The sequence below is a fragment of the Thiothrix winogradskyi genome (assembly GCF_021650935.1).
Classification (GTDB): Bacteria; Pseudomonadota; Gammaproteobacteria; order Thiotrichales; family Thiotrichaceae; genus Thiothrix; species Thiothrix winogradskyi.
Genome location: NZ_CP091244.1, coordinates 1,314,007 through 1,429,349 on the forward strand (window position 1 = coordinate 1,314,007; position 115,343 = coordinate 1,429,349).

Here is a 115,343-nt window from a genome sequence, read left to right on the forward strand (position 1 = left end):
GTATCAGCGCGTCATGGTGAAAGCGGTGTTTCAGAGTGATCCGGCGTTATTGCGTGAGGTGTTGCATCAGGCTTATCAGGCACGTCCGCTAATGTTTGTGGAAAGCATTGATGTCAAACCCTTGGGTTCTGAAGACGAAAAATCGCAAGTGGTTAAGGCTGAAGTTCAAATTTCAACCTATTGGCGTGGCGGGGAGGTGCAAAATGAAGCACTTGATTAAGCCACCGGTACAGTCATTGTTATGGTTGGGTGGAGCCGTATTGCTGGGTGCGACAGGCTGGAGTTTGCTTAACCTGAAGTTGTTAGACGAAGAGCAGGCGCAGCAAGCGAGCACGGTCAGTGTGAAAATTCCTGACGCCAGTGCCTTGGATGCACCTGATTTAAACCGTTATGCACAAATGGTGAGTGCCCCCTTGTTTTGGGAGAGCCGCAAAGCGGTGGAGCCGGAAAAGCCAGCAGAAGCCCCGGTAGCCCTAGCAGCTCCCGTGGATACCACGTTGCCAGAGGGACGCTTGATTGGGATTGTGGATATGGGCAGTAGCCTGTTTGCCATTATGGAAAATGCCGCAGGTGGCAGTGTGCATCTGCGTAATGGGGATACGTGGGGCGCTTGGCAGGTGAAAGGCATTGATCCTGACCGCGTGTTCTTGGCGATTGGCGATCAGCAGCAGGAGATTCCTCTGGTGGCTGATTTTGCTTCGCCAAAGGAGAACCCGCAAGTGGCTCAGGCGCGAGTGGTGCAGCAGCAAGTGGCAGCACAACCGCAAGTGGTTATGCAACAGCCACCACCGCTGCCATCGGCTGTACCGGGTGCTCATGCGGCGAATGTTCCGGCAGGTGCGGGTTTGCCATTCCCGGCTGATGTGGAAAAGCAGCCGCCAGCCTTATCCGTAAACGATGCCTTGGAGGCACGTCAACGTTTGATGGCTTCACGTTGGGGCGGGTTAACCGGGGAGAACCCCGCGTCAGCACCGCCACCTGGACAATAAGCATGAATTATCCGATAAACAGTACTTTTTATTAAATTTATAAACCATTAGTATAATTAAAACCAAGCCCGACAGCGTTAGCCAGATCGGGTCTTAAGAATAAAAATAAAAAATGGGGTTAGCTTTGTGAAATACAGGGGCAGCATTGTAGGGCTGGTCAGTGTGGCGGTACTCATGTCCGCTTGCACATCCATAAAAGGCAGTCCGGGTTATCGCAACAATATCAAAAGTGAAGGTTTCCAGCGCAGTAACGCGGTTAAGGAACTGGAACCCGCCGCCGTCGGTTTGTCACGCCCGGTGTTGCGCCCAGTCGATACGGGTGGTCTGAAGACGGTTGGTTATCAAGAAGGCAATCAGGCAACACCCGCGTGGGAGTCGATGCCGACGGACAGCGGTTTGTCGCGCTCTGGGAAAAAAGATGATGTGGAGCTGATTCTCGGTAGCCAAGATTATTACCGTACTGATGTGAAACGCCCTGTGTCTGCGGCAAGTAAACGGGGGGATGATGCGGGTATTGCCCTCAATTTCGAGCGTGCCAGCATCCGTGAAGTGGTGAAAGTGGTTTTGGGGGATATTCTCAAGGAAACCTATACCGTGGAGCCGGGGGTGGAAGGTGAAGTGACGATCAATTCCACCGATCCGCTGGATCGCAGTGCGTTAATCCCTACCTTGGAATCCTTGCTGCAAAGCCAGGGGGCGGTGCTCTACAAAGACGATACCGGCAATTACCGGGTTGCGGCGCGAGCCAATCTGAAAGGGCGTGGTTTTATGCCATCTACCGGTCAGATTAAGCCGGGTTACAGTATGCAAGTGGTAACGTTGCGCTATATTCCGGTGGCGGAAATGCAAAAAATACTGGAACCACTGGCAAGCCCGGATGCTTTTGTACGGGTTGACCCGAACCGCAATATGTTGGTGTTGGCGGGAACCAGTTCCGAACTGGCTAACCTGATGGCGACCATTAAGACCTTTGACGTGGATGTGTTGAAAGGCATGTCCGTCGGTTTGTACCGTGTCAAAAACGTTGAGGCTGGCATCGTGGCGAAAAACCTTGATGCGCTATTCGGTGAAAGCGGTAATAGCCCGATGGCGGGCATGATCAAAATCATGCCCATTGAACACATGAACAGCATTATGATTATTTCCGCTAACGCTGATTACCTGAAGGATATGAAAGACTGGGTAGACCGTTTTGATCAGGTCAGCCAAACGGCGGGGCAGCAATTGTTCGTTTACCAGGTGCAAAATGGCAATGCCGAGCACTTGGCGGATATGTTGAATCAGATTTTTGGCGGCAAGAAGAGCAGTAGTGGTACTAAAGGTGCATTGCCGGGGAGCAATGCTTCCAGCCTTGCGCCGGGCTTAGCACCAGCAACAGTGGGGGCAGATGGTCAAGCTGTTGCCGCCGCTGAGCCAGTGAAGACCATGTTGGGCGATTCCAGCGGTGACGGGGTAAGCATTAACCCAGATGCAGAAGTACGCATCGTGGCAGACAAGACCAACAACTCGTTGATGATCATGTCGACCGAAGATGCCTACAAACAAATTCTGGAGTCCCTCAAGCGTTTGGATGTCATGCCAATGCAGGTGCAGGTGGAAGCTTCGATCATGGAAGTGACCCTGACCGATGGCTTGGAGTACGGCTTGCAATGGTATTTCAAAAACAATGGCAATGCCTTTGGTTCCAATGGTCTTGGTGGGCTAGCTTCTAATAACAGTGGTTACATGACACCGGGAGGCTTCTCGTTCTCCGCAACCTTGGGCGCGGAACGGGTGATGGGGGCGTTGAATGCCTTGGCGCGGGAATCGAAAGTGCGGGTCTTGTCGTCGCCGTCGATTCTGGTGCTGGATAATCAGACTGCCTCCATCAAAGTCGGGGATCAGCAGCCCGTGTTTACTGGCAGCCTTTCCACGCCGAATGGCAGTGGTACGAGCCTGACCACCGCGACCACGGTGCAATACAAAGACACTGGGGTTTCCTTGCAGGTAACACCGCAAGTGAACAGCAACGGTTTGGTGAAAATGGATATTCAGCAAGACATTACGGATGTGGGTGAAATTGATTCAGCCACCGGCAACCGCAGTTTCTTGCAGCGTAATATCAAAAGTACGGTCGCGGTTAAAAGCGGTGAAACCATTGTGCTGGGCGGTTTGATTCGCGATAACAATACTCAGGGGCGTAATGGGGTTCCGGGATTGAGCAATGTGCCGGTCGTGGGGAATTTGTTCAGCGCGAACAGCAGCGGTGGCAAACGTACCGAGTTGCTGGTGCTGATCACGCCCACGGCGATCAAAAGCCAGCGTGATTTGGTTAAAACCGGCGAGGAAATGCGCGAACGTATGCAACGTTTGATGGATGGCGATAAATTCCTGCCACAATTGAAGGGGCAATATGTCGATTAGAAATACAGTCACAGTGCTGCTGGCAAGTTCATTGCTGGCAGCGTGCAGCCCGGCGGAGTCGGTGCTGACTGGGTATGCGCAACAGCGTTGGGATGCGCTGATCAAGGGCGATCTTGAGCACGCATACGAGTACTACACCGAGGCGTTTCAAGCCACCACGCCGTTTGATGTGTTCAAGCGTAAAACGCAGGGCGCTGGGTTGTGGAGTAAGGCGCAGGTGCAAAAAGTCCAGTGTGAAACATCCGGTAAGCGCTGCCGGGTGGATGTGGAGGTCACGGTGTCGCTAAAAATGCGCGGTCTCAACCAACCGGTAGAGAGTAGCGATGTTGTGCAGGAAACATGGGTCAAGGATGGCTGGTTTTCAGACTGGCGGTACGTAAAAGGGTAATGGCGGTAATCAACATTACTTATGAATTGCGTATAATGGTCTGGTCACACCCGGAAACGCATGGGTCTGGGAACAAGCAGATTTAAATAATAAATCTTTCAATACTCCGTCAACAATATAAAAGATAGAACCAGGAGGCACGCAAGTGTTCAAGAAAAATAAAGTCGCCGTCGGTGTCGCAACCGGCATTTTAGGCGTAGTGGGGGTCATTACGAGTGCCCAGGCGGTACATGTAAACCCGGATGGCACCGGTCAGGTGTTGCTGTTCCCGTATTTCAACGGTAAAGGTGGCTATGTTACTAACATTAACTTAGTCAACTCTACCGACCAGACCAAGGCAGTTAAAATTCGTTTCCGCGAAGGTCGGAACAGTAATGACATCCTTGACTTCAATATCTACATGTCCCCTGAAGACGTGTGGACCGGTACAGTGAAAAATGGTGTTAACAATGAAGGTAAGGCAGTGGGCGTGTTGTCTACGACTGACCGTACTTGTACCTTGCCTGCACTGGCTTCTTGTGATGATGGCAAGTGTGAAGCAACCGTGCCGTTCAGTGGTTTTGGCATCTATGAAGGTGTAACCCAAGAAGATACCAAAGAAGGCTATGTTGAAGTCATCGAAATGGGCGTGGTGAGTGACACTACTGTCCAGAATGGCGTGCTGCATACGAATGGTAAACCCAATAACTGCAAAACAGTTGAAGATGCATGGAATAAAGGCACGTTTACCCAAGGTGACGGCGCTGCGGCTAAAGGTTTGAGTGCACCGACTGGCGGTCTGTTCGGTTCTTCTGCTGTCATCAATATTGCAAAAGGCTCAGCGTTTGCGCTTGACCCTATTGCCATTGATAACTACAGCACCCAGGCACAGCATTATTTGTCCCATGACCCTGATAACTTCCTGTTGCCATCTTTGGCATCCGGTGATGTTACTAACAGTAGTATGATGGTGCGCAGTGCCAGCGGTGATGGTGAAATGGTTGTCACTGACTGGAGTTTACAAAAAGATGCGTGCCTAGAAGATAAAAACGAGTTGACGCCACGTTGCGGCATTAACCCGTACCCCATTGCGCACGTATTGCTTGCACCGCATATTATGAACGAATACTTCGTTGATCCGACGGATGGTTACGACGGTCATACCGACTGGGTTGTTACCTTCCCAATGAAGAAACACGGTATCCACGGCAACGTAGCCGCTAACTTTGAGAATGGCATTTTCGACCGCGAAGAGATGCGCGCAGGTTGGTCAAAACCTAACAGTGGTTTCGGTTTCTCACCAGTATTGCCGGGCAAAAAACCAGAATCCAGCACCTTGGATCGTGAAGTTAACGTCATCAGCTTCAAGTCAACAGACCCATCTTACGATGATAGCCGTACCGTATTGTCTAGCTACGCTAACCAAAGCGTGACCACTGGTTCGTTTGTCAGTGGCTGGGCGCGTATGGGCTTCACGGGCTATGACCTGAAAGCAGGCTTTAAATCGGCTCAAGGTTATGGTGCGAAAGCCAGCAGCTATAACGCGGACAGCAATATCTATAAAGGTGTGCCAGCCGTTGGTTCAGCATTTCTAGAAGGTAACATTAGCGAGAATCCGAATGCTCGCTTCGGTGATGCGTTACCGCACAAAATCCAGCGTTAAATTTAACGCTGGATAATCTCGACGTTTTCTCCTTTAGGCTATGTGACTTGGTTGGGAAACATTGAGGGAGAAAGTGGGCGGCAAGGTTTTCCCTTGCTGCCCTTTATATTGTAAGGCTTGCTATTAGGTAAATATTGATGCTGCGTAACTTAACTTTCGCACTGCTGTGCGCGTGTGCGTTTCCGGCAATGGCTGCTGATGATGCGGCACTTTCCGAAACCGCCTATATCCGTAATACCTTGATGCAACAGGGCTTGGCACGCGGACTGGATAAAACCCCGGAGCTGGAAAAGCTCGTCACCGAATTCCGCCAAGATCAATTGGCACGTTTGGCATTAGAAGCTGCCAGCGAAGAAGATATGCCCGATTTCACAGCACGTGCTGAGGAAATTTATGCGGCACGTCAGGATAAACAATACCAACTGCCGCTACGCTTGCGAGTACGTCTCTTAGAAATGGCGTTTAACGATAGCAATGAAACGGCGGTACGTGAAAAACTCAACGCTATCCATGCGGAAGTTCTTGCCGGTAAGACAGATTTTAAAGCAGCCGTTCTGGCAAACAGTGAGGCGGCTGATTTGAAACTGACCGAAGGCGATTCGCAATGGTTTCAGGAGGGGCAACGCCCGGATGCCGTGTTTCAGGCGGCAGCACAATTATCGGTGGATAAGCCTTTAAGTGAAGTGGTTGTACATCGCAATAAAGCCTATTTGTTGGCATTTCTGGATCGGAAAGCCCCGGAAACGCGCTCATTTGCGGAGGTAAAGCCCGAAATTATGGCTGAACTTCAACAAGAATACCGTGAAGACCGTAAAAAAACGTTGCTGGATTCATTGAGCAACGCCTTTAAGTCACAACAAGCGGCACGCTAATGGCTGCGAATTGGACACTGTTGTGGCAATTACTGCGGCATGAGGTGCAGGAACGTTATGCCGGGACTGCCTTGGGGGTGTTCTGGTTATTGGCACAACCGTTATTCATGCTATTGGTGTATGCGCTGGTGTTTGGTGAAATCCTGCAAATGCGTTTGGGGACAGAAACGGCAACAGACACGGATTCCGGGCAGTTTGCCGGGTGGTTGTTTGCCGGTTTAATCGCGTTTAATGCCTTGGCAGAAGTGTTGACCCGTGCACCTGCCATTCTGACCGAACGCCGGGATTTATTGTTGAATTCGCCGTTGCCGCCTGCGGTGTTGCCCCTATTGCCTGTGGGCGTTTCCTTGGTATTAGAAGGGGTATCGGTGGGGTTGTTGTTGCTGTGGTTGTGTGTGCAGGGGCGTTGTGAGCCGCTGGGTGTGGTGTTTTACCTGCCATTTTTGGGGGTGCGATTGCTATTTTCGCTGGCTTTTGCGTATGGTTTGGCGGTGTTGGGGGTATTTTTGCACGATTTGCGCCAGATGATGCCGCCGTTGTTGACGGTATTGTTGCTGGTATCACCGATTGTGTACCCGTTGAGTGTGGTGCCGGAAGCTTTTCAGGGGTGGTTTGTTTGGAATCCCTTGGCGCATTTGGTGGAAGGCTACCGTGCGGCATTGCTGGATGGGCGGTTTTTGTGGGAAGCTTTTCTGGGGCTGTTGCTGCTGGCAAGCGCTAGTCTGGCGTTGGGTTGGTGGCTGTTCCAGCACTTGTTATTGCGGGCGAGGTATGTGCTGTGAGTGCGGATTGTGCGATTCGCTTGGCGGATGCCGGGGTGGCGTATCGGCGTTATGCACATCCGCGTGATGCCTTGCTGGAATGGGTGTTGCGGCGTGCGCGTCATGTGCCGTTTTATGCCTTGCAAGGCGTGAGTTTGCAGGTGCAAGCGGGCGATTCGTTAGGCGTGGTGGGTGACAATGGCGCGGGCAAAAGCACGTTTCTGAAAATGTTGGCGGGCAATTTGCCGCCGACAGAGGGTCAGTGTGAAATTCGCGGCAGGCGTTCGGCGTTGCTGGAATTGGGTACGGGTTTGCAGCCAGAGTTTAGTGGGATCGATAATGCACGATTGGGTTTGGCGCTGCGTGGGCTGACTCAGGCGGAGATTGCGGCGAAATTGCCAGAAGTCTTGGCATTTGCGGAATTGGGTGAATTTGCGCAACAGCCAGTGAAAACGTATTCGAGCGGCATGGTGGTGCGCTTGGTGTTCGCGGTAGCTGCGGTGATTGAGCCAGCAGTGCTGATCGTGGATGAAGCGTTGTCAGTGGGTGATCAATATTTTCAGAAAAAATCCTTGGATCGGATGCGGGAGATTTTGGGGAAGGGCGCAACCTTGGTGTTTTGTTCGCACAATCTGTATCAAGTGCGGGAAATGTGCCGTCAGGCGGTGTGGTTGGAGCAGGGCAGGGTGCGGATGGTGGGGGATGCGCAAACAGTCGTTGATGCGTATCAGGATAGTGTAAGAGGAAGAAACCCCTCCCAGCCTCCCCTTATCAGGGGAGGAGCAAGAGAAGGAAGGGTTTCTCTTCTCTCCGTCACGCTGAACCGCGACACTTTCCGAACCCACGACCCGTTTTGCATCAGTATTCAAGCCAGCCAAGGTGATCGTCCGCTTGCTGATGTGCATGTGGGGATTGTGATTCGGCGCAACGATGATGTGCAATGTTATGGCATCAGTACCTTACACGATGGGGTGCAAATGCAGCCGGTGGCTGAAGGCGTCGTGGCGGCAGAATTTGTGATTGAGCGTTTGCCGTTGTTGTCGGGTGATTATTGCTTGGAGGTGTGGCTGATTGATGGCAGTGGGGTGCATGTTTACGATTCGCGGGAACGTTGCTGCCATTTTCGGGTGCAACAAGCGGGTCAACAGCAAGGCGTTGGCATGGTGATGTTGCCGCATCGTTGGGAAAAGGTGGGTTATGCGTTGGCGAGCGGATGATTTTTCCTTGCGGTATCAGGTGTTATTTCCGCTGTATGCGCACTTGCCGCCTGCGTTAGCTTATGGATTGGCGGCGCAACAGGCGACGATTTTTCGGCGTAACAAGGGGGATGAAGCGGCGTTGATTCGCGCCCAAATGCGCAGCGCATTGCCTGAAGCCAGTGACGCACAACTCGCGGGTTGGCTTGATGATTATTACCGCATGGTGGAGCAAGAAGCCTTGGATACGTGGTATTTGCAGCACCAACCCATTCAGCAAATTGTTGAGATGGAAGGGTTTGCAGCCATTGAAGCGGCGCGGCGACAGGGGAAGCGGGTGATGTTGACGGGTGGGCATTTCGGACGGTTCTGGATGGCAGGGCCTGCGATGCGAGCGCAAGGTTTTACCACGGGCACGATTACCCGCGATGGTGGTGCTACCAATAGCCACGGTTTGCACCCAGCGGAATACCGTTACCGTTTATTTAAGTTGCAGCGCTTGCAGCAAGCCTTGGGCGGCACCTTTCTGGTGGAGGGGGATGAGTTGCGTCCGCTCTATCGGGCGTTAAATGATCACTTAATTGCATTGATTTTTGATGTTCCATACATAGAAGCGCATAAAGGAAGGGTGACAGTTAATTTTATAAGCGGTACTATTGACTTGCCTGCCGGTATTTATCGAATTGCAAAAAAAACCAAGGCAGTGATCGCGCCGTTCTTTATGCGTGATTTGGGCGGGGGTCGGGTGAGAGCAGAATTTTCTGCGTTACTTGATCCGTATGATTATAACGAAACAGTATTGATGGGAATGCTTGCCAGCCAACTGGAACAGCGGATTCGGGAAAATCCGGGTCACTGGTGGTTATGGCCCGCACTGCCACTGCTACGGAGCAATAACAATGACTCAAGTAATAGCTCACTCGCTAGATGACAACCATTCCCATAGCCAGATTGTGCGGCGCGTGCCGCGTTATGCCCAAGTGCTGGAGCTAGGGTGTGGCGATGGCAGTATGTCGCGCTTGCTGCGTGAACGTTGTGAAGCGCACATTATCGGCGTTGATCATAACCCCGATATTGTCTGGCAAGCCCAGCGCTATTGCGATTATGTGTTCACCGAAGACTTGGATGATCCGCACAGCCTTGATGCGCTCGAAGGCGAGAAATTTGACGTGATTACCTTGGTGGATGTGTTGGAGCATCTGCAACACCCTGAAGCCTTGTTACAGCGGCTCAAGCCCTTGTTGCTGGACGAGGGGCAAATACTGATTTCTATCCCGAATATTGCGCATTCTTCAGTGCGTTTGGAATTATTGAACGGGCGCTTTGATTATGAATCCGCCGGTATTTTGGATGCGACGCACCTGAAGTTCTTTACTGCTGAGAGCGTGCAAGCGTTGTTAGCAGAAGCCGGTTTTACGGTGAATGACATTGACTATACTTGGCATGATTTGCCGGATGAAGTGATCACGCGCTACCTGAAAGCCGCTGGTTTAGAGCCGACCCCCGTGGCGTTGGCAAAGTTTCATGAGCCGGAGGCTGTTGCGTACCAGTTCATTATTTCCAGCAGTCCGGTGATGCCGGAAACTGCCCGTCTTGCCGATAAAAATGCTCAAGCTCAGCACTTAAAACCGATTGATGCATCTTGGCAAACGTGGGGGCGGATGCATTCGGAATTGGCATTGGCACACGCCGAATTAGAGCGTGTGTATTCGACCCGCAGTTGGCAGATGCTCAGGCGTGGGGCAACGGCTTGGCGCAGTATTCAGTCACGATTCACGCTGGAATGATACAGTGACGGTTGATTAAACCGTAATAATTATAACAAGTTGGGGTATGTTGTGGTTAAGGTCAGTGTGATCCTGCCAGTTTACAACCATGCTCGGTGGGTACAGCAGGCGCTGGATTCGGTCTTGGCGCAAACGTTTAGTGCGTTCGAGCTGATTGTGATTGATGATGCTTCAACCGACGATTCGTGGGCAGTGATTCAAACCGCGTGTGCGACCAAGCCGGACGCGCGTGTACGTTGCTGGCGGCATGAGCATAATCAGGGCGCACCGGCAACACTCAATGAAGGGTTGCGGCTGGCACAGGGTGAATACCTCGCTATTCTGAATTCCGATGACGTGTGGGATGTCACGCGGCTGCAACGGTTGGTGACGCTGGCGCAAAGCCAGTCGCTCGATTTTATTAGCACCGATGTCGCAGTACTGGATGCCGATTCACAACCGAAAGAAGCCGCTGAGCCGCATTGGGTGGCGTGGTTTGAGGGCTTGAAACAATACTACGCTACGCATACCGATACGCAGGCGACTTTATTGCGCGGTAATTTTCTGATTACGACTTCCAATTTCTTTTTCCATCGGCGGGTGTATGCGCAATTGGGTGGCTTTTCCGAGTTGCGTTATGTGCACGATTACGAGTACGCCTTGCGGGTGGTGGCAGCCGGTTTCAAGGTGCGCTTTCTGAGCGGTGAGAAGTTGCTGGGTTATCGTTTACACGAGAGTAATACCATTCGGGAAAAGCCCTTGGCAGCGATTGAAGAAAACATGCACTTATTGCTGGGTTGGCTTGGCGGAAGAAGAACCTCACCCCCCGCCCCCCTCTCCTTGACAGGAGAGGGGGAGGAGGAAGTTGTCCACTCTTGTTCCCCCTCTCCTGTCAAGGAGAGGGGGCTAGGGGGTGAGGTTCTTCTAGGGCTTTCTTCACAACTTCAGGATTTGTACCGCTATACCCGTGAGGAATGGCTAACGATTGTGCATCAGCGTTTGGTGGCGCGTGAGCAGGAATTGTTGCCGTTGATTCAGGATCGTGATGCTTGGATTGCCGAGCGTGATCAGCTTATTGGCGAGTTACAGCAACATTTGGCGCAACACCGCCAGTGGTTGGTGGAGCGGGATGGCTGGATTTCGGCGCGTGACGCTTGGATCGTAGAGCGCGATACCTTGCTTCAGCAACAGGCGGCAGCATTGGTAGATCGTGACCGTTGGATTGCGGAGCGTGATGCTTGGATACGTGAGCGTGATGTTTTCATTCAGCATTTACAACATCAGCAGCAGGCGTTGTTGAACGGTAGGGCATTCCGTTTGGGTGAGGCGTTGTTAAGCCCCTTGCGGCGTTGCAAACAATGGTGGCGCGGAGGTGAGTTATGCCTGAAAAGCTGATTGTACGTGACTGGTTGCAAGTGCGAACTTGGTTGGCACCACGCCTCGGTACGGTTCGGATGATTTCCCTCGATATTTTTGACACCGTACTGGGGCGTTATGTGGGCGACCCCGCTGAGGTGCAACACGCGGTGTGTCGGGCAGTGAGTGCGCGTACCGGTATTGCAGCAGAAACGGTGTGGCAAGCGCGTCAGCAAGCTGAACAGGCATTGCGGGCAGAAGCGGTGCAAGCCGGTTTTGACCATGAATGTTGTTACAGCGACATGCTCTCGCGCTGGGTGGAACGGTTGGGATTGGAGACAGATGTCACACTAGCGCCTTTTATCCGCCAAACAGAACTGGATTTGGAAGCCGCAACCTTGCACGTCAAACGCGATGCGCAGGTATTTTTGGATTGGGTGCGTGAACAAGGTATCGAGATTATTGCCATGTCGGATATGTATCTGGATGGCGATATGTTGTGTGAATTGTTGCGGCGACTCGGCATCGTCGATTATTTCACCTTTGTGTATGTCTCGGCAGATTTTAAGCTGGGTAAATACAGCGGGCGTTTGTTCGAGAAAATGCTGCAAGTCAAAGGTTTGGGTGCGCAGCAGGTGGTACACATCGGTGACAATCCGATTTCCGATCGGCGCATGGCGTGTCGCACCGGCATTCAAGGCATTTGGTTGTATGAAAAAGCCGAATTGCGCCGCCGCGAACGCCAAACGTTGTCGGCACAAATGGCGCAACGTGGCGGGATCTGGCAGGGGCGGCATTTCTTTGAATGCGTGGAAACCCGCAGTCACCAACAGGATAGCTTGAAACCGCGTGATTTCTTCTTCCGCTACGGGCGCGATGTCTTGGGCCCTGCGTTTAGTGTGTTTATGCACGGTTTGCAGGAGCGTTTGCAACGACAAATGGCGGCGGGTAAGCCCGTCGAAAAGCTACTGTTTGTGGCGCGTGATGGTTTTTTATTCGAGCGTTTGTACCGCACCACGGGGATGACGATTCCTTCCGAATATGTGTATTTGTCGCGCCGCGTGATTACCGCTGCCGCAACAGCAGAGGGTTTGAGCCGGGAACAGGCACTGGTGGCATTTTACAACCCGAAACAACAAGGCTTGGCATCGGTTTGTAAGGTGTACGGTTTGCCGGAAGCGGCGTTGCAACCCTTGGCAACACGGCACGGTTTCGTGGATTTCAGTGCGCCGATCCACGATTGGGAGGATGTGCGCTTGCATAACTTTCTGCAAGATCAGGCGGTGCAAGCCATTATCCGTGCCACCGGTCAGCAACACCGGGCGTTATTGCAGCGGTATTTGGAGCAAGTCGGTTTCTTTGCCCACCAGCGTGTCGCCTTGGTCGATATTGGTTGGAATGGCACGGTGCAGAAATTCCTCAAACAAGCGTTTGGGACACGCCCGGATTTCCCGCAATTACACGGTTATTACTTTGCGTTTGTGCCGAAGCTGTACGCGGATTTTGGCGAGAACAATACCTGCGAAGGCATTGTGCACGATTCGCGCCGTGGTAATGCGTGTGAGCGGATTCCGGCAGAGTTTGAGGAAATTTTTGAGCAAGGGGCGCGTTCACACGAGGCGACCACGATTGCCTATTGTGAACAGGCCGGACGGGTTGTACCGGTCTTGAAAGCGGATACGGCACCGGATCGGCAGGCAGAAATCTTGTGTAACCCCTTGGTGGCGCAAATGCAGCAAGGCATCTTGCATCATTGGGAGCATTTTCGCGCTGTTCAGCAACTGACCGGGTATAGCAGTCAACAATTGTTGCCTTATGTGCATGGTTTGCTGGAGCGTGCGGTGGTATACCCCACGACCGAGGAAATCTGTGAGCTGACCCAGTTGGTGCATACCGAGGATTTCGGGCATGACCATGTGTTGGCACTGGCAAATCAGGCAGTGGGCTGGGGCGATTTGTTACGCCCGCGTCGCTTGTGGCGGCGTTTGGAAGTCAGTGCTTGGCGTTATGCGCTGTTTGAGAAAATTCCCACAGGTATGGCGAATTTCGCGTTTCGTGTCGCGTATTTGCACGCTGTAAAAAAATAATAAAGGGGCCGTTATGGTCGTGAGTCCATTGAAATTATTCGCGTATGCGCTGGCGTTTCGGTTTTCATCGGGGCGGGGGCGCTGTTTTAGTCCGGGCATTAAAGCCATGCTGATTTGGTATGGCACACGCTTGCGTTTGGCAGTGCTGGATCGTGCGGCTGCTAAATGGTGGCGCGGGTGGTTTGAGTCAGTCTAATGATGGATAACGCACGGGTGCAGATTTTGCTGTCAACCTGGAACGGCGAGCGTTGGCTGCCTGAATTATTGGCTTCACTGGAAAAGCAGACGTTTCAAGACTGGCAATTGCTGATTCGGGATGACGGCTCTACCGACCAAACCTTGCGCATTTTACTGAAGTGGCAAGCGGCACACCCGGATAAGTTGGCAGGTTTGTTGCTGGATGGCTGTCATCTGGGGAGCAAACTGAGTTTTAGTCGCTTGGTGGAAGCCAGTACAGCGCCTTGCCTGATGTTTTGTGATCAGGATGATGTGTGGTTTCCCGAAAAAATCGAGCTGCAATACACCGCGCTGCGGCGTTTGGAAGCGCAATACGGTGAGGCAACGCCGTTATTGGTGCATTCGGATTTGGTGGTGGTGGATGAGGAACGCGCCATACAAGCCGTGTCGTTTTGGGATTACCGCGATTTTGCGGTCGGGCAGCGTAAGCAGGCGTATTTGCTGAATAATGTGGTGACAGGGTGTGCCACCGCGTTTAATCGGGTGGCTGCGGACTTGGCATTTCCATTACCACTTTACGCGATGGAACATGACCGTTGGTTGGCGTTGGTTTGTGCCTGGTTTGGGCAAATACAGGCATTGCCGCATCCGTTATTGCTATACCGCCAGCATGAAGCAAATGCCATTGGTGCCGCGCCAGCCAATGCAAACGGCTTGAGTACAAGGGTTGAGGCGTGGAGCCAGCAAGCAGAGGTTTTCTTGCACCGTTTCGGTGAGCGGCTGGATGCTCAGGATTCCAAATTAGTGACCGCAGTGGCAGGGCTACGCCATCTGCATGGTTGGAAACGGCGGCAGCAGATTTTGCACCATCGGCTGTTTAAACCGGGGGTATTGAATAATGTGGCGCTACTGCTATTTGCATAACAACAGGGAGATACCATGACAACAATAATTCAGCGTCCTGATGTGGCAGTGATCGTGTTAACCCGCAATGCGGGGCGCTTGTGGCCGGAATGGATTAAGGCGATTCAGCACCAGACCGTACAGGCGGGACGTTATTTGGTGATTGATTCGCTGTCGGAAGATCACACGGCTAAATTGGCAGTGGCAGCAGGTTTGGAAGTGCAACGGATTCATCCGCGTGCTTTTAGTCACGGCGGAACCCGCCAGTTGGCGGCAGAATTGTGTCCTGATGCCGAGTTTCTGGTGTATTTGACGCAAGATGCCATCCTCAAACAGGCGGATTCGCTGGAGCAGTTGCTCAAACACGCGGATGACGATAGCCATGTGGCGATGGTGTACGGGCGGCATTTGGCGCGTGCGGATGCGGATCATTTGGAATGTCATGCGCGTGGTTTCACTTACCCAGCGACATCTTCGGTGCGTGACCGCGAAAGCTTTAAAACCCTGGGGTATCGTGCGGCGTTTGCCTCCGATGTGTATGCGGTGTATCGCGCCAGTGCCTTGCGCAGTATTGGTGGGTTTCCACAACACATTATCGTGAGCGAAGACAGTTATGTGGCAGCGCGGCTGTTGCTGGCGGGGTGGAAAACGGTGTATTCAGCGGAAAGCACGGTGGAACATTCGCACCGTTATTCCTTATTGCAGGTTTTCCGGCGTTATTTTGATGTGGGGGTGTTCCACGCCTCGGAACAGCCCTTGATGCAAGCCGTTGGTGCGCCGGATCGTGAAGCGGGTACGTATGTGCGTTCGTTGATCCGCTATTTATACGAGCGCCAGAAATGGTTATTGCCTTTGGCAGCGTTGCAAACCTTGGTGAAATTGCTTGGCTTCCGTTTGGGAAAGCGTTACCAGCAATTACCCGCCAGTATTTGTCGACTGATTAGTGTGCAGCGTGCCTATTGGGTGGATGGTGTAGAGGGAGAGGATGGCGCACACAGGGGTGCGCCCCTACCCATCACTCGTAGGGGTGTATTGCATACGCCCTCTTTAGGGGCGATTAAGCACAAAAAGTGTGAAAAAACAGCGAAAAGTTTGTTACAGAATCTTGATAGAGAAAGATTTGAATATTAGTATATTCTCATATTGTTAATGATCGATTTAACACTCCTCCATCCTCCTTTGGTGGTAATTGCGCGGCTCACCTGAGCCGCGTTTTTTTATGTTGAATGCGCTCGCGTTGGTTGTTAGGTTTTTCATGTGTTTGTCTCTTTATTGTGCCTCCCCGTTGGTGTGAGGCATTTTTTTGTCGAGAGTTGGGCGCTAAACACTTGAGAATTTCCAGCATTTCCCCTAGAATGCCGCGTTTCTTTGTTCCCCCACCTTTATCAGGTTTGGGGTGGATCGGCAAAACAGATTTAAGAAGTGGATTGAGCAAGATGAAAACATTCAGTGCAAAGCCAGCTGAGGTCAAACGCGACTGGTACGTCGTTGACGCCCAAGGTAAGGCGTTAGGCCGTTTGGCCTCCGAAGTTGCCCGGCGTTTGCGTGGCAAGCACAAGCCAGAGTACACCCCGCACGTTGATACCGGCGATTACATCGTCATCATTAACGCTGACAAAGTAGGTATTACTGGTAACAAAGCCAAAGACAAAACCTATCACCATCATACCGGCTACATCGGTAACATGCGTTCCTTCACCTTTGAAAAAATGCAACAACGCGCACCGGGTCGGGTCATTGAACTCGCGGTTAAAGGCATGTTGCCAAAGAATCCACTGGGTCGCGCCATGTACCGTAAAATGAAAATTTACGCTGGCACAGAACATAACCACCAAGCACAGCAGCCACAGGCGCTGGACTTTTGATCGGGCAGGAATGAGAAATGGCTGAAACACAATATTACGGCACTGGTCGTCGCAAATCTTCATCTGCCCGCGTGTTTATGCGTGCAGGTAGCGGTGCGATCACGGTTAACGGCAAAGCACTCGGCGACTTTTTCGGGCGTGAAACCGCCAGCATGGTCGTGCGTCAACCGCTATACACCGTTAACATGGCTGAGAAATTTGACATTAACGTCACGGTTGCTGGTGGTGGTATCACCGGTCAATCTGGCGCTATCCGCCTTGGCATTGCCCGTGCATTGCTGCAATACGATGAAACCCTGCGCGGTGAGCTGAAGTCGGAAGGCTTCCTGACTCGTGACGCACGTAAGGTTGAACGTAAGAAGGTCGGCTTGCACAAAGCACGTCGGGCGACACAGTTCTCCAAGCGTTAATACGGTTGGTTTTTCAGTTTTTCTGAAAGCATCAAGCCGTGTATCAATAAAGCCACAGTGCGTCATTGCCTGTGGCTTTATTGCGTTTAACTGACTGAAATGTTAATAACTACCGTTTGTCGGCAGGGTGTGGATTTGACCAGCAAATCATGTGGCATTTCTGCAACATCTACAGTAAACTTTGTAGCGTATTTGCAAAAAAGCAGTTGCAAGACGCTGGCAAGGGATGTATAAATACTTCCGTCAGATTGAACAAATCGAAGATTAAATTTTAAAGACAGGACAAACCTTCTTAATAGGAGTCGACTCATGAAAAACATTCTCGCAATCGCAGTTGCTACTGCACTGATCGCCCCAGCCGCTGCAATGGCTGAAACTACTCTGTACGGCAAACTGCACGCTTCCGCAGGCGAAGTTAAAGATGCTGCTGGCACTAAAACTACTGCAGTTGAAAGCCACTCTTCACGCTTTGGCATCAAAGGTTCCACCGAACTGAACGATGGCATGAGCGCTACTTACGGCCTGGAATACGGCTTGGATATAGATGGTGATAACGGCGGCGGCGCTGCTGCTGGCGGTAACGTAGGTACTACTGGTACTACTGGTGCTCCTTTGAGTGCTCGTAATACTTTCGTTGGTTTGAAAGGTGGTTTCGGTGAAGTTCGCTTAGGTCGCCATGATACTCCAGCTAAATTGGCTACGGCTGGTTTGGATGTGTTTGCGGATACTTATGCTGATATGGCGAATATCATTAATGCTGATGCACACCGTGTTAATAACGTTGTAGCATACATTAATAAGTTCGGTCCGGTCGGTTTTGCTGCTGCGCATTCAACAGGTATCGGTTCTGCTACTACTGGCGACGGTAGTGCTGAAGCTAACAGCGTAATGGCTAACTACAGCACTGGTCCTTTCTATGCTGGTTTGGGCTATACCGATGTTGATGGTGGTTCAATTGCTACTGGTACTGCTGGCGCAGGTGTTTCTGCTGCTGAGCATATTAACTTAGGTTTGGGTTACAAAGCTGAAGCTGGTCATGCTGTCAACTTCGTTATGGAAAATAGCTCAGGTGCTACTGCTGTAGAAGACGAAGCTATGATGTTGTCTGGCGTTGCTAAGATGGGTGCAGTTTCCTTTAAAGCGGCGGTTGCTCAGAGCGAGCGTTCTGGCGCTGCGGCAGGCTCCAACGGCAAGGAAGAAATGACTGCTATCGGTTTTGATTACGGTTTGGGTAAGAAAACCAGCGTATACATTCTCGGTACTGAGAACAAAAACACAGCTAAAGTTGAAGCAGGCGCTACTAAGACCACTGCAACTGTACTGGGTGTTGTTACTGAATTCTAATCCTTCGGGTTTAGTTGACAGTTAAAGAAAAGGCTCCTTCGGGAGCCTTTTCGCGTTATAATTAAGCGCTATGAAACACGCTATAAACCGTCAATGCCAGCCCTGTACCGCCTGTTGCGACGGCTGGGTACAAATGAATATCAAGGGGGCGGATGTCTACCCCGGTTGCCCTTGCCCGCACAGTACCGGCAAAGGTTGCAACGATTACGCCAATCGCCCGATTGACCCTTGTGACAATTTCAACTGCGGTTGGATTATCCCCAACAGCCCGCTGCCGGATTGGATGAAACCCAATGAAGCTAAAGTCATGGTGCTGTTCAACAAATTCCAATGGCGTGGTGTGCCGGTCGATGTGGCGATTCCCGTCGGTAAACGCATTCCCCCGCGAGCCTTGAATTGGCTGAAACAGTTTGCCGAGCAACACGGTCGCCCCTTGGTCTATTTGGAACAAGAAATCCTCGACGGCAAGTTTCAAAAAGATCAACAAGCGGTTGCTTATGGTCCGCCAGACTTCCAGCGCGAGGTCATGACACAGATTGCCCAAGGCAAGCGCTTGTGGATTTAGATAATCCCTTCCGTTATAACAGGTTTTTTTCAATGGTGCAGCGCGGTACACTACGCATCTTTGCATAAGAGCATTCGTGAACGCCATGACAGCTACTCACCCGATTCGGGAAATTCCGTACAACTACACTTCATTCTCTGATAAGGAAATCGTGCAGCGCTTGTTGGGCGCACGTGCATGGGAAATCCTGCAAGCATTGCGTGAAAAGCGCGAAACCGGCATTTCGTCGCACATGTTGCTGGAAATTCTCGGTGATATGTGGGTGGTGCAGCGCAATCCTTACATCCACGATGATTTGCTGGAAAATCGCGAGCGGCGGCAATCGCTGTTCGACACCCTCAATGGACGGGTGGAAAAGATTGAAGAACGTGCCAACGGCAATGCCCTCACCCTAGAATTGATGCAGATTGCCCGCAGCGCGTTGACACAGTTTGCGGAGATGTTTCGGGCGGAATACGACTTGCGCGAGAAAACCCGCAAGCATCTGCAAAAAATTACCCGCAAAGACAATATTCAGTTTGACGGCTTGGCGCGGGTATCGCACGTCACCGATGCGACCGACTGGCGGGTGGAATTGCCCTTCGTGGTACTGACCCCGGACACCGAAGAGGAAATGGCGGCGTTGGTTGGCGAATGCATTGAGCTGGGGTTGACCGTGATTCCGCGCGGGGGTGGCACGGGTTATACCGGCGGCGCAGTGCCGTTGGATGCGCGTAGCGCGGTGATCAACACCGAAAAGCTCGAATCCCTCAGTGAAGTGCAATACCGCAACGATTTGCCGGGCGTGGATAAAACCGTCGCGATAGTACGCACAGGGGCAGGGGTCATTACCCGCCGCGTGTCGGATTTGGCAGGCAAGCACGGTTTGGTGTTTGCGGTTGACCCGACGTCACAAGATGCCTCCACCATTGGCGGTAATATCGCCATGAATGCCGGTGGCAAAAAAGCGGTCTTGTGGGGAACCAGTCTCGACAATCTGCTCTCTTGGCGCATGGTCACGCCGGATGCGGACTGGTTGGAAGTCACGCGCCTGAATCACAATCTCGGCAAAATCCACGATCAGCAAACCGTGCAATTTTCGGTGCAACGTTTCCTCGCCGATGGCAAAACGCGCAAGGGTGAACAGGAAATCCTCACCTTTGAAGGGCGCTATTTCCGCAAAGAAGGGCTGGGAAAGGATGTCACCAATAAATTCCTTGGCGGTTTGCCCGGTATCCAGAAAGAAGGTTGTGACGGTTTAATCACCTCCGGCGAATTCATTTTGCACCGGATGCCCGACCAAATTCGTACCGTCTGCCTGGAATTCTACGGCACGGATTTGCACGAAGCGGTTCCCGCGATTGTGGAGGTAAAAAACTACCTCGACGGGCGCAATGATGTGCTGCTGTCTGGTTTGGAGCATCTCGACGAACGTTACGTCAAAGCGGTGAAATACACCCCGAAAGGCGCTCGCGGCATGTTGCCGAAAATGGTGCTGATTGCCGACATTGTGAGCGATGACGAAAAGGCTGTTGCCGAGTCGGCTGCCGAAGTGGTGCGTTTGGCGAATGCGCGGAATGCGGAAGGCTTCATCGCGATTAGCCCGGAAGCGCGTCGCCAGTTTTGGGCAGATCGTTCGCGCACGGCGGCGATTGCGGCGCACACCAATGCCTTTAAAATCAACGAAGACGTGGTGATTCCGCTGCACAATTTGGCGCGTTACACCGAAGGCATCGAAACCCTCAATATCCGCCAGTCGATGCAAAACAAGCTGCGTATGATCGACGGTTTGCTGGAACATTTGGCGGGCGATTTGCCAGAATTACGGGCGGTGGCGGACTATGAAGCCAGTGCCGAACGCAGTTCCATTTGGGCAAACAAGCTGGCTCATGCGGTGGATTACCTTCAGCAACGCAAAGTGCGTTGGGAACAAATTCTCGCGCATTTCGATGCACCTGCCGCTGCCCATCAGGATTTGCTGGATGACACCGCGAAAGCCGCACAACGCCCGCAAGATCGCATGATTGATTTACTATTGCGGCGCGAATTGCGCATTTCCTACCGCAAGGAAATCATCAAGCCGTTGCAGGAAATGTTTGCTGGGCGTGAATTAGAGCCGTTGATGCAGGCGATGGAAAAAATTCACAGCAAGATTCGCACCAGCCGTTTGTTCGTGGCACTGCATATGCACGCGGGTGATGGCAATGTGCACACCAATATTCCGGTGAACTCCAACGATTATGGCATGTTGCACGAAGCCGAGCGCATGGTGGATGCGATTATGGTACTGGCGCGGGAATTGGATGGGGTCATTTCCGGCGAACACGGCATCGGCATTACCAAATTCCAGTATCTGGATGCGCGTGAAATCAACGAGTTTGCCGCGTATAAGCAAGATGTTGATCCACAAGGGCATTTCAACAAAGGTAAACTGCTGCCGGGGTCAGGTTTGCAGAATGCTTACACGCCGTCATTACGCTTGGTCGAGCGCGAGGCTTTATTGTTGGAACACAATGAGTTGGGTGCGCTGAACAACGACATTAAGGATTGTTTGCGTTGCGGTAAGTGTAAGCCGGTGTGCAATACGCACATTCCGCGTGCCAATTTGCTGTATTCGCCGCGCAATAAAATTCTGGCAACGGGCTTGATGATTGAGGCATTTTTGTACGAAGAGCAAACGCGGCGTGGCGTTTCCATCCGCCATTTTGATGAAATGAACGATGTTGCCGATCATTGCACGGTGTGCCACAAGTGTTTCAACCCTTGCCCGGTGAATATCGACTTTGGCGAAGTCAGCGTGCGGATGCGCAGTATTTTGCGCGAACGTGGCAAGAAAAAAACCAGCCCAGTGACGTGGGCGTCGATGCAATTCCTGAATCTGAAAGACCCGACGCAAATCAATATTATGCGTACCGGGATGATCAAATTCGGTTACAAGGCGCAACGTTTCGCGTATTCCTTGGCAAAAGCAGCGAATTTGTTAGGCGCTGATAAACGTCCGGCGGCGACTTTGGGCAAACCGGCGATTAAAGAACAGGTGATTCAGTTCATTAAAAAGCCGTTACCGAAAGGGCTGCCCGCGAAAACCACTCGTGCGATGTTGGGCTTGGAAGACGATAGCGTGATTCCGATTTTGCGTGATCCGGTGAAAACAGCGGATAAACGTGGCGATGCGGTGTTCTATTTCCCCGGTTGCGGCTCGGAACGTTTGTTCAGTCAGGTAGGTTTGGCAACGTTGGCGATGCTATACGAAACGGGTGCGACCACGGTATTGCCACCGGGGTATTTGTGTTGTGGCTACCCGCAAAACGCGGGCGGTGATTTGAAGAAGGGGACGCAAATTTCCACCGAAAACCGCGTCTTGTTCCACCGCGTGGCGAATGCCTTGAGCTACCTCGACATTAAAACCGTGTTGGTATCGTGCGGAACGTGTATGGATCAGTTACTCAAATACGAGTTCAGCAAGATTTTCCCCGGTTGCCGCTTGCTCGATATTCACGAATATTTGCTGGAAAAAGGCGTGAAAATGAACGGGGTGAGCGGGGTGCAATACGTGTACCACGACCCTTGCCACACGCCGATGAAGCAGGTTAACCCTTTGAAAGTTACGCAAGAATTGACGGGTTCCAACGTGGTTTTGAGCGAACGTTGCTGCGGGGAAGCGGGGACGTTTGCGATTAGCCGCCCGGATATTGCCAGCCAGTTACGTTTCCGCAAAGCCGAAAGCCTCAAAGCAGGCATCAAGGAGCTGACCGGCAGTGACATGGCGCAAGAGGGTAAGGTGAAAATCCTCACCTCTTGCCCTGCCTGCCAGCAAGGGCTGTCACGTTACGCCGATGATACTGGCATGGAAACCGATTACATCGTGGTGGAAATGGCGAATTATTTGCTGGGCAGTGATTGGCAGCAAGGGTTTGTTGGTAAAGCCACGCACGGTGGGATAGAGAAAGTATTGCTGTAAAAATAAGTCTGACAAGTCGTTGCTTTTATCCGTTATTATTGCGCTGTGAAAATTCACAATATTCAAAATTTAGGAGGAGGAACGTTTATGTGGCATTTATCTAAGTTTGCATTGGCTATTGCCGCCACGTGTGTTTGCAGCAGTGCAGCACACGCAGCGGGGTTCGCTTTGGCTAATCAATCGGCTTCCGGCACGGGCAATGCGTTTGCGGGTGGAGCAGCGGCGGCGGAAGATGCGTCGACCGCATGGTCTAATCCGGCGGCAATGTTGGAGTTGGGTTCTGGTAAGCATGTTAGCGTTTCGGCACATCTGGTGGTGCCGGAAGCTAAGTTTACCAATGGGGCATCCGGACCAATGACGGGTATTGACGATGACGGTGGTAACAATGGTGTGGTGCCGGGTCTTTATGGCGCACGCAGTATCAATGACAAGCTCAGTGTCGGGGTCAGTGTCAATGCACCGTTTGGTTTGGGTACTGAATATGCCGATAACTGGATCGGTCGTTACCATGCCACTGAGTCAACTATCAAGACGCTTAATGTTAATCCTTCAGTCGCGTACAAAATCAACGATCAGTGGAGTGTGGGCGCGGGGGTAAGTGCGCAAAAGTTTGATGTTGAACTCAAACGGATGACACCGATACCCGGTTTGCCGGGCGACCACAAAGTGACCATTGCCGGTGATGCTACTTCCTTTGGTGTGAATGCTGGGGTGTTATTTAAGCCGAGCACTAATACCCGTGTGGGGTTGAGCCACCGTTCCGGCATCGACCATGATTTGGAAGGCACGGTGAGTGCGCCTATCCCAGCAGCACATCCGGCAGCGGCGGCGTTAAATACGGCAGTTACGGCGGAAGCCAGTCTGCCTGCCAGTACTTCCTTATCCGTGGTGCAAAAAGTTAACGACAAGCTGGAGGTCATGGGTGACGTGACCCGTACCGGATGGAGTAGCTTTGAGCGCCTGAAAGTTGTGCGTAGCGCTAATGGCTCAGTAGTGACCGATGATTATCAAGGGTGGGAAGATTCCGATCGTTATGCCCTAGGTGCTAATTACCAATACAATGATCGCCTGAAGCTACGGGTCGGTGTTGCTCGCGATAATACGCCCATTCCTAACGCGCAGTTGCGTACCCCACGGACACCGGATAATGACCGTACTTGGGTGGCAGTCGGGGGTAATTACGAACTCGCTAAAGGTTTGGACGTGGATGTTGGCTATGTACACATCAGCACCAAGGACACGCCAATTGATAACCGCAACGCGGCAGGTTTATTGCTGAATGGCAATTACGATAACAAAATGGATGTTGTCGGCGCTCAACTAAACTGGTCGTTCTAAGCTGCTTTCACCGCATCCCTAACCCTTCACCCGCAAGGGGTGGAGGGTATCAGAGAAGGTAGGCGGCGCTTTTATTGGGTGCGTTGGCTTTGGAAGAAGCCATACGCCGCCAGCCCGCAATACACGCCGGTTTGCCCGTGAATTGCGCCACCGCTAATGCCACCATTGCCAAGCGCGGTTTGCCATTCTTGTGCAATGGGTGCAAACGCATTCAGGGGTGCAGTAGTCGGGGTGCTATCCAGATTCAGGGTAAAGGTGTTGGGTCTGCCGCTCCAATAGCTTGCCATTCCCTCCGTATTCGTGAAATACACCACCGGGTCGTTTTCTGAGCCGCACAGCATGACGGGGGTGGTCGGTGTCCAGTCTCGTAAATCCGCCTCTTTCACCAGTGAGCGGATTTTATTGCTGGGGGTTTGACGGTTGGTTTGCAGATCGGTGAGGTACGCCGTGCGGAAGCTGTCTGCCAGCAAATGCGGTATACCAAAACCCGTTTGCTGGAAAGGCTGTAATGGCGGGGTCAGTTCTGGCGGAACACCACTGAAAATTGCGGTAGCAGGCAGTATACCCGCGATAACGGCGGCTTCATGCCCGCCAGTGCGCGGCAAGGCATCTTCCGCTTGTGCTGCAAAGGTGGCGGAATACACCTCAGTGGGTTGGGTGTAAATATCATGGGCTTTCTCTAAGGCGGTCAGGTACATCGGCGCAAACACAGTTGCCCCGCCATTAACGTAGCCCGCCATAATGGTATCGACGAAATCTAGCACGGTGTACGGTCCGGAAATGGGCGCGGATGCCCGTACTGTCGTGCCTTTGGCTTGCAAGGCTTTGTGGGTTGCCATCGCGACATAGCCGCCTTGCGACAGACCGGATACAAACAAATCTGCGGAGAGCTGCGCCCCGATGGTGGTGCTGTGTTCGCGCACATGCTCCAAGGCGTGGATCATTTCGGTGGTTTGCTGCTTTTCATCCAGATACGGGTGGTAATCCAGTTTAGAATCGGCATAACCGGCGTAATTGGGTGCAATGACGGTATAGCCGCGTGAGGCATAGAGTGCCAGCAGGATCATGGCTTCCGCTGAGGCTGGGTTGGTGGCTTCGGTGAGGAATTTTGATAGGTCATAGCGGATGTCGCTGGTCGTGCCGTGGGCATACAACAGGGCAGGGCGTGCGCCGCTGCAATTCGCTGTTGTGCCTTGCGGTAGCATAATCACGCCGCTGGAGTTGGTGGCTTCACCCGCACCGCCAACGGTATTGTATGCCATACGCATGATTTTGACATCACATTTGGCACTACCGGCAAGCGCATCGGCAACGCTAAACAAGGTATCCGCTGTCGGATCAGCGCTGCGTATGCTGGTGTACGTACTTGCACTGAGTGTGGCAACCTCAGTGGGTGGTGTTGATGCCGGTGTGATCGGGACAATGTTAACGGTTTTATTGTCATTGCAAGCGGTAAGGCTAGGCAGCATCGCGACTGCCAATGTTAGTGCGATGATTTTTCTTAACATAATGAAGTCTCCTCTCTCGTGTGTGTCAATAGTATGACACGGAATGCACCACAATTCAGGAGCTGTCAAATGCCATTGTTGCGATTGGCACTATTTAGTGTTTTGGGGTGTCTAGCGGTGGGTGGTGTGATTTTCGGCGTATCCAGTTCACGGCTTGCAGCACGCCTTTGCGGGTAACAACCCATTTTTCCAGCTCAAACTTGCCGGGAAAAATCATAATACCCAAACCGATCATAATGGTGATTAATCCTTGCCCCGGTAATACCAGCATGGTAATACCTGCTAATAATACGGGAAAACCCAACATATTGCGCACCATTGCACGGGGTTGCAACAGGACATGCCAAGCATGTGGGTGACGCGGACGGGTGAAATAATCGACGGGAATACGACCGACAAGCCAGGGCAATAGCAGTAACGATAGTACAAAGGTGATGGCAGACAAGATGCCGATCCAGATGAATAATGCTTCCAACAAAAAACCCCAAGGTGGTGAACGATGGGGTTGATTGTATGCCAGTTTGCTAAAAGCTGCGTTTAACCTTTAGTTGTCTGGGTTGGCTTTGATTTTGTGGATACTCAAATCGGCACCGTTGTATTCTTCTTCTTGTGATAAGCGAATGCCCATTGTTGCCTTGAGGATGCCGTACACCAAGAAGCCGCCCGCTGTCGCAATCGCCACGCCTAGCAGTGTGCCGGTCACTTGCGCTCCGAAGCTGACACCGCCCATGCCGCCTAATGCTTCCAGACCGAAGATGCCCGCAGCAATCCCGCCCCACACGCCGCACAAGCCGTGCAGTGGCCACACGCCCAGTACGTCGTCGATTTTCCATTTGTTTTGCGCAAGGGTAAATGTCCATACGAACAATGCGCCTGCGACACTGCCGACCACCAGTGCACCCAGTGGATGCATCACATCAGAACCCGCACACACGGCAACCAAACCGGCTAAAGGACCATTGTGGACGAAACCAGGGTCATTTTTACCGGCAATCAAGGCAGCGATAATACCGCCGACCATTGCCATTAAGGAGTTTATCGCCACCAAACCGCTGAGACCTTCCACTTTTTGCGCAGACATCACGTTAAAACCAAACCAGCCGACGGTCAGAATCCATGCACCAATCGCCAGAAACGGAATGCTAGAAGGCGGGTGTGCCGACATCGGCTTACCGTCTTTGGTGTAACGTCCGTGCCGATGCCCCAATAAAATCACCGCACCCAAGGCTAACCAGCCACCCATTGCGTGAACCACTACCGAGCCTGCAAAATCGTGGAAGGTGTAACCAAACATGCCTTTAATCCAGTCTTGTACCCCGTAAAGGTTGTTCCAGATCATGCCTTCAAAGAATGGGTAGATCAGTGCCACGATAAGGAAGGTGGCAATGAGTTGCGGGAAAAATTTCGCACGTTCCGCAATCCCGCCGGAAATAATCGCCGGAATAGCCGCCGCAAAGGTGAGGAGGAAGAAGAACTTAACCAGTTCATAGCCGTTCTTTTCCGCTAAAATACTGGCACTTTCAAAGAAGCCGACCTGATAGGCGACGTAATAGCCGATGAAAAAATACGCTATCGTGGAAACAGCAAAATCCACAATGATTTTTACCAGTGCATTCACCTGATTTTTGTGGCGTACTGTGCCCACTTCTAAAAATGCAAAGCCTGCGTGCATTGCCAGCACCATGACAGCCCCCATTAGCACGAACAGGGTATTTAATGCGGAAACCAGTTCTTCCATACCGAACCTCTCACCTAACAGCCAAAAGATGCGTCATCATAACCGCTGAATAATCAATGACTAGGGTGTGATGCACAAAATAGGTGAGGGTGGTGCAGTTTTTTTGCTGAAGGCAGCGTGAGGGTGCTAAATAATCACGTTTATTGTGCGTTGATATTTTTGTGCATTATTTTGGTGCAAAACTTGCACCAAAATGAAATAAGTGCATGAGGAAAAGTTGTGTGTAGCCTTTGCTCAATAGGCTTGTCAGTGACGGGTTTGAGTATATGATTATTGAGTATGGATACGTTTAGGAACTCAGGATGAATACAGTGTCGCGCATAATCAGATTCGATTTATTGTCATTACCCGGATTAAGCTTATTTTTAGGTGGCTTGCTGTGGGTTATGTCATTTACGCAGGTGACGTTCTATACCGACAGTGGGGTGGTCATGGGCTATTGGGTCGCCGCTACGGGTTGGCTGGGGTTCGGTATCTTCCAGTTTGCTTGGTATGCCAATTTGCTGGAACTGTTGGGCGTGTTGCTGATGTCGCGCTACCCGAATCGGGCGATGGTCTTGGTGGTGTTAGGCGTGTTATTGGCGGGGCAGGCTTTCTGGTTTACCGAGATTCCGGGGCAGGAAGCCAATATGCGGATTGTTGATTTGGGAATGGGATTTTGGATGTGGTATGCGAGTATCGTCTTGATTACGCTCGGCGTGATCTTTGGACCGACTGAGGAGGAGTGTTGTTCTCCCCCTCAGTCTGATAATGGAACAGCCGAAAGCAATTAGAAATCGCCTTCTGCACCGCCCCGCATAATGTCTGTCATGATTTCCTGTACTTTGACCGCTTCGGCATGAAGTTCAGGTGGCAGGGTTTTGCCGCCGTAAATCATCATGTCCATATTCAGGGAGTACAGGTGATATTTACCTTCCTTGTCCTGGATCATCGCAATGCGGCAAGGCAGATAAGCTGAGAATGCATCGCTGAAATCGACCATTTTCATGGCAGTTTGCGGGTTGCAGAACTGGTAGATTTTCAGGAAGCGTTGATCTTGCCCGGTTTCCAGCTTGACCTGTTCAGACAGTGGTAGCTCGCCAACGGCTTTAATATTGTGCTTATTGGCAATGGATTTCATGGACTCTTCAGCATCTTCCGGGGAAATGCCTTCAGCCAATGAATATTTAACCACGGTAGCATCCGCTGAGTTACCGGTTTCTTTCAACTTAGTCCACATATTCATGTAAACATCTTTTGCTTTGGGGTCAAAGCTGTCTAATGCGGCTTTTTCAGCGCCAATGTCCATATCACCCATTTGCGCCATCATCGGAGCAAATTTGGTGTAAGCGAATGCGCCGCCAACAATGGCAACCAAGCCAATAATGGCGAGAATATTGCGAATAAAGTTCATGAAATCTCCTACCGTAAGTGTCAAGGGAAGCCATTGAGTGATGACTTCCCCGAAGTTTTTATTCCCTATAATGACGAATATTTTATTGGGTACTAATCTTTGCCATCAGCGCGAAAGATTTTACGAATGGTCCAGCCATTGCAGGGTTCTTGAGCATTGCGCCGTAGTCACCTGACAAGAATTTCAGTTTGCCAAACGTGTAAGCAGTTCCCAGACCGACCATACCCATGGGTTCTTTGGTCCATTTCATCCAATCTTTACGGTCTGCACGCATATCCCAATCCGGGGTTTCGCCATTGTAATCGCCTGCGCGAACGCATTCGCCGTTTTCGACCACGAAAACGCCCATCGGCTTAGCTTCACCTTTCAGGCCACAGGTGATAATGGAATTGAACCCGATCGCGGCAAGCTTGTCTTTTACTTCAGGGTCAGCATTCCAGAGATCCTTGAGTTCGTTCATCCAGTCGGCAGAAAAAAGTTGTGGCATGGTTCCTCTCCTAGTTTGTGTTGATAATAACGGTTGTTTGCTATGCGACGTTACAAAACTGAAATTTACAAAACTCTATATATCTTGCATTCTAACGTTTCGCAACCTGTTAAGAAGTGATAATACCGATGCTGCGTCAATCTTTACTCCTCCCACTCCTCACGACGATAGTCACCCTCTCTCTGTCTGGTTTCAGCATGGCTGACACGCCAGCGGACTCCTTAGCGGTGACAGTGCGACCTTTGGGGGAGGTTTTGCAAGCATCTGAACGTAGTGTAACAGCAACACTGATCAGTTTGAACGATAGCACGCTCAGTGCTGAAATTTCTGCGAAAGTTACCCAGTTGCGGGCGGATACCGGCGATACCGTGCAAGCCGGTCAGGTGTTGGCGGAATTGGATTGCCGCGATCATCTGTTCGCCTTGAGTCAAGCCAAAGCAGGCGTGGATGCGGCGAATGCGCGTTATCAACTGGCGACGACGCAACTCCAGCGCAATCAGCGTTTGCGTAATACGGGTGTCGTTCCCGCTGAAGTGTTGGATAAAGCCGCCGCCGATGCCGAAGCTGCCAAAGCCGAGGTAGCCGTCGCCAAATCGCAAACCGACACCGCACAGCTTGCAGTTTCACGTTGCACCATCAAAGCGCCGTTTACCGGACAAATTACTAGCCGTAATGTGCAAGTCGGTCAGCAAGCGACACCCGGCACACCCGCGTTCCAATTGCTGCAAGACAAAGCCTTGGAAGTGAGCGCCAGTTTGTCGGTGGATGAAGTGCAGGATCAGACGCAAGGGGCGGAGTTACGCTTTGTTGCCGATGGCGTGAGCATTCCGCTGGAACGCCGTGCGGTGGTCGGGCAAATCGCCGGAAATACCCGCACGCAAGAAGTGCGCTTTACCCTCAAGGGTGAACATTCTTTGCCGGTTGGGCGCAGTGGGCGCGTGGTGTGGCAAGGTAAATTACAGGCATTACCCGCCAGTTGGGTGGTGCGCCGTGAAGGTGGTTTGGGAGTCATGCTAGAAGTGGATGGCATGGCAAAGTTCCATCCGCTCCCCGATGCGAAAGAAGGGCAGCCGGTGTTGACCGACTTGCCCACTTCGGTGCGCTTGATTGATCAAAACCGCTTGCGAGCAAGGGATGGGCAAGCCGTGACGGTGGAGAAACCCTGATGTATCGCCGCCTCATACAAAACCATGTTCTCGCGAACCTCACTTTCGTGTTGGTGCTGATTATTGGCTTCACCGCTTATAACGCAATGCCGCGCCAGCAAGATCCCACGATTAATTTCAACTGGATTTCGATTATCACCGCCTTGCCGGGGGCGAGTGCGGAAGACGTGGAAAAGCGCATTACCGACCCGCTGGAAGACGCGATTCGTGGCATACCCGACATGAAGTTTGTGTCGAGCAATAGCCGGGCGAATATTTCCAGCCTGTTGGTGCGCTTTGAAGACATTGACGAGCGAGCTTTCGATAAACGCCTTGCCGATTTGCGCCGTGAAGTCCAAAACGTCGAGAGCTTATTGCCAGCGGAAGCGATGGATTCGATTGTGCTGGAAATTACCACCGCGAATGCGTTCCCGTCGGCGATGATTGCGGTGCAAAGCGTTGCTGACGATGAAAATTTGCGCGTGCAAGCCAAAAATATCGAAAAAGCCCTTGAGCAGATTAAGGGCGTGGATCGGGTTGATCCGGTGGCGTTGGATGATCCCGAACTGCAAGTGCGTTTTGATACCGTCGCACTCGAATCCTTAGGGTTAACGCCGGGGCAATTGAGCGATACGGTACGCGCTTGGTTTCGGGATTTATCCGCTGGCAGTTTGGATGTGGATAAGCAAAGTTGGTTAGTGCGCTTAAGCGGCAAAACCAGTGACCCGCAAGCTTTGGGCGAATTGCCCGTTCCCGGTGTGCAGGGCGAAGTGCCATTGTCACGGGTGGCTAATGTGGAACGCGCCCGCGCCGAAGCCACCCAAAAGGTGCGTTTGGATGGCGAACCGGCGGTATTGTTCGCGGTGATGAAGGAAGACAAAGCCAATGTGTTGGATTTGGTGGAGCGCCTGAAAACCTACATCGACGCCCGTAACCAGCAAATCGGTGCCAGCGGGGTGAAGCTGGTGCTGGTCGATGACCAGACCATTCCCACCCGTGAAGCCATTGGCATTATGGAAAGCAATGCTCTGTTGGGCTTTGTGTTGGTGTTGTTCGTGACTTGGTTATTTCTGGGTTTCAGAATTGCCGCGCTCACTACCATTGGTATTCCGTTTACGCTGGCAGCGACGTTTTGGGTGTTGTCTGGCATGGGTGAAACCCTGAATGTGACGGTGTTGCTGGGCATTGTGATTGTGTTGGGGATGTTGGTGGACGATGCGGTGGTGGTGGTCGAATCCATTTATTACCGCTTACAACATGGCGTGGATGCGGTCACGGCGGCGGTGGAATCCATGCGCGAGGTGGCGTTGCCGGTGACGACCGCCGTGTTGACCACGATTGCGGCGTTTTTGCCGCTGATGTTGTTGCCGGGAATACTCGGCAAATTCATGCAAGTGATTCCGATGGTGGTGACGCTGGCATTGGCGATTAGCTTGATCGAAGCGTTTTGGATGCTGCCTGCGCACGTCGCCAGCACGAAAATGCGCTTTGATAAGCCGTCGCGGGTTCAAAAAATGCGGATGCGTGCTACCCATTGGATTCAAGTGAAATACGCCCGTTTGCTGGTGAAAGTTTTGCGCTTCCCGCGTGCGGCGTTGAGTGCGGTGGTGTTGATGTTTGTGCTGGCGGTGGGGATTGTCGGGGCAGGCTTGATTCCGATGAATTTCTTTGCGGCGGACAGTTTGCGGCTGTTTTATGTGAATGTGGAAATGCCGAGTTCCACCGCGCTGGACGAAACCATGCAAAAGGTGCAGCAAGTCGAGCAACAGGTGAAAAAGCATTTGCAGCCGGAGGATGCGCGTTCTGTCGTGGCTTACGCGGGGATGATGTTTACTGAAACCGAGCCGTTGTACGGGGCGCGTTACGGGCAAATGGTGGTGAGCCTTAAGCCCATGTCGGAAGGTTCGCGAGAGGTGAAAACCATTATTGAGGGGATGCGTGCCGATGTGGTGAACGTGCCGGGGGCGGTGAATATTGCGTTTCTGGAATTGGCGGGTGGGCCACCTGCGGCTAAGCCGATCAGTGTGAAAGTGCGTGGCGATAATTACGCCGAAATTCAGGGCGCGACGGCTGCGCTCAAGCAAATTTTGAATGCGAATCCGGGTTTCAAAGACATTACCGACGATGCCAGCCCCGGTCAGATGGAAATGACTTTGCGCTTGCGCCACGACAATATCCGCCGCGCTGGGGTGTCGCCGGATGAAGTCAGCCGCAGCTTGCGCTTGCTGGTGGATGGCGAAGTAGTCGCGGATATGCAGGATCAGGGCGAAAAGCTGGAAGTGCGGGTCAAACGCCAAGAGGGGGATTTGCGCACGGTGGATCAGTTGCTGGATTTCCGCTTGCCGACTGCGGATGGCGGCAGTGTGCCGTTGCGCGAATTGGTGGAGGAGCAGAAAGGCGTGTCGTTGGGCAATATTCGCCATTACAATTTCCGCCGCGCCATTACCTTGGAGGCGGATTTGGTGAAACGCCCGGATGAGCCATTTTACGAATGCCGCTTGCAACCGATGTTCAGCGGGGCAGCGCCGGATTATGCGCAATGTGCGCTGGATGCGGTGCAGGCGAATCAGCTCTTGCTGGAGGGTTGGAAACCTTATCAGGCGCAATTCCCGAATATTGATTTGGATTTTGCGGGGCAACTCGATGATATTCAGGAGAGCATGGATGCTATCGGGATGTTGTTCCTGTTTGGCGTGGGTTTGATGTATTTGATTCTGGGGACGCAATTTGGCAGTTATTGGCAGCCATTGCTGATTTTGTCGACTGTGCCGATGGCGTTTACCGGCGTGGTGTATGGCTTACTGGTGACGCAAAATCCGTTGAGTTTGTATACGCTGTACGGGGTGGTGGCGTTGGCGGGGATTGCGGTGAATTCGGCGATTGTGTTGATTTCTGCGGCGAATGACCGGCGTGAATTGGGGATGAGTGTATTGCACGCCACGGTGTATGCGGCGCGGCGGCGGGTGATTCCGGTGTTGATTACGTCCTTGACCACGATGGCGGGTTTGTTTTCACTCGCCACTGGATTGGGGGGCAAGTCGCTGATCTGGGGGCCAGTCGCGACGGCCATTGTGTGGGGGGTTGGGTTTTCAACCGTGCTGACACTGTTTGCGATTCCGGTGTTGTATCGGGTGTCGAGTCGGTCGACTCGTGTGGCTGGCGATAAATTTGGTTGAAATTAGTACGAATTTTTTGAAAAAAAACTTGTCATGTTAATCGCTATTTACATATAACCTGTTATCATAAATAAGTTGATTTTATCAATTTATCATGATTTTCAGAATAGGGGCTTCATCATGACATCCATACTATCCGGCGACAGGTCATCGTCAGTACAACATCATAAGGTGTTGTGGCTGATTCCGTTGTTGTTATTGCTGGCTTTGTTCCTGTCAGGGTGTGGGGGCAGTGGGAGTGGTGATGCGGCTACGCCGACAACACCGGTGGTGACACCGCCTGTGGTGAATCCACCTGTGGTGACACCTGACCCGGTTACGCCACCTGTGGTGACTCCCACGAATAAAGTGCCGTCGGCGTTGGATGCGAGTGCGACGCTGGTGGATGGCGCATCGGGTGAGATTAGCTTGGTGGCGGTTGATCTGGATGGCGATGCGGTTAGTTATGTGATCGTTAGTCAGCCTGCGCATGGTACGTTGGGGCGTGTTGGTGGTGATGGCAAGGTGAGCTATACGCCGACAGCGGGGTATGTGGGGGCGGATAGCTTTACCTATAAGGTGAATGACGGTAAGGCGGATTCGGCAGTGGCGACGGTCAAGCTGACGGTGAAGGCTAAGACGGATGGCGGCACGACGGGCAGTACTAATCATGCGCCTGTGGCGGTGGCGGGGAGTTTGACGGTTTCCAATAGCGGGGCTGATTGGGTGAAGCTGGAGGCGACGGATGCGGATGGCGATACGCTGACGTTCCGCATTGTTACTGAGCCAGCGCATGGTACGTTGCGGTTGGGGCAGGGCAATGTCTATATCTATACCCCGAATAGCAGCTATGAGGGCGATGATAGTTTTACGTTTGTGGCGAATGATGGGAAGGTGGATTCGGCTGCGGCGACGGTGGCGGTGAGGGTTTATACGAATGCGGCGGATAGTGGGACTCCTCAACCAGAGCAAATTTCTGGGCGGGTGCTGGATGGCTATCTGCGTGGTGCAAAAGTTTTCTGGGATTGCAACGGCAATCTTAAAATTGATTCAGATGAAATCAGTGTCGAGTCAGGCGCAGGCGGTCACTACAAAATCTCAGCCGCTCCAAAAGCCTCATGTAAACTGCTGGCAAATGTTCCTGCAACAGCAATTGATGAAGATACTAACAAACCTGTTGGTAAATCTGCATTATTTGGTGCGTTGCCAAACAATCCCAAAATCATCACACCGCTGACCTCCTTGGTTGCCTTCGACGTAATGACTGAAGCGGAGATGAAGGCAAAGTTTAGCCTTTCATTATCATTCAGGACTGACTACATACAAGCGGGCGTAAGTGGCGTTGATCAGCACAATGCTGCCCGTTTGGTTACGGTTGCTTTGCAATCAGTGGATGGAATAGTCAGAAATGCCACTCCCGCCGAGAGTAAAACTTCCATCAACCAAGCTGTTTCCCTTGTGCTTAACGGTAACTACAGTCCCAAAAGTGGACAGCCACTGACACCAGCACAAATTGATGCAGCCGCAGCCTCAATCCCACAACGCAGTACAAGACCTCTGCTTCCGGCTGTTAACTTTATGATTAACCCAAAAACAACGGCTAATTTGACTAAAGACCAACGTGATTTTGTTGAATCTGTATTGGAGTCTTTAAGAGAAATTGAAAAAAAATATAATGTTGTTTCAGCAATGAGAGTTAGGTGGAATGAGTTGCCCAAAGAAATACGTGATGAGCTTGGGGTAAAATCAGTAGTTATGCCGAATACTCCTGAAATTGAGAATATTCGATTAAATCTTCGCGCCGAAGCAGAAAAAACTTATAAACAAATAGAAATAGCTCGGTCTGATGCTACTGGAAAAATGGCGGATGTTGTAGCAAAAAACACACTTTCTATGGCTGCAAATTCCACAAAAGCTGCTCTCGATATTATTCCGGCAACTTCATTTGCTGGAAAGGCTATGCTTCCAGCAAAATCTACTATTAATCTAAAAGCTATCATTGATAAAGCTGACAAAATTGATGCTTTTAAAGATTTCTTAGGATGTGCCGGTGCTAATCTTGAAGTCATAATGACAATAGAGAAAACATATAATCAAGAAATAGATGTAAAGCAGGTAGTAGATGCAACAGTAGCTGTTGCTAAATGTTTTGCTCAAGGAATGAATGAAAATGGTAAGCTTGGGGTGGCTTTGTTGAGTATAGTAAAGTCCACAGGATCAATTTTAAATGCAGATCAGAAAGCATATCTGGAAATTTTCAAAGCAATAAGTGATATGATTTCCACTTTGTTTGAAATGACAGGGGCTTCATATTGGGGGGGGTGGTATGATGCAACAGTAGGTACATTTATCGATGGTCAAGTTGCAAAAGCAGAGCTAAATGAGGTTGGAGATAAAGCTATCGGTGTGATGATGAATGAAATGGAAAGGATTCATAAAGATTTTTTAGAAAGAACAAAAGATTATCGTGACTTATTCTTTTCTGCTCGAATTGATCCGTATATTATGGTCGATGTCGAAGCTGATTTCGATTTCTATTCATCGCCGAAATCAACAAACATACAGGCAGTATTTACGCCAGTTATCAGTGACGAGGCAAGAAAAAAAGGTGGCGGTTCTATCGGGTATGAATGGAATTTTGGTGATGGCTCAGGAATTTCCAGCAATTCTAATGTTACACATACTTATGCTAAAACAGGAAAGTATAATGTTACATTCACGGTGAAAAGTGTTGCGGCTGGTAATTCGTATAGTTTGTCTGTGACCAAAAATGTGCAAATAGGCTTGTCTGATGAGGCAATTAGAATCCTAAAAATGCGTTTTCAGTATCCGATTGTTATTCCTAGTTCTAAACGTGTTGCAGCCAAAGCAGAAAGCGCAACTGCTAGTGCTATCACCACAGAGCCGGGAGATTGTAAAGTGGCTGGCTTTAATTTTGGTGAGGTTGCTAATACCGTCGGAGTGATTCCTTACGATGTAATGATTTACAACAAGGTGACAGGACGTGTCCGTGGTGGACGTAGCTGCCTAACTGATACATCAGGCAATGTGAACTACGACTATGGTTCAGATTGGTTTTCAAATATGGAAACACATGGCGTTGATTTAGCGGAACACTATATGGTCATTACCGCAGGTCATACCGATAGATGCAGTGGCAAGCAGACAACCATTCGCCGCGATGACATCACCACCGACTTTGACTTAGGGGAAATCACCCTTTGCACCAGTGCCACAACAGACACGGATACCGACGGTATACCCGATGTTTGGGAACTGGAAAACGGTCTTGACCCTAAAAACCCAGCCGATGCTCCGCAAGATAAAGATGGCGACGGTATCAGCAATCTGGATGAGTTCAAGGGAAATACCGACCCAAGCAGGCTGGTTACACCACAGAACTTCCGCGCAACAGCCAGTGACGGCAAAGTAACGCTGACATGGGATAAAGTGGCAGGCGCAACCAATTACTGGGTGTGTCATGCAACGGAAACCATTAAAGAGTTGTCTAGTTGCACCTATGCCAACGGTACTTGGGTAAAGCCAATTGCAACGAATAATGTGGAAATACCGTTGCAGAATGGCGTGAAATACTACTTCAGAATGCTGGCTGAAAATGATAAGGGTTATGCCAGCGCAGCAAGTGAAGAGGCGACGGCTACGCCCGGCAAAGCCACTACTGGTGCAACCGGAAAACTCAACGACACCGGCATAACCACTTGTAGCAACGCATCAACCAACAGTCTGCCCTGCCCACAAGCAGATTTTCCGGGGCAAGATGCTGAATCAGGTCGTGATGCCAACCAAGCCACCAACAACGATGCCGATGGTCACAGAGGTTTCAGCTTCACCAAAATCAGCAGTACAGGCGCAGAACTACCCGCATCAGCAACCGCATGGTCATGTGTGAAGGATAACGTCACTGGCTTGATGTGGGAGGTGAAGACCGATGACGGCGGCTTGCATGACAAGGACTGGACGTACTCGTGGTATGAGCCGGATGGCAGCAAAAACAGCGGTAACGCGGGTACGCAGAATGGTGGAAATTGTGGAGCTACTAGCATATGTGATACTTCATCTTATGTTCAAGCAGTCAATGGCTCTGGTGGCTGGTGTGGTATGAGTAATTGGCGTATGCCAACGGTAGACGAACTTTTTGGTATTACTATGTTGGATCGTGATTCCAGTTTCTTAACGGCAGGTAAATTAGCGATAGATGCGACATATTTTCCAAATAGTACTTCAACGTTGATGACAGCAAATTGGACTGGTTATGAGTTTAATGAATATGCATTGTTTTGGTCAGCATCCCCATTAGCTTTTAATGGAGATGATTATGCATGGTACGTGGACTTTCATTTTGGCGGAAATAGTGGATACCATAAAAGTAAAGCATTTCAAGTGCGGTTAGTCAGCGGTGGGCGATGACGTGACTCATGCGGTTAAACTAATAGAAATTCAATATATCGGTCAGGCATAAATTTTATAAATATTTTATGTCTTATCATTGTGGTTAAAAGTTGGAGCGCTTTATTTATGTCAGATTTTATGTCAAAAGTCGCAGTGCCATTTTTATTGAGTGTGTTACCTATTTGTGGTAATGCTCAAATATGCCAAGTGGAAAATATCCTTTCTACAACTCCAGACAGTCAGTTTATTGATAACAATAATGGCACAGTGACTGATATTAATAGTGAACTAATGTGGAAAAAATGTACTGAAGGTCAACATGGTGATGACTGTAACAGTGGTGTTGCACAAACCTATAAGTGGGAAGTTGCACAAGAACAGATTGATATTGCTAACAGAGTAAGTTTTGCAGGTTATACGAATTGGAGGTTGCCCAATATTAAAGAACTGAGTTCGATTGTTGAAAGACAGTGCTACGAGCCTGCGATTAATTTGAGGCGTTTTCCAAATACGCCTTCCGCATTGTTTTTATCATCTTCTCCGTTTGATTTTGAGGGTAATAATGCCTGGGGGCTATATTTTCCTTCTGGTAGTGCAAGTTGGTTTCAGTATACATTCCACGAAGGCTATATGAGATTAGTGAGGGATGATGCAACTGTCACTATTACAAAAGTTGATAGTGTTGGCCCTTCTATTTTGGTTAGGAATTTGCCTACTGAAGTATCGGTAACGGGCTATCTTCCGGTGGGAACAGTCTTTGCCATTGAAAATGTCGTTTGCAACGGGGATTATTCTCAGGTTGGTTCTGGTTGGGTAAGCGTGTCGCAAACTTGTACGGCACAACCCGGTACACCTTCTACAGTACACGTAGTAGTCAAGGACGCAGAGGGCGGCAATGTTTTACCGAACGGGAATATTTCCTTGGAAGTGGCTGATAGTGCGGTATATGGCACTGGCGTATACGACTCCAGCGATGGTTCTTTGACGAAAAATGTCCCTGCTAAAGTAGAAATACACGGTGGAAATCTTCCAGCTACTGTTGTTTTTGCTATAGCAGATGTGGTTTGTAAAGGAGATTATTCTCGCACTAGCACCACTGTTTCCCAAACCTGTACGGCTCAACCCGGTACACCATCTACGGTGCGTTTGGTGGTTAAGGATGCGCCAAATGGAAATATTATACCTAGCGGGGACGTGTTTTCGTTTTCAGTAAAGTAGTGCATGAAAAGTGAAGGGGAAGCCGGACGTGTTCCGGCTTTTTCTTTCCCATTACCTTGAATGTCTGCATATTTGTGCATATCATTGACGTATGGATATTGAATTCGACCCCGAAAAAGCAGCCATTAACCCGATCAACCACGAAGGCGTAACCTTTGAGGAGGCGCAAGTCGTGTTGCTTGACCCTTTCGCGTTGACCCGTGAAGACGGTGATACCTTTGGCGAACAACGGTTCGTGAGCTTGGGTGTCGGGGCAAAACATCGGGTGTTGGTGGTCGTGTGGACGTTACGCGGTGAGCGTATCCGTCTAATTTCGGCGTGGAAAGCCAACCAACCACAACGGAGGGTTTATGCAAACCAATTCAGATGATATGTACAACAAATTCAAAGATTACGATTTCGCTGATGCCAAACCTGTAGAAAAAATACCTGCTTTGGCGAAATTGCAGGCGGAATCTGGCGGCAAAAGCCGTATCACCATGCGTGTTGATAACAGCATCTTGGCAGCCTTCAAAGCGCGTGCAGCAACCACAGGCGGCAGCTACCAAAACATGATGAACGAAGCGTTGAAGCAGTTTATCCAAGGGCAAGGGTTGGAAGATGTCGTCAGGCAAACGATTCAACAGGAATTGCGCTCACACGGTTAGGGTAAGTTGATAGTGCCAGTAGACGGCTGCTTGCCCTGAGATGAAAAAGCCGGACGTGTTCCGGCTTTTCCATTTTCTTGTATACTTACGTACATGAGGCTAGTAAGCATTGCCTTCAATTAATCAAGTAGGTGGATACATGGTCGTGGAAAATTTGCTGAACCGCATCACGGTAGACGCTGGCAAGTGCGGCGGTCGTCCTTGTGTCCGGGGGATGCGTATCCGGGTGCAAGATATACTGGGCATGTTAGCGGAAGGCATGGAAACTAGCGAAATCCTCGAAGATTACCCCTATCTGGAACGTGCCGACATCCGCGCCGTACTGATGTATGCCGCCCGCCAATTTGATCACCCCGTATTGCAGGCTGCCTAATGCGTTTTATCGTTGATGCCCAACTCCCGCCTGCATTGGCGCGTTTTCTGGCAAGCTTGGGCGAAGATGCCATTCATGTACTGGATGCGGGCTTGTTGGAAGCGAATGACGGCGAAATCTGGTCTTTCGCACTGGAAAATGGCTGGGTCATTATCACTAAAGATGATGACTTTCAGTTCCGAGCCTCCGTCAGCAAGCTGTACCCTAAAATTGTTTGGGTGCGTGTCGGCAATTGCTCCAAACAAAAACTGCTGGAAATTTTCAAAAAACACTGGGCAGCGATTAAGCACGAATTGGAAGCGGGTGCTTTCCTTGTTGAAGTTGTTTGATTGGCTAAGAAATTTTCTGAATTGTCAGCCAAAATGCCCCCTGAAGCACTCAAACAGCCCATCCCCTGCTACACTCCCCGCATGGGAAACAAAGACATCATCAGCAAATCCGTACTCGGTCATCTGGCAGCCGAGTTTCCGCAACTACTTCGAGATGCTCGAAACCCTCGCCGAAAACCATGACCTGCAACCTAACATCAAAGAGGCTGAACAAATGCTAACACAAGTGGATGTAACCAAATTTGCTTCCTATAGCTGGGGCATGAGAGATGGGATCGAGAAGGGTATCGAAAAAGGCATCGAGAAGGGCATTGTACAAGGCATCGAACAGGGTATCGAACAAGGTCGCAAAGAAGGCGAATTCAAAAAAGCTCAAGAAGTCGCCCGCAGTTTGCTACAACTGGGCGTAATCCCAGAAGCTGATATTGCCCGTATTGCAGGCTTATCACTGGAAGAAGTCCAGAAACTGCGGGTTCAACACTAATACTAGAGACTGCGGGTTCAACACTAATTCAGAAAGCAGACCGTGCCAGTAGGCGGCTGATTGCCCTGAGACGAAAAAGCTGGACGTGTTCCGGCTTTTTCTTTGCTGTGTTGGAGTGTTCCAGTATCTGCATATTGTATGTATAGTTAGAACATGAGAATCGAATACGACCCATGCAAAGCCGCTTCCAATCTGAAAAAGCACAAAGTCAGTTTTGAGGAGGCAGTTGAAAGCCTGCACGACCCATTGGCGCGGGTAATTTCCGACCCCGATAAATCCACCGCACGCGAGGCAGCACTTTATGCGTAACGAATACGATTTTAGCCAATCTAAACCCGCCAGCGAAGTTCCCCATTTGGCTAAACTTCAAGCGCAAGGCGGTAAAACCCGCATTACCATGTACGTGGATGATGATGTGCTGGCAGCCTTCCGCACACAGGCGGAGGAGCAGGGAATCGGCTATCAGACCGCTATCAATCAAGTATTGCGTGATTACTTGCACCAAGGTGAGTCAGTGCTGGAACAACTACTGCGCAAGGTCATTCGCGAAGAAATGCAAATACGCAGCGAAAGCTGAGCGCAGTTCGCCGCGATACGTTCGTAACGGCTATTTACCGGCAAGCCTGCTGCCGCACATTCGCTGCCTCCCTAAACAAGCGCACCGAATTATTGCGATCCCCCGCTTTAGATGCCAGCACTGCCTGACTTTCCAAATAAGCGGCGCGGTCATTCCGGCTTTGGCAATTCCCCAGTATCACCGGCGCAGGCGCACGTACCGTAGTACTCGGTGGATTGTTTACGCGCGGTGCAGGTCGTGCCGGGGCAGGCGTTGCCGCACGCGGTTGTATCACGGGCTGTGCAGGTCGTGCCGCAATGCGCGGGGTGGTGGTCGGGCGATTACGCAATGCCAGTTGTGCTTGGCGGCGCTGTTGCACCACACGTGGATTCGGCGGTGGAATCGGTGGCGGGCGGGTGACTACTCGTACTACCGAGTTGGCGGTATTGCCATAGCAATAAAACGATGAGGTGCATTCGGCAGCCGTCGCGGGGGTAATGCTGATGCCCAGTAAGAGGGATAGCAGCAGCGCAATCTTGGTTTTCATATCAGTTCCTGCAATAAGGGTCTGATACGAGTCTAGTCAAGGTTGCTGGATTCTGCTGCTATCTGATTGATATTTATGCTGATGCTAAGGCTACGTCGTAGTCCGGCTCTTGCGCGATTTCCGGCACTTGTTCGGTGTAAGCAACGTTACCGTCTTTAATGACGACGATAGCGCGGGAAAGCAAGCCAGCCAACACGCCGGTGGTAATGGTTACGCCGTAAGCGTTGCCAAAATCCTTATTGCGGAAGTCGGAGAGGGACATCACATTGTCCAAGCCTTCCGCGCCACAGAAACGGCTGTGGGCAAACGGCAGGTCAGCCGATACGCACAATACCGCCACATCCGCTTTGCCGCTGGCGAGTTCGTTGAACTTGCGGGTGGATGCGGCACAAACGCCGGTGTCAACACTGGGGTAAATGTTGAGGATGACGGTTTTGCCTGCAAAATCTTGCAGGGTAACGTCAGAGAGGTCGGTTTTGGTCAGGGTAAACGCAGGGGCTGCACTGCCCACGGCTGGCAGTTCGCCGCAGGTTTCCAGCGGATTGCCTTGTAAGGTGATAGTTGCCATCGGAAATCTCCTTGAGTGATTGATTAAGGTTTGTCGTTATACGCTTGCAAAGGCTTGTTCGAGGTCGGCGATAATGTCGTCAATGTGTTCAATGCCAACGCTCAAACGGATGGTTTCAGGTCTGACACCTGCCTGCAATTGTTCCGCTTCGGTCAACTGGCGGTGTGTGGTGGAAGCGGGGTGGCAAGCCAGTGATTTCGCATCGCCGATATTCACCAGCCGTTTGATGAGCTGGAGCTGGTCGTAGAATTTCACCCCGGCCTCAAAACCGCCTTTGATCCCAAACGTCATCAGTGACGCAGGCTTGCCGTCGAAATATTTCAACGCCAGTGCATGATACGGGTCATCGGGCAGGGCAGCAAAATTCACCCACTCGACCTTGGTGTGGTTTTTCAGGTAATTGGCGACGGCAATGGCGTTATCGCAGTGGCGTTCCATGCGCAATGCCAGCGTTTCCAAGCCTTGCAGAATCAGGAAGGCGTTGAAGGGCGAGAGTGCCGAGCCGGTATTGCGCAGGGGTACGGTACGGGCGCGACCGATGTAGGCAGCAGGCCCCAATGCTTCGGTGTATACCACACCGTGGTAGGACGGTTCGGGGTTATTAATGGCGGCGTAGCGTTCTTTGTTTTCTGCCCAGGGGAATTTGCCGGAATCGACAATAATTCCGCCCAGTGAATTACCGTGCCCGCCGATGTATTTGGTGAGGGCGTGAACCACGATGTCCGCGCCGTAATCAATTGGCGTACACAAAATCGGGGTTGCCACGGTGTTATCCACAATGACGGCGACGCCGTGTTTGTGCGCGGCGGTGGCAATCGCTTCGATGTCGACGATATTGCCCGCTGGGTTGCCGATGGTTTCGCAGAACACGGCTTTGGTTTTGGCATCAATCAGCTTTTCGATGGCTTCGGGGCTGTCGTTTTCGGCAAAGCGGACTTCAATGCCTTGCTTGGGGAGCATGTGCGCGAACAGCGTATACGTGCCGCCGTACAATTGTGGGGTGGCGACGATATTATCGCCCGCTTCGGCAATATTGAGAATGGCGTAATTGATGGCTGCCATGCCGGAGCTGACGACTAAGCCTGCAATGCCGCCTTCGAGTGCGGCGACACGCTTTTCCAGCACGTCATTGGTGGGGTTCATCAGGCGAGTGTAAATATTGCCGGGTACTGCCAGATTGAATAAATCCGCGCCGTGTTGGGCATCGTCGAATTCGTAAGCCACGGTCTGGTAAATCGGCACAGCCACCGACTTGGTGGTCGGGTCGGTGGTATAGCCAGCGTGGATGGATAGGGTTTCTTTTTTCATGGGAGTCCTCCTTAGTAGAGGCTGAAGGTATACCATACGCCCTTAATATTGACCATAGATAAGGATGTGCGATGCCTGAATTGCCCGAAGTCGAAACCACCCGCCGTGGCATTGAGCCTTGGTTAAAGGGGCATACGGTGAAAGCTGTGTGTATCCGTCAGCCAAAATTGCGCTGGCCTGTGCCGGATAGTGTTAACACATTGGCAGGGCAGGTGGTGCACGAGCTGACGAGGCGGGGCAAATACATTTTGCTGCATACCGATGCGGGTGTTGGGCTGATTCATTTGGGGATGTCCGGCAGTTTGCGGATTGTGGAAGCGGATTTAGTGCCGCGTAAGCATGACCATTTCGATTTGGTGTTAGACAGTGGCAAGGCGGTGCGTTACCACGATCCGCGCCGTTTCGGGGCGTTTTTGTGGGCAGAAGGCGACCCGATGCAACATGCTTTATTGTGCGAATTGGGACCAGAACCGTTGGAAGACGGTTTCGATGGGGATTATTTGTTTGAACGTTCGCGTAACCGCAGTGTGAGCGTGAAAGCATTCATTATGAATGCGCATATTGTCGTTGGCGTAGGCAATATCTACGCCAACGAAGCGCTGTTTCTAGCGGGGATAGACCCACGGCTGGCGGCGGGGCGCGTATCCCGCGAACGTTACGCTAAACTTGCGCAAACTATCCGCCAGATTTTGGCCTATGCCATTGAATGCGGGGGAACAACCCTGCGTGATTTTGTACGTGAAGATGGGTCGCCGGGGTATTTTAAGCTGGAGTTGAAGGTTTACGACCGGGCTAAGTTGCCGTGTGTCGTGTGCCAAAATCCCATTGCGCAAATCACCCAAGGGCAACGTTCCACTTGGTTCTGCCCCATCTGCCAAATTTGACTCATTGCTACCCTCTTGGTTGCTGAGCGTAGCCGAAGCATCGCCTTGCGGCTTGCCGCTGAGTCAAGTTCGGCGCGTACCCCTGATCGACATATCGGCTTCTTCGAGTACGCCATTCGCCATCAGTTCGCGTACTAATTGCTTGCGGATGCCTTTGTTGACACCAATATCCATGCCAATGCGGTAGAAAAGGAAGGAGGGAATCCCGATAATGACCAACCCGATCATAAAATACATGATAACTTCTGTATCCAACATAAAAGCCCCTTGCTTAATGTGCCGTTGTGCGATTGATTCGATTGTTTTTTAAGCGAAATAAACAGAGTCGCTCTTAAATAAGAATATTATATGAATAAGCTGAACAGGAAATTTACCGTAGCGCCAATGCTGGACTGGACTGACCGTCATTGCCGTTATTTTCACCGTTTATTGACCAAAAAATCCGTGCTGTATACCGAAATGGTGACAACAGGCGCATTGTTGCATGGCGACCCTGAACGTCACTTACGCTTCAATCGAGAAGAACACCCAGTCGCCTTACAATTGGGTGGCAGTGAGCCGCAGGAAATGGCGGCATGTGCGCGTCTGGCAGCAAGTTATGGTTACGATGAAATAAACATCAACGTCGGTTGCCCTAGCGAGAGGGTGCAAAAAGGCGCGTTTGGCGCTTGCCTGATGGCGGAACCGGATTTGATTGCGGAATGTGTCAGCACCATGCAAGCCGCCGTGAATATTCCGGTGACGGTCAAAAATCGCATTGGGATTGATGATCAGGATGATTACGCAGGCTTGCATCATTTTGTGAACACCGTGTCGCAAGCCGGTTGCCAGACGTTTATTATTCATGCGCGTAAGGCGTGGTTGAAAGGGCTGAGTCCCAAGGAAAACCGTGAGATTCCGCCTTTGCGTTACGAATTGGTGTATGAGATTAAGCAAGCGTTTCCGCATTTGGAGATCATTATCAACGGCGGCATTACGACGCTGGAACAATGCCAGCAGCATTTGCAGTACGTCGATGGGGTAATGGTGGGGCGCGAGGCTTATCATAATCCGTGGTTGTTAGCGCAAGTGGATTCAGCCATTTACGGGGTGGATGACCCGTTTCAGGATCGTAAAGTGGTGCTGGAAGCATTTTTAACTTACGTGCAGGAACAGCAGGCAGCGGGCGTGGCATTGAATCACATGAGCCGCCACATTCTCGGTTTGTTTCAGGGAATGCCGGGAGCGCGGGCGTTCCGGCGGCTGATCAGCGAGAATGCGCATAAGCAAAATGCGGGTGTTGAATTATTACGTGATGCGGCTAAAAAAATTGCTTGACCGACCTCTGTTTGCTCTATATTATATGCGCCTCAAACCGACAGTTCCTCGATAGCTCAGTCGGTAGAGCAACGGACTGTTAATCCGTGGGTCACTGGTTCGAGTCCAGTTCGAGGAGCCAAAATTCTGTATCATGGTGTACCATGATGATTCAAAAGCCCTTGCAGGCCGCAATCTGCAAGGGCTTTTGTGCGTCTGTCACCGTGGAAAACTTCAACACATGCTTAGTGCAAAAGTGAGTACAATAATGCGTACTTACTAACAAAATGAGGATGTGAATCATGGAAGCCATCAGTTATTCAGCTTTCAGAAAAGGGCTATCGAATGCCTTGGATAAGGTGGAGCAAGACCGCGTACCCCTGTTGATTACCCGGCAGAACGGCACGGCAGCGGTGCTTATTTCCTTGGATGAATACAACGCCTATGCAGAAACCGCGCATTTGGCAGCAAGCCCCAAAAATGCCGAACGCTTGAACCGTGCTATTGCCCAACTGGAAGCAGGGCGGGGCGTGGTGCGTGACATCGTGGAGGGGGAATAATGCTGTTATGTTGGGCTGATGATGCATGGGATGATTACCTACACTGGCAGCAAACCGACCGCAAAATCTTGAAGCGGGTGAATGATCTAATCAAGGATATGAAGCGCAACCCGTTTGAAGGCGTGGGCAAACCCGAACCACTCAAGCACCAGTGGGCGGGGTATTGGTCAAGGCGCATCACGGAAGAACACCGGATTGTCTATAAGGTGGAAAGTGACCACCTGTATATTGCTCAATGCCGTTACCACTATTAAGCCATCGCATCTATACCTCTTCTTCGGGCAATTCCGGCAAGGTGTAAGGCGTGGCAGCGAGTAAGCCGTGCATGTACATCAAGCCACCGTGCGGGCGATTAATCTCGGCTAGTTCGTAGATGTATTCAAACACCTCGTCCGCTTGTTCGGTGGGGACGGCGACCGTCAGCACTTCTTTTTCCGAGGTTTCGCCAATGCCGCGATAGCGTAGCGGGGTTAAACGCCCATTGCCGCGTGCGTAATGAATATCCACTGCGGTCAGCCCGCGTTCTTCGGTTAAGGCTTTGGCTACCTTCATGGCGCGACCTTTGGGCAGGATGCAAGTGATGACTTTTTGCGAAATGAGGGTGGGGGTAACGCTTAACATGTTGGGCGGACTCATGAGCCTTGACGTGGGTAATCGGTGAGGCGTTCGACGATTTCGTGGGGAATGAAGGTGGCTGCTTTTTCCAGCGGCGTGACCCACATAAAGCCCATACCGGGGGTATCCATTTTGCCTGCCAGATACATTTTCTCAAACACGCGGTCGAGCTGGTCGGTGGACACCACAATATTGATGACTTCTTTTTCCGCTTCGATGGCTAAGCCCATAATGCCGAGGCGTTCGCGTACCCCGCGCCCGCGTGCGTAATGAATGCTTGCCCCTTGTGCGCCTGCTTCTTGGGCGGCTTTGACGATTTCATCCGCTAGACCGCGCTGCACAATCGCAGTGATCAGGGCGACATCGGTCAAGACAACAATTTCACGTTTGCTCATGCGGGTTTACCTTGGGTTGAAGCGTGTTTGGGGGCTTGGTCATAGTAACGTTGCTTACGGCTGACTTTCCAGCGTATCCACAAGCCGGTGAGCATGACCGAGATAATCGGGCAAATCGATGCCATTGAGAGGATGCCGAAACCTTCAATTGCATCGACCGCATTACCCACGCCCAGCCCCATCGCTAACACCAGTGGCACGGTCACGGGGCCGGTGGTGACTCCGGCGCTATCCCACGCGATATTGACGAATTCTTCGCTAGACAGGTAAGTGAGGATGACCGCGAATAAATAACCCGGAATCAGCAACCAAGCCAGCGGGAGGTCGAAGATGATTTTCGCCACCCCCAAGGCAATGCCAAACGCTACGCCAAATGATACCGCATACATGAGTAAGGATTTGCGGAATGCACCGTTGGTGAGCGTTTCAACCGTTAGACCGAGCGCATTGAGGGCAGGTTCTGCCAACGTTGCCCCAAACCCCAGCAACCACGCAAACAATAACGCCAGCGATAAACCCAGTATGGCGCTGTACAACGGGCTATGCGTCACCGCTTCAATCGCGGTGAAGGCGGCGGGAATCAGGCTGCCGGATTGCCCGCCCAGTTTCGCCAAGCCATAGCTTAAACCAAGGTTGAACATGATCATGCCGATCACCGCAAGGGTGATGCCGTAGGTGATTTGACCGGGTTCGGGGAGTTTTTCCTTGAGGATTACCCACATGACCAGCAGCAAAAACAGCACCAGCGGCACAATGGCGCGTAAACCAGCGATGATTTCCAGCCAAGGGGTTTGGCTATACCATGCCGGTTCCAGTGCTTGCTGGGCGTGGGCGGCGGCGGCAATGATCTCGGCGGGCGTGGTGGTGAACGCAAGATACAGCGCGAGTAATTGCACACTGAGAATCGGAAATAGCGAGGCTAGGGTGACGATGCCAAAGCCTGACAGTGAGGATTGCCCTTTGCCAGCGGCGGCGGCAATACCGATCCCCAATGCCAGCACCAGCGGCACGGTGACAGGGCCGGTGGTGACAGCGCCGCTATCCCATGCCAGCCCCAAGGTTTTGCTGAGTTCGGGGTCGAATTGCATGAAAACGGTGAGGGCGATAATCGGGATGAGTGACAAGTAAATCAGCGGTTTTAAGCTCCAGCCATTGAGCAGGCGCAGTGTGCCGAGGATGGCGGCAGCGCCGACGCCAATCCCGACCCCTAACACCAGCACTTCTGCCCATTCGTTGAGCATGGCGTAGAGGTAGGGGGCAGATTCGACTTGCACAATTTGCCCAGCGGCTTTCAATGCGCCAATGGCGGGTTCGGCAAAGGTGACACCAATACCCAGCAGAAAGACAATGCTGAGTACCACCGGCAAGGTGGCTTTGGCGGGAAGTGTATTGCCGAGTGCTTCGCCAAAGGGCATCAGACCGACTTTTAAGCCTTCCATGAAAAACATTAAGCCCAGAACCACCGCGACTAAGCCGCCGGTAATCAGGCCAGCATCGGCAACGCCTTGTTGCAGCACAAAAATCTGAAACAGCACGAGGTATAGCGCGAGTGGAACCACGGCTTGCACTTGCTCCATCAGACGGCTGCTGATGTAGGGTTGAATCAGACGGTAAGCATCAATCCAGCGCAGGTGAATTTTGGGGGCGCGGTAGGGGATTTCGCTGCCATCAGCGGCGTGCCACACTTTTGGGGTGAGGTTGTTGTAGGATATTTGTTGCTGCTGAAGCGTAATTTCACGCACAAATGCGCCAAAGCGGATTTCAGTTGGCATAATTTCCCTGACGGCTGCTAGTCGTGTCTTGACAATACCATAAATAAACTCGTAATCTCAATAGATTTATTTAAGCATTTGGAGCGAGTGGATATTATGTGCTGAGGAAAATATGCAGGGCGAGCACGATTAGTAAGCTACCGAGGGCGCGTTCGATCCACTGTTGGTGACGCTTTAACCAAATTAGTGTGTTTCCTTGGGAAAGTGCGGTGGCGACTAGCACATACCAACTGCCATCGACGAGGGTGATGGTGCTGACGAAAATGGCTTTGTCCGTCAGGCTCATGGCTGCGTTGATGAAGGGGCTGAAAATCGCAAGAAAATAAAGCCCCACTTTGGGATTGAGTAAGGCAATTAACAGACCATCACGGGCGGCATTCCACAAGGTTGCGGATGGTTGCGGGGTGTTTGGCATGTTTGCCTCTGGCGGTGTGGCGGTAGCCGTAATGCCTTGATAGCCCAGCCATAGCAGGTAAATCGCGCCGAAGTAACTGAGCGTTTTGAACAGTAGTGGCGATTGTTGCAACACTAGCACTAAACCGAGTACTGACAGCAGCGCGTAGCAACCCAACCCGATGGCGTGCGCGATGCCGGTGATTGCGCCGTGTAAACGCGAGTGGTTGAGGGTATTGCGCAACACCACGGCAAGGCTTGCGCCGGGGAAGATTGCACCCATTAGGCAGAGGGTGAAAAGCGAGAGCCAAGTGCTGAGTGTCATGGGTTTAAAGACGGGTCAAATGAAGCAGCATATTATGTTTTAAGACAATTATCCTGATAAACGGTATTATCACCCCATTGTAAAGTGAACAGGGCTTGCTCACAACATGAACCAGCAATTCGATATATTCCTCTCGCACAACAGTAAAGATAAAACCGTCATTCGGGAAATCAAGCAATGGCTGCGGGAGCGGGAATTGTCGTGCTGGCTGGATGAGGATGAATTGCAACCGGGCGTGAATTGGATGCCTTTGCTCGAAAAAGCTATCGCAACTTGCCAAAGTGCAGGCGCATTTGTCAGTAGCAATGGTGTCGGGCCATGGGAAAATGAAGAAATACAGGCACTGCTAAGTGAAGCTGTCCGCAACAAGATTCCGGTGATTCCCGTGTTGCTGCCCGGTGATTACGAACAGCCCAAATTGCCACTATTTTTGAAAAATCGTACCTTCATCGACATGCGTTCGGGCTTGTCAGATGAGGTTATCGACCGGCTGATTTGGGGTGTTACTGGCAAAAAGCCACAGCCGAAGATCAAAAATGTCGGGCTGAAGCCCGATTTACAGATAACGCCCTCCATCCACTCCGACCGCCTCCCCACCGTCAAAGGCGGCTTCTTCGGGCGCGAAGCCGAACTGCAATTGCTGAGCGACGCATGGTCTGGCGAAGAGAACCCTCACCCCAACCCCTCTCCCAGAGGTAGAGGGGCTAAAGAAACTATAACTTTCGGAATAAAAAACACGATAAACAACCCCTCTCCCAGAGGTAGAGGGGCTAAAGAAACGCGCATTATTCAGCTTATTGCGCCGGGTGGCACAGGCAAAACCAAGCTGCTGCGCCACTGGCTCGACCACACCGCCGACATCCCCGTGCTAATCGCGTGGTCGTTCTATTCGCAAGGTTCCAGCGAAGACAAGCAGACTTCCGCCACGCCGTTTTTCAGCCATGCGTTTGCCAAGCTGGGTTCGACCCGCGAGCGGTTTGCGTCGGAGGAGGACAAGGGCGACCACCTCGCCGAGTTGTTGCACGGCAAACGCTACGTGCTGGTGCTGGATGGGCTGGAGCCGCTGCAACACGGCGGCGCGGCGATGCGCGGCGAACTCAAGGACAAAGCTATCCGCCAGTTGCTGCGCCAGCTTGCCCGCCACCCGTGCGGTTTGTGTATTATCACCACGCGGATTGCGCTGCATGAACTCAGTGACCGCGACGCGCCCACCGTCATCCGCCACGATTTGCAAAACCTGAGTGATGCGGATGGCATCCAGTTGCTGCAATCGTTGGGGGTAACAGGCAGCGCGGCGGAACTGGGCAAGGCGGTGCATGAATACGGCGGTCATGCGCTGGCGTTGAGTTTGCTGGGGAATGTGTTGCGGCTGCGGCCTCAGGGCGATGTCCGCAAGCGCGATACCCTCACGGCTCTGGTGAAAGCGACGGGCAACCGCGACAGCCGCCATGCCTTCAAGGTGATGCAGGCTTACGCGGAATGGTTTGCGGGCGAGCCGGAACTGGCATTGCTGCACTTGTTGGGGCTGTTCGACCACCCCATCGGGCAGGACGTGCTGCAAATGCTGTGGGATGCGCAGATTCCGCACCTGACCGCAGGCATTGATGAAGATGAATGGCTGGAAGCCATCGCCAGTTTGCGCGAAGAACACCACCTGTTGTCGCAGCATGACAGCGGCGGCGACCTCGACTGCCACCCGCTGATCCGCGAATACTTCGGCGGGCAACTGAAAACCCAGCAGCCGCAAGCGTGGCAGCAGGCGCATGAACGGCTGTACGGCTACTACAAAGCCCTGCCAGAGAAGGAGTTCCCCGATACGCTGGAAGAAATGCAGCCGCTGTTCAGTGCGGTGGCGCATGGGTGTGCGGCGGGGTTGTACATAAGAGTAAATAATGATGTTTATTGGCCGAGGATTAGAAGAGAAGATAGTAATTATTTGTGTACAACCCTCGGTGCTACCAGTGATGATCTTTCTCTCATAGCTCATTTTTTTGCAGTACCGTGGCACACACCTGTAACTGAAATAGGGGAGGATGGCCAGGCATTGATGTTAAACTACGCTGGATTTCGTTTACGCGGATTAGGGCGATTGCGAGAAGCTTTTGAATCAATGCAAGCAAATGTTGAAATGGTTGTGCAGCAGGAAAATTGGTCAGAGGCAGCAACAGGGATCAATAACCTTAGTGAGCTACAGCTTACCCTAGGTAATATATGGACAGCGATTTCCATTAGTCAACTAAGTGTAAGTTATGCTAATCAGGCTGGAGATTGGGCATATAGTGCAATCCTCAGCACTACGTATGCCGATATTTTGCATCAGGCAGGACAAACAGCATTGGCTCTTTCTATTTTCCAAGAAGCGGAACAACTTCAGCAAGAACAACGTTCTGGCGAGCCGCATTTATATTCAATACAAGGTTTTCGCTACTGTGACTTGTTGTTAGCATTGGGTAAGATAACAGAAGTGTTGGAACGGGTTGAATATTCAATCGAACTTGCAGGACAAAATGGTTGGTTACTGAATATTGGATTGGATCAACTTACCTTTGGGCGAACATTAGTTGCAATGGATGAGATTCCGCAAGCTCTTCTCTGGTTAGAGCGGGCTGTGATTTGTTTGCGTTCATGCGGGGTTGAAGAATATTTGCCGCTCGGTCTGCTCGCCCGCGCCGCCCTGCACCGCCACACCCGTGACTTTGCCCGCGCCCGGCAGGACTTGCAGGAAGTGTTCGACATCGCCGACGGCAGCGGGATGCGGCTGCATTTGACGGATTATCATTTGGAGATGGCGCGGTTGTCGGTGGCGGAGGAAGAAAATCCCCCTCAATCCCCCTTTTGCAAAGGGGGAAGCCAAGAGGGTGCGGGGTCTGTTGTTCCCCCCTTTGCAAAAGGGGGGCTAGGGGGGATTTCTCTTCAAGCGCACATCGAAGCCGCCGCCAAGCTGATCAACGAAACCGGCTACCACCGCCGCGACCCCGAACTCGTCGCCCTGCAAGGACTCACCCATGACCGATAACACCCTCCACCCACGCGGAACCCTGATCCTACGCACCCTCGCCATGCCCAAGGACACCAACCCCAATGGCGACATCTTCGGCGGCTGGATTCTCTCGCAGATGGACATGGCAGGCGGCATCTTCGCCAAGGAAATTGCCAAAGGCAGAATAGTGACCGTCGCGGTCAATAGCATGAAATTCATCCGCCCGGTGAATGTCGGCGACGTGGTGTGCTGTTACGGCGATGTGGTGAAAATCGGCAAGACTTCCATCACCTTGCACCTGCAAGTGTGGGTCAAACCGCTGTGGCACGGCAGCGAAACCGAACTGCGCTGGCAAGTGACCGAAGCTGATTTCACCTACGTCGCCATCGACGAGCACGGCAACAAACGCCCGCTGTAAGCCTCAGCCCTTCGTCCAATCCGGCAGGTATTGCATTGCACCCTTCATCTGCGCGTGGATCGCCTTGTAGTCCGGCGCAAACTTCGCCACCAGCGCCCAAAATTGCGTGGAATGGTTCATTTCCACGGTATGGCAAAGTTCATGAATCAGGGTGTAACGCACCCATTCCACCGGCAGCAGCACCAGCTTGTAGTTGAGGTTGATATTGCCACGAGTGGAACAGCTTCCCCAGCGCGTTTCTTGCCCCTTCACCGTGTAACGGTTGCAATACAACCCGGTTTCTTGCATAAGCTGGAATAGCATCTGTCCCAGATGCCGGTGGGCATACTGTTTTGTCCACTCGCGCAGCACGTAACGGCAATGTTCCGGGTTGCTGACCGCGCCGGAAAGGGTCAGTGTGCCGTCATCCCCCAGATCGGTGACCAGATTGTGGCGGTCAGTCGGCACGTATACCAGCCGGAAACGTTCGCCCGTGAGCGGAAACTCAAGGTATTCAGGCAGGGCAGGCGCATCCACCAAGGGGGCGGTATAACGTTCCACCTTGGGTAGGTTGTCCGTAATCCAGTCCAGTTTGCCATGAATCCAGTCACGTAACTGCTGCTCACCTACCCCGATCGGCTGTGTCACCACCAGCCCCTTGTCAGCCGATAAATTCATCCGCATGTATTTCGCCCGCGCTGATTGCCGTACCTGATAATCCAGCACGCGCCCATCCACCAATGTCAACCGTCCCATCCTACTAATCCTTCAATCGTGAGAATCCTCTTGCAGAAAGTAGATTCTACCCCGCAACCCGCCTAAAATCCCCCTTTTGCCCACACCCGAAAAGAGTCTGATGAATATTCGCCAACTGCTTGATGACCGTATTACCGCCGCGCTACACACGCTCGGCGCACCTGACACCGTGACCGCCATTGTGAAACCCTCCGCCCGCCCTGAATTCGGCGACTACCAAGCCAACGGCGTAATGGCAGCCGCCAAGCAGTTGAAAACCAACCCGCGAGAACTGGCAACGCGCTTGCTGGAAACGCTGGATTTATCCGATCTCGCCGACAAACTCGAAGTCGCAGGCCCCGGTTTCATCAATATCCACCTAAAGAATACGTGGTTGAGCGAAACAGTAGGTCGGGCTTCAGCCCGACAACCCACCCCCAACACCCAAACCATCGTCGTCGACTATTCTGGCCCCAACCTCGCCAAGGAAATGCACGTCGGGCATTTGCGCTCCACCATCATCGGTGATGCCGTCGCCCGCGTACTCGAATTCCAAGGCTACACCGTCATTCGCCAAAACCACGTCGGCGATTGGGGAACACAATTCGGGATGCTGATTGCACACATGGTCAGCATTGCCGAGCAAAACGGCGGGGTGAGTGATGTCGCACCCCAACTCGCCGACCTCGAAACCTTCTACCGCGAAGCCAAACAGCGTTTCGATGCTGAACCAGCTTTTGCCGATGCAGCGCGTGATTACGTGGTGAAACTGCAAGCCGGTGATGCAGAATGCCATGGCTTGTGGCAGCAATTCATCGACATTTCCTTGCACCATTGCGAAGAGGTCTACGAACGTTTGGGTGTTTCCCTGACCCGCGCGGATGTGATGCCGGAAAGTGCCTACAACGCCGATTTAGCTAATATTGTCAGCGAGTTACAGGCGCAAGGCTTACTAGTAGAAAATCAGGGCGCACAATGCGCGTTTCTCGACGAATTCAAAAACAAAGACGGCAGCATTACGCCGATCATTGTGCAGAAAACCGGCGGCGGCTATTTGTATGCGACCACTGACCTTGCTGCATTGCGCTACCGTAGCGGGGTGCTGAACATCGACCGCGCTTTGTATTTCACCGATGCCCGCCAAGCGTTGCATTTCCAGCAAGTGTTCATGTTGGCGCGTAAAGCTGGGTTTGTGCGCGAAGGCGTGGCGCTTGAACACATGCCGTTCGGCAACATGCAGGGCGAAGATGGCAAACCCTTCAAAACCCGTACCGGCGGCACGGTGAAGCTGGTGGATTTGTTGGTGGAGGCGGAAGAACGGGCGTTCACCCTCGTCACCGCCAAGAACCCGGCATTGGGTGAAGCCGAACGTCACGACATCGCTCGCACGGTCGGCATTGGCGCGGTGAAATACGCCGACCTGTCCAAAAACCGCAACTCGGATTACATTTTTAATTGGGAAACCATGCTGAGTTTCGAGGGCAATACTGCGCCGTATTTGCAGTATGCGTATGCGCGGATTAAGAGTGTTTTCAGGAAGGCGGGAGAAACCCCTCCCAACCTCCCCTTATCAGGGAAGGAGCTGAAGATTTCGTTGCATGAAGTGGCTGAACGTACCTTGGCGATGAAGTTGCTGCAATTCACGGAGGCGACCGATAGCGTGGCGAAAGAAGGTTTGCCGAATCACCTTTGCACGTATTTGTACGAATTAGCGGGCAACTTCATGAGCTTTTACGAAGCCTGCCCGATCTTGAAAGACGGCGTGGCGGAAGATGTGCGTCTGAGCCGTTTGCAACTGGCAAACTTGACCGCGCAAACCCTGCAAACCGGTTTGGGTTTGCTGGGGATTGGAGTGCTGGAGCGGATGTAATTACGTCAGCTCTGCTTCTGGTTTTGGCTGTAACGACAATTTCGCCATGAAGTCTTCATCTGCCGCCTTGGGCTTTGCCTCTGGCGCAGGTGCGGCAGCCGTCGGACGTGGCTTATTCAAATTCCCTGACAGGTTGATCTTCAGCTTCAAGTTGCTAGGCGAATCAGCATTGCGCAAGGTTTCCGCCAGTGAAATTTGCCCCGCCAAATACAGCTTGTAGAGGTGGCTGTCGAAGGTTTGCATCCCCTGTTCTTCAGACTTTTCCATCGTTTCTTTGATGGCGTGCACGTCGCCTTTCATGATCAGGTCGCGCACCATTGGCGTGCCGAGCAGGATTTCGATGGCGGCAACGCGCTTGCCATCCACCGTGGGAATCAGGCGTTGCGAGACGAAGGCTTTGAGGTTGAGGGATAAATCCATCAGCAATTGGTGGCGGCGTTCTTCGGGGAAGAAGTTGATAATGCGGTCGAGGGCTTGGTTGGCGTTATTGGCGTGCAAGGTGGAGAGGCACAGATGCCCGGTTTCGGCGAAGGCGAGGGCGTGTTCCATCGTTTCTTGGGCGCGGATTTCGCCGATTAAAATCACGTCGGGAGCTTGGCGCAGGGTGTTTTTGAGTGCGTCTTCGTAGCTGTCGGTGTCTACGCCGACTTCGCGCTGGTTAATGATGCATTTTTTGTGTGGATGCACGTATTCCACCGGGTCTTCGATGGTGATGATGTGCCCGTCCGCACTAGCGTTGCGGTGGTCGATCAGCGCGGCGAGTGAGGTGGATTTGCCTGAACCTGTGCCGCCAACGAATAGGATTAGCCCGCGTTTTTCCATGATCACGTCTTTCAAAACTTGCGGTAGACCGAGTTTGTCGGCGTTGGGTATGTCGGTTTTGATATTGCGGATCACCATCGCGATTTTGTGGCGCTGCTTGAAGATATTGACGCGGAAACGCCCGATACCTTCTTCGCTGATGGCGAGGTTCATTTCGGGTTTCTTTTCAAACTGTTGCTGCTGTTCAGGGTTCATCAGCTCGTAAGCCATTGCTTTGAGCATGTCGGGGGTCATGATGACTTTATCGACCGCTTTGAGCTTGCCCTGAAATTTGGCTTTGGGTTCGAGATCAGCGGTTAAATACAGGTCAGAGCCGTCGTAATGGGCGAGGATGCGTAGATAGTCTTTGAGTTTCATGAGTGTTGCCTTTATTGTTGTTGGTTTTTTCCAGTATAGCAGTAACCCTATCATGCGTTTAGATCAGTTCGTCAGTCAGGCCGCCGCACTCACGCGGGTGGATGCACAAAAAGCCATTCGGTGTGGATGGGTGGAGGTGGATGGTGTGCGTGTGACGAAAACGTCGACACACATTGAGCCGACCACGGCGGCGGTGACGTTGGACGATGCGCCGCTGACCTTGCCCGGTGATATTTATTTGATGTTGCATAAACCCGCAGGCGTGGTGAGTGCGCGGGAAGACCCGGAGCATCCCACGGTGTTGGATTTGATTGATCATCCGCACCGCAAAACGCTGCATGTGGTGGGGCGCTTGGATAAGGATACGACGGGCTTGTTGTTGCTTACCAATGATGGCGATTGGTCGCACCGCATTTCTGCGCCGAAACACCATGTGCCGAAAACGTATTTGGCGACGTTGGCGTGGGAGTTGTCGGAGGCGGGGGCGCAAGCCTTGCGTACAGGTGTGCAATTAAATGGCGAAAAGGGGCTGACTAAACCGGCGGAGGTTGATATTTTACCGGACAATCAGGCACGGATTACGATTTCGGAAGGCAAATACCATCAGGTGAAACGCATGTTGGCGGCGGTGGGGAATCGGGTGGAAAGTTTGCATCGGGAGCGGATTGGTGGGGTGGTGTTGGATACGGAACTCCCGCCGGGTGAGTGGCGGGAGTTGAGCGTGAGTGAATTGAGGCTACTTACGGCGTGACAAAATTGGCGACCGCTGCTGCGGCGGCGGATAGAGCCACGCGGCAAGTCGATGTGCCGCTACAAGAGCCGCTCCAGCCAGTGAAGCGTGAACCCGTCGCTGCTCTGGCAGTCAGGGTGACAGCCGTGCCACTTACGTAGTCCTCGGTGCAGTCTGCGCCACAGTTGATGCCGATTGGCGTGCTAGTAACTGTGCCTGTACCCGTCCCCACTTTATTGACGGTTAGGGTAAAGATTGGTCTAAACGTGGCGATCACGCTTTTAGCAGCACTCATACTCACGGTGCAAGTAGTTGCTGTACCGCTACAGCCGCCTGTCCAACTCATGAACTTGTAACCCGCATCCGGTGTGGCGGTTAGAGTAATAGCGGTGGCAGGTGTCATCGAACGGAAGGCTTCGGTACAGTCTGCGCCACAGTCAATACCAGCAGGGTTGCTGGTAACGCTGCCATTGCCTACCTTGGCGACCGTCAGATTGAAGGTGATGAAGTCAAAGTTTGCCGTGACATTTTTAGCTTCATTCATGGTGACGCTACAGGTTGTACCCGTGCAAGCACCTGACCACCCTGTGAAGCGTGAGCCTGCGGTTGCCGTTGCGGTGAGGGTTATTCGGGTATCCTTGAGATACGTTTCGGTGCAGTCTGGTGCGGCACTGGTGTCACAGTTAATGTTGGTGGCGGTGACTCTGCCCGTGCCTGTACCTGTTTTGCTGACGGTGAGGGGGAAGATGGCTTTGAAGGTTGCCGTCACCGTTTTGGCAGCACTCATGCTGACGTTACAAGTAGTGAGTGTACCGCTACAGCCGCCCGTCCAACCAGTGAACTTGTACCCCGTATCCGGTGTGGCGGTGAGGGTCACAGCGGTGGCAGGTGTCATTGAACGGAAAGCTTCGGCACAGTCTGTGCCACAGTCAATACCTGCGGGGTTGCTGGTAACGCTGCCATTGCCTACTTTGGTGATTGCTAGATTGAAAGTGATGAAGTCAAAGTTTGCCGTGACATTTTTGGCTTCATTCATGGTGACGGAACAGGTTGTGCCACTGCAAGCACCTGACCAGCCTGTGAAACGTGAGCCTGCGGTTGCCGTTGCGGTGAGGGTTACGGCGGCATCTTTAATATACGTCTCGGTGCAGTCTGGCGTGGCACTGGTGTCACAGTTAATGCCAGTGGCGGCGACTCTGCCCGTTCCCGTGCCTGTTTTGCTGACGGTTAGGGGGAAAGTGGCTTTGAAAGTGGCGGTCACCGTTTTGGCTGCACTCATGGTGACGGTACAGGTGGTTGCTGTTCCGGTGCAGCCGCCCGTCCAGCCGCTGAACTTGTAACCTGCATCTGGCGTGGCGGTGAGAGTGACAGGGCTGCCTTTGTTGACGGCTTCGGTACAGTCTGTGCCGCAGTCAATGCCAGCGGGTGAGCTGCTGACCGTGCCATTGCCAACCTTTACCGTTGTCAGGTTGTAGGTGATGTAATTGAAATTGGCAGTGACATTTTGCAGGTTCGTGACGGTCACGTTACAGGTGGTGCTGGTGCCGCTGCAAGCGCCTGACCAGCCAGTGAATAGGGAGTTTGTACCCACGACGGCGGTTAATTTGATAATTTTTCCGCTGGTAGGGTAGGTTTCGGTGCAGTCCGTGCCGCAGTTGATACCGGCGGGTGTGCTGGTGACTGTTCCTGCGTCTGTTCCTGTTTTGGTGACGTTGAGGGTGTGGGTGTCCGGCATGAAGTGTGCAGTAGCGTAGCGTGTATCCGTCATGCTGAGTGTGCAGGTTGTGCCAGTTGAGCTACTGCAATCACCTGCCCAACCAATGAAGCGTGAACCCACATCCGCTGTGGCAGTGAGGGTAATACTGGTATTGTTAGGGTAAATTTTGTAGCAGTCTGTACCACAATTGATACCTGCTGGTATGCTGGTGACTGTTCCCGAACCTGTGCCTGTTTTGTTGACGTTAAGGGTATGAGTCACAATAGGGGCGGGTAAGGTGGTGCTGGTAAATGTATCCGTTACGCCACCAATAGTCAGTGTGGTGTCTATGTTTTCGGAATGGCTGCCGCCAGAGGTATGGCGCACAGTGATGCTGTCGGCGTTATTAACTGTGCCTGCGGTTGAGGTGAAAGCCCCGCCATTGATACTGTACTCCCCGTTAAACACACTGATGCTTGCGGCAGCATTGATACCGCTGACGGTAATGGATGCCGATACAATCGCTGTGGAGAGTGCCACATTGGTTTGGTCGGTGAAAGTGAAAGTGTCGGGGGTGGAGTCGTTTGCAAGCGAATTGACTGTCCAGCCCAAATCCTGAAGTATTCCGCGTGTTACATTGCCAGGATTATGGATAGATGAACCGGCAGACAGTGCGTAAACCATGAGTTTGTTGTCAGTATTAGCAAACGTAGCGTAATCCAAATGGCTATAACTAGAGCCGGGACTCCATGCGGAGGGTGCATACAGTTTTACTGCCTGATTGCCATTGGCGGCTCTCGCAGCCGTGCCATCAAACCACAAATTATTGGAAGTAAGTGCCGCCCCTAGCGCAATAGAAGGATTAGTGTAGACAGCAGTATTCAGTAATGGCACACCATTACCATCTTTCACAAAGGTATCGTAAATGCTAGGTAAACCACTGCCACCTCCATAAGCACCTTCTCCTGAAGCGTAATCCATGAACCCCGCCAGATTCAGACCATGCCCAATTTCGTGGAGTACGACACTTACTAAGTCATATTGACCGGTTGGCGTATTTCCATCCGTCCCGTGATACCAAGGAAAGTTGCCGTTAAACGTGATGTGAATGTCGTAACTGGCGGCACTTCTGTCAGTACTGGATAGTGCATTGGCTAATGGTTCTGCATACCAAGTATTGGCTTTGGGGGCGTTCGGGAAGTTTTGGAAGAGATAACCGCCGCCTGCATAGCCAAGGGTGCTACCAGCGAAGTTAGCCCAACAAGCCTTGATACGAATAGGCACGGCTGATTGAATGGTTTCCGCCCAGATATTGGCAGCCGCTTGATAGGCCGTTTTGGCGGATTCTGGAAATGTGTAACACGGTTCACCCCATAGATCCGTTCCACCAGCGGGAACATAGTCTATCGAAAATTGTGCAGTAGGGGCGGTTAGCTTATTGATACCGTTTGCTTTGCTGAAATTGGGCGGAGGAATTCTGATCATACTGGGTGATGGGTTAGGGTCTGCAATGACCACTACGGGGCGCACCGCACCAGTGCCTAACTGCTTGCCATCCGCCGATAATAGCGGTTTGATGGTTTGCGGCACATGATACGTAACGGGTGTACCACCAACATTGGTGGTCACGGCTTGTCGCCCTGTTAACGGTGCAACCGTCTCGCTCGCTTGAACAGTGGAGAGGGTAGCCGCGAATGCCAGCAGTGTGCTGGCTGTGGCTACCCAAATGCCTCGAAAGTGTGTCTTCAGTTTCATGCCAATACCGCCCTGCTCGGTTTATGTAGACTGCTGTTAATAAGCAAAATCTATCTTTGCAGATGGCATTAAAATAATCAACTTAATTTATGATGCATTGGAGTGGATTGATTTGTTGAGTTACCCCAAAAACCGCTGATAAGCTTGATTCTCCGTCTCATCCCAATACTCATACCCCAGCTTTTCCAGAAACTCGCAAAATTCACCGCGTTCCTGCGCTGGCACTTGCATCCCCACCAACACGCGCCCGAAATCCGAGCCGTGATTACGGTAATGGAACAAGCTGATATTCCACCCCGCGCTCATGCTGGTGAGGAAATGCAGCAATGCGCCGGGGCGTTCGGGGAAGGTGAAGCGGTACAACACTTCATGCTCCGCGCCATTGGAATGCCCGCCCACCATGTAACGCAGGTGAATTTTCGCCACTTCGTTATCGGTTAAATCAGTGACGGAATAGCCTTTCGCCTGCAAATCCCCCAGCAAGGTAGCGCGTTCCTGCTTGCCCGCAATCTTCACTCCCGCGAACACTTGCGCATCACGTGCATCCGCATAGCGGTAGTTGAATTCGGTGATCGGGCGGTTGCTAATGTCGTGGCAGAATTCGCGGAAACTGCCCGGTCTTTCAGGAATCGTTACCGCCAGCAACATTTCACGCCCTTCGCCCAACTCGGCACGTTCGGCGACGTGGCGCAAGCGGTCGAAGTTGATATTCGCGCCGCTGGCGGTCGCAATCAGATGTTTGCCCTGAATGTTTTCGCGTGCCACGTATTTTTTGATACCTGCTACGGCTAACGCGCCTGCCGGTTCGAGCAGGGTGCGGGTGTCTTCAAACACATCTTTGATCGCGGCGCAGGTTTCGTCGGTACTGACCAAAATCACTTCATCGACAATGTGTTTGGCAATCTCGAAGGTATTTTCACCGATCAGTTTGACCGCAGCCCCATCCGCAAATGTGCCGACTTGTGCCAGTTGCACCCGTTCGCCCGCCGCTAACGAGGCGTGCAAGGTGGGCGCTTCTTCGTGTTCCACCCCGATGATTTTGATGTCAGGGTAGAGATATTTGAGGTAACTGCCCACGCCTGCAATCAAACCACCGCCGCCGACGCACAAAAATACCGCTTCAATCGGGTCGGAATGTTGGCGCAAGATTTCCATGCCAATTGTGCCTTGCCCGGCGATCACATCGAGATCGTCGAAGGGATGCACGAACGTCATGTGGTGTTCGCGTTCCAATTCGCGAGCGTAAGCGTAGGCTTCGTCGTAGGAATTGCCATGCAATACCGCATTGCCGCCAAACGCTTTCACCGCATTGACCTTGATGTCGGGTGTGGTCTTGGGCATGACAATGGTGGTTTTAATGCCGAGTTTCGTACCAGAAAGCGCGACACCTTGCGCGTGATTGCCCGCCGAAGCCGCGACAACGCCGTGGGCGCGTTCTTCCGGCGAGAGCAAAAACATTTTGTTGAATGCGCCGCGCAGCTTAAAGGAAAATACTGGCTGCAAGTCTTCGCGCTTGAGGTAGATTTCATTGCCCAAGCGGGTACTCAGGCTACGCGCCCGTTCCAGTGGGGTTTCGATAGCCACGTCGTAGACGCGGGCGGTGAGAATGCGTTTGATCAGCGATTTGTTCATGGTTCCAACTTTTGCGGCTCTGCCTTTACGTGTGGGCTAGTATATTGCAAACTTCGGTTTGCGAAAGATTTTTACAACATCACAGGAAAGTTTATGAACCAAGATGCTATGAAAAAAGCGGCAGCAGAAGCCGCGCTGGTATACGTCCAACCGGGCATGATCGTGGGAATTGGCACGGGTTCGACCGCCAACCATTTCATCGACTTGTTGGCAGGGATTAAGCACAAAGTGGAAGCGACCGTTGCCAGCTCCATCGCCAGTGCTAATCGCTTGGAAGCGCACGGTTTCCGCGTGCTGGATTTGAACGAAGCTGGGCAATTGTCGTTGTATGTGGATGGCGCGGATGAGTCCAACGAACATTTGCATTTGGTGAAAGGCGGCGGCGGGGCATTGACCCGCGAAAAGATCGTGGCGGGCGCAAGCGACAAGTTTGTGTGCATTGCCGACGATTCTAAGTTGGTAAACACACTGGGTAAGTTCCCATTGCCACTGGAAGTGATTCCGATGGCGCAGGCGTTGGTGGCGCGGGAAATGGTGAAGTTGGGGGGGAATCCCGTGTTGCGTACCGGTTTTACGACTGACAATGGCAATATTATTCTGGATGTACACGGCTTGGAAATCACCAATCCGGTCGAGATGGAAAACCGTTTGAACCAGATTCCGGGGGTTGTGACCAATGGTTTGTTTGCGATTCGCCCGGCGGATGTGCTGATTCTGGCGGGTGCAAATGGGGTGCGCACCTTAGTGTGAGTGCTTGGGTTTACTCGACGTATTGCGCCCTTTTTTGGGGCGCAATGCTGATTTAAATTAATTTAATTAATGGTTTGTTAATTTTCTTGAATGCCACGCTCGCTTGCTGTAAATTTAATCTCATATGGTTTTTTTATAGCGAGGGGCGTCGTGGGGTCTTCAACACGCAAATCAGGTATTCTGACGTGGATACTATTACTATGCACTTTACTGCTTTTGCAGGGGTGTATCTCACCTAGCAATGAAGTTATCGAGGGGTTAGGAACGCCCGATATTGTCAGTTGTAGCAGCCTTCCCAATGTTGAGGATGGGGCGTTGTATGTCCCGCGTGATGCAGTGGAATTGGGAGTGGACGGGCGTAAACACCCGGATATTTTCTATTTAGGTTGGTCAAAGTTAGACACACGCGCCGATTTGCGCTTTCCTGAACAGGGTTACGATGCCGATGGTTATGAAGATAAGCTATTGGTTTCGCGTAAATTAGCCGATGGTACGACCCGTACTTGGCAATTGTTGCCACAATTGGATAACAATTGCAAAGATGTCGAAAAAATCCGTATCCACAGTTTCGATGTTGCTCCGAATGGGCGCAGTCTCTACGTTTCGATGGCACGTACCCCGCTTAGTGGCAGTGGGCGTGAAACCCATCTTGGTATTTACCGTTATGACCTGAAAACCTTTGCTTTGACCAAAATCAGCAAAGATGATGCCACGCATTTCACTTATCCCACCTACATTGGCAATGACCCAGATACCAAACGTGAAATGTTGGTTGTCGCCAAGACCGTTGCTAAAGACGAAATCCCGCTTAACTATGCTCGCAAGGAATTGATGCGTGACGAGTATGACCGCGCTCCGACCCCACTGATTCATACAATGGATGCGCAGACTGGTGATACCGTGCGCATTGGTTTCAATAACTCCCACCAAACAGAGCCATTTGTATTAACGGGGCATGATGGCACGCGCATTGCCGTGTTTACCCAATGGGAACATCAGGGAGATATTAACCGCTTTTCCTTGTGGAAAATACAAATTGACGGTAGCGATGGGTTTACCTTTTTTGGGCAAGAAAGTGCCTCGGATCGCGGTAGTCAGAATCTATTCCAAGGACGGGTCGTGCGTTCTGGACCATTCAAAAACTTTGTCTTGATGACACAAGGCAATCGCAAAGATAAACAGTTTGCGGCTGAAGGTGATGTGCTGATGACCTTGCGTCATCATCAGGAATTACGCAGTGACAAATTGTATTTGCAACAAGTTAAACGGGTGGGGGCAACCGATACCGATATTTCGCGCAATCCTGAGCACTATAACGATGAAAGTTTTATTTACTCTTACCGTGATGACAGTGAGTATACCTATCAGCTTTACGTTAAAGATTTCCCTCCGGTAGCAGGCGCTCCTGCCCCGACGGGTAAGGGTGTGCAATTAACACCGCAAACCAACGATTACCATTTTGTGCAAGCCCGCAGCTTTTACCCACCCGAGCGCGAATTGATTGCGCCCTCTGATCAGCATGATTTGGGTGAAAGCCGGGTTTCCTTCACGAATCCACATTTGAACGGACGTTCCGGTTTCCTCGTGGAAAACCTGCTGGAATCGGATAATGGAATGCAGCACCAGCTTGATGGTTTAAAGAAAGAAGACATTGCCATGCAATTTTTCTTACCCTCTCATCATTTTAATGATTCCAAGACTCTCGGATTACAGAACAACCCAGAAATGAGCGTTCCAGCCAGTGAGTTTATTCACCCGGAAGACGATGGTTCATTGGGCGTTATTCTCAAAGAAGGGTTGTATGTGTGGAAGGTCAATAAGCGCTTCGTCCATCAATCGAGCGGTAAAGACATTTGGTTGCCGGTACGTTCGGAATTGCAGGAAGTCAGCTTTGTGCCTAACCGCGTGAATGCCTGTAACCAATGCCATCAAGAACGTGATCAAGTGAATCTGGATAAGTACGCGGATTACGATTCGATTGCAGCACAAAAAATGCGCGGTAATCTTGAGGGTGTGCCAGACATTAGCAGCTACCGTGCTGCGGATGATGTGCCTGATTTTCATCGTGATATTATGCCGTTGTTATTCAAACCGGCAAAGAATAGTGAGAAGTCTTGTGCCAGTTGCCATCAAGCGGGCAGTAAGTTGAATTTGTCTAATGTTTCGGGGCCAGAGGCAATGAATGCAACTTATCGCACCTTGGTGCAAGGGGCACATTTATTGCCGGATGGACGCAAAGTGGCTTACTCCAGCAATTCCATTAGCCCGTTGGGAATGAACGGTGATTACCGTCCGGCTCCCTTCCTGTGGAGTTTGTTGCTGAACGATGATTTGACAGTTGAAGAGGACAGCGGCTACCCCAATAAAGCCAGTCGCGCTTTAGACCGTCCTGGCGATTATGGGGCAGCATACGATGCTGTTGTGACACAATCCATTGCGAATATTAATGGGCAATACGACCATAGCCAGCACTGGACAGCCGAGGATATTCAAACCTTTATTACTTATTCGTCTACGCAAATGCCTGCGGGATTATCGGATCGGGTGGCGGAAAGCTTTACCCCTAAAGCCGGTAAGCCGGGTAATTATCGCAGCGGTGCAGCCGGGCAAAAAGCTTACCAAGCGATGGTCAACAATTGCTTCAGTTGCCATAACGGCTTTACGGGTGCTAACGGCGGGGGCTTGGAAGACCCTAGTTTTGGCTTGCCGCTAGAAAAACGTTTCAGCACCAATACCGGCAACCGTGACCGTATGATGCGGTTTATTATCCGTAATCATGTGGCAAAAAAGGATGATACCCAGTATTCCATGCTCGGTTGGCAAAGCAATTTAACCACATCCATGGATCAAACGTTGGAATCTGCCAGCTACCGGATTGACTTTGAGAATCCTGAGCAATCAGAACTTTTGCGTTACGCCCTCGGACAGGACAGCAATGGCAATTCACTGACGAGTGAGGTGCATCGGGTCAAACATCCGGCGGTTTTATCGGCAGGCGACCCCGATTATGTGGCACTGCATAATTGGGTTACGGGTAATTGGGAAGGTGTGACCAATCAAACTCCCCTTGTTAATGCACCGATTGAATCTATCGTGATTCGTGAATACGATGATCCAAAGGTTTTATCTGAGCCGATTACTTGGTATGACCCGGATGGTGAAAATGAATTATCACAAATTTTCCTTGATGGCAGCAGTAATAAAATACACACCTTCCGTGATGCGATGCTGGCGCTGGAATACGACAGTTTTAAGTCTGCCAAGATGAAAACCTATGCCATTTTGGGCGATCGTGGTGAACAAAGTTTCCGCTTCAAGGTGACGGATGGACACCTCAGTTCGACCTCGCAAACAATTCCCGTCACGGTGCAGTCGGATTATCAAGTTCCAGCGCCCGTTGCAACATTGCCGAATGCGTATGCGTTTTATACGGTGCGTGATACGGGTGGAAATGCTAATGCAGGGGAATTGCGCCGCTTGGAATATAACTCAAACAACCCGACTGAACCTAAAGATACACGGGTTGGGGTAATTAATGGTTATTCCAATAACTGGACAACCGTTTACCGTCGTGCTGAGAAAGGCTGGTTATATTTCGTGGATCAGAAAGCACAGCGAATTCATGTGGTGGATGAAACCAATGCCGCTGTATTGTTCAGCATTACCTTGAATCACGAGCCAAACAAAGACAGTGATATGCACAAGCAAACGAATTACCTGATTTGGTGGCGACCGGCAGAAGGATTGGATCACCTGAGTAATCCAGCTTGCCCCAACGGTGAATTGCAGGGTTTACTGGAATCTAAACTCAGCGCTAATAAAAACGGTGACTGGTACATCGGCTTGGGTTGTGGCGAAGGCGAGGAAACAATTGTTCCCGAATACCGTACCAAATTGGCAGATGGCTCCAATACCCTTGCTGTTTATACTTGGAAACGCGCTACTTTCATGAGCAAATGGGTCAATGACGGTGTTGATCGCCTAAACGTGTTGAATCTGGTAACAGGTAAAGACAAGCCGTTGGGTGACTTTGCGTTCCCCGCAAAAACCGATCTTGTAACAGGTGTGCAATATCCAGCGGCTACTTACGCGAATGTGCGGGCGGTTGTCGTCGCAGAAGACGGTGCATTCTACGGCTTCAATAAAGATGCGAATGATCAACCCGTGACGATCTTCAACTTCGATCCGTTACAGGAAATCCAGCAACCTGTTGCTGCACCAGCGTGGGTACAGGCGTATTTCAGCAATTATGTGAATTACGGAACCCCGTTCCTTGTGATTGAGCCGCGCAGCCATGCAACACCAACACCTTAAACGTTACTTGGCTTGCGGGTGCTTGTTGGCATGGATACCGGCAGTGGATGCGAATGAGCACCTATTGCCGGATGCCGTTACCGTGCGTGCCAGTTATGCCGCTGATAGCGGTGACGCTATTGGCGGGGAAGTGGCATGGAATGCCAGTGAGCGCTGGCGAGTACGTGCCGGTTTTGACCATTACAGCGGTACAGAAGAACACTTGATTAGCCTGATTCGTTTCACCGAAAACCGTGAGCGCACCGATGTGGGCGTATACCTCGATCGCAAGCTGGCAGGGGATAGTGGTTGGTACGTTGCTGCTGGCATTATCCACCCGCAGCAGGGGACGCGCTGGGATGCCAACCCTGAGCCACGTTCAGCTTATACCCTGAATGGCAGGCAATATGCCGGTATGCATCTGGATGAACCGGAAGGGCGGGTTGCGTATGCATCCCTTATTCCTTATGTCGGAATGGGTTGGCATTCGTCGGCACGCAAAGGTTGGCAAGTCGGTGCAGAAGTGGGGGTGTTAGCTGGGCTTGACCCTGAATTCAGCATCCACACGGCTAATCCGTTCCGTTTGCCTTACCTAGAGCAGGACTTACAGGCAGAAGCTGACAAGTACCTTTCCACCCTACAAGCCGACACACACCTGTCTGGTGATCAGCAACTTAAGGCCAGTCTGAGCCTCCGTTACCATTTTTAGGCGGTTAGCGCATGAATAGCATAAAAACACTCTTCCTGATGATGTTACTGGCGAGTCTGGCGGCTTGCGGCGGTGCGGGATCGGGTATTACTGCTGCTCCGGCAGAAGTGAATACGACAACCACGCCAGTGGTGGTGACTCCACCAGCGGTTGTGCCAAGCGATAATCCAAATGCTTCTAACGAAACATCGGGTAGTAATACCAGTACAGGTGGCGGTAGTGTGACACCTGAACCGCCTGTGGTTGTACCTCCTGTGGTAGTACCCGAACCGGTATTCGTTGAGGATACCGCCCAAAACCGTAGCTACCCACTAACATGGTTGCCGGATGCTTCCCTATTGTTGGCGGGCAACCGTGACAAAGTATTCAAGGTCTGGGATGGCAGCCATTACTTCTTACGTCAAGCTATTGCCGGACACACCGACTGGGTACAGGCGTTTGCGACCACGGTGGATAGCCGTTTGGTGGCAACGGGGGGGCGTGATGGCAATATACGTTTCTGGTTGAATACTAACGGTTCGATCGGGGAGTTTGGCACATCGACCGGCAGTGTAGGGAGTATTCGTGCGCTGCATTTTAGCCCAGCGGGTAGTTTCATCGCGGTGGCGGGCAATGGTGGGCAAATGCAGGTTTGGGATCATAGTCGCCGTGAGGTCATGCATACCTGGAGCGCCCACATGGGCAGCGTGTATGCGGTGCAATATTCACCGGATGGGCAAGTGTTGGCTTCGGCAGGTGCTGATGGTCAGGTGAAACTCTGGAATCCACTGACGGGTGAATTATTAGCACTATTGGGGAAACACCAAGGGGCTGCATACGGTTTGGTATTTTCTACCGATGGGCAGCAGCTCATTAGTGCGGGTGGCGATGGGCAAATTCGGCGCTGGGATATGGTAAGCCGTACTGCTCTGGGTGTATTGGGGCAGCATGACCAGCCCATCTATGCTTTAGCATTAGCCAATGATGGTGTCACGCTGGCAACGGGTGATGCGGGTGGAATGGTTGGCATCTGGTCATTACCAGCAGTGGGTAGCCGTCAGCCAAGTGCCAAGCCGTTGAGTGGTGTATCCAGTCAGTTTGGGGCAGCGGGTAGTGGAGCGGTTCATGCCTTGGCGTTTCATCCGCTCAGTGGGCAGTTGGGTGTGACTACGGATGATGTTACGTTGCGCGTCTGGAGTCCTGTTAACGGACAACTGTTATCGAGTTTGGCGATGCCCGGTACAGAAGGGCCGTACATCCCGGATGATCCGGTGGATAATTCCCCGGAAATTTCACGGCAGCTAACGGCTTTGGTGTTGGATGGAATGAAGCCGGTATTGGCCATTCCCGACTTATTGAAACAACCTGAGCGTTTAAGCAATGCTTTTTTACAAAAGATCAATCAGACTACGTTAGCCTGTCCGAAGGGGAGTTACCAATTCACGTTTACCGATGCGAATAATGACCAGCGTTATGCTAGTGCTAACGATGATTTTGCTGTCAATGTGGCACAGTGTGGCGATGATAAGTTGACTATGACCGGTGCTTATGGCTTACGTTTGCAAAGCAATAGCCAAGATTTGGAAGCCGTGAAAACAGACACGACGGTGCGTCTGACAGACTTGCTGATGGATGATGGGCATACACCTGCTAGGTTGACAGGTAGTCTGGGTGTCGCTATGACTGAACCGTTGGACGGTGTTAGTCCGGTGCTGGCAGTGTTGATAGCTAGCCAGTTGGATTTACACGTGGATGATAAAGGGACTTATGGTTTTTCCAATTTGGAAGCACGTTTGGAGACGGATCCAACGACAGATTCCTCTAGCATGACTTACACTGCACAACTTGCGTTGCAGGCTGTGCGCGGTAGTTTGGTGAGTAGTGGCGATTATGCTGTTACGACGCTGGAACCTGTGCTGTTAAGTGCTTTTGAAGATTATCCTTACGCGGGCAAGTTGCGTATTCAGCACTTGAAGCCCAAAGCCAATGGTCAGATTACGGTAGTGTCGGTGCTGAATAGCCAACAACTCAGGATTGAAACCGATAAGGATGGTAATGGTGTTACCGATCGTGTGCAGACAGTGCTGTGGAAAGATTTGATTCAACCCTTCCATTAAGGTGGTGGCATTGGCTAAGCGGTGTCGTGTTAGCCAGTGCCATTTACTTGGGGATTTGGGTGGGTGGATTGTCTGTGTATTACCACTTTCTGGAAGTTGACCCGCAGCGTCAGATGGTCGTGGCTTATTTGCTAGGGGCTGGAGACAGTGGTTTTCCACACATGGAATGGCTGACGTTGACTGAAAAACGCCACTTGTTGGATGTCAGACGTTTGTTTGCGACGATTGAACAGTATTGTTACTGGGTGTTGGCAGGAAGTGTGGTGTTGCTGATAGGGCAGCGCCGCGCTGTGGGTCAGGTATTGCGAGCATCAGGCTATTTGGGAATAACGTCGGTTTTGTTATTACTACTGTTATTGATGAGCGGTTTTTTGCCGTTATTTGTGTTTTTACACACCTTATTGTTTCCCGTCGGGACGTGGGTATTTCCTGCTGACAGCAGTTTGATTCAACTGTTTCCACTGGATTACTTTTTTCGGTTTGCGCTGTGGTACGTGGGGTCACTCACTTTATTTTTCGGCGGTTTGGTCATCAAACTCAACGGTTCGATGGGATTTGGTAAACGTTAACGGCAAGCCGCCAACATCACCTGATTCCATTGCGCGGAATAGTCCAAAGCCACCGTCAAATAACGGCGGTGGTTTTCGCCGTACAGCGCATCCGTTACCCCTTCCAAACATTCGGTTGGACACTTATCGCGTACTTGTGCGAACACCTCCGCCGCAATGCCGGGAACAGTAGCGCTGCGCCCCGCATTGCACAGAAAATAGCGCTTACCCTGCTGAATACTCGCGGTTGCGTCGGCGCTGGCGTTACGTGCTTGCAATAGCGGTAATTGCTGGGCGTAGTGTTGTTCTTTTGCGCTGCTGATTTCGGCTGCTGAAGGAATATGTACGCCTTTTTCCTGAGAGGGGGCAGGGGCGATGGGGGCGTGGCAGGCACTTAAGCTGCCTGCCCATAATAGAGCCAAGAGTTTGAATTTCATGAGGGTATTCCTTTGCGTAAGCGTAACAGGGCATACAGCCCCAGCAGTAACAGCCCTGCATAAGGCATTGAGCCGCCGCCACCGCTGAGTGCGTTCGTCGCAATGTTATTGGTGGTGCTACTGTCATTGCTGGTACGTGCTTGTGCAGGATTCGTTGCCGATAAGGCAAAGAAAATATTGTTACTGCATTTGACACGTAGGTAGGTGTTATTGCCCGCATTCGAGGGTAACGTTACCGTCGCATTGCCGTCATTCGGGGTGTTGCTGAGGAGTGTGGTGAAGGTGTTGCCATTGTCAGCGCTCACCGCAATATCGACCGCGCCACAATTAATCGGTGCTTGATTTGTACCGGCGACATTCCATGCGACGTTTTGCTGGCTGCCTCTGGTCAGATTAGTCCCGCTCGGTTCAGTGACCGCAAACGTGCTGCCGGTGTTTTGCACGTTGATGCGCATGTCGTCATAAGCGATGCCACCCCGTGCATCCCTTGCCAGCAGGCGGAAATTGAGGGTGCGTGCCGTGACCGGCAACACCTCACCCGCTGATTGCACACGCCCCACCAAGTCGGACATTTGCGGGATGGTGCGCACCGGAGAGCCAGTGGGCAAGCGGGCGCGAATCAGGGCGTTGTTCCCTAGATCGACATTCACGAACGCCGCCGTTCCGGTGTCCAATTGCTCCCATGAGTAACTCAAGGTGTTGCTGTCCGCATCTGACCCTGAACCGCTGAGCGTAAAAGGTGTGGCGGCAGGAATGGTGTAATCGCTGCCTGCATTCACCGCAGGGAGACGGTTATTCAGGTTGGTTTTGATCGCACAACTTGCCCCCGCACCATTGTGTAGATAGTCCTGAATCTGTTGGATCGAAGCAGAATGCATCATGCCGTCACTGTCGACTTGCAGATTGTCATTACTGCATAAACCGGTGTAAGCCATAATCGTGCTGCCGCTGCCCGGTTCGTAAGCCGTTGCATTTTCGCGGTTGCTGCCCGCACAAGCACCACGTATGCCGTTGAAAGTGTGTGATGCGCCCAACTGATGCCCGATTTCATGTGACACATAATCCACGATAAAAGAATCACCTTTGGGTTCGGCTAAACCGGTTGCACCTTCGGCTTTGTACTGCCCACAAGCTACCGCCACACTCGCCAAGCCGCCGCCATTGGTGGCAAGCACATGCCCGATGTCATAATTATTGACGCCGATGACTTGATTCAATGCCGTGGTATTTTCTGCAAGCATTAGTGCAGGGTTGTCGTTACTGTACGGGTCAGTACGCGCATTGGTGTACACCAGATTAGTGCCACTGACTAAGGTTAAGCGTGTCGACAAATCGCGTTCGTAAATTTGGTTGATGCGATTGACGGTGGTGACAATTGAGCTAAACGCGGCACTTTGTCCGCCGTGAAAGCTGGTGTATTCCGCCGTGGCTGCCATTGCAAGCCGATACGTGTGCAGGGTTTCCCCCGCGCGCGCGGCGACATTACGTGCAGCAGTATTGGCATTGATGGCGCTGGAAAAACTTGGTGTGCTGGGTTGTTGATGCGTGGTGCATGACCAGTCGCCGCGCCGGAACGCTTCCAGATTGGCACTTTTACGAAAACTCAGGTATTGCCGGTCTGTGCCATCTGCTTGCGGGTCAATGAACAGGGTGTCGCCATTCGCCATATCGAGCATGGCGTGTAAGCCTGTTGGTGTGAAATCAAGCACGCCACTAATCACTTTGCCGTCAGTGCCGAAAACTTTCCAGGTGCCAATAGCCGGGTGAGCGGCAGCAACGTCGGGGGCGAGTATTTCGGTTGGGGTGACGGTTACGCTGGCGAAACCGCCATCTGGCAAAGGCAGGCTAATGCTGGGTAAAGCAGTGCGTGCTTGGGCATTAGCGGTGCTGACAGCGCTGGTTTGTGCCAGTTGCGCCAACAGTTGGGTTTCATCCAGATGCAGTAAGCGGTAATGCTGTAAGCCAGACTCGGTAGCTTTGCTTGCGCCACGCGCCTGAATATCTTGCCACACAGCCGGTACAGCACTTGCGTTGGTTGCCACTAACAGTGGCAATATTGCCCATAAGTATTTCATTGTGTTTGATCGTCGTTATTGATATGCCCGTAATTCGAGCACAATCATAAACCATTCTGGGTGGTTTAGCGACGCAACAACACGTAAATTGCACCGGTTCCGCCGTCAACCGGACGGGCGGAATGAAACGCGAGAATGCGTTCGTGTTGGCGTAACCAGTTATTGATTTTGGTTTTGATAACCGGGCCTTTGTAAGCCGAACGGTTGCCTTTGCCGTGAATAATGCGTACACATTCGCCCTGACCGGGGTGGGCATCGTGCAGGAATTTCAGCAATTGTTGTTTGGCATCGCGGGCATTGAGACCGTGTAAGTCGAGTTCGCTGGCAATGCGGTAATGCCCGGAACGCAATTTGCGCACAATGCGGTTTTGCAGCCCCGGCAGGTAATAACTGAGCATATCGCCGGGTTGAATTTCAATCGGATCGTAAGCATCCGAGAGCATATCGCGCAGCACCTGACGTTCGTCTTCCAAGGTCTTCATGGGTATAGCGGGCGGTTTTACGCTATGATGTACCACATGATGCTTGACCCGCAGTGGCTTCACATCGTGCATGGATTCTCGGAATAAGGAAAACTCTTCAGTACTCATGAATATACTGCTCAGTAACGATGATGGTGTTAACGCTCCCGGTATTAACCGTCTGCGTGAGGCACTAATAACAGTCAGCGATGTTATCACAGTTGCGCCCGATCAGGATTGCAGCGGGGCGAGTAATTCGCTGACCTTACGTAATCCCTTACGCTTGACGCAACACGCGGAACACGTTTACAGCGTGAATGGCACACCGACCGATTGCGTCCACCTTGGTTTGGGATTGTACGCGCATGACCCCGATATGGTGATTTCCGGTATCAATGCCGGGGCTAATATGGGGGATGATGTGTTGTATTCCGGCACGGTTGCCGCCGCAATGGAAGGTCGATTTCTGGGCTATCCGGCGTTGGCGGTGTCGTTGGCAGCCGTGGGGCGTGGCGCAGTGTCGCATTTTGATACGGCGGCGAAAGTGGTGTTGCAGTTGTTGCCGCAGGTAAAGGCTTACCCCGATAGCAGCCAGATGATCCTCAATATCAATGTGCCGGATGTGCCGTGGGAACAGCTACGCGGTTTCTGTGTGACACGCTTGGGCAATCGTCACCGTTCTGAGCCGGTGATTCGGGCGCACGATCCACGCGGGCGTGACATTTTCTGGATAGGCCCACCGGGGGATGCGGCTGACGCAGGCGAGGGTACGGATTTTCACGCGGTGCAAGCCGGTTATGTGTCGATTACCCCGCTTCATGCGGATTTGACGCGCCACAGTGCTTTGGCAGCAACTACCCGCTGGTTGGAGGCTTGCCATGTTGCCACGTAAATTGGATGTGCAAGGCATTGGCATGACCTCGCAGCGCACCCGTAACCGTTTGGTCGAGCGTTTGCGTGAAAAAGGCATCCGCAATGAGGCGGTGTTACAGGTGATCAGCAAAACCCCGCGCCATTTGCTGGTGGATGAGGCACTCGCCAGCCGTGCGTATGAAGATACGGCGTTACCTATCGGGCATGGGCAAACCATTTCCCAGCCTTATATCGTGGCACGAATGACCGAGCTGCTGTTGGCAGGTGAAAATCCACCCCGCAAAGTGTTGGAAGTTGGCACAGGTTCTGGCTATCAAGCAGCGGTGCTTGCGCCACTAGTTGACAAGGTGTTCACGGTGGAACGTATCGAGCCGCTGTACCGTGCTACCCGTGAAATTTTGCAAGCATTGGATTATCGCAACATCCGCACCTACCTGAGTGATGGCAGTTGGGGCTTGGCAAGCGAGGCACCTTTTGATGCTATTATTGCCACCGCAGCACCTGAGGAAGTTCCCCCGGCTTTACTGGAGCAGCTTGCTATTGGCGCTAAGCTCATCATACCCGTGGGCAAGCAGGGTGGTCTGCAATGGCTACAGGTCATTACGCGGATGGATGATGGTACTTATACAACCGTAGACCATGAGGCTGTACAGTTTGTGCCCATGATCAAGTAAAATCCGGCAATAAATACGAACGTTATTTGAATATTGAGACGTTTTTTCCTAAATTTGGTATATATTCCAAAGTTATTCAAGAATTATGTGAGTGTCTTCACATCCCTGAACCCCAATAACATTAAGGTGTAAGAATCATGGATAGAAAAATCAAAGTGGCAGCCGCTACTTCTCTGCTGGCATTAACGGCAGCAGCCTGCGCCCCTAACCCGTATTATACCGGTACGGGATACAACAACTACGGGACCAATACCACCACCAATCGCGGTGCGGTAAACCGTAACGCGGTATCGCATACGCATTGTGGGCGCACACATTCCCACGTGCTTCCCGCAGAGGGGCTGGCACATCATCATGGTGATGGCTGTGTAGCGGGTAGCGGTGGTGCTGCTACTACTACAACGACAACCACGCCAAATTATAACTATGGTTATACGGCTCCTCCGGTAACAACGCCTGTGCCTCAGCAACCTGCAATCAACTATGGCTATACCGCTCCAGCCACCACACCTTACTACGATTACAGTGCGAATAGCGGTGGTGGTAGCAGTAGCTATTACGATTACGCGGCACCCAAAGCGCCGACAGCACCTGCCAATACTTACCGTGCTCCACCAGCCAAGGCACCAACCACTACTACCACCAATAACAGCGGTGAATATGTGGTGCAAAAAGGTGATACCGTCTTCCAGGTCATGCGCAATACCGGGATATATTGGAAAGACATTATTCGTTTGAATAATTTGCAAGCCCCTGATTACCCTATTAATCCGGGACAGCGCTTGCGGCTCAAATAAGCCGACTCATGAAAGTAAAAAGCCCGCCGTAGTCGCGGGCTTTTTACTATTTGTTAAGCAAGAAAAAACGTGAATGCGGCGTGGTTTGTTTCCTAGCAGAAATCGGTTAAGCAATCACTTTTGTCTTTAGCGATACTGGTTTTTGCCTTATCCGCACTCAAGTAGTTTTGCAGCATGGCGGAAGTGATCGCCCCCATGTGTGTGTCAACGATTTCACCTTCTGGGTTAACGATGAATGTGGTAGGCACACCGTAGACTAAACCTAGTGCAAACATGGTGCTGTCTTGGGTGGGAATGACAGGGTAGGCAATCTTTTTCTGATCCATGAACTGCTTGAGTTCATCGGTTGGGGTTTCACCTGCTTCCATACCCAAAACGACTGCTTTGTCTTTGAAGCGTTTCGCCACGCTATTCAGGGCAGGGATTTCGGCAACACATGGACCACAAAAGGTTGCCCAGTAATTCACAATGACCCACTTACCTTTGTATTCGGAGAATTGGTGAGCTTTGCCATCAATGTCTTTAAAACTGAAATTCTGTACTTTTTGTGTTTCAGACGCGACTGCCGTGGCAGATACTAAAAAAAGTGTAACTAGGGCAATAGCCCGCTTAATCAATTTCATGTTGAACCCTCAACTTTTTCAATACTTAACACACTCTACGATAAGCCACTATCCGACTATCACTTTTGTTCTGTGGTCTTAGGGTTAACCCCTATAGTAGTCTGCCATCACGGAAATTTCCGGTTAAATTTCTCGATTGGCTTCGTTAACTAGGTTAATGAATCTATCTTTTAAAATGTAAGTTAAGCTGTTTCTAATTTATCGGAAGCACATAAGGCTATTCTGATACGTTTTTTGATGCAAGTTGTATTTGTACGACAAAATGCGGACTGTCATGTTGATAAATGTCAACATGACAGTGGCAATGATCAGCTAATGCTTTATTTTTATAGGCTTAGCTACTTGATTAGTTTGTTGTATCGGCGCACAGCAACAGCGCCTAACAGTAGACTTAACAATATTTGTGCCCACTCTGTTAGGGTTGGAACGGCAACGGTTTGTTGGGGCGGTGGGGTAACGTTTGGTTTTTCCAGATAGTCTGGTACGCTATTGTTATTGGTATCGCCAAGCTCGTCTTTGGTGGGTATGCCATCGCCGTCATCGTCTTTGTCCAGTGCATCAATGATGCCGTCACCATCGGTATCCCGTGGCTTGCTGATGTCACTGCCGATTTCTTGTTTGTCCGGTACACCGTCACCATCAGTATCAGGATTTTTAGGGTCGGTTCCCAGGGTGGCTTCTTCAGCGTCGGTCAGACCGTCACCATCAGTGTCTTTGGGAGGGCTGTCCGTCGTACAGGTTGCCGGGCAGCCATAGTTACCGGCATAGCTGTCAGCATCCATTGAACCCCAGCCGAGGTTGACAATGCTATTGCCGGGGTTGGTTCCGACCGAATTATTGGGTGATTCTGGCGGCTGGTTGAAGGCATCAGTGCTGTTTTCAAGCAGGCTGACAGATCCCAGACACGCTCCCTTGTTGGCAAAGCTGAATACTTCGATTTCTTTGCCTGCCTGCCATTCTATTGCCTTGGCATTGCTAATGGCGGGAGTGAATGACAGGTAAGAAGCGTTGCTGTCTTCCTTTGGACCATCCACGCTGGAATTATTGTTCCAAGTGAGACCGGGGAATGCTGATTTTATATCACTCGGTGTGAAGGCTGCCGCATCTGCCATCAACGGTGCCTTGATAGTGACTTGCGCACTGGTCAGGGCGTTGGGTGACGGAAGACTGCCGGGGTACATGTAAACGTGGTAACGCTGGTCAGTGCTATTCCAGCCAATCCGGTAATACGCTTTGTTGGCTGCTGGGTTAGCAGGTGGCAGAGTACAGGTGTCAACCGGAGGTGCTGCTTTGATGGTCAGGGTAATGCTGGCTTCGGTGGTTTTGCCGTCGGCATCAGTGATACGGTATTTCAGCGTATCAGAACCGGTGTAACCGGTTGTTGGTGTGTAAATAATCTGATTGTCTTTGACTTCGGCAGTACCGTGGCTTGGCGCAGTGATCACTGCTAACGTGACGCCTTTACGGTCAGGAATATTGTCGTTGGCTAACACATCCAGCAAACTGCTGCTGTTTGAGGCGTCAACACTGAAGGTATCCGGTTTGGCTTCCAATATTGGTGTGGGTGCAGCAACTGTCACGGTGACAGTCGCGGTGGCGGTGGCTTTGCCGTCAGAAACGGTGTAGGTAAAGCTATCCGTGCCGCTAAAGCCTGCCTTCGGGGTGTACATGGGCTTGCCGCCTTGTAGTACAACCGTGCCATTGCTGCCGGGTGTGACTGCCGAAACGCTCAGGGTGTCGCCATCTGCATCGCTGTCATTGGCGAGTACATCCACGATAACCGAACTACTCGCCGTGGTGGTTGCCTTGTCCGCAACGGCGTTAGGTGCTTTATTGGTGGGTACGACTACAGCGCCGCAATTGGCTGCTTCGCCATAGTTGCCAGAATAGTCATTGTCATCGGTAGCACCCCAACCGGCATTGGCAAATTGGTTGCCGGGGTTGGTGCCAGCGGAATTGTTAGGGGCTTCCGGTGGTTGGTTGAAAGGGTCGGTGTCGTTGTTCATCAAGGCAACACTGCCGAGGCAAGGACCGGTATTTTTAAAGCTAAACGCTTCCTGTTCTACCCCGGTTTTGAAGGCGAACGCCCGCACATCAATAGGGGTGAAATTGAACGAGAGGTAATCAACGGCTTTGTCTTCAGTCGGCGCGTAGACTTCCGAACTGAGTGCCCAGTTTGTGCCGGATTTGGTCTTAATATCAGACACTGTAAATTTTTGGTCGCCTTTGGCATGGGGAACCCGCAACGTCACTTGCGCCGTCATGCTTAAGTCTTTATCAGGTGTCGAGGTGGGGCGCACGTACACACGGTAACGACTCTCCACGGAATCCCATGCCACCCGGTATTCAACACTGCCCGGTACGCCTGCAAATGCCGTATGCGCAGCCGGTAGCAATACCAGCAATGCCAACCCCTTGGAAACTGCTTGTTTGATCGATTTTTTCATGATTACCGACTCTCTTATTTTGTTTTTGGATTTTAACGCTTGTTGGTATCAGGGCAGTTGTTGCCTGATGATGTAGTTTGCACTGGCAGTGCTGTTGATCGGGTGCAGCAGGACATTACCCAGCACCAAATCAACGTCGTTGGATGGCCCTGCAAAAATGCTCAAGCCATCCATATTGGTATCAGTCGCTTCATAACCGTTTCGTTTATAATTGGTGGTGTAAGCACTATTACCTGTCGCTAACAATACACTGCTTAATACGGTACCTGAATCATTCGTCGGGCCTTGAGCAATGATCCGTTCGTCACTGCTGGTATTGCCAGCCCATAACAACGCCACCCCAGCGGCGATGACACGGGCGTGTTCGCCGTAGGTACTGGTGGTTGTCTTGCTGAAGTCCACGACAGTTGTCGTTGCACCGAAGTCAAGTGCTGTGGCACTCATAACCCCCAAATGGTTACGGTGTTGGGCTGACAAAAAGTAACTACCTGCTGGCAAGCCCTTTAGCTCGAACGTGTTTTCCCCCGTTTGTGCGTCTACAATATCACCATCACGCTGAACCACACCTGTCACACGCGCTTTCACGAGGGTGGGATCCGCCGCATCACGCAATTCCAGTAATACCCAATCGACCGGCGCATTATTGCCGCTGGTGGTTAAGACAGTGCTGGCAAGCGTTTGGCTGCCGCTCATGGGGGCATCTGCCACCTCATACGGCGTTGTGCCGGGAAGCTGATTTTTAGTGCGTAAGGTATCCCGCATCAATTTCGTGCTGCTATCAAAAGCGCCTTGCAGTAACAGTCGTGCCTGAAGCTTTGGCGTCGTCGGGGCGACACACGTTGCCGCACAACCGTAATTACCCGCATAGTTATTGCTATCGGCTGTACCCCAGCCCAAATTGGCAAATTGGTTGCCGGGGTTGGTGCCGGTTGAATTCGGTAATGCATTGAAAGGATCGTTGGCATTGTCCATCAGTGCGACCGAGCCAGTGCAAGCCCCGCTGTTGGCAAAGCTGAATACTTCCAGTTCCTTGCCCGCTTGCCAGGGGAATGCTTTGACGTCGCTGGGATTCATGGTGAAGGATAAATAATCAACGCTAGTGTCTTCCTTGGGGGCGTTAACCCGCGAGCTTTCTGTCCAGGTAATGCCTTTGAGTGCGGATGTAATATTGCTGACTTTGAAGCTGTCAGCGCCGCTGGCATGGGGCATTTTAAGTGTTACCTGACTGGTCAGGTTCATATTGGGCGTTGGGTTGCTGCCCGGATACATGTAAACGTGGTAACGCTGGTCATCTTTATTCCAGTCTACACGGTAATAAACATTATTCGCCAAGGGTGCGGCGGGTGTACTTAAGCATTCAACCGCGCAGCTAGCAGGTGTACCGTAGTTGCCGAGGTAGTCGTTATCAGCACTTGAACCCCAACCAGCATTGGCAAACTGATTGCTGGGGTTGGTGCTGGTGGAGTTTTGGGGATTCGTCGGCGGTTGGTTGAACGGGTCCGTGGCGTTGTCCAGTAACGCGACCGCGCCGAGACAAGGGCCTGCATTTTTAAAGCTAAAGGCTTCCTGTTCTTCACCGGCTTTGAAGGCGAATGCTTTTACATCCAACGGTGTGAAGGCAAAGGAAAGGTAATCCACACTGGGATCTTCCGGGGGGGCAACCACCTGTGACCCCAGTGACCAAGCAGTGCCGGGTTTGGATTGAATATCGGTCACGCTGAACTGGTGTTCACCAGTCCCGTGAGGAACCCGCAGCGTGACTTGCCCTGTGAGGCTTAAGTCGGGAGAGGGTGTGCTGCTAGGGCGGAGATAGACACGGTAACGCTCATGTGTGGCATCCCATGCCACCCTATACGCTACACCGCCATCACTAGCTAATACAACAGTGCTAAGTTGCATCAGTAACAGCAACGTGAGGCAGTGAATGACTGTCTGGCGCAGGTTTATAAGCATTAATGGATTCTTTATAGTGAGGTTGATGTTGTAGCCGGAGGGCGGGAAACCCGCCCTCAGACTGTTGCTCATCAAGGCAATTGCTGATTGATGATGTAGTTGGCACTGAAGGTGCTGTTACCCGGATGCAACAGGACGTTACCCAGCAGCATGTTCACGTCGTTAGACGGGCCTGCAAAGATGGTGATGCCGTCCATATTGATGTCGGTTGCTTGATAACCCGCCATACGGTAGTTAGTACTGACTGACAGGTTTTCTTTTGCCAGCAGGACATCACCCAAGATCACGCCGGTGTCGTTGGATGGGCCGTTGGCAATGGCACGAATATCCGTATTCGCGTTACCCGCCCATAACAATGCTACCGTGCCACCACTTGCCATGATCCGGGATTCTTTGCCAAAGACCGTGGTGCTTGGCTTGGTGAAGTCAATGCTTGGCACTGCGCCGCCGCTAATCGTTACCGGCGTGGCAGTCATGACCCCAAGGTGGTTACGGTGGCGTACAGAAACGTGGTAGCTGCCAGGTAACAAACCCGTCAACATCAGCGCGGTGTTGCCTGTTGCTGCATCCACAATATCGCCATCCCGTTGTACCAAGCCAGCAATGCGTGCCTTGATGGTTGCAGGTGTGGCGGCATCGCGGATTTCAACCAATACCCAGTCAACCGGTGCATTATTGCCGGTGATGGCAAATTGGCTGGCAACTGCCGCTTCTTTACCGGCGTACTTGATAGTGCCGATATTGTACGGTTGGCTCAGTGGGAGCAGACTTTTGGTACGCAATTCGTCTTGCATCAATTTGCTGGTGCTGTTGTATGCGCCTTGCAACATGGTTTTGACTTGGATTTTGACCGCATCGACACTGGTGTCGAGGTAGTCTGGAATACCATCCATGTCACTATCTAATGCATCCTTAGGATCGCCGTCTTTGTTCGGGTCGTTGCCTTCGTCTTTAGACAGGATGCCATCACCGTCATCGTCGGTATCCAAATAGTTTGGTTTGCCGTCTTTGTCGGTGTCATCATCCAGTGGTGTGCCGCCGTTGTAGTTTTCAAACTTGGTCAGTACCCCGTCGTTATCATCGTCGGTATCCAGCGCATTGGGTTTGCCGTCAGCATCGGTATCAATCGGTTTGGATGGGTCAGCACCGACTTCGGTTTTGTCGTCAATGCCGTCACCGTCGCTGTCTTTGTTCAGCGGGTTAGTGCCTGCTTTAACTTCATCACCGTCTTTGAGACCATCACCGTCACTGTCTGGGTTTTTCGGATCAGTACCGAGTTTGGCTTCGTCTTCGTTGCTTACGCCGTCACCATCCGGGTCGCCTTTAGGGCCGTCGGTTTCATTGGTGTCGAGGTAATCGGGCTTGCCGTCACCGTCGGTATCCACTGCGTCCACTGGGTTGCCGTCACCGTTCGGGTCATTTTTCTCATTTTGAGAAACTTTGCCATCACCGTCGTCGTCATTGTCCAGATAGTCGGGTTTGCCATCTTTGTCGGTGTCGTCATCAGTCGGTGTGCCGCCATTGTAGTTTTCAAACTTGGTCAGTACCCCGTCATTGTCATCGTCAGTATCCAAGGCATTCGGTTTACCATCACCGTCAGTGTCGGTCGGCTTGGAAGGGTCAGCACCGATTTCGGTTTTGTCGTCAACGCCATCGCCGTCAGTATCTGATTTTTTCGGATCAGTACCTGCTTTGGTTTCGTCTTCGTTGCTTACGCCGTCACCGTCTGGGTCGCCTTTAGGGCCGTCGGTGTTATCTTTGTCCAAGTAATCGGGCTTGCCGTCACCATCGCTGTCTTTGGCGTCGGCTGGAGAACCGTCGGTGTTCGGATCGTTGTTTTCGTCTTTGGACAGTTTGCCATCGCCGTCATCGTCGGTATCCAAGTAGTCTGGAATCTTGTCACCGTCGGTGTCGTCATCGGCTGGTGTGCCACCGTTGTAGTTTTCGTTTTTGGTCAATACGCCGTCGTTATCATCGTCGGTGTCCAGCGCGTCGATTTTACCGTCTTTGTCGGAATCAATCGGGGTGGCTGGGGTTGGGCCTACTTCGATTTTGTCGCCGATACCATCACCATCGGAGTCGGGATTTTTCGGGTCAGTCCCCGCTTTCGCTTCATCTGCATTGGTCAAGCCGTCTTTATCGGAATCGCCGAGCGGACCGTCGGTGTCGTCCTTATCCAAATAATCAGGGATTTTGTCGCCGTCGGTATCCAGTGCATCATTCGGTGCACCGTTTTTGTCCGGGTCATTGCCTTCTGCGGCAGAGAGCTTACCGTCACCGTCATCATCGTTGTCCAGATAATTCGGTTTGCCGTCAGCATCGGTATCGTCGTTGCCAAGAATGCCATCTGCATTAAGGTCTTCGTTTTTGGTTAGGATGCCATCGCCGTCATCGTCAGCATCTTGGAAGTCAGGTTTGCCATCTTTATCCAAATCTTGCTTAGCAACAGGCTTACCACTGTTGTCAGGGTCGAAAGCATCATCCAGACCGTCCTTATCGGTGTCTTTGCCAGTTGGGGTAACATCGGCTTTGCCGTCACCGTTGGCGTCGTTACCTTCAATGCTGTCTGGAACGCCGTCATTGTCGCTATCAAGATCGCGGCTATCGGGGGTGCCATCGCCGTCGGTGTCGGTTACGCCATTGCCTTCGTCAGTGTCCAGAATGCCGTCGTTGTCGTCGTCAATGTCATCTGCGTCTTTAATGCCATCTTTGTCAGTGTCGGGACGGCTATCCTCGTTATCCAAGTAGTCTGGAGTTTTGTCACCGTCAGTGTCTTTGGCATCGGCTGGTGAGCCATCACCATTCGGGTCATTGTTTTCGTTTTTAGAAAGAATGCCATCATTGTCGTCATCGACATCCAAGTAATCGGGAATTTTATCGCCGTCGGTATCATCATCCGCTGGTGAACCGCCGTTATAGTTTTCAAACTTGGTCATCACACCATCATTGTCATCGTCTGGGTCGTTGGCATTGATAATACCGTCGCCATCGGTGTCAGTGGTAACGCCGCCGGGCGCTTCTGTGCCATCAGGGATGCCGTCACCGTCGGAGTCGGGATTCAGTGGGTTAGTGCCGATGGCTTTTTCCACACCGTCTTTTAATCCATCGCCGTCACTGTCTAAACTGTCGCTACAATCCGCAGCCGGACCGTAATTACCCAGATAGTTGTTTTCGTCGGAGCTACCCCAGCCTAAGTTGGTGAACTGGTTGCCGGGGTTAGTGCCTGCGGAGTTGTTGCCGCCGCTTAACAGCGGTTTATTGAACGGGTCATTCTGGTTGTCGATTAAGGCGACAGGCCCTAAACAGGCACCACTATTAGCAAAGTTGAAGACTTCTTTTTCTTCACCTGCTTTCCATTGGAAGGCATCAGACTTGACCATGTTCAAGCTGAACGACACATAGTCTACGGAAGTGTCTTCATCCGGTGCGTTGACCCGTGAGTCGTTTGACCAAATGGTATTGGTTACGGTGATTACAGGGTCATCAACCGTAAAAGCACTGGCACCGGTAGCGTGCGGAACACGAATGGTGAATTGCCCCGTCATGCTCATGTCTTTAGGCGACGGTGTCGCGTTAGGTTTCATGAAAACATGGTAGCGGTCATCTTTGGTATCCCAACGGATACTGTATTCCAAGGTTTGCGCCGCCCATGCACTATTACCCGCGAGTAACAGGACAGAAGCGCTTAAACCAAGGTATTTGCGAAGTGTTGCAGAATGCATGATTGGACTCTCTCGCTAATTTTTATAATGGTTAACCGAGTATTGCGGAATGCAATGGCTGTATTATTTTTTACAGCTAATTGCGTCGCCTTCATTGCCAGCGTAATGGTTTTCGCTGACAGCACCCCAGCCTAAATTAGTAAACTGGTTGCCTGGGTTGGTATTGGCAGAGTTTGGCGCGGCGTTGAAGGCATCGTCTTTCGCCATCAGGGAAACGCCATCGACACAACCGCCTTCATTCTGGAAGCTGAACACGACTTGTTCTTTGCCCGCTTCCCAGTTGTAGTTGCGGGCGCTCGCGCCTTGCAAACCCACGAAAGAGAAGGATATGTAGTCGCTTTTTGCATCTTCTTTGGGCGCATCCACACGGGAAGCTTCTACCCAATTGGAACCTTCTACTGCGCTGTTCAAACCTGTCACCTTAAAGCTACTGTCATGCGGAACCTTGATGGTGACTTGCCCAGTCAAGCTGATGTCGGGTTTTGGGGTGACAGACGGCTTCATCATGACTTGGTAGGTTTTGCCGTCTTCCGCCAGTGCCAGTTTGTAAGTGAGGATGTCAGTTGGTGCGGCTTCTGTTTTAGCGGCATCGGCTGCCATGAGACTACCGGTGGTCAGTGCGATAGCCAGTGCGCTGCTCAATGCAAATGCATGACGTAAGGATTTGTTAGTTTTCATTCATTGTCTCCTGTTGATTTAGCCCATTGTTATGGTTCACTAATAATAAATGTTTTTAGATGCAAATTGGTTTTTTACTGATAAGTGGCGAGGCATGATAGTGGTCATAACCTCGCCATTTTCAGTGGGTTAGTCGTCGGTATCCTCATCTTCACTTTTGGGCATCCTGCCCGGTGCGACATAGTTTGCGGCTGAGGTTGCATTGCTGGGGTGAAGTAACACGTTTCCAATCAATAAGTTAATATCATTGCCGGGGCCGGTGTACAGGGTAATGCCATCCATATTCAAATCCGAACTGTAGTAACCGGGGAGGCGGAAATTGCTATTCACCTTCTTGTTGCTGTGGTGCATCAAGACCGTGCCTAACACCACGTTGGTGTCATTGCCGGGACCATTAGCGATCAGGCTATTGTTGTTATTGGCTTCACCTGCCCATAACAATGCGACTTCACCCGTTTCCAAGCGGGCATGTTCACCTTTGACCGCAAAGCTTGGCAGGGTGAAATCCGTTGCGGTTAGGGTGGGTGACAATAAGATCGGATCTTTGGTCATTACCCCTAAATGGTTGCGGTGGCGCAGACTCACGTAATAGTTGCCTTCCGGCACATTCGGGATGCGCAGGTGGGCTTCATTCGTCAACGGGTCAGCGACATCACCATCACGTTGCAAGAGTGCGGCTTTGGCAATGCTGCGGGCGCGTGGATTGCTGGATGAGCGCAATTCCACCAATACCCAGTCGACAATCGCGTTATCACCGGTGATAGCCAGTACTGCTGGCGTCGTCACGTCTTTATTACGGTACTTGAACGCCGTCATGCGATCACTGAACGGCTGTGCCAACGGGATCAAGCCTTGTTCGCGTAAATCGTCACGCATCAAACCGGTTTTACTGTCGTAAGCGCCTTGTAAGAAGCCGCGCACGTGCAGCACCACGGTGGGTACTTCGTTGTTATCCAGGTAATCGGGAATACCATCCGCATCCATGTCGTAAGCGTCCAGCGGGTTGCCGTCCTTGTTCTTGTCTGGCTTTTCATCTTTGGTCAGCTTTTTATCGCCGTCATCGTCAGTGTCCAGATAATTAGGCTTGCCGTCACCATCGGTGTCGAGCGCATCGGCTGGGTTGCCATCGCCATTGGCATCCGGTTTTTCATATTTGGTAAGGATGCCGTCACCATCATCGTCGGTATCCAGCCAGTCGGGTTTGCCATCTTTATCGGTATCCTTCGGTACACCTGCGTTCTTTTCGTAGGAGTCGAGCAGCCCATCGCCGTCATTGTCTTCATCCACGTCAACCACATTGATGATCACATCCTGCGTGGTGCAAGCACTTTCAGAATCACACGCCTGCACTTGCAGCACATGGGCGTTGTCCTTGTTGGCATCGGCTGGTTTTTCATAGTCCGGTGCGGACTTGAAGGTGATGATGCCGGTCTTGCTGTCGAGGTTGAACAAGGCTACGTCCGCCCCGCCGCTGAAGCTGTAGGTGATGCCGCTGGATTCGTTGTCCTTGTCGTCGGTGGTCTGCACATCCAGTGCCGTGCCTGTGCCATTTTCGCTGAAAGTGACGGCTGCGGGGGATGAGAATACCGGTGGCATGTTGGGGATGCGCCAGTTCACTTCCGCGCCCAGTTTCGGGTAAGCCGCCAGCACGTTGGTAATGCCAGCATGGGCTGGGCCAAACTTGGCATCATCGGTATCTACGGCGTCATCCAGCCCGTCTTTGTCGGTATCTGTACCCGCTAGGGTGAGACCAGCTTCCTTGGTGTCGTTTTCTCCCGCTCCGTCGCTGTTGGTATCGAGGTAATCGGGGTTATCCGTACTTTCTGTATTGACCGGAACCAGTCCTGCGCCGTAGGCATCATCCATGCCGTTTTTGTCTGCATCTGTACCCGATGGGGCTTTGAAGGCGGCGGTGGTTTGCGCCTCAATGTTGTCGGGGATGCCGTCGCCATCGGAATCAAGGTCGAGTTGGTTGGGGATGCCATCCGCATCAGGGTCAGCCGTACCTTCGGTGGCGTTGGGAATGCCATCGCCGTCCAGATCAAGGTCGTTTTTATCACCGATACCATCGGTGTCGGTATCTTTCAGGACAGTAATGGTCATTAACTTTTTGACCATCACGCCTTCAATGTCGGTAACGGCGACTTCCACCAAATAAGTGTTATTGCCATCTTTATCCGCAGGTGTGGTGAAATTAGGACTACTTTTGAAGGTTAGAACGCCGCTTACGGGGTCAAGCGCAAACAACGCCGCATCATCACCGCCGGTAATGCTGTAAGTGAGATGATTGCCTTCACTGTTAGTGTCATCCGTGGCGGCAATATCGACGACTGGGGTATTGGTTGTTTCCACATAATCCAGTGCCGCCGCATTGGGTATGACAGGTGCAGCATTGACTAAACGCCAGTACACGTCCGTGCCATTGCCGGGGTAAGTGGCTAGCACATCAGTAATGCCAGCGTTAGCAGGGCCAAAGCCAGCGTCATTGCTATCAATCCCATCATCCAAACCGTCTTTATCGACATCCTTACCCGTTAGCGTAATACCGGCTTCAGCGGTATCGTTAGTGCCACTGTTGTCAGCGTCGGTATCTAAATAATCGGGGTTATCCGTACCATCGGTATTAACCGGGGTTAAGCCTGTGCCGTAAGTATCATCAATACCGTCTTTATTGGCATCAACGCCAGTAGGTGCGGTGAATCCTGCGGTGGTTTGCGCTTCGATGTTATCGGGAATGCCATCGCCATCGGAATCAAGATCAACATGGTTGGGAGAGCCGTCACCATCAGTGTCCGTCATGCCTTCCACACTGTCAGGAATGCCATCGTTATCCGAGTCTAGGTCAGCGCCATCCAGCACACCATCGCCATCGGTGTCTTTCACAACAGTAATGGTGATCAGTTGTTTGGTGTTTGCACCTTGTTGGTCGGCAACGTTGATTTCCACCTGATAGACGTTGTTTTTATCCGTATCTTGCGGGTCAGCAATGTTAGGAATGTCTTTAAATGCCAACTCACCGGTACTGCTCAAGGTAAACAGGTCTTTGTCCGCACCACCCGATAGGCTGTAAATCAGCCCAGTACCATCACTTTTTTCTGTATCGGTATCGTCAGTACTGTGAACATCCACAACAGCAGTGCTGGTGTCGGTGAAGACTTGGAAGGTATTGGCAGTGGAAATGACCGGCGCAGGGTTACACGCGGCTACTTCGGTCGTTACACTCAAGCCCGGTGTAATGTTAGTACGCACAGTGTTTTTCATGGCGGGGGTATCAACCGCACAAGTAACCGCCGATTTGTAACAGAACTGCGGCGGTGCGTCCGACTTAAACGTCATTGCCACTTTTGGGGCAACGCCGTCGTTCCACGCGGTTTTACCGACGGGTTTACCCACTGAACGCAGTTCCAGCACTTTGATGCTGGGTGATATATCAGAAATATTCAGGCTATCACTGCTGCCACCGATCATTTCAACGGGGCCTTTGAGTATTTCCCCAGTATCAGGGTTAACGACTTTGACTTTGAGCGAGGTAAAGTCCACGCCAGATTCCATGCTGGTATCGAAGAATTGCACCTTTTCCCACGCTAATGTTGGGTCTGTTTTGCCATCGCAGCGATATTCTTCCATTGGCACGGCAAGTTTGCCTGTCGAGCGCACACAAGGCGTTGCGCCCGTTTCAGGATCCCAAGAAATTAACTGCCCCGCATCACCAAACGAATAGACGCAAGCGCCATCGGTGTTTAGACCGTAAGGATACGCAGCCGCTCCTGCGCCAAATACCCCAGCGCTCATACTGCTGCCTGTACAAGCGGCGTTAGTTGCCCAGTCCCAGCAGCCCAAACTGTTTTCAGGGTGAAACTGTGGGAAAAACACACGGGTGTCGACATACGTTTCTGCCACTGCATTCAGACCGGGTTGTGAGCCGTGTACCGCGCTAAGGGCAACACTAACAGGATTGCTGCCATCTAAGTCATAGCAAGTGGCATTGGTTTTATAACCGGCAATACAAACACCCGTGATCTTTTCATTGGCATCCATACGGCGGAATACGTCGGTCTGTCCGGCTGGAATGGTAAGAGGATTGGTTGCCCAGTCCGCACATTTTGCATTGGTGGTGGTGTCGAAACATGCCATGACCCCGGCAGTACTCGCCACGTAAATACGCTTACCGATCGTCTGAATGTCAGAGCCAGTAGTGCTCCAGCTATTGGTATCCAGCGCATTCACGCCGACAGCAACGGGTGTGAACCCTTGGCAACGTTCCAATGCGTTTGAAGGGTCAAAACAGTCGATGTTTCCCCCTTTGGTTAACACATAGAGGCGGTTATTAATGGCTACTGGCCCTGCATAGCCGCCATCTTGTACAACCGGGCTTGCGCCACAAGCCGTATCGGTTTCTCCATCCCAACAGTAAATTTGCCCGCGTTGACCATACGTTGCATTCCCTGAGTCATCACCGATATAAAGCTTATTGCCGATATTAACGACCAGTGGTGACATGCCGGTTGGAATATTGGGGTTTTTGGGATAACCACTGCAAACCGCTTCTGTTGCAGTGTCATAGCACCATAGATTAGGGTCGGGCTGATGGTGGTTGATCCCCATGATTTTGCCATTATCCAAAATGCCGGGAGCGAAGCCGTCACCGCCACCGCTAAGGTTAACCGGGCCGGTGAGTGGCAAGGTCATGGTGCGCCCTTTACCTAAGCCGGTAGGCACGACAAACGGGTTGCTCCAAATAATGGCATTCACGCCGGTCTCTGATTGGATGCTGCTGAAACTTGCACCATTATCGTTGGAATATTGCGCTGTCCAACCCGGTGGCATTTGCAACGAACCACCGACTAGCGAATGACCTTTTTCCATGCGGTCAGTCAGAATGACGTTTTCCATAACGTTGGCGCGATTGTTGGCATGGGTAATAATCCAGTCCATTGTACTGGTGCTGCCCGCTGACGCTGTGCCGGAAACCGTGCCGGTTTTAGTGAGTGATTCCTCAGCAGAAATGGCTGGCTTCGGCAAAATACTGATTAATATTGCTAATAAAATTAGAATGGTCAATGCACGGTGACGATGCAACATTAGTAACCTGTTGAACGAAGCGGTCATGTGGGTGTTCCCTGATTGTTTCTAAGTTTCTTATTGTGAAGTGTCTAATATTTGTTAGTTATTTTATAAATAGTATTAATGATGACGTAGACATACACTGAACGGCAAGATTATGTGGATAACTGGTAAGTGAAAGTGGATGCTTATAAAAAATGGCCTGAATCTCGCGACCCAAGCCATTCGTTCCCAACGTCAACCGTTGCCAGCAGTCAAGGTTACTTCGGTATTGTTCCGCTAATGATGTAATTAGCCGCCCCCGCCCCATTGGCAGGATATTGCGCAATATTACCCAGCAACAGATTGGTGTCATTGCCGGGACCGCTGTACACACTCAAGCCATCCATATTCAAATCCGCAGCGTAGTAACCGGGCAAGCGGAAGTTGCTGCTGGCTGAGGCATTACTGGGGTGCTGCATGATCGTGCCCAACAAGGGGTTGGCATCATTGCCAGGCCCAATGCCCACGGCGTTATTGCTGAAATTGGTATCGCCCGCCCACAACAACGCCTTGCTCTGACTGCTGGCACGGGCATATTGCCCGCTCACGGCGGTCGTTGGCAGGGTGAAATCGACCAGCGCGGTAGTGGCACTCAGCGGCATTGCCGCCTGCGTCATTACCCCCAAATGGTTACGGTGGCGCAGGCTGACGTAATACGCATCTTGTGGCAATGGCACACGCAAAGTGGTGTCGTTCGTCAACGGGTTAACCACATCCCCATCCCGTTGCAACAAGCCTGTGGTACGAGCCAATACGGTTTTGGGGGTGGTTTTATCACGCAATTCCACCACCACCCAATCGACCGGCGCATCATTGCCGGTCAGTGCCAGCCGTTCCGCCGTGGTTACTTCTGCGCCTGCGTAACCCAGCAAGCTATTGGCGACATACGGCTGTGCCAGCGGCAGGAAACCCTGTCGGCGCAGATCATCGCGCATCAAACCATCAGTGCTGTTATAAGCCCCCTGCAACAAGCCGCGTACTTGCAAAGCCAGCGTCGGCACACTGCTGGTAGTGATGTTCAGGCGGGCAGTGTCATCTTCATCCGGGAAGGTGGCGCTGTTAAACGGAGTGGAATCAAAATCGTCGTGCAAAGCGTAGAGGATTTCAGCCATCGGGGTATGGCTACCCTCGGTATTCATCTGCACCGTAAAGGTAATGGATTTGCTGCTATTGGCAGACACCGTGCCTGCCTCCCACACGGCGGTGGTCGGGTTATACGCACTACCGCCGTCATGGCTGATAATGCTCATGCCCGCAGGCCACTGCAACTGGGTTTGCAGCAATTCACCGTCAACCGCCCCGGAACGGTTGTGCAAGGTGTAAGTGAGCGTCAGCGTGTCATATTGCTTAGGGGTTAGGGTGCTGGCAGTTGCCGTCAATTCCATATCCACCGGACGCGACACCGTGCTGGTCAGCCACTTGAAAAATACCCCGGAATCGAACGCTGCATCCGCCGCATCTGCCAGTGCCAGTTTGATATGGTAGGTTTCCCCCGCTGTCAGCCCTTTTATTCCAGCGGTTGTGGGCTTGCTGAAACCATCTAATTGGGTATTGGCATTGCCTGAACCATTGCCGTTGTCATTGAAAAACATGGCGTTGCTTAGGTTACAGGCGCTGCCATCCTGAAACGCGCCAGCTACCCCAGCATTGATATTATTGACGGTAATACCCTGATTGGTATTGGGCAGGAATGCGGCATTTTTCGTGCCGTCCAACCCCAGCCCTGAAACAAACAGCCCAAATGCATCGTTGAACTGGCTGCACACGAATTCGGGGTATTCTTCCGAGCCAAACACCAGCACGAAATTGACTTTATCCCCCACCGGTACAATGTCGAACTCAATGATCACCGGGTCGAAAATGGCTTGGCTGCTCAACAGGGTCAAATCCGGGTCGGCATAGCTAACACCCGTGCCGATGCTAATCGAGCCGTTGGTATTTTTACCCACCAATGCCGCAGTGGTGCCGGTACTGATAAACAAACCGCCTGGAATCCCGATGACGGGGCCTGCTCCGACCACATCCGTGCCGCCAGTGAAGGTGCCGTATTGCCCTTTTGCGCCTTTAGTAATCGTTACGTTGCTAATCGCTAAACCCGGCCCGTCCAATGCTTGCGTCATTGCGGCAATGGAGGCGCTTTGGTTCAGGGTTAATCCGGCAGCATAGGTATCCGTCAGCGGGATGCACAGTAACGCCAACCCGTACCAGAGCCGTGACCAGCTTGTCTTGATGATTGCCATAGTGGTGAACCTGCTTTTGTTATTGTTTTTACATGTGAATGAACTGAGCTTTGCGCTCACCGTCCATGATCACCTGAGCTTTGCCCTGCCAGCAAGTTTGCGCGGATAAGCGGTAAGGTGGCTTGCTCCCTCGTATTGCGGAGACAGGGCAAGAAATCTGACAATGATTTTGCGTTATACTCAACCCATGACAACGACACGATGGTATCCACTGGGGAATGTATGAAGTGTGACAATATTCTTGAGTTTTTACAGCAGGGCGAATCCATCACGGTTGAGTTTAAGGCTTCCTTTGACCGTAACAGTATTGAATCACTGGTGGCTTTCGCCAACACCCAAGGTGGGCAAGTGTTGGTGGGTGTGACGGACAAGGCAGACATTTGTGGTGTCAGCCTCGGTAAAGAAACGCTCAACGAATGGCTGGGGCAAATCAAGTCCGCGACCAGCCCCAGTATTATTCCTGACATCGAAGCCGTTGATATTGGCGGAAAGACGATAGTGTGTATCCACATTGCCGAATATCCGGTCAAGCCTGTTAATACCCGTGGGCGTTATTACAAACGGATTGCCAGTGCCAATCACCAACTCAGCCTCAATGAAATCAATGATTTGTACATGCAGTCCCTGCAACTGTCATGGGATAGCCATCCCGTCAACGATGCTTCGCTGGCAGATATTTCCATTCCCAAAATTGAGGTATTTATCGAGCAGGTCAATATCGGCGGGCGTTTCCATCTTGACCCATCCCCCTTGCACGCGCTGGAAAAACTCAAGTTTATCAGTGGCCAACAACCACGTTGGGCAGCATTGTTGTTGTTCGCCACGAACCCCATCCGCCATCACATCCACATCGGGCGTTTCAAAACGGCCAGTATGATCATTGATGACCGGCAAATTACTGACACGTTATTTGAAGCGGTGGAACAAGCCATGAAATTCATGGTATCGCATATCCCGGTCGCTTTTGCCTTTGACGGTAGTTTGCAACGCAAGGAACGCTTTGCCTACCCGTTGTCAGCGTTGCGGGAAGTATTGCTGAACGCGGTCGTACACCGTGACTACAACAACCCGTCGGACATCCAGATCAAAATTTTCGACGACAGGATTACGATCTTCAGTCCTGGCAGGTTTTACGGCTTGAGTGTTGCGGATATTCAGACTGACCATTATCCCTCCCAGTTGCGTAACAAGCTGGTTGCCGAAGCTTTTTACCTGACCCGTAATATCGAAAAATATGGCAGTGGTTTCATCCGTATCCGCGAAGCCTTGCGGGATTACCCCGAACTGGCGTTTTCCGTGCAGGAAATCGGCAACGGTGTACTCGTCAGCTTTATTCGCCACGCCGATACAACGCCCGCCAGTATCGACAAGCCTGAGGGAGTAAATGAGGGGGTAAATGAGGGAGTAACCCGACTCTACCAATACATTGCCCAACATCCCGGACAGCGGCTCCCAGAATTGTCCAAACAGTTGCATATTCCCGCCAAAACGCTGGAACGCTGGCTCAAACAACTGAAACAGACGCATCTGATCCACTTTCAGGGCGCTCCCAAAACAGGCGGTTATTACCAACAGAATAGCCCTTGACATCCTCCCCTCCCTAAAGGAAGGGGATTCCTACTGCATTCAGCCAGATAGCTGACTTACTTCGGCGAGTTCCTGCTTCATCGAGCGGCTTAATGCTTCGGCTGCGCTCAGCAACCATGCCGCATCTCCACAGGCTAACAAGCGGTGTCCCCGCTCTTTAACATTGATCGCGCCGACATGATCGGCGTGATTTTCATAGTGGCATTTCACGCATACAAATTTCGCTTGCGTTTGGCGATTATCCGCTGCTACATGATGACATTCGGGGCATTCTTGACTGGTATAGTGGGCAGGAACGGCAAACAATATGCCGCCCCTCCATGCCAGTTTGTAGTCGAGTTGCCGCCGAAATTCACCCCAACCTTGATCGAGAATGGCTTTGTTTAAGCCAGACTTTGCCGCCACGTTCTTGCCGGGGTTTTCTGCCGTACCTGCCGCTGACTTGGACATATTGCTTACCTGCAAATCTTCGATGAACACGAGCGCGTGGTTTTGGCTGATCGTGGTCGTCGCTTTGTGCAGGAAATCGCGGCGAGCGTTGGCGATTTGTGTATGCGTTTTTTGAACTTTTGCTTTCGCTTTTTTCCAGTTGTTGCTGAATTTTTGTTTATGCGCCATGCGCCGTTGATATTTGGCAAGCTTGGCTTGTTGGTTCTTAAAGCTGTTGAGCGGGGTTATGTGGCTGCCATCCGAGAAGGTGGCAAACCGGGCTATGCCAAGGTCGATGCCGATGCTTGTCGTAGCGGAGGATACGGGTTGCTCCACTTCCCGCTGGGTTTGGATGCTGACAAACCATTTGCCGCCGTTACTGGAAACCGTAACATTACGTAATTCGCCCAACACATCGCGGCTATTGCGGTAGCGTATCCATCCCAACTTGGGCAGTAAAATTCGGTTGTTGGCTTGGTCGAGCTTGATTTGTTTGGGTTGTGGGTAGCGGAAACTGTCGCCGCTGCCCTTGCGTTTGAAGCGGGGGAAATCTGAACGCTTAGCAAAAAAGTTTTGGTAGGCTTTATCGAGGTCTTTCAGCGCGTGTTGCAAGGGCTGTGCCGGAGTGTCTTTTAACCACTCAAGCCCCGCTTCCCGCTTCCATGTCGGAAGCCATGCCGCCATCGCCACGTAGTTGATATATTTCTCACCCGCCTCATGGTTGGCTTGTTGCAACGCCAATGCTTTGTTGTAGACGAAGCGGCACGAACCCGCGTAACGGCGCAGATTGCGCTGTTGTCCGCCGTCTGGCTTGAGTTCGTATTTAAAGGCTTGGAGTCGTTGCATCGTGTTAAGGATAGATTAGAATCCCTGCTTTGTGCGCTTGAATACACCGTAAATGCTGGTTTCAGCCGACAAATGGAAAGAGAGGGGCGGGGATGCCGCCCTCGCTCTGCATCCCCGCCCTGAAGGACGAGGTTTTACGCGAAAGAAGGATAAAAAAGCGGCTCGAACCTTGCGATCCGAGCCGTCTGTTCCCAACATCAACCAGTGGTTACTTGGGCATAGCACCCAGCATCATGTAGTTAGCAGCAAACAGACCATTACCCGGATGCAGCAACACATTCCCCAATAATAAGTTAATGTCATTGCTGGGGCCGGAGTAGAGGCTAATGCCATCCAAGTTCAGATCGGTGACATAGTAGCCTTTCAAGCGGAAGTTGCTGTTGGTCAGCAAATTGGTCGGGTGCATTAACACCGTACCCAGCACCACGTTGGTGTCGTTGCCGGGGCCGTTGGCAATCACGCTATCGCTATTGTTGGCTTCACCTGCCCACATGAGCGCCGCATCTTTACCTAGCAAGCGGGCATGGCTACCCATCACGGTTTGCGATGGCAGCGTGAAATCCACCGCCGTCAATGTGGGTGACAGCAACATTGCATCCTGCGTGGTCACGCCCAGATGGTTGCGATGGCGCAGGCTCACGTAATACTGACCTTCCACCACATTCGGAATCAGCAACTTCGCCTCGTTGGTTTGTGGGTTAGCCACGTCACCGTCACGTTGCAGGACTGCCGCTGTTCTGGCAACCACGGTTTTGGGGGATGCCTTGCTACGCAATTCCACCACGACCCAATCCACCAGGGCGTTGTCATCGTTGAGTGTTAGCAATGACGGGGCTAGGGCTTCCGTGCCAGCATAGCCTAATGACGTGACCGCATTGGTGTAAGGCTGTACGGCTGGAATCAAGCCTTGCTTGCGCAAATCATCGCGCATCAATCCATCTGCCGTGTTGTAAGCACCTTGTAAAAAGCCGCGCACATGCAAGACCACGGTGGGGATTTCGTTCGCGTCTAAGTAGCTTGGAATGCCATCCGCGTCTGCGTCATACGCATCGGCTGGATTGCCATCCTTGTTCTTATCGGCTTTTTCGTCGACTGTCAGCTTGCTGTCACCGTCGTCATCGCTGTCGAGGTAGTTAGGTTTGCTGTCCTTGTCGGTATCCAGCGCATCTGCCGGATTGCCGTCACCGTTCGGGTCTGGTTGCTCGAATTTGGTTAGAATACCGTCGCCGTCATCGTCATTGTCTAGCCAGTTGAATTTGCCGTCCCCGTCGGTATCGGTCGCATCGGTTGGATTGCCATTACCGTCTTTGTCTGCCATTTCATACTGGGTTAATACGCCGTCACCGTCATCGTCGTTGTCTAGCCAATCTGCAATGCCGTCTTTATCGGTATCGCGTTGATCAGCCGGATTGCCGTCTTTGTTCGGGTCTGCCTGTTCGTACTCGGTCAGCAAGCCGTCGTTATCGTCATCATCATCCAGATAATCCAGTTTGCCATCCTTGTCGGAATCACGCTTGCCTGCCGGGTCTTCGTACTTTGTCAGCACGCCGTCACCATCGTCTTCGTTGTCGAGGTAATCCGGCAGCAGGTCGCCGTCGGTGTTACGCGCATCATCCGGGTTCAGATCACCGTTCGGGTTAGGCATTTCATCTTTAGTGAGTACACCATCGTTGTCATCGTCAGTGTCGAAGGCATCCGCTGTGCCATCACCGTCGCTATCCAACGGATTAGCCGGATCTGCACCTACTTCAGCTAGATCACCAACGCCATCACCATCGGTGTCAGGATTTAACGGATCAGTTTTGGATTTCAGTACTTCATCGCCATCGCTTAGCCCGTCAGCGTCGGTGTCGGTTTTCAGTGGGTCAGTTTTCAGGGTGTTAACTTCTTCACCGTCATTTAAGCCATCGCCATCGGTATCCGCTTTCCAGCGGTCAGTACCCAGTTCAGCTTCCTTGGAATCCATCAGGTCATCGCTGTCATTATCCTCATCCACGTCAACCACGTTGATGATGATGGTTTGTTCGCTACAGCCGCCTTCCATGTCGCACGCCTTCACGGTTAGGGTGTAAGCGTTATCCTTGTTCTTGTCGATGGGTTTCTCATAATCCGGCACAAGTTTGAACTTGATGTCACCCGTTTTCGCATCAATGGTGAAACGCGCATCATCATCTGAGCCGACAATGCTGTAACCGATGGTAGAAGTGGCTTCACTGTTTTTATCGTCCGTGGTTTCCACGTTCAGCACCACCGCCGTGCTGTTTTCATCGAAAGCTGCTGCCGTTGCTGAGGTGAATACGGGCGGCGTATTGGGTACGCGCCAGTTCACTTCTGCGCCGGTTTTCGGGTAAGCCGCCAGCATATCAGTGATGCCTGCGTTGGCAGGGCCGAAGTTGGTGTCATCGGTGTCGATGGTGTCATCCAAGCCGTCTTTATCCGCATCCACGCCAGACAGCACGGGAACATCAGATTCGGTATTGTCATCGCCGCCGGTATTTTCGGAATCAAGGTCAAGGTAGTCCGGCTTGCCATCGCTTTCGGTATCCACTGGCACAAGACCCGCGCCGTAGGCATCATCCACACCGTTCTTATCGGCATCTACACCGGATGGGGCTTTGAATGCAGCGGTGGCTTGCGCTTCGATATTGTCGGGTATGCCGTCGCCGTCAGAGTCCAAATCCCACTGGTTTTGGATGCTGTCCCCGTCGGTGTCGGCTGTGCCTTCCACGCTGTTGAGGATGCCATCGCCGTCTACGTCGAGGTCGTTTTTGTCGCCTACACCGTCATGGTCGGTATCTTTCAGCACGGTAATGGTCAGCAGTTTCTTGGTGATCGCGCCTTCGCCGTCAGTCGTAGCCACTTCCACCAGATAGGTGTTGTTGCCGTCTTTGTCGGTGGGGGCAGCAAAGCTGGGAGGGGCTTTGAAGGTTAGCACGCCGGTTGCCGGGTCAATGGTAAACAGTGCCATGTCATCCCCGCCGGTCATGCTGTAGACCAGCTTGTCACCTTCGGTGTCGGTGTCGTCAGTTGCCGCAAGGTCAGCGGCTGGGGTGGTGGTTTTTTCCACGTAATCCAGCGCGGCTGGGGTTGGAATGACTGGCGCAGCATTGACTGCCCGCCAGTTTACCTGTGTGCCAACTTTCGGATAAGTCCCCAATACGTCGGTAATGCCCGCATTGGCAGAGCCAAAACTGGCATCGTCAGCGTCAATCGCGTCATCCAGACCGTCTTTGTCTGCATCCGCGTTAGCCAAGGTGAGTTTGGCTTCAGTGGTATCGTTTGCGCCGCTGTTGTCGGAATCGGTATCTAGGTAATCCGGTGTGTCTGTGCCGTCAGTATTCACAGGGGTTAAACCAGCACCGTAGGCCGTATCCACACCCGATGCACTCACTGTGCCGGAAGGTGGTTTGTAACCAGCGGTCGTTTGCGCTTCGATATTGTCAGGAATGCCGTCGCCGTCGGAATCGAGATCGAAATCGTTGGCAATGCCATCACCGTCGGCATCACTCGTACCTTCTGTCGCATTGGGAATGCCGTCACCGTCCACGTCGTTGTCTTTCGAGTTGCCAACGCCGTCGCCGTCGGTGTCGACTTCGGTGACTGTTATCGCTAAGGTTTGCTTGTCAATCTCGCCAGTCGCATCGGTAACGGTGACGATGACATCATACACATTGTTCGCGCCAGCATCTTGGGGAGTACCCCAACTCGGTGCGGCTTTGAAGGAAATGATCCCGGTGTTTGGGTCAATATTAAATAATGCAGCGTCTGCACCGCTGAGTGACCATGTTAGACCAGCACCTTCGGTTTCACCGTCAGTATCGGTCGCCGCATAATCGACGCCGGTGTTGGTCTTGCCTTCGGGAACGCTAACGGTATAGGTGTCGTTGCCGCTGCCGGTGGAAATGACTGGTGCATGGTTGCCGAGTATCCGCCAGTTAACTTCAGAGCCATTCTTTGGGTAAGCATTTAAAACATCGGTTATGCCAGCGTTGTTAGGGCCATAAATATTATCGTCGGAGTCAACACTATCATCTAAGCCGTCATTATCCGAATCGCTTCCCGTTAGCGTAATCCCCGCTTCAATGGTGTCGCTTGTGCCTGCGCCATCAGAATCTTGGTCGATGTAATCGGGAATGCTGTCACCGTCAGTATCCACAGGTGTTAAGCCCGTGCCATAAGCAGTGTCCAAGCCTGAGTCGCTGATTGTGCCAGACGGTGCAATATAGCCAGCGGTGGTTTGGGCTTCGATATTGTCGGGAATGCCATCGTTGTCACTGTCCAGATCCAGCTCGTCAACGCGCCCGTCGCCGTCCGAATCACCGTTTGTGCCAGGTAGGGCATTGGCTTTTTCTACAGAGTTGAGGATGCCATCGCCATCGGCATCACAGTCTTGTGGGTCGCGGATAGCATCAAGGTCGAAGTCACCTAATCCCATGTTCCCCGGCAACATATAGGATTCGTAGGTTTTACCACCAAAAACGGTGATGCCGATTTCGACATTACTGCTGATGGTGTACATCGCACCCGCAGTCACTACAATTTTTGTCCACGACAAGTCGGAGTTGGGAACAGCTATCCAAGTGGGGGCAGTTGCCGGTGCGGCACCGTTGATTTTCAGATCCCCCGTATTGGCTGTCGGTGAGACGATCAATAGGGTGTTGGCAAAGTTCGGTTGAGCTTTGAAAATGTGGCGACTGAGCCAAATTTCCCGCGAAGGTACAATACCCATCGCTGGGTCAACCTCGGCTGTGCCACTGAATTGTGAGCCAACAGCGTATTGGGCAACTTGGATTTTCTTTCCATTGGTCGTAAAGCGGTGCACCGTATCATTATTCGTAGGATTGCCTGTCCAAATCCCACCTGCACCCAAAGTCGCCACTAATGTGCCATCTTGATAGACTTCTGTGCCTGCTTCCGCAGCTACTACCCGCAACATTTGCCCGTAAGGAATCGGGGGAACAACGTATTCCACCCCCCAATCTTTGACGGATAGCATTTGTTCCACTAGGGTGTCGCACGACGGGTTGCCAACCGGAACATTCGAGCAGGCAGAACCCCCAAAAACGGACACGGGTTTGTCGGAAACAACGTGTGAGCCTGTAATATCGTTAGCACCGTTTTCAAAGGAATAAACTTGGCCTTCATTCAAGGTAATGTTGGCTGGTACACCACCCGGCTTGGTGACGGTAACGCTGGTATTGTCTTGCGAGGCAACGATGACACCCCGTGAGGGTACTGTGGCATCAAAACCGTTATAACCGATCACATAATATTCATTACCGAGTGCGTTGGTTGGGTATCCCAAAAAACCGTCGGTTGTATAGGTTTGTTCGTTGATGATGTAGGCTGATACATCGTTGTTGCCGGTGATTTTTAAACCGTTGTTGAGAATGACGCCATCGCCACTGACCTGAAAGCTGTTTGGTAGGTCTGTTTCAAAGAAGCCTGAAGCGGGAATTGTGTAGTCCAATGACCAACTGCCATCTTTGCTGCTTAGCGTACCGGTTGTCCCTTCTTTGCCCACTAAGTTGAGGTGAATAGCGCCGCCATTGTTGTAGTTACCCAGTACGCCTAGCCAGAATTGCCGACCCCCTGAGCCACCAGCTCCCTCGCAACTATTGGCGAGTACCGTAGGTGAAACAGCCAAAGCTAGTGTGGCTGACAGGATTAAGCTGGCTAAAGCTGATTTGCGATGCGTGGCAGCCTGCTGATGGAATGAACTCTTCATCTGAAAGTCCCTCAGTTATGTTATTTATTATTGATTTGATAGATTCAAGGGGGGTATCTGTTCGCACAACTCAACCCTGATGTTATTCCTATCATCTATAGGATTTACTTCAGTGGCAATCAAAACCAGATTAGCGGGTTAGCTATTGCTTTCTAAGCATTTTAGTCGGATTTCAATGTCGGAGTGCTGTGGGGTAACTGGAAGGCATTCAGTTACGCTATGCTACAATCCTCGCATTCAACCGACCAATATGGAAAGCAATGACAACGCACGTAGATAAGGATGACATGCCACCCAAAAAGCGCCGCTGGTTACGCTGGTTGCTGGAAGCACTGGTTATCCTCGCTATTATTTTCGGGGTTCGCACTTGGCAACAACATGGGATGCTGGAGGGCGAAGCGCCTGATTTTGAGCGTACTGCGCTAAGTGGTGCAGTTATCCACCTTGACGATTACCGTGGTCAGCCGGTGCTGCTGCATTTCTGGGCGAGTTGGTGTCCGATGTGCGAGTTGGAACAGGGCAGCATCAGCGGCATTGCTAAAGATTGGAAAGTGATCACGGTGGCGTTCCAGTCGGGCGGTGAAGAGGAAGTGCAGCGCTACATGGAGCGTAAAAACATTACCGAATGGGTCACGATTGTGGATGAAGATGGCTCATTGTCAGGTCAGTATGGCATCAAAGGTGTACCCACCAGTTACGTGCTGGATGAAGAGGGCGTGATCCGTTTCCGCGAAGTTGGGTTAACCTCAGGTTGGGGTTTGCGCTTGCGTTTGTGGATGGCGGACTGGTTGGTTTAAATCTCTACGAGATGGCTTGCCACAACAGGTATATCCCTAGCCCTATCACCAGCAAACCCGCTGCCCGTTTGACGGTTTGGTTGCGAGTAAACGTTGCCAGTTTCGCCGCTGCTGCGCCCATCAATAAGAGATTGGGCAATGTGCCTAGCCCAAACGCCAACATGAGTAATGCCCCGTTAGTCACACTGCCCGCCGATAACGTCCAAATCAGCACGCTGTACACCAAGCCACACGGCAGCCAGCCCCACACAAACCCCAGTGGTAACGCTTTCGCGGGGGAATTCACCGGCATGAAACGCCGTCCCAGCGGTTCGATGTGCCGCCATAAGGTGCGCCCCGCGTTTTCCACTTGCGCCACACCCGCCCAGATACCCGCCAGATACAAACCCAGCGCAATGGTAAACAGTGCCGCGAACACTTGCAGGCCGAGCCGGAAACTGTCTAGCCCGCCAAATGACAGAAATGCTGCCCCTATTCCGCCCGCCAATGCCCCCGCGAGCGTATATCCCCCAATCCGCCCCGTGTTATACGCCAGCAGAATGGGGAATAGGGTAGCAGGATGATTGCGTTGTGCGGCGGGTAAACTGAACGTGAGGGCGCTAACAATGCCGCCACACATGCCAAGGCAATGCACCCCGCCCAACAACCCGACCAGAAACGCCGCTAAGTAACTGGAATGGTTTAACCAATCCCATTCCATCAGTTAAGCGTCTGCCGTGCCTGATAATGGTCGCCGACAAAGCCGGTGAAGAAGTTTTCCAGTAAAGGGTGTTCGACAGGCTCGACCGTTTCCTCGGCTTCCAGATTGCGTTCGGCAACGTAAGCCACGCGCCCATCTTGGTCAATCAAGACGTGATACCAGGGCTCTTCTTTGGTCGGGCTACCGGCTTCCACGTTTTTCTGGAACCATTCTTCGGTGCCTTTGAAGTCGGGGTCAACGTCGAAAATCACGCCACGATAGTTAAACAGGCGGTGATGAATCACCTGACCAATGCCGAATGAAGCGGTTCTTTCTTCCATCATGACAATTCCTCACTATTTTTCATAATCATACTCTATTTCCAATATGCGGCTACTGCGAGCGAATATCAAGATTCCTTGCGGATTTGCTTAATAACCGCGATGCGCCGCCGGTGCAATTCCTCCTTAATCTGCACCCCTTGGAAACCGGCTTGGATCACCGTTTGCACCTCCACTTGCTGACACGCCCATAACGCTTCCCGAAAGTACGTGGCTTGCGGGTAAGGGCGATTCTCAAAACCCGTGCGCCCTTTGGAATCCGCTTCACACGCCAGCAATAATTGCTCGAAACGTTCAGGCTTGCGGAATGCATCGGTGACTTCCAGCACGTTCAACACGGTTTTGGCTTGCAATTCCAGTGCCTTATGGATTCGACCGTGCTGTTCGGCAACGTGTTCCGCCAATTCGCGAAACCGGTTGGGAATTTTTAAGCGTTCGCACAACTGTGTCGTCAATTCGCGGCTCAGGCGTTCATGCCCATGATGGCTGGGCAGTATGTCTGCCGGTGTCAGCCCCTTGCCCAAATCGTGGGTGAGGGCGGCAAAGCGTACTTCCGGTGCAGCGCTCAGTTGTGCTGCTTGTTGTAACACCAGCAGGGTGTGGATGCCGCAATCAATTTCCGGGTGGTATTGCGCGGGTTGCGGCACACCAAACAGGCGCTCCACTTCGGGGAATAATACGGCTAACGCACCACAGCCGCGCAATACCTCGAAAAAGCGGGCGGGTTCGGGTTCGGCTAATGCTCGCACGGTTTCTTGCCAGACACGTTCCGGCACTAAAGCATCCACTTCGCCCGCAGCCACCATGTCTTGCATCAGGCGTTGGGTTTCGCTGGCAACATGAAAACCTAGGGGCGCAAAACGTGCAGCAAAGCGTGCTACCCGCAAAATCCGTACCGGATCTTCGCTAAAGGCGGCTGAAACGTGGCGTAATAAACCTTGCTGCAAATCCGCTTGCCCACCGTAAGGGTCAATGAGCTTGCCGCTGGCATCTTGCGCCATTGCATTGATGGTCAGGTCACGCCGCGCCAAATCTTGCTCCAAGGTAACATCGGTGGCTGCATGGAACTGGAAGCCGTGATAACCCTTTGCCGTTTTGCGTTCGGTACGGGCAAGCGCGTATTCCTCGCTGGTTTGCGGGTGCAAAAAGACCGGAAAGTCGCTGCCCACGGGTTTAAAACCCTGCTGCAACATGTCCGCAGGCGTTACCCCCGTCACTACCCAGTCGCGGTCTTTGATGGGTAAACCCAATAGTTGGTCGCGTACCGCGCCGCCGACCAGATACCGTGTGATTTCATTCATTGGCGAATTATGGCGTTTGATGAGGGCTGAAGTATATCTTTTTTATAGTATATTAGCATAAGCTAATTTATTGATAAGTAAGGGCAAGATTGACCTAGCACACGTTTTGTGGTGTTATTCAAGTTGCTTTGGGAAATGCTGGCAAGTACTAAACTTAATAATTAAATTAATCCCCATATTCACTAGTTAGGAGTTCGCGTTAATGGCTCATATCGTAATTCTCGGCGCCGGTACCGGTGGAATGCCCGCCGCCTATGAAATGAAAGAAATGCTCGGTAAAGGGCATGACGTTACGGTCGTCAATGACCGTGATTATTTTCAGTTTGTACCATCCAACCCGTGGGTTGCCGTCGGCTGGCGTACCCGTTCAGACATTACTTTCCCCATTGAAAAGTATCTTGCCAAGAAAGACATTAAATTCATTTGCAGCCGTTGCGAAAAGATTGACGCCGAAGGCAGCACCTTGCATTTGGATAACGGGCAAACCGTGAAGTATGATTATCTGGTGATCGCGACCGGTCCCAAGTTGTTTTTCCAGGAAGTCGAAGGTGCAGGTCCGCACGGCGGTCACACGCATTCGGTCTGTGACGTGACTCATGCGGAAGGCGCGTATGCCGATTACCAAAAGTTGTTGGCAAAAGGTTCCGGTCATATCGTTGTGGGCGCAATGCCGTTTGCAAGCTGCTTTGGCCCGGCGTATGAGTTTGCTTTCATTGTGGATGCGGATTTACGTAAGCGCGGCGTGCGTCACAAATACAAAATGACTTACGTTTCCTCTGAGCCGTACATTGGTCATTTGGGCTTGGGTGGCGTGGGCGACTCCAAAGGGATGCTCGAATCCGAATTGCGCAACCATCACATGCAGTGGATTATCAATGCCAAAACCACCAAGGTCGAGGCAGGCAAAATGTACGTGACTGAGATGACGCCCAAAGGCGAAGTCGAAAAAGAACACGTACTCGACTTTGACATGGCGATGATGTTGCCAGCGTTTAAGGGTGTGGATGCGGTGGCAGCCGTGGAAGGTCTGTGCAACCCGCGTGGTTTCGTGATTGTGGATGAATTGCACCGCAGCCCGAAATACAAAAATATTTACTCTGCTGGTGTTTGTATCGCCATTCCACCGGTAGAAGCTACGCCTGTCCCCACAGGTGCACCGAAGACCGGTTATATGATTGAATCCATGGTCACATCTCTGGTACATAACATTGCAGACGAGTTGAACGGCAAAGAGCCGCACACCACGGGTACTTGGAATGCCATTTGTTTGGCAGATATGGGTGACACCGGTGCTGCTTTCGTCGCACTGCCACAGATTCCACCGCGTAACGTGGCGTGGTTTAAGAAAGGTAAGTGGGTTCACATGGCGAAGATCGCGTTCGAGAAATATTTCATCCGCAAGATGAAGAAAGGCAGTTCCGAACCGTTCTACGAAAAGTCCATTTTGAAGATGATGGGTATTACCCGCATCTAATCGGATCTGACTGAGGAGTCAGGGGCACTTGATGGGAGGCACTGCGCCTCCCATTTTTATTTTTAGGACCCTCACCCCAACCCCTCTCCCTGAGGGAGAGGGGCTAAGAGGGATGTTATCTTGTTCCCCCTCTACCTTTGGGAGAGGGGGTTAGGGGGTGAGGGTGAAATTACCAAACGATATTTCAGCAACAGTGGCGCGGGCGTTAGCCGAGGACATTGGCACGGGCGATGTCACTGCCGGACTGATTCCGGCGGATAAGCAAGCCAGTGCGACGGTGATTTCCCGCGAAGACGCGGTGTTGTGTGGCGTGGCGTGGTTTGATGAAGTGTTTCGCCAGCTTGATCCCACGGTGCAGATTGACTGGCAGTTTCGGGATGGCGAGCGGGTGGCTGCTAATGCGCTGTTGTGTACGCTGCGGGGCAGTGCGCGTTCCATTTTGAGTGGCGAACGGGCGGCGTTGAATTTCCTGCAAACCTTGTCGGCGACGGCGACGGCGACGCGGCGGTATGTGGATTTGGTGGCGCATACGGCTTGCCGGATTTTGGATACGCGCAAAACCTTGCCCGGTTTACGTACCGCGCAGAAGTACGCGGTGTTGTGTGGCGGCGGCACGAATCACCGCATAGGTTTGTATGATCGGGTGTTGATTAAGGAAAACCACATTATGGCGGCGGGGTCGATCACGGCAGCGATTCAGCAAGCGCGGGCGTTACATCCCGGTATTTTGGTGGAGGTGGAAACCGAGAATTTGCAGGAGTTGGCGGAAGCGACGGCTGCACACGCTGACATTATTATGCTCGACGAATACAGCCTTGCGGATATGCGCGAAGCGGTGCGGGTGACGGCGGGGAAGATTCCGTTGGAAGCCTCCGGTGGGGTTAGCCCGGAAACCTTGGTGGCGATTGCCGAAACGGGGGTGGATTTCGTGTCGATTGGTGGGATTACCAAGCATGTGCGGGCGGTGGATTTGTCGATGCGGTTTCAGGGGTAGGAGAGGAGGAGGGCGCACACGTAGGTGCGCCCCTACAGTTGTTGCGGTATCGTTATCCGTCATTTTCTGAAAACAGCGTTTCCAGATCACGCTGTCCGTTTAATACCCTTACTATCTCTAGTGCGTCATCAGCGTTCAGGTAGAAAATCAGGTAAGACGAATATTTTTTCAATGAAAACAGGCGAATACCTTCAAGTGCAGGCAGACGATACTGGCGTTTGACACCTATAAGTGGATTGTCTGAAAGCAATGTAAACGTTTGACGTAACTCCGCCAAAAATTTGGTGGCAGCTTGAGGATTTGTTTCCAGTAAATAGGTGATTATTTCATCAATGTCGATTTCTGCCTGTGGGCGTATCACCAAATTCAGCATGGTTGCTGTTCACCGTTGGCTTTGCTCTCAAGGCGTTGCCAGAAAGCTTCGTCGACAGGCTTGGTTGCGCCTGATTGCAACCCCTTCAATAGTGCTGCTTCCAATTGTTCCTCCAGATAACGCAGTTTGTCAGCACGGATCAGGGAGCGGATGTAATCGCTGGGATTACTGAAATCAGATCGGGAAGCGCGTTCTTGCACGAAGAGTCTGAGACTATCCGGTAAGGAGATATTCATGGTTGCCATACGGTTGTCCTAAACAAGTCTATTTTCTGGGATTCTCTAATGATTGGCAAAGATTGTCAATTTTGTTGGTTGGCATGGGGGGCATTCAATGGTGCATTTTTTATTCTCCCTTTGCCATCCCCCGCTGCCAGCCGTTATCCTGCGTTTAATTCACAGCAAACAGGATTGTAACCATGATGCAAAAATACCTAGGATTCGCTATCGTACTGGCTTTGCTGGCAGGCTGTGGCAACAAAGGCCCGTTAACCTTGCCGGATAAGGCGCAACCAAAACAGGAACAGGCTAAATAAATCATGGATCATTTTGAATACCGCAACGGGCAATTGCACGCCGAAAACGTCGCCGTCGCTGACATTGCCCGCGCCCACGGCACACCGTGCTACGTCTATTCCCGCGCTACGCTGGAACGCCATTGGCACGCCTTCAAGGATGCCTTCGGCGCACAGCCACACCTCGTGTGTTACGCGGTCAAAGCCAATTCCAACCTTGCCATTCTCAACCTGTTTGCCCGCTTAGGCTCAGGTTTCGACATCGTATCCGGCGGCGAATTGGAGCGGGTATTACGCGCAGGCGGCGACCCCGGTAAGGTAGTGTTTTCCGGTTTGGGCAAAAAGGTTCCCGAAATCCGCAAGGCGCTGGAAGTCGGCATCCGTTGCTTCAATATCGAATCCGAAGCCGAACTCGACCGCATTAATGCGGTGGCGGGTGAAATGGGCAAAGTGGCATCAATTTCCTTGCGTGTTAACCCGGATGTGGATGCGCAAACCCACCCCTACATTTCCACCGGCTTGAAAGAAAACAAGTTTGGTATCGAAATCGGTCGTGCTGAAGCGGTGTATGTGAAAGCCGCAGCTATGCCTCACCTGAACGTGGTCGGTATCGACTGCCACATCGGTTCGCAATTGCTGACGCTGACGCCGTTCATGGATGCGCTGCAACGCCTGCTGGCATTGGCGGAACGTTTGCAAACGCAAGGGATCAAGATTCACCATCTCGATATTGGCGGTGGTTTGGGCGTGCGTTATCAGGAAGGGCAGGCAGCGCCTTCGCCCGCTGATTACATGGCGCAATTGTTCACCGACGAACGCTTGCGTCAGTATGAAATTTTCGTCGAACCGGGCAGGGCGATTGCCGCTAATGCCGGTATTTTGGTGACAGAAGTCGAATTCCTGAAAATGTCGGAATACAAGAATTTTGCCATTGTGGATGCGGCGATGAACGATTTGATTCGCCCCGCCTTATACAGCGCTTGGCAGGAAATTATTCCGGTCGTGCCGCGTGAAGGCGAAACTGCGACTTACGACATTGTGGGTCCGGTGTGCGAGACCAGCGATTTTCTGGGCAAGGAACGTGACCTCAATATCCAGCCCGGCGATTTTCTGGCAGTGCGTTCGTCGGGTGCGTATGGTTTTACCATGTCGTCCAATTACAATACCCGTCCGCGTGCGGTGGAAGTGATGGTGGATGGTGATACGGTGCACGTCGTGCGCCAGCGTGAAACCTTGGATGATTTATTGCGTGGGGAACAGGTGTTGCCCTAACTGCTATATTATGTGTCTCAGCAGCGACTGATTAATTTTATCAGAAAATCCGCCACTACCGTCTGGCGGATTTTTTTTGCACTTCAGCTTTTTTACGCCGAAAAAAACCTGTTTGGCACGCAGGCTGGGCTATTCTTAAGGGATGCAACAGCCGTGAATCCATTCAACTAACAGCAGACGGAGTAGTTTATGCCAGCACCCAATAGCACCACAGAACACCACGAAGCCGGTGTTGTGTTGTCGAAGCGCGGCAAGGTGACGGCACGTAATAGCGGCGGCGAGTCACGTATTCTCAAACGCGGCGACATCGTGTTTGTGGATGACATAGTACACACAGTGCGTGGAGCCAATGCGCAACTCAAGATGAATGACGCGAATATTGTGATGTTACGCGGTGGTTGTGCCTTCCGTGTCAGCGTTTACCAACAACAGCAAACGTATGGGCATCATACGGCACAGCGTTACGAATACATTGGCGGTGCATTGCGCGAAAGTCGCCGCGAATCTAACCACTTGATGGATTTGGGGATTTACTGAGCGGCTTTTCCGCCGAGGCATTGCTGAAAACTATCCGCTGCGGTTTGCAGTAACGTCGGGTAGGTGTCTTTATCCAGCGTTAATTCCATTCCCAAGGGGTCGAGTTCGCCAAGGCGAATGTTGCTACCTTCCACCAAGGTTTTGACCATAGCAGGTGAAAACTGCGGCTCTTGAAACAAGCAAACTGCCCGTTTTTCCTCAATAATCTTGCGAATATCCTGTACATGGCGTGCACCCGGCAAGCGGGAAATATCCAGCGTCACCGCACCCGCAAAATTCAAGCCGTAATGGGTGTCAAAGTGTTGCCAAGCATCGTGAAAGCTCAGGTAAGGTTGTTGGCTTAACGGGGCAAGTTGTTGACGGATACGCGCATCGGTGGCTTCAATTTGCGCAATCAGTTGCTGGGCATTGGCGAGATAGTCGGCTTGGTGGGCGCTATCGGCGGCACTCAGGGCGCGGGCAATTTCCCGGCTCATGGCAATGGCATTCACCGGGTTTAACCATAAGTGCAGATCGGCGCTGTTTGCGGCGTGTCCCGCGTGGTCATCGCCGTGTTGATGGCGCGAGCCAAGTGCTTGAATGCCCGTTGTGTCCGCAAAGGTAATCACCGCTCTGGTGGGGATGGCGGTCGCTAACGGTTTGTCGAGAAATGTTTCCAGCCCACTGCCGATGCGGAATACCACGCGAGCCGTTTCCAGCGTGCGCATGTCCGACGGTTTGAGGGCGTAATGGTGTGGGGATGCGCCATCGGGCAACAGTTGACGGATTTCCAATGGGCTATTTTCGCCGCCAGCAATCGCGTACACCAGCGCGTGAATGGGTTTGATGGTGCTGACAATTACGGGTTTGGCGGGTGGTTCCACTTGGCATGACTGCAAAACGGGTAAGCATAACAGCAGCAAAATCGTTAGAATACGCAGCATTTTTTCACTCTTTAATTATGTTGGCAGGCATGTCCACCACACAAACTGTATTAGCAAAGTTATCGCACATCGGCTTGAACTTCGGACAACGGGTGATTTTGCACGATGTTAGCCTCGAAGTGTACCCGGAAAGTGTGTTGACCTTAATTGGCCCCAATGGTGCGGGTAAATCCACCGTGCTGAAAATCTTGCTGGGTTTGCAAGCACCTGAGCGTGGCACGGTGTGGCGAATGCCGGGGTTGCGCGTGGGGTATGTGCCGCAAAAATTTCACCTTGATCGTTTGTTACCGCTGACGGTGGCGCGTTTTATTGGTTTGAATTTGCCCCGGCATAATGCCGCTGCGGTGCGCGAAAGTGCGGTGGAGGTTGGGGTTGAGGATTTACTGCCACAAGCGGTGCAATCGCTTTCCGGTGGGGAATTACAGCGGGTGTTGCTGGCGCGGGCATTGCTGAATAAACCGCAATTGCTGGTGTTGGATGAGCCGGGGCAAGGGGTCGATGTGACTGGGTTGAGTGATTTGTACCAGCTTATCAACCGCTTGAAACTGGTACACGGGTACGGGGTACTGATGGTGTCGCACGATTTGCATCTAGTGATGGCGGCAACCGATCAGGTGTTGTGCTTGAATCAGCATATTTGCTGTTCGGGGCAGCCGGAAGCGGTGTCGCGCCACCCCGAATATTTACGTCTGTTTGGGGATTTGCGCCCGGCGGGTTTGGCGGTTTACACCCACCATCATGACCATCAGCACGATATGCACGGGTGCATTGTGCCATTGCCAGCCGCTCAGCAGGAACATAAGCATGGATGATTTTATCACACGGGCGCTACTCGCGGGCTTGGCGGTGGTGTTGATGAGCGGTTTGCTGGGCGTATTCCTGTTGTGGCGGCGCATGGCGTATTTTGGCGATACCTTGTCGCACTCGGCGCTATTGGGTGTGGCATTGGGCTTGATGACAGGCATGAGCTTGAATCTGTGGGTGATTGCGGTGTGTGTGGTCGTGGCGTTGCTGATGTTGTATGTGCAACATAATCCCGCCTTAGGCAGTGATACCTTGCTGAGTATTATTGGTCACAGTGCATTGGCGTTGGGTACGGTGGCGTTGACATTCCTACCAAATGTCAGGGTTGATCTCATGGCGTATCTGTTTGGTGATATTCTCGCAGTAACGCACTCGGATATTGTATTGACTTGGAGTTTGGCGTTAGTGGTCGTCGGAGTCATGGTGTGGATTTGGCGACCGCTGTTGTCCCTGAGTGTCCACGCGGAATTGGCGCAAGTGGAGGGGGTGAAGGTTTGGCGGATCAGTGCGGTTTACATGCTGTTGATTGCGTTAATGGTGGCGGTGGCGATGAAGGTCGTGGGCGTGTTGCTGTTGACGGCTTTGCTGATTATTCCGGCGGCAACGGCGCGGCGTTTGGCGCGTACCCCGGAACAAATGGCACTGTTTGCTGTGGTGGTCGGGGTGTGTGCATTACTGGCTGGCATGGGGCTTTCCTTGCAATTGGATACCCCGACTGGCCCTAGTATTGTGGTATCCGCGAGTATTTTGTTCTTGTTGGTGCAGCTCATGCCTCAACGTGGCGCATGAAAGGTGCAGTCTGGTAAGAAACCTATTGTGCGTTGCACCATAAAGTGTTACAAGGACGTTAACTAGGGTTATCCCTAAGCCTGTCATGATTAACCAAGGTGGCCTGTATTTATGGAAATTACCGCTGTCTATCCGGGGACGTTTGACCCGATCACCAAAGGGCATCTTGATTTGATCAAGCGTGCCAGCAAGTTGTGCGCGCGGGTGGTGGTGGGGGTGGCATCCAACCCTAAAAAGAAACCGCTATTTTCCTTAGAAGAGCGCGTTGCCATGATTCAGCACGAATTGGTCGAGCAACATCTGGATACGCAGGTAACAGTGAGAGGCTTTGAGGGGTTGCTGGTCGATTTTGCGCGTGAACAGAATGCACGGGTTTTGATCCGGGGGATGCGGGCGGTTTCCGATTTCGAGTTTGAATTCCAGTTAGCCAGCATGAATCGCAGCCTTGCGCCGGACGTGGAGTCGGTGTTTTTAATGCCGGGTGAAAGTTTCTCTTTCATTTCGTCGACCTTGGTGAAGGAAGTGGCAATCTTGAATGGCGATGTGTCGCGCTTTGTGGCACCGCATGTGCTGGCGGAACTGAAGCACAAAATAGTACAAATTCGCAGTGAGCGTGGGTTGAACTAGAAAAAGTCTGAGTATTGTTATTTTGACGGAAGTTAATGTTATCTTTCAGGGCAGATTGATAGAATCGCCCCACACAGCTATTCGAGAGGAAAAATTTTATGGCATTGATGATTACTGACGAATGCATTAACTGCGATGTTTGCGAGCCAGAGTGCCCGAATAACGCCATTTCCGCCGGTGATGAAATTTATGTGATTGACCCGAAACGTTGCACCGAATGCGTCGGGCATTACGATGAGCCGCAATGTGTGTCGGTGTGTCCGGTGGATTGCATTCCGCTTGACCCTGATCACAAGGAATCCAAAGAACAGTTACAGTTAAAGTATCAGGCATTGATGGCTGAAAGCTAAAATGTATGCTGCTTTGCTGACAGTGAAACGCCCGCATATGCGGGCGTTTTGGCGTATGGCTATAACACGTTAAGAAATGCGACCAGTTGTTGTATTTCGGTAGCGTCGAGCTGAATGAGGGGGAGGTCGTTGCCGTCTTTCGTGTTGGGTTGCGCGGCTTGCGTGTAGTAGTCGATGACTTGTTCTAAAGTGGCGAAGCGTCCGTCATGAAAATAAGGCGCAGTCTGTGCCACGTTGCGCAAGCTCGGTACTTTAAACGCGCCACTGACGGCATGGCGGCTGCGGGTCAGGAATTGCAGTTCGGTACAGGTTTCCACTGGTGCGTCGCTGTGTTTGCCTTGGCAATTGAAGCGGTCGGTGCGCAGCGTATCCAGCACGGCAGCGCGTCCGCTGTCTTTACCGGGAATACCCGTGCCGATATTTTGGAAGGTTTGGTTGCTAAGCAAGGCACCGGAATGGCAGAGGATGCATTGTGCTTTGCCGATAAACAGTTTTGCTCCGGCACTTTCGCTAGGGGTGAGTGCGGCGGGGTGCTGGGTGAGGGTGTCCAGCTTATTCGGGGCAAGGTTGAGGCTGCTGACATAAGTGGCGAGGAATTTGCCCGTGGCAGCGAATACGGCGTCAATCTGTTCCCGTTGGGCTTGTGGCATCTGTTTCCATGCTTGTAATTGTGCCAAATCACCTTGGGGTGAGGCGGCTGTAGGCGGCTGTTGGAGCGTATCCGCTGTTGCAATATTTCCCAGTAAGGCTTGGTATTGGGGCTGATAGTGCGCGTCGGCGAGCAGAAAATGCACTAGTTCGGTGCGGGTTAAGCCGTGTTCGGCGGGGTTTTCCAGCGGTTCTAAGGCTTGTGACCAGAGGCTGTCTTTGCGCCCGTCCCAGAAAAACCAGTCTTGATGGGCAACACCGAGCAGGGCGGGGGTGTTGCGTGTGCCGGTTGCCAAGGCGACGGCTACCGGTTTGCCATCACTGAAAGCTTTATTCGGCTGGTGACAGGTGGCGCAGGCAATCTTGCCATTACGACTCAGACGGCGGTCGAAAAACAAGTCACGCCCCAGTGCCAGTGCTTGTGGGTGTTGCGCAAAGCGGTTGCTGGGGTCAGTTACCGGAGGTAAGTTTGCCAACGTAAGGGATTGCAGCTTGGCGAGTTCTGCTGCCGTCCATTGCCGGTTGGTGTTGTGGCTACCGCTCATGCCTAGCAACGCTGTCAGCAATAGTAAGCAGGCAAGGTATTTCATAACGTGAACCAAAACACGATTTTGTCTTGTGCAGCGGGCGTAGTGTCCGAATGCAGTAAGAAACCTAGCACCCATTCTCCCGGCATACTGTATTTCAAACCGTCGATGCGGAACTCACCGGGTTTGCCCGTTGGTACGGCTTGCGGGGCGGTGGGTAAGCCATGCCCGTGGGAAGG

97 protein-coding genes and 1 tRNA gene (2 of these 98 only partly in view) are annotated in these 115,343 nt (G+C 51.9%); 61 read left to right on the forward strand and 37 right to left on the reverse strand.

What is annotated here, in order from left to right; all coding sequences use genetic code 11:
* The 21 genes from gspM to L2Y54_RS06780 all read left to right on the forward strand — a co-directional run.
* Positions 1 to 220, forward strand: partial view of a type II secretion system protein GspM gene (gene gspM / locus L2Y54_RS06680; protein ID WP_236501027.1) — the 3' portion only. It extends 386 nt beyond the left edge of the window; 220 of the gene's 606 nt are visible here — the last part of the coding sequence; the start codon falls outside the window, past its left edge; the stop codon is at positions 218 to 220.
* Positions 204 to 989, forward strand: a complete 786-nt coding sequence (locus L2Y54_RS06685; RefSeq protein ID WP_236501028.1) for a hypothetical protein — start codon at positions 204 to 206, stop codon at positions 987 to 989. The genes gspM and L2Y54_RS06685 overlap by 17 nt, the downstream gene beginning before the upstream one ends.
* Before the next feature lie 126 nt (positions 990 to 1,115).
* Positions 1,116 to 3,392 carry a type II secretion system secretin GspD gene (gspD, locus tag L2Y54_RS06690; protein ID WP_236501029.1) on the forward strand — a complete coding sequence of 759 codons (2,277 nt, stop codon included), beginning with the start codon at positions 1,116 to 1,118 and terminating at the stop codon, positions 3,390 to 3,392.
* Entirely contained in the window at positions 3,382 to 3,780 is a 399-nt protein-coding gene (locus L2Y54_RS06695) for a hypothetical protein (protein ID WP_236501030.1), read from the forward strand. The genes gspD and L2Y54_RS06695 overlap by 11 nt, the downstream gene beginning before the upstream one ends.
* Positions 3,781 to 3,925: 145 nt before the next feature.
* Positions 3,926 to 5,422: a hypothetical protein gene (locus L2Y54_RS06700; protein WP_236501031.1), complete on the forward strand. Its 1,497-nt coding sequence runs from the start codon at positions 3,926 to 3,928 to the stop codon at positions 5,420 to 5,422.
* 137 nt (positions 5,423 to 5,559) lie between these two features.
* Positions 5,560 to 6,294, forward strand: a complete 735-nt coding sequence (locus L2Y54_RS06705) for a peptidylprolyl isomerase (protein WP_236501032.1) — start codon at positions 5,560 to 5,562, stop codon at positions 6,292 to 6,294.
* Positions 6,294 to 7,076 carry an ABC transporter permease gene (locus L2Y54_RS06710; RefSeq protein WP_236501033.1) on the forward strand — a complete coding sequence of 261 codons (783 nt, stop codon included), beginning with the start codon at positions 6,294 to 6,296 and terminating at the stop codon, positions 7,074 to 7,076. The genes L2Y54_RS06705 and L2Y54_RS06710 overlap by 1 nt, the downstream gene beginning before the upstream one ends.
* Positions 7,073 to 8,272 (forward strand): ABC transporter ATP-binding protein, encoded by a 1,200-nt coding sequence (locus L2Y54_RS06715; protein WP_236501035.1) that lies wholly within the window; start codon positions 7,073 to 7,075, stop codon positions 8,270 to 8,272. The genes L2Y54_RS06710 and L2Y54_RS06715 overlap by 4 nt, the downstream gene beginning before the upstream one ends.
* Entirely contained in the window at positions 8,253 to 9,182 is a 930-nt protein-coding gene (locus L2Y54_RS06720; protein ID WP_236501036.1) for a lysophospholipid acyltransferase family protein, read from the forward strand. Before L2Y54_RS06715 ends, L2Y54_RS06720 begins: the two co-directional genes overlap by 20 nt.
* On the forward strand, positions 9,151 to 10,038 hold the full coding sequence (locus L2Y54_RS06725; RefSeq protein WP_236501037.1) for a class I SAM-dependent methyltransferase: 888 nt from the start codon (positions 9,151 to 9,153) through the stop codon (positions 10,036 to 10,038). The genes L2Y54_RS06720 and L2Y54_RS06725 overlap by 32 nt, the downstream gene beginning before the upstream one ends.
* 51 nt (positions 10,039 to 10,089) lie before the next feature.
* Positions 10,090 to 11,412, forward strand: coding sequence for a glycosyltransferase (locus L2Y54_RS06730; protein WP_236501038.1), 1,323 nt, complete (start codon positions 10,090 to 10,092; stop codon positions 11,410 to 11,412).
* A complete protein-coding gene (locus L2Y54_RS06735) occupies positions 11,397 to 13,460 on the forward strand; it encodes an HAD hydrolase-like protein (protein ID WP_236501039.1) in 2,064 nt (687 codons plus the stop codon). The genes L2Y54_RS06730 and L2Y54_RS06735 overlap by 16 nt, the downstream gene beginning before the upstream one ends.
* Before the next feature lie 13 nt (positions 13,461 to 13,473).
* Entirely contained in the window at positions 13,474 to 13,656 is a 183-nt protein-coding gene (locus L2Y54_RS06740; RefSeq protein WP_236501040.1) for a hypothetical protein, read from the forward strand.
* Positions 13,656 to 14,561, forward strand: a complete 906-nt coding sequence (locus tag L2Y54_RS06745; RefSeq protein WP_236501041.1) for a glycosyltransferase family 2 protein — start codon at positions 13,656 to 13,658, stop codon at positions 14,559 to 14,561. The genes L2Y54_RS06740 and L2Y54_RS06745 overlap by 1 nt, the downstream gene beginning before the upstream one ends.
* Before the next feature lie 15 nt (positions 14,562 to 14,576).
* The gene (locus L2Y54_RS06750) at positions 14,577 to 15,671 is read left to right on the forward strand and encodes a glycosyltransferase family 2 protein (RefSeq protein WP_236501042.1); all 1,095 of its coding nucleotides are present in this window, start codon (positions 14,577 to 14,579) and stop codon (positions 15,669 to 15,671) included.
* 305 nt (positions 15,672 to 15,976) lie between these two features.
* Complete coding sequence (gene rplM / locus L2Y54_RS06755; protein WP_236501043.1) at positions 15,977 to 16,405, forward strand: 50S ribosomal protein L13; 429 nt, start codon at positions 15,977 to 15,979, stop codon at positions 16,403 to 16,405.
* A gap of 17 nt (positions 16,406 to 16,422) precedes the next feature.
* Positions 16,423 to 16,815, forward strand: a complete 393-nt coding sequence (gene rpsI, locus L2Y54_RS06760; protein ID WP_236501044.1) for a 30S ribosomal protein S9 — start codon at positions 16,423 to 16,425, stop codon at positions 16,813 to 16,815.
* Between the two features lie 309 nt (positions 16,816 to 17,124).
* A complete protein-coding gene (locus L2Y54_RS06765) occupies positions 17,125 to 18,159 on the forward strand; it encodes a porin (RefSeq protein ID WP_236501046.1) in 1,035 nt (344 codons plus the stop codon).
* 70 nt (positions 18,160 to 18,229) lie between these two features.
* Positions 18,230 to 18,724 (forward strand): hypothetical protein, encoded by a 495-nt coding sequence (locus tag L2Y54_RS06770; protein WP_236501048.1) that lies wholly within the window; start codon positions 18,230 to 18,232, stop codon positions 18,722 to 18,724.
* A gap of 85 nt (positions 18,725 to 18,809) precedes the next feature.
* Entirely contained in the window at positions 18,810 to 22,664 is a 3,855-nt protein-coding gene (locus tag L2Y54_RS06775) for a DUF3683 domain-containing protein (protein ID WP_236502003.1), read from the forward strand.
* An 87-nt stretch (positions 22,665 to 22,751) separates the two neighbouring features.
* Positions 22,752 to 24,002: an OmpP1/FadL family transporter gene (locus L2Y54_RS06780; RefSeq protein ID WP_236501050.1), complete on the forward strand. Its 1,251-nt coding sequence runs from the start codon at positions 22,752 to 22,754 to the stop codon at positions 24,000 to 24,002.
* A 71-nt stretch (positions 24,003 to 24,073) separates the two neighbouring features.
* Here the strand turns inward: L2Y54_RS06780 and L2Y54_RS06785 are convergent, their stop codons facing one another.
* From L2Y54_RS06785 to L2Y54_RS06795, 3 genes are all read right to left on the reverse strand, one after another.
* Entirely contained in the window at positions 24,074 to 25,510 is a 1,437-nt protein-coding gene (locus tag L2Y54_RS06785; RefSeq protein ID WP_236501052.1) for an alpha/beta hydrolase family protein, read from the reverse strand.
* A 94-nt stretch (positions 25,511 to 25,604) separates the two neighbouring features.
* The gene (locus L2Y54_RS06790) at positions 25,605 to 25,985 is read right to left on the reverse strand and encodes a PGPGW domain-containing protein (protein WP_236501054.1); all 381 of its coding nucleotides are present in this window, start codon (positions 25,983 to 25,985) and stop codon (positions 25,605 to 25,607) included.
* A 69-nt stretch (positions 25,986 to 26,054) separates the two neighbouring features.
* The gene (locus L2Y54_RS06795; RefSeq protein WP_236501055.1) at positions 26,055 to 27,248 is read right to left on the reverse strand and encodes an ammonium transporter; all 1,194 of its coding nucleotides are present in this window, start codon (positions 27,246 to 27,248) and stop codon (positions 26,055 to 26,057) included.
* Between the two features lie 386 nt (positions 27,249 to 27,634).
* On the opposite strand from L2Y54_RS06795, the gene L2Y54_RS06800 reads away from it, so the two are divergent.
* Positions 27,635 to 28,021: a hypothetical protein gene (locus L2Y54_RS06800; RefSeq protein ID WP_236501056.1), complete on the forward strand. Its 387-nt coding sequence runs from the start codon at positions 27,635 to 27,637 to the stop codon at positions 28,019 to 28,021.
* Here L2Y54_RS06800 and L2Y54_RS06805 read toward each other — a convergent pair.
* Positions 28,018 to 28,641 carry a DUF302 domain-containing protein gene (locus L2Y54_RS06805; RefSeq protein ID WP_236501057.1) on the reverse strand — a complete coding sequence of 208 codons (624 nt, stop codon included), beginning with the start codon at positions 28,639 to 28,641 and terminating at the stop codon, positions 28,018 to 28,020. The genes L2Y54_RS06800 and L2Y54_RS06805 overlap by 4 nt on opposite strands.
* A gap of 82 nt (positions 28,642 to 28,723) precedes the next feature.
* Positions 28,724 to 29,128, reverse strand: coding sequence for an SCP2 sterol-binding domain-containing protein (locus L2Y54_RS06810; RefSeq protein ID WP_236501058.1), 405 nt, complete (start codon positions 29,126 to 29,128; stop codon positions 28,724 to 28,726).
* Positions 29,129 to 29,325: 197 nt separating this feature from the next.
* Here L2Y54_RS06810 and L2Y54_RS06815 point away from each other — a divergent pair, with 197 nt between their 5' ends.
* From L2Y54_RS06815 to L2Y54_RS06865, 11 genes are all read left to right on the forward strand, one after another.
* Positions 29,326 to 30,294, forward strand: a complete 969-nt coding sequence (locus tag L2Y54_RS06815) for an efflux RND transporter periplasmic adaptor subunit (protein ID WP_236501059.1) — start codon at positions 29,326 to 29,328, stop codon at positions 30,292 to 30,294.
* A complete protein-coding gene (locus L2Y54_RS06820; protein WP_236501060.1) occupies positions 30,294 to 33,449 on the forward strand; it encodes an efflux RND transporter permease subunit in 3,156 nt (1,051 codons plus the stop codon). The genes L2Y54_RS06815 and L2Y54_RS06820 overlap by 1 nt, the downstream gene beginning before the upstream one ends.
* A 120-nt stretch (positions 33,450 to 33,569) precedes the next feature.
* Entirely contained in the window at positions 33,570 to 37,856 is a 4,287-nt protein-coding gene (locus L2Y54_RS06825) for an Ig-like domain-containing protein (protein ID WP_236501061.1), read from the forward strand.
* 108 nt (positions 37,857 to 37,964) lie between these two features.
* Positions 37,965 to 39,056, forward strand: coding sequence for an Lcl C-terminal domain-containing protein (locus L2Y54_RS06830; protein ID WP_236501062.1), 1,092 nt, complete (start codon positions 37,965 to 37,967; stop codon positions 39,054 to 39,056).
* A gap of 91 nt (positions 39,057 to 39,147) precedes the next feature.
* Positions 39,148 to 39,426, forward strand: a complete 279-nt coding sequence (locus L2Y54_RS06835; protein ID WP_236501064.1) for a BrnT family toxin — start codon at positions 39,148 to 39,150, stop codon at positions 39,424 to 39,426.
* Positions 39,407 to 39,703 carry a BrnA antitoxin family protein gene (locus L2Y54_RS06840; RefSeq protein ID WP_236501066.1) on the forward strand — a complete coding sequence of 99 codons (297 nt, stop codon included), beginning with the start codon at positions 39,407 to 39,409 and terminating at the stop codon, positions 39,701 to 39,703. Before L2Y54_RS06835 ends, L2Y54_RS06840 begins: the two co-directional genes overlap by 20 nt.
* A 139-nt stretch (positions 39,704 to 39,842) precedes the next feature.
* On the forward strand, positions 39,843 to 40,076 hold the full coding sequence (locus L2Y54_RS06845) for a DUF433 domain-containing protein (protein WP_236501068.1): 234 nt from the start codon (positions 39,843 to 39,845) through the stop codon (positions 40,074 to 40,076).
* Complete coding sequence (locus tag L2Y54_RS06850) at positions 40,076 to 40,405, forward strand: DUF5615 family PIN-like protein (RefSeq protein WP_236501070.1); 330 nt, start codon at positions 40,076 to 40,078, stop codon at positions 40,403 to 40,405. The genes L2Y54_RS06845 and L2Y54_RS06850 overlap by 1 nt, the downstream gene beginning before the upstream one ends.
* A 154-nt stretch (positions 40,406 to 40,559) precedes the next feature.
* A complete protein-coding gene (locus tag L2Y54_RS06855; RefSeq protein WP_236501071.1) occupies positions 40,560 to 40,889 on the forward strand; it encodes an RpnC/YadD family protein in 330 nt (109 codons plus the stop codon).
* A gap of 153 nt (positions 40,890 to 41,042) precedes the next feature.
* The gene (locus tag L2Y54_RS06860) at positions 41,043 to 41,198 is read left to right on the forward strand and encodes a BrnT family toxin (protein WP_236501072.1); all 156 of its coding nucleotides are present in this window, start codon (positions 41,043 to 41,045) and stop codon (positions 41,196 to 41,198) included.
* On the forward strand, positions 41,191 to 41,466 hold the full coding sequence (locus L2Y54_RS06865; RefSeq protein ID WP_236501073.1) for a BrnA antitoxin family protein: 276 nt from the start codon (positions 41,191 to 41,193) through the stop codon (positions 41,464 to 41,466). The genes L2Y54_RS06860 and L2Y54_RS06865 overlap by 8 nt, the downstream gene beginning before the upstream one ends.
* A 34-nt stretch (positions 41,467 to 41,500) precedes the next feature.
* Here the strand turns inward: L2Y54_RS06865 and L2Y54_RS06870 are convergent, their stop codons facing one another.
* From L2Y54_RS06870 to L2Y54_RS06880, 3 genes are all read right to left on the reverse strand, one after another.
* Positions 41,501 to 41,992, reverse strand: a complete 492-nt coding sequence (locus L2Y54_RS06870; RefSeq protein ID WP_236501074.1) for a hypothetical protein — start codon at positions 41,990 to 41,992, stop codon at positions 41,501 to 41,503.
* A gap of 73 nt (positions 41,993 to 42,065) precedes the next feature.
* Positions 42,066 to 42,560, reverse strand: coding sequence for a thiol peroxidase (tpx, locus tag L2Y54_RS06875; protein WP_236501075.1), 495 nt, complete (start codon positions 42,558 to 42,560; stop codon positions 42,066 to 42,068).
* Between the two features lie 36 nt (positions 42,561 to 42,596).
* Complete coding sequence (locus L2Y54_RS06880; RefSeq protein WP_236501076.1) at positions 42,597 to 43,868, reverse strand: O-acetylhomoserine aminocarboxypropyltransferase/cysteine synthase family protein; 1,272 nt, start codon at positions 43,866 to 43,868, stop codon at positions 42,597 to 42,599.
* 71 nt (positions 43,869 to 43,939) lie between these two features.
* On the opposite strand from L2Y54_RS06880, the gene mutM reads away from it, so the two are divergent.
* Positions 43,940 to 44,752 carry a bifunctional DNA-formamidopyrimidine glycosylase/DNA-(apurinic or apyrimidinic site) lyase gene (mutM, locus tag L2Y54_RS06885; protein WP_236501077.1) on the forward strand — a complete coding sequence of 271 codons (813 nt, stop codon included), beginning with the start codon at positions 43,940 to 43,942 and terminating at the stop codon, positions 44,750 to 44,752.
* 63 nt (positions 44,753 to 44,815) lie between these two features.
* Here mutM and L2Y54_RS06890 read toward each other — a convergent pair whose 3' ends face one another.
* On the reverse strand, positions 44,816 to 45,010 hold the full coding sequence (locus tag L2Y54_RS06890) for a hypothetical protein (RefSeq protein ID WP_236501078.1): 195 nt from the start codon (positions 45,008 to 45,010) through the stop codon (positions 44,816 to 44,818).
* Positions 45,011 to 45,100: 90 nt separating this feature from the next.
* Here L2Y54_RS06890 and dusA point away from each other — a divergent pair, with 90 nt between their 5' ends.
* The 4 genes from dusA to L2Y54_RS06910 all read left to right on the forward strand — a co-directional run bounded on the left by dusA (position 45,101) and on the right by L2Y54_RS06910 (position 46,862).
* Positions 45,101 to 46,069, forward strand: a complete 969-nt coding sequence (gene dusA / locus L2Y54_RS06895) for a tRNA dihydrouridine(20/20a) synthase DusA (protein WP_236501080.1) — start codon at positions 45,101 to 45,103, stop codon at positions 46,067 to 46,069.
* A gap of 45 nt (positions 46,070 to 46,114) precedes the next feature.
* Positions 46,115 to 46,190, forward strand: a tRNA-Asn gene (locus L2Y54_RS06900).
* 160 nt (positions 46,191 to 46,350) lie between these two features.
* Positions 46,351 to 46,608 (forward strand): type II toxin-antitoxin system Phd/YefM family antitoxin, encoded by a 258-nt coding sequence (locus tag L2Y54_RS06905; protein ID WP_236501081.1) that lies wholly within the window; start codon positions 46,351 to 46,353, stop codon positions 46,606 to 46,608.
* Entirely contained in the window at positions 46,608 to 46,862 is a 255-nt protein-coding gene (locus tag L2Y54_RS06910) for a Txe/YoeB family addiction module toxin (RefSeq protein WP_236501082.1), read from the forward strand. Before L2Y54_RS06905 ends, L2Y54_RS06910 begins: the two co-directional genes overlap by 1 nt.
* 10 nt (positions 46,863 to 46,872) lie before the next feature.
* On the opposite strand, the gene L2Y54_RS06915 is transcribed toward L2Y54_RS06910, so the two are convergent.
* From L2Y54_RS06915 to L2Y54_RS06930, 4 genes are all read right to left on the reverse strand, one after another.
* Positions 46,873 to 47,229, reverse strand: a complete 357-nt coding sequence (locus tag L2Y54_RS06915) for a hypothetical protein (RefSeq protein ID WP_236501083.1) — start codon at positions 47,227 to 47,229, stop codon at positions 46,873 to 46,875.
* 11 nt (positions 47,230 to 47,240) lie between these two features.
* Complete coding sequence (locus tag L2Y54_RS06920) at positions 47,241 to 47,618, reverse strand: P-II family nitrogen regulator (protein WP_236501084.1); 378 nt, start codon at positions 47,616 to 47,618, stop codon at positions 47,241 to 47,243.
* A complete protein-coding gene (locus L2Y54_RS06925; protein WP_236501085.1) occupies positions 47,615 to 49,390 on the reverse strand; it encodes a DUF1538 domain-containing protein in 1,776 nt (591 codons plus the stop codon). Before L2Y54_RS06925 ends, L2Y54_RS06920 begins: the two co-directional genes overlap by 4 nt.
* A 94-nt stretch (positions 49,391 to 49,484) precedes the next feature.
* Positions 49,485 to 50,108, reverse strand: coding sequence for a LysE family translocator (locus L2Y54_RS06930; protein WP_236501086.1), 624 nt, complete (start codon positions 50,106 to 50,108; stop codon positions 49,485 to 49,487).
* A gap of 106 nt (positions 50,109 to 50,214) precedes the next feature.
* Here L2Y54_RS06930 and L2Y54_RS06935 point away from each other — a divergent pair, with 106 nt between their 5' ends.
* On the forward strand, positions 50,215 to 53,124 hold the full coding sequence (locus L2Y54_RS06935) for a TIR domain-containing protein (protein WP_236501087.1): 2,910 nt from the start codon (positions 50,215 to 50,217) through the stop codon (positions 53,122 to 53,124).
* A complete protein-coding gene (gene yciA, locus L2Y54_RS06940) occupies positions 53,114 to 53,506 on the forward strand; it encodes an acyl-CoA thioester hydrolase YciA (RefSeq protein ID WP_236501088.1) in 393 nt (130 codons plus the stop codon). Before L2Y54_RS06935 ends, yciA begins: the two co-directional genes overlap by 11 nt.
* A gap of 3 nt (positions 53,507 to 53,509) precedes the next feature.
* On the opposite strand, the gene L2Y54_RS06945 is transcribed toward yciA, so the two are convergent.
* Complete coding sequence (locus tag L2Y54_RS06945; RefSeq protein WP_236501089.1) at positions 53,510 to 54,241, reverse strand: M48 family metallopeptidase; 732 nt, start codon at positions 54,239 to 54,241, stop codon at positions 53,510 to 53,512.
* Positions 54,242 to 54,341: 100 nt separating this feature from the next.
* On the opposite strand from L2Y54_RS06945, the gene argS reads away from it, so the two are divergent.
* Positions 54,342 to 56,090, forward strand: a complete 1,749-nt coding sequence (argS, locus tag L2Y54_RS06950) for an arginine--tRNA ligase (protein ID WP_236501091.1) — start codon at positions 54,342 to 54,344, stop codon at positions 56,088 to 56,090.
* Here the strand turns inward: argS and L2Y54_RS06955 are convergent, their stop codons facing one another.
* Complete coding sequence (locus tag L2Y54_RS06955; protein ID WP_236501093.1) at positions 56,091 to 57,269, reverse strand: PilT/PilU family type 4a pilus ATPase; 1,179 nt, start codon at positions 57,267 to 57,269, stop codon at positions 56,091 to 56,093.
* 52 nt (positions 57,270 to 57,321) lie between these two features.
* On the opposite strand from L2Y54_RS06955, the gene L2Y54_RS06960 reads away from it, so the two are divergent.
* A complete protein-coding gene (locus tag L2Y54_RS06960) occupies positions 57,322 to 58,020 on the forward strand; it encodes a pseudouridine synthase (RefSeq protein ID WP_236501094.1) in 699 nt (232 codons plus the stop codon).
* On the opposite strand, the gene L2Y54_RS06965 is transcribed toward L2Y54_RS06960, so the two are convergent.
* Positions 58,010 to 61,450: an InlB B-repeat-containing protein gene (locus L2Y54_RS06965; protein ID WP_236501095.1), complete on the reverse strand. Its 3,441-nt coding sequence runs from the start codon at positions 61,448 to 61,450 to the stop codon at positions 58,010 to 58,012. The two genes, L2Y54_RS06960 and L2Y54_RS06965, sit on opposite strands and share 11 nt — an antisense overlap.
* Positions 61,451 to 61,570: 120 nt before the next feature.
* On the reverse strand, positions 61,571 to 63,082 hold the full coding sequence (gene ilvA / locus L2Y54_RS06970) for a threonine ammonia-lyase, biosynthetic (RefSeq protein ID WP_236501096.1): 1,512 nt from the start codon (positions 63,080 to 63,082) through the stop codon (positions 61,571 to 61,573).
* Between the two features lie 93 nt (positions 63,083 to 63,175).
* Between ilvA and rpiA the strand changes: the two genes are divergently transcribed.
* The 5 genes from rpiA to L2Y54_RS06995 all read left to right on the forward strand — a co-directional run bounded on the left by rpiA (position 63,176) and on the right by L2Y54_RS06995 (position 71,499).
* Positions 63,176 to 63,832, forward strand: a complete 657-nt coding sequence (gene rpiA, locus L2Y54_RS06975; protein ID WP_236501097.1) for a ribose-5-phosphate isomerase RpiA — start codon at positions 63,176 to 63,178, stop codon at positions 63,830 to 63,832.
* Positions 63,833 to 64,147: 315 nt separating this feature from the next.
* Complete coding sequence (locus L2Y54_RS06980) at positions 64,148 to 68,146, forward strand: TolB-like translocation protein (RefSeq protein ID WP_236501098.1); 3,999 nt, start codon at positions 64,148 to 64,150, stop codon at positions 68,144 to 68,146.
* On the forward strand, positions 68,127 to 68,834 hold the full coding sequence (locus L2Y54_RS06985) for a hypothetical protein (protein ID WP_236501099.1): 708 nt from the start codon (positions 68,127 to 68,129) through the stop codon (positions 68,832 to 68,834). Before L2Y54_RS06980 ends, L2Y54_RS06985 begins: the two co-directional genes overlap by 20 nt.
* A gap of 11 nt (positions 68,835 to 68,845) precedes the next feature.
* On the forward strand, positions 68,846 to 70,930 hold the full coding sequence (locus tag L2Y54_RS06990) for a WD40 repeat domain-containing protein (protein WP_236501101.1): 2,085 nt from the start codon (positions 68,846 to 68,848) through the stop codon (positions 70,928 to 70,930).
* 26 nt (positions 70,931 to 70,956) lie between these two features.
* Positions 70,957 to 71,499: a lipoprotein intramolecular transacylase Lit gene (locus tag L2Y54_RS06995; RefSeq protein WP_236501103.1), complete on the forward strand. Its 543-nt coding sequence runs from the start codon at positions 70,957 to 70,959 to the stop codon at positions 71,497 to 71,499.
* Here L2Y54_RS06995 and L2Y54_RS07000 read toward each other — a convergent pair.
* The 3 genes from L2Y54_RS07000 to L2Y54_RS07010 all read right to left on the reverse strand — a co-directional run bounded on the left by L2Y54_RS07000 (position 71,496) and on the right by L2Y54_RS07010 (position 74,580).
* Positions 71,496 to 71,915 (reverse strand): hypothetical protein, encoded by a 420-nt coding sequence (locus L2Y54_RS07000; protein WP_236501105.1) that lies wholly within the window; start codon positions 71,913 to 71,915, stop codon positions 71,496 to 71,498. The two genes, L2Y54_RS06995 and L2Y54_RS07000, sit on opposite strands and share 4 nt — an antisense overlap.
* The gene (locus L2Y54_RS07005) at positions 71,912 to 73,990 is read right to left on the reverse strand and encodes a reprolysin-like metallopeptidase (protein WP_236501106.1); all 2,079 of its coding nucleotides are present in this window, start codon (positions 73,988 to 73,990) and stop codon (positions 71,912 to 71,914) included. Before L2Y54_RS07005 ends, L2Y54_RS07000 begins: the two co-directional genes overlap by 4 nt.
* Positions 73,991 to 74,055: 65 nt before the next feature.
* Entirely contained in the window at positions 74,056 to 74,580 is a 525-nt protein-coding gene (locus L2Y54_RS07010) for a Smr/MutS family protein (RefSeq protein WP_236501108.1), read from the reverse strand.
* Here L2Y54_RS07010 and surE point away from each other — a divergent pair.
* The 3 genes from surE (at position 74,579) to L2Y54_RS07025 (ending at position 76,795) form a co-directional block, all read left to right on the forward strand.
* On the forward strand, positions 74,579 to 75,343 hold the full coding sequence (surE, locus tag L2Y54_RS07015; protein WP_236501110.1) for a 5'/3'-nucleotidase SurE: 765 nt from the start codon (positions 74,579 to 74,581) through the stop codon (positions 75,341 to 75,343). The genes L2Y54_RS07010 and surE overlap by 2 nt on opposite strands.
* Positions 75,330 to 75,998, forward strand: coding sequence for a protein-L-isoaspartate(D-aspartate) O-methyltransferase (locus L2Y54_RS07020; protein ID WP_236501112.1), 669 nt, complete (start codon positions 75,330 to 75,332; stop codon positions 75,996 to 75,998). Before surE ends, L2Y54_RS07020 begins: the two co-directional genes overlap by 14 nt.
* Positions 75,999 to 76,135: 137 nt before the next feature.
* The gene (locus L2Y54_RS07025; RefSeq protein ID WP_236501114.1) at positions 76,136 to 76,795 is read left to right on the forward strand and encodes a LysM peptidoglycan-binding domain-containing protein; all 660 of its coding nucleotides are present in this window, start codon (positions 76,136 to 76,138) and stop codon (positions 76,793 to 76,795) included.
* A 92-nt stretch (positions 76,796 to 76,887) separates the two neighbouring features.
* Here L2Y54_RS07025 and L2Y54_RS07030 read toward each other — a convergent pair whose 3' ends face one another.
* From L2Y54_RS07030 to L2Y54_RS07060, 7 genes are all read right to left on the reverse strand, one after another.
* Positions 76,888 to 77,418 (reverse strand): TlpA family protein disulfide reductase, encoded by a 531-nt coding sequence (locus L2Y54_RS07030; protein ID WP_236501116.1) that lies wholly within the window; start codon positions 77,416 to 77,418, stop codon positions 76,888 to 76,890.
* A gap of 338 nt (positions 77,419 to 77,756) precedes the next feature.
* Entirely contained in the window at positions 77,757 to 79,865 is a 2,109-nt protein-coding gene (locus L2Y54_RS07035) for an IPTL-CTERM sorting domain-containing protein (RefSeq protein WP_236501118.1), read from the reverse strand.
* Positions 79,866 to 79,913: 48 nt separating this feature from the next.
* Positions 79,914 to 81,818, reverse strand: a complete 1,905-nt coding sequence (locus tag L2Y54_RS07040) for a hypothetical protein (protein WP_236501120.1) — start codon at positions 81,816 to 81,818, stop codon at positions 79,914 to 79,916.
* A 71-nt stretch (positions 81,819 to 81,889) separates the two neighbouring features.
* Positions 81,890 to 85,540: a hypothetical protein gene (locus L2Y54_RS07045; protein ID WP_236501121.1), complete on the reverse strand. Its 3,651-nt coding sequence runs from the start codon at positions 85,538 to 85,540 to the stop codon at positions 81,890 to 81,892.
* A gap of 63 nt (positions 85,541 to 85,603) precedes the next feature.
* The gene (locus L2Y54_RS07050) at positions 85,604 to 86,218 is read right to left on the reverse strand and encodes a cadherin (RefSeq protein ID WP_236501122.1); all 615 of its coding nucleotides are present in this window, start codon (positions 86,216 to 86,218) and stop codon (positions 85,604 to 85,606) included.
* 129 nt (positions 86,219 to 86,347) lie between these two features.
* Positions 86,348 to 91,300 carry a cadherin repeat domain-containing protein gene (locus L2Y54_RS07055; protein WP_236501123.1) on the reverse strand — a complete coding sequence of 1,651 codons (4,953 nt, stop codon included), beginning with the start codon at positions 91,298 to 91,300 and terminating at the stop codon, positions 86,348 to 86,350.
* A gap of 242 nt (positions 91,301 to 91,542) precedes the next feature.
* Positions 91,543 to 93,564, reverse strand: a complete 2,022-nt coding sequence (locus tag L2Y54_RS07060) for a choice-of-anchor L domain-containing protein (protein ID WP_236501124.1) — start codon at positions 93,562 to 93,564, stop codon at positions 91,543 to 91,545.
* 222 nt (positions 93,565 to 93,786) lie between these two features.
* Here L2Y54_RS07060 and L2Y54_RS07065 point away from each other — a divergent pair, with 222 nt between their 5' ends.
* On the forward strand, positions 93,787 to 95,151 hold the full coding sequence (locus L2Y54_RS07065) for an RNA-binding domain-containing protein (protein WP_236501125.1): 1,365 nt from the start codon (positions 93,787 to 93,789) through the stop codon (positions 95,149 to 95,151).
* A gap of 39 nt (positions 95,152 to 95,190) precedes the next feature.
* On the opposite strand, the gene L2Y54_RS07070 is transcribed toward L2Y54_RS07065, so the two are convergent.
* Together L2Y54_RS07070 and L2Y54_RS07075 are read right to left on the reverse strand one after the other, a co-directional pair.
* Positions 95,191 to 96,426, reverse strand: a complete 1,236-nt coding sequence (locus L2Y54_RS07070; protein ID WP_236501126.1) for an RNA-guided endonuclease InsQ/TnpB family protein — start codon at positions 96,424 to 96,426, stop codon at positions 95,191 to 95,193.
* A 208-nt stretch (positions 96,427 to 96,634) separates the two neighbouring features.
* Positions 96,635 to 102,154, reverse strand: a complete 5,520-nt coding sequence (locus tag L2Y54_RS07075; RefSeq protein ID WP_236501127.1) for a cadherin domain-containing protein — start codon at positions 102,152 to 102,154, stop codon at positions 96,635 to 96,637.
* Positions 102,155 to 102,414: 260 nt separating this feature from the next.
* Here L2Y54_RS07075 and L2Y54_RS07080 point away from each other — a divergent pair, with 260 nt between their 5' ends.
* Positions 102,415 to 102,951, forward strand: a complete 537-nt coding sequence (locus tag L2Y54_RS07080) for a protein disulfide oxidoreductase (RefSeq protein WP_236501128.1) — start codon at positions 102,415 to 102,417, stop codon at positions 102,949 to 102,951.
* 4 nt (positions 102,952 to 102,955) lie between these two features.
* Here L2Y54_RS07080 and L2Y54_RS07085 read toward each other — a convergent pair whose 3' ends face one another.
* The 3 genes from L2Y54_RS07085 to L2Y54_RS07095 all read right to left on the reverse strand — a co-directional run bounded on the left by L2Y54_RS07085 (position 102,956) and on the right by L2Y54_RS07095 (position 105,272).
* Complete coding sequence (locus L2Y54_RS07085) at positions 102,956 to 103,651, reverse strand: sulfite exporter TauE/SafE family protein (protein ID WP_236501129.1); 696 nt, start codon at positions 103,649 to 103,651, stop codon at positions 102,956 to 102,958.
* The gene (gene hspQ, locus L2Y54_RS07090; RefSeq protein WP_236501130.1) at positions 103,651 to 103,974 is read right to left on the reverse strand and encodes a heat shock protein HspQ; all 324 of its coding nucleotides are present in this window, start codon (positions 103,972 to 103,974) and stop codon (positions 103,651 to 103,653) included. The genes L2Y54_RS07085 and hspQ overlap by 1 nt, the downstream gene beginning before the upstream one ends.
* 65 nt (positions 103,975 to 104,039) lie before the next feature.
* Entirely contained in the window at positions 104,040 to 105,272 is a 1,233-nt protein-coding gene (locus tag L2Y54_RS07095) for a multifunctional CCA addition/repair protein (protein WP_349768783.1), read from the reverse strand.
* Positions 105,273 to 105,474: 202 nt separating this feature from the next.
* On the opposite strand from L2Y54_RS07095, the gene L2Y54_RS07100 reads away from it, so the two are divergent.
* Together L2Y54_RS07100 and nadC are read left to right on the forward strand one after the other, a co-directional pair.
* Entirely contained in the window at positions 105,475 to 106,746 is a 1,272-nt protein-coding gene (locus L2Y54_RS07100; protein WP_236501132.1) for an NAD(P)/FAD-dependent oxidoreductase, read from the forward strand.
* Positions 106,747 to 106,909: 163 nt separating this feature from the next.
* On the forward strand, positions 106,910 to 107,740 hold the full coding sequence (gene nadC, locus L2Y54_RS07105) for a carboxylating nicotinate-nucleotide diphosphorylase (RefSeq protein WP_236501134.1): 831 nt from the start codon (positions 106,910 to 106,912) through the stop codon (positions 107,738 to 107,740).
* A gap of 52 nt (positions 107,741 to 107,792) precedes the next feature.
* Here nadC and L2Y54_RS07110 read toward each other — a convergent pair whose 3' ends face one another.
* A complete protein-coding gene (locus L2Y54_RS07110; RefSeq protein ID WP_236501135.1) occupies positions 107,793 to 108,113 on the reverse strand; it encodes a type II toxin-antitoxin system RelE/ParE family toxin in 321 nt (106 codons plus the stop codon).
* Positions 108,107 to 108,358, reverse strand: coding sequence for a ribbon-helix-helix domain-containing protein (locus L2Y54_RS07115; RefSeq protein ID WP_236501136.1), 252 nt, complete (start codon positions 108,356 to 108,358; stop codon positions 108,107 to 108,109). Before L2Y54_RS07115 ends, L2Y54_RS07110 begins: the two co-directional genes overlap by 7 nt.
* Positions 108,359 to 108,531: 173 nt before the next feature.
* Here L2Y54_RS07115 and lptM point away from each other — a divergent pair, with 173 nt between their 5' ends.
* The 3 genes from lptM (at position 108,532) to L2Y54_RS07130 (ending at position 110,436) form a co-directional block, all read left to right on the forward strand.
* Positions 108,532 to 108,648: an LPS translocon maturation chaperone LptM gene (lptM, locus tag L2Y54_RS07120; protein WP_236501137.1), complete on the forward strand. Its 117-nt coding sequence runs from the start codon at positions 108,532 to 108,534 to the stop codon at positions 108,646 to 108,648.
* Positions 108,649 to 108,651: 3 nt separating this feature from the next.
* Complete coding sequence (gene lysA / locus L2Y54_RS07125; protein ID WP_236501138.1) at positions 108,652 to 109,899, forward strand: diaminopimelate decarboxylase; 1,248 nt, start codon at positions 108,652 to 108,654, stop codon at positions 109,897 to 109,899.
* Positions 109,900 to 110,088: 189 nt separating this feature from the next.
* Positions 110,089 to 110,436, forward strand: coding sequence for a FecR family protein (locus L2Y54_RS07130; protein WP_236501139.1), 348 nt, complete (start codon positions 110,089 to 110,091; stop codon positions 110,434 to 110,436).
* Here L2Y54_RS07130 and L2Y54_RS07135 read toward each other — a convergent pair.
* Positions 110,430 to 111,359, reverse strand: a complete 930-nt coding sequence (locus tag L2Y54_RS07135) for a zinc ABC transporter substrate-binding protein (protein ID WP_236501140.1) — start codon at positions 111,357 to 111,359, stop codon at positions 110,430 to 110,432. The genes L2Y54_RS07130 and L2Y54_RS07135 overlap by 7 nt on opposite strands.
* Before the next feature lie 29 nt (positions 111,360 to 111,388).
* Here L2Y54_RS07135 and znuC point away from each other — a divergent pair, with 29 nt between their 5' ends.
* The 4 genes from znuC (at position 111,389) to L2Y54_RS07155 (ending at position 113,929) form a co-directional block, all read left to right on the forward strand.
* On the forward strand, positions 111,389 to 112,171 hold the full coding sequence (gene znuC / locus L2Y54_RS07140) for a zinc ABC transporter ATP-binding protein ZnuC (protein ID WP_236501141.1): 783 nt from the start codon (positions 111,389 to 111,391) through the stop codon (positions 112,169 to 112,171).
* On the forward strand, positions 112,164 to 112,952 hold the full coding sequence (locus L2Y54_RS07145; protein WP_236501142.1) for an iron chelate uptake ABC transporter family permease subunit: 789 nt from the start codon (positions 112,164 to 112,166) through the stop codon (positions 112,950 to 112,952). The genes znuC and L2Y54_RS07145 overlap by 8 nt, the downstream gene beginning before the upstream one ends.
* 111 nt (positions 112,953 to 113,063) lie before the next feature.
* Entirely contained in the window at positions 113,064 to 113,579 is a 516-nt protein-coding gene (gene coaD / locus L2Y54_RS07150) for a pantetheine-phosphate adenylyltransferase (RefSeq protein ID WP_236501143.1), read from the forward strand.
* Between the two features lie 98 nt (positions 113,580 to 113,677).
* Positions 113,678 to 113,929, forward strand: a complete 252-nt coding sequence (locus tag L2Y54_RS07155) for a YfhL family 4Fe-4S dicluster ferredoxin (protein ID WP_236501144.1) — start codon at positions 113,678 to 113,680, stop codon at positions 113,927 to 113,929.
* 59 nt (positions 113,930 to 113,988) lie between these two features.
* Here the strand turns inward: L2Y54_RS07155 and L2Y54_RS07160 are convergent, their stop codons facing one another.
* Both L2Y54_RS07160 and L2Y54_RS07165 read right to left on the reverse strand, forming a co-directional pair.
* Positions 113,989 to 115,167 (reverse strand): cytochrome-c peroxidase, encoded by a 1,179-nt coding sequence (locus L2Y54_RS07160; RefSeq protein ID WP_236501145.1) that lies wholly within the window; start codon positions 115,165 to 115,167, stop codon positions 113,989 to 113,991.
* Positions 115,164 to 115,343, reverse strand: the end of a protein-coding gene (locus L2Y54_RS07165) for a hypothetical protein (RefSeq protein ID WP_236501147.1). 231 nt of this gene lie beyond the right edge of the window; only the last 180 of its 411 coding nucleotides appear in the window; the start codon falls outside the window, past its right edge; it ends in the stop codon at positions 115,164 to 115,166. The genes L2Y54_RS07160 and L2Y54_RS07165 overlap by 4 nt, the downstream gene beginning before the upstream one ends.

Excerpts from the sequence above, each read along its gene's own strand:
- L2Y54_RS07085 (WP_236501129.1), bottom strand. The coding sequence starts at position 103,651 with ATGGAATGGGATTGGTTAAACCATTCCAGTTACTTAGCGGCGTTTCTG.
- L2Y54_RS07000 (WP_236501105.1), bottom strand. The coding sequence starts at position 71,915 with ATGAAATTCAAACTCTTGGCTCTATTATGGGCAGGCAGCTTAAGTGCC.
- L2Y54_RS06705 (WP_236501032.1), top strand. The coding sequence starts at position 5,560 with ATGCTGCGTAACTTAACTTTCGCACTGCTGTGCGCGTGTGCGTTTCCG.
- L2Y54_RS06725 (WP_236501037.1), top strand. The coding sequence starts at position 9,151 with ATGACTCAAGTAATAGCTCACTCGCTAGATGACAACCATTCCCATAGC.
- L2Y54_RS06855 (WP_236501071.1), top strand. The coding sequence starts at position 40,560 with ATGCTCGAAACCCTCGCCGAAAACCATGACCTGCAACCTAACATCAAA.
- L2Y54_RS06685 (WP_236501028.1), top strand. The coding sequence starts at position 204 with ATGAAGCACTTGATTAAGCCACCGGTACAGTCATTGTTATGGTTGGGT.
- L2Y54_RS06830 (WP_236501062.1), top strand. The coding sequence starts at position 37,965 with ATGTCAGATTTTATGTCAAAAGTCGCAGTGCCATTTTTATTGAGTGTG.
- L2Y54_RS06800 (WP_236501056.1), top strand. The coding sequence starts at position 27,635 with ATGTCATTTACGCAGGTGACGTTCTATACCGACAGTGGGGTGGTCATG.
- L2Y54_RS07040 (WP_236501120.1), bottom strand. The coding sequence starts at position 81,818 with ATGCTTATAAACCTGCGCCAGACAGTCATTCACTGCCTCACGTTGCTG.
- L2Y54_RS06825 (WP_236501061.1), top strand. The coding sequence starts at position 33,570 with ATGACATCCATACTATCCGGCGACAGGTCATCGTCAGTACAACATCAT.
- L2Y54_RS07075 (WP_236501127.1), bottom strand. The coding sequence starts at position 102,154 with ATGAAGAGTTCATTCCATCAGCAGGCTGCCACGCATCGCAAATCAGCT.
- argS (WP_236501091.1), top strand. The coding sequence starts at position 54,342 with ATGAATATTCGCCAACTGCTTGATGACCGTATTACCGCCGCGCTACAC.
- L2Y54_RS07100 (WP_236501132.1), top strand. The coding sequence starts at position 105,475 with ATGGCTCATATCGTAATTCTCGGCGCCGGTACCGGTGGAATGCCCGCC.
- L2Y54_RS06735 (WP_236501039.1), top strand. The coding sequence starts at position 11,397 with ATGCCTGAAAAGCTGATTGTACGTGACTGGTTGCAAGTGCGAACTTGG.
- L2Y54_RS06990 (WP_236501101.1), top strand. The coding sequence starts at position 68,846 with ATGAATAGCATAAAAACACTCTTCCTGATGATGTTACTGGCGAGTCTG.
- L2Y54_RS06985 (WP_236501099.1), top strand. The coding sequence starts at position 68,127 with ATGCAACACCAACACCTTAAACGTTACTTGGCTTGCGGGTGCTTGTTG.
- L2Y54_RS07160 (WP_236501145.1), bottom strand. The coding sequence starts at position 115,167 with ATGAAATACCTTGCCTGCTTACTATTGCTGACAGCGTTGCTAGGCATG.
- L2Y54_RS06860 (WP_236501072.1), top strand. The coding sequence starts at position 41,043 with ATGAGAATCGAATACGACCCATGCAAAGCCGCTTCCAATCTGAAAAAG.
- L2Y54_RS07115 (WP_236501136.1), bottom strand. The coding sequence starts at position 108,358 with ATGGCAACCATGAATATCTCCTTACCGGATAGTCTCAGACTCTTCGTG.
- L2Y54_RS07035 (WP_236501118.1), bottom strand. The coding sequence starts at position 79,865 with ATGAAAAAATCGATCAAACAAGCAGTTTCCAAGGGGTTGGCATTGCTG.
- rpiA (WP_236501097.1), top strand. The coding sequence starts at position 63,176 with ATGAACCAAGATGCTATGAAAAAAGCGGCAGCAGAAGCCGCGCTGGTA.
- L2Y54_RS07155 (WP_236501144.1), top strand. The coding sequence starts at position 113,678 with ATGGCATTGATGATTACTGACGAATGCATTAACTGCGATGTTTGCGAG.
- lysA (WP_236501138.1), top strand. The coding sequence starts at position 108,652 with ATGGATCATTTTGAATACCGCAACGGGCAATTGCACGCCGAAAACGTC.
- rpsI (WP_236501044.1), top strand. The coding sequence starts at position 16,423 with ATGGCTGAAACACAATATTACGGCACTGGTCGTCGCAAATCTTCATCT.
- L2Y54_RS07010 (WP_236501108.1), bottom strand. The coding sequence starts at position 74,580 with ATGAGTACTGAAGAGTTTTCCTTATTCCGAGAATCCATGCACGATGTG.
- L2Y54_RS06820 (WP_236501060.1), top strand. The coding sequence starts at position 30,294 with ATGTATCGCCGCCTCATACAAAACCATGTTCTCGCGAACCTCACTTTC.
- L2Y54_RS07025 (WP_236501114.1), top strand. The coding sequence starts at position 76,136 with ATGGATAGAAAAATCAAAGTGGCAGCCGCTACTTCTCTGCTGGCATTA.
- dusA (WP_236501080.1), top strand. The coding sequence starts at position 45,101 with ATGAATAAGCTGAACAGGAAATTTACCGTAGCGCCAATGCTGGACTGG.
- L2Y54_RS06775 (WP_236502003.1), top strand. The coding sequence starts at position 18,810 with ATGACAGCTACTCACCCGATTCGGGAAATTCCGTACAACTACACTTCA.
- L2Y54_RS06695 (WP_236501030.1), top strand. The coding sequence starts at position 3,382 with ATGTCGATTAGAAATACAGTCACAGTGCTGCTGGCAAGTTCATTGCTG.
- L2Y54_RS06880 (WP_236501076.1), bottom strand. The coding sequence starts at position 43,868 with ATGAAAAAAGAAACCCTATCCATCCACGCTGGCTATACCACCGACCCG.
- L2Y54_RS06810 (WP_236501058.1), bottom strand. The coding sequence starts at position 29,128 with ATGCCACAACTTTTTTCTGCCGACTGGATGAACGAACTCAAGGATCTC.
- L2Y54_RS06805 (WP_236501057.1), bottom strand. The coding sequence starts at position 28,641 with ATGAACTTTATTCGCAATATTCTCGCCATTATTGGCTTGGTTGCCATT.
- L2Y54_RS06720 (WP_236501036.1), top strand. The coding sequence starts at position 8,253 with ATGCGTTGGCGAGCGGATGATTTTTCCTTGCGGTATCAGGTGTTATTT.
- L2Y54_RS06835 (WP_236501064.1), top strand. The coding sequence starts at position 39,148 with ATGGATATTGAATTCGACCCCGAAAAAGCAGCCATTAACCCGATCAAC.
- L2Y54_RS06785 (WP_236501052.1), bottom strand. The coding sequence starts at position 25,510 with ATGTTAAGAAAAATCATCGCACTAACATTGGCAGTCGCGATGCTGCCT.
- L2Y54_RS07050 (WP_236501122.1), bottom strand. The coding sequence starts at position 86,218 with ATGAAAACTAACAAATCCTTACGTCATGCATTTGCATTGAGCAGCGCA.
- L2Y54_RS06905 (WP_236501081.1), top strand. The coding sequence starts at position 46,351 with ATGGAAGCCATCAGTTATTCAGCTTTCAGAAAAGGGCTATCGAATGCC.
- L2Y54_RS06925 (WP_236501085.1), bottom strand. The coding sequence starts at position 49,390 with ATGCCAACTGAAATCCGCTTTGGCGCATTTGTGCGTGAAATTACGCTT.
- L2Y54_RS06850 (WP_236501070.1), top strand. The coding sequence starts at position 40,076 with ATGCGTTTTATCGTTGATGCCCAACTCCCGCCTGCATTGGCGCGTTTT.
- L2Y54_RS06955 (WP_236501093.1), bottom strand. The coding sequence starts at position 57,269 with ATGAAACTCAAAGACTATCTACGCATCCTCGCCCATTACGACGGCTCT.
- L2Y54_RS06865 (WP_236501073.1), top strand. The coding sequence starts at position 41,191 with ATGCGTAACGAATACGATTTTAGCCAATCTAAACCCGCCAGCGAAGTT.
- lptM (WP_236501137.1), top strand. The coding sequence starts at position 108,532 with ATGATGCAAAAATACCTAGGATTCGCTATCGTACTGGCTTTGCTGGCA.
- L2Y54_RS06965 (WP_236501095.1), bottom strand. The coding sequence starts at position 61,450 with ATGAAACTGAAGACACACTTTCGAGGCATTTGGGTAGCCACAGCCAGC.
- L2Y54_RS06960 (WP_236501094.1), top strand. The coding sequence starts at position 57,322 with ATGCGTTTAGATCAGTTCGTCAGTCAGGCCGCCGCACTCACGCGGGTG.
- L2Y54_RS06920 (WP_236501084.1), bottom strand. The coding sequence starts at position 47,618 with ATGAGCAAACGTGAAATTGTTGTCTTGACCGATGTCGCCCTGATCACT.
- L2Y54_RS06845 (WP_236501068.1), top strand. The coding sequence starts at position 39,843 with ATGGTCGTGGAAAATTTGCTGAACCGCATCACGGTAGACGCTGGCAAG.
- L2Y54_RS06840 (WP_236501066.1), top strand. The coding sequence starts at position 39,407 with ATGCAAACCAATTCAGATGATATGTACAACAAATTCAAAGATTACGAT.
- L2Y54_RS07005 (WP_236501106.1), bottom strand. The coding sequence starts at position 73,990 with ATGAAATACTTATGGGCAATATTGCCACTGTTAGTGGCAACCAACGCA.
- surE (WP_236501110.1), top strand. The coding sequence starts at position 74,579 with ATGAATATACTGCTCAGTAACGATGATGGTGTTAACGCTCCCGGTATT.
- rplM (WP_236501043.1), top strand. The coding sequence starts at position 15,977 with ATGAAAACATTCAGTGCAAAGCCAGCTGAGGTCAAACGCGACTGGTAC.
- ilvA (WP_236501096.1), bottom strand. The coding sequence starts at position 63,082 with ATGAACAAATCGCTGATCAAACGCATTCTCACCGCCCGCGTCTACGAC.
- L2Y54_RS06945 (WP_236501089.1), bottom strand. The coding sequence starts at position 54,241 with ATGGGACGGTTGACATTGGTGGATGGGCGCGTGCTGGATTATCAGGTA.
- L2Y54_RS07070 (WP_236501126.1), bottom strand. The coding sequence starts at position 96,426 with ATGCAACGACTCCAAGCCTTTAAATACGAACTCAAGCCAGACGGCGGA.
- L2Y54_RS07060 (WP_236501124.1), bottom strand. The coding sequence starts at position 93,564 with ATGGCAATCATCAAGACAAGCTGGTCACGGCTCTGGTACGGGTTGGCG.
- L2Y54_RS07045 (WP_236501121.1), bottom strand. The coding sequence starts at position 85,540 with ATGCATTCTGCAACACTTCGCAAATACCTTGGTTTAAGCGCTTCTGTC.
- tpx (WP_236501075.1), bottom strand. The coding sequence starts at position 42,560 with ATGGCAACTATCACCTTACAAGGCAATCCGCTGGAAACCTGCGGCGAA.
- L2Y54_RS06770 (WP_236501048.1), top strand. The coding sequence starts at position 18,230 with ATGAAACACGCTATAAACCGTCAATGCCAGCCCTGTACCGCCTGTTGC.
- znuC (WP_236501141.1), top strand. The coding sequence starts at position 111,389 with ATGTCCACCACACAAACTGTATTAGCAAAGTTATCGCACATCGGCTTG.
- yciA (WP_236501088.1), top strand. The coding sequence starts at position 53,114 with ATGACCGATAACACCCTCCACCCACGCGGAACCCTGATCCTACGCACC.
- L2Y54_RS07030 (WP_236501116.1), bottom strand. The coding sequence starts at position 77,418 with ATGAAATTGATTAAGCGGGCTATTGCCCTAGTTACACTTTTTTTAGTA.
- L2Y54_RS06765 (WP_236501046.1), top strand. The coding sequence starts at position 17,125 with ATGAAAAACATTCTCGCAATCGCAGTTGCTACTGCACTGATCGCCCCA.
- L2Y54_RS06935 (WP_236501087.1), top strand. The coding sequence starts at position 50,215 with ATGAACCAGCAATTCGATATATTCCTCTCGCACAACAGTAAAGATAAA.
- coaD (WP_236501143.1), top strand. The coding sequence starts at position 113,064 with ATGGAAATTACCGCTGTCTATCCGGGGACGTTTGACCCGATCACCAAA.
- L2Y54_RS07055 (WP_236501123.1), bottom strand. The coding sequence starts at position 91,300 with ATGTTGCATCGTCACCGTGCATTGACCATTCTAATTTTATTAGCAATA.
- L2Y54_RS06890 (WP_236501078.1), bottom strand. The coding sequence starts at position 45,010 with ATGTTGGATACAGAAGTTATCATGTATTTTATGATCGGGTTGGTCATT.
- L2Y54_RS06740 (WP_236501040.1), top strand. The coding sequence starts at position 13,474 with ATGGTCGTGAGTCCATTGAAATTATTCGCGTATGCGCTGGCGTTTCGG.
- L2Y54_RS06815 (WP_236501059.1), top strand. The coding sequence starts at position 29,326 with ATGGCTGACACGCCAGCGGACTCCTTAGCGGTGACAGTGCGACCTTTG.
- L2Y54_RS07095 (WP_349768783.1), bottom strand. The coding sequence starts at position 105,272 with ATGAATGAAATCACACGGTATCTGGTCGGCGGCGCGGTACGCGACCAA.
- L2Y54_RS07135 (WP_236501140.1), bottom strand. The coding sequence starts at position 111,359 with ATGCTGCGTATTCTAACGATTTTGCTGCTGTTATGCTTACCCGTTTTG.
- mutM (WP_236501077.1), top strand. The coding sequence starts at position 43,940 with ATGCCTGAATTGCCCGAAGTCGAAACCACCCGCCGTGGCATTGAGCCT.
- L2Y54_RS07065 (WP_236501125.1), top strand. The coding sequence starts at position 93,787 with ATGAAGTGTGACAATATTCTTGAGTTTTTACAGCAGGGCGAATCCATC.
- L2Y54_RS06750 (WP_236501042.1), top strand. The coding sequence starts at position 14,577 with ATGACAACAATAATTCAGCGTCCTGATGTGGCAGTGATCGTGTTAACC.
- L2Y54_RS06795 (WP_236501055.1), bottom strand. The coding sequence starts at position 27,248 with ATGGAAGAACTGGTTTCCGCATTAAATACCCTGTTCGTGCTAATGGGG.
- L2Y54_RS07020 (WP_236501112.1), top strand. The coding sequence starts at position 75,330 with ATGTTGCCACGTAAATTGGATGTGCAAGGCATTGGCATGACCTCGCAG.
- L2Y54_RS07145 (WP_236501142.1), top strand. The coding sequence starts at position 112,164 with ATGGATGATTTTATCACACGGGCGCTACTCGCGGGCTTGGCGGTGGTG.
- L2Y54_RS06910 (WP_236501082.1), top strand. The coding sequence starts at position 46,608 with ATGCTGTTATGTTGGGCTGATGATGCATGGGATGATTACCTACACTGG.
- L2Y54_RS06870 (WP_236501074.1), bottom strand. The coding sequence starts at position 41,992 with ATGAAAACCAAGATTGCGCTGCTGCTATCCCTCTTACTGGGCATCAGC.
- L2Y54_RS06780 (WP_236501050.1), top strand. The coding sequence starts at position 22,752 with ATGTGGCATTTATCTAAGTTTGCATTGGCTATTGCCGCCACGTGTGTT.
- L2Y54_RS07080 (WP_236501128.1), top strand. The coding sequence starts at position 102,415 with ATGACAACGCACGTAGATAAGGATGACATGCCACCCAAAAAGCGCCGC.
- L2Y54_RS07110 (WP_236501135.1), bottom strand. The coding sequence starts at position 108,113 with ATGCTGAATTTGGTGATACGCCCACAGGCAGAAATCGACATTGATGAA.
- L2Y54_RS06930 (WP_236501086.1), bottom strand. The coding sequence starts at position 50,108 with ATGACACTCAGCACTTGGCTCTCGCTTTTCACCCTCTGCCTAATGGGT.
- L2Y54_RS06745 (WP_236501041.1), top strand. The coding sequence starts at position 13,656 with ATGATGGATAACGCACGGGTGCAGATTTTGCTGTCAACCTGGAACGGC.
- hspQ (WP_236501130.1), bottom strand. The coding sequence starts at position 103,974 with ATGATGGAAGAAAGAACCGCTTCATTCGGCATTGGTCAGGTGATTCAT.
- L2Y54_RS06915 (WP_236501083.1), bottom strand. The coding sequence starts at position 47,229 with ATGTTAAGCGTTACCCCCACCCTCATTTCGCAAAAAGTCATCACTTGC.
- L2Y54_RS07130 (WP_236501139.1), top strand. The coding sequence starts at position 110,089 with ATGCCAGCACCCAATAGCACCACAGAACACCACGAAGCCGGTGTTGTG.
- L2Y54_RS06710 (WP_236501033.1), top strand. The coding sequence starts at position 6,294 with ATGGCTGCGAATTGGACACTGTTGTGGCAATTACTGCGGCATGAGGTG.